Origin of the sequence: Rhodanobacter thiooxydans (genome assembly GCF_030291135.1) — a bacterium.
In the GTDB taxonomy this organism is placed as follows: domain Bacteria; phylum Pseudomonadota; class Gammaproteobacteria; order Xanthomonadales; family Rhodanobacteraceae; genus Rhodanobacter; species Rhodanobacter thiooxydans_A.
In genome coordinates, this window is record NZ_CP127409.1 from 2,099,876 (window position 1) to 2,213,047 (window position 113,172).

Annotated in this window: 108 protein-coding genes and 3 tRNA genes (2 of these 111 only partly in view); 59 read left to right on the top strand and 52 right to left on the bottom strand. The window is 67.9% G+C overall.

Translation table 11 applies throughout. The features are described from left to right. From QQA13_RS09585 to QQA13_RS09675, 19 genes are all read left to right on the top strand, one after another. Positions 1-390 carry the end of an HlyD family efflux transporter periplasmic adaptor subunit gene (locus QQA13_RS09585; protein ID WP_108473085.1) on the top strand. It extends 819 nt beyond the left edge of the window, so only the last 390 of its 1,209 coding nucleotides appear in the window; the start codon falls outside the window, past its left edge; its stop codon occupies positions 388-390. 8 nt (positions 391-398) lie between these two features. After that, on the top strand, positions 399-1,964 hold the full coding sequence (locus QQA13_RS09590) for a DHA2 family efflux MFS transporter permease subunit (protein ID WP_108473086.1): 1,566 nt from the start codon (positions 399-401) through the stop codon (positions 1,962-1,964). 95 nt (positions 1,965-2,059) lie between these two features. Continuing rightward, on the top strand, positions 2,060-2,557 hold the full coding sequence (gene phaR, locus QQA13_RS09595; protein ID WP_108473087.1) for a polyhydroxyalkanoate synthesis repressor PhaR: 498 nt from the start codon (positions 2,060-2,062) through the stop codon (positions 2,555-2,557). 117 nt (positions 2,558-2,674) lie between these two features. Then, complete coding sequence (phbB, locus tag QQA13_RS09600; protein WP_108473088.1) at positions 2,675-3,436, top strand: acetoacetyl-CoA reductase; 762 nt, start codon at positions 2,675-2,677, stop codon at positions 3,434-3,436. A gap of 210 nt (positions 3,437-3,646) precedes the next feature. Further along, positions 3,647-5,197, top strand: a complete 1,551-nt coding sequence (locus QQA13_RS09605) for a M4 family metallopeptidase (protein ID WP_108473089.1) — start codon at positions 3,647-3,649, stop codon at positions 5,195-5,197. A gap of 168 nt (positions 5,198-5,365) precedes the next feature. Next, positions 5,366-6,769, top strand: a complete 1,404-nt coding sequence (locus QQA13_RS09610; protein ID WP_108473090.1) for an FAD-dependent oxidoreductase — start codon at positions 5,366-5,368, stop codon at positions 6,767-6,769. Next, positions 6,762-7,169, top strand: coding sequence for a DUF3293 domain-containing protein (locus QQA13_RS09615; protein ID WP_108473101.1), 408 nt, complete (start codon positions 6,762-6,764; stop codon positions 7,167-7,169). The genes QQA13_RS09610 and QQA13_RS09615 overlap by 8 nt, the downstream gene beginning before the upstream one ends. Before the next feature lie 61 nt (positions 7,170-7,230). Further along, the gene (ccmA, locus tag QQA13_RS09620; RefSeq protein ID WP_108473091.1) at positions 7,231-7,866 is read left to right on the top strand and encodes a cytochrome c biogenesis heme-transporting ATPase CcmA; all 636 of its coding nucleotides are present in this window, start codon (positions 7,231-7,233) and stop codon (positions 7,864-7,866) included. 156 nt (positions 7,867-8,022) lie between these two features. After that, on the top strand, positions 8,023-8,709 hold the full coding sequence (gene ccmB / locus QQA13_RS09625; RefSeq protein ID WP_108472628.1) for a heme exporter protein CcmB: 687 nt from the start codon (positions 8,023-8,025) through the stop codon (positions 8,707-8,709). Positions 8,710-8,715: 6 nt separating this feature from the next. Further along, positions 8,716-9,474 carry a heme ABC transporter permease gene (locus tag QQA13_RS09630; protein WP_108472627.1) on the top strand — a complete coding sequence of 253 codons (759 nt, stop codon included), beginning with the start codon at positions 8,716-8,718 and terminating at the stop codon, positions 9,472-9,474. Beyond that, on the top strand, positions 9,471-9,677 hold the full coding sequence (ccmD, locus tag QQA13_RS09635) for a heme exporter protein CcmD (protein ID WP_108472626.1): 207 nt from the start codon (positions 9,471-9,473) through the stop codon (positions 9,675-9,677). The genes QQA13_RS09630 and ccmD overlap by 4 nt, the downstream gene beginning before the upstream one ends. Positions 9,678-9,701: 24 nt before the next feature. Further along, the gene (gene ccmE / locus QQA13_RS09640) at positions 9,702-10,187 is read left to right on the top strand and encodes a cytochrome c maturation protein CcmE (protein ID WP_108472625.1); all 486 of its coding nucleotides are present in this window, start codon (positions 9,702-9,704) and stop codon (positions 10,185-10,187) included. Further along, positions 10,184-12,169 (top strand): heme lyase CcmF/NrfE family subunit, encoded by a 1,986-nt coding sequence (locus QQA13_RS09645; RefSeq protein ID WP_108472624.1) that lies wholly within the window; start codon positions 10,184-10,186, stop codon positions 12,167-12,169. Before ccmE ends, QQA13_RS09645 begins: the two co-directional genes overlap by 4 nt. Further along, the gene (locus tag QQA13_RS09650) at positions 12,166-12,708 is read left to right on the top strand and encodes a DsbE family thiol:disulfide interchange protein (protein ID WP_108472623.1); all 543 of its coding nucleotides are present in this window, start codon (positions 12,166-12,168) and stop codon (positions 12,706-12,708) included. The genes QQA13_RS09645 and QQA13_RS09650 overlap by 4 nt, the downstream gene beginning before the upstream one ends. Next, a complete protein-coding gene (locus tag QQA13_RS09655; protein WP_234411374.1) occupies positions 12,708-13,169 on the top strand; it encodes a cytochrome c-type biogenesis protein in 462 nt (153 codons plus the stop codon). Before QQA13_RS09650 ends, QQA13_RS09655 begins: the two co-directional genes overlap by 1 nt. Then, positions 13,166-14,218, top strand: coding sequence for a tetratricopeptide repeat protein (locus QQA13_RS09660; RefSeq protein WP_108472621.1), 1,053 nt, complete (start codon positions 13,166-13,168; stop codon positions 14,216-14,218). Before QQA13_RS09655 ends, QQA13_RS09660 begins: the two co-directional genes overlap by 4 nt. 2 nt (positions 14,219-14,220) lie before the next feature. Next, on the top strand, positions 14,221-15,345 hold the full coding sequence (gene metX, locus QQA13_RS09665) for a homoserine O-acetyltransferase MetX (RefSeq protein ID WP_108472620.1): 1,125 nt from the start codon (positions 14,221-14,223) through the stop codon (positions 15,343-15,345). A 49-nt stretch (positions 15,346-15,394) separates the two neighbouring features. Continuing rightward, the gene (locus QQA13_RS09670) at positions 15,395-15,976 is read left to right on the top strand and encodes a cysteine dioxygenase family protein (RefSeq protein WP_108472619.1); all 582 of its coding nucleotides are present in this window, start codon (positions 15,395-15,397) and stop codon (positions 15,974-15,976) included. A 27-nt stretch (positions 15,977-16,003) separates the two neighbouring features. Further along, a tRNA-Leu gene (locus QQA13_RS09675) sits at positions 16,004-16,089 on the top strand. 60 nt (positions 16,090-16,149) lie between these two features. On the opposite strand, the gene QQA13_RS09680 is transcribed toward QQA13_RS09675, so the two are convergent. Continuing rightward, positions 16,150-18,087: a formylglycine-generating enzyme family protein gene (locus QQA13_RS09680; RefSeq protein ID WP_108472618.1), complete on the bottom strand. Its 1,938-nt coding sequence runs from the start codon at positions 18,085-18,087 to the stop codon at positions 16,150-16,152. A gap of 100 nt (positions 18,088-18,187) precedes the next feature. Here QQA13_RS09680 and rnd point away from each other — a divergent pair, with 100 nt between their 5' ends. The 3 genes from rnd (at position 18,188) to QQA13_RS09695 (ending at position 23,183) form a co-directional block, all read left to right on the top strand. Beyond that, on the top strand, positions 18,188-19,303 hold the full coding sequence (gene rnd / locus QQA13_RS09685) for a ribonuclease D (protein WP_108472617.1): 1,116 nt from the start codon (positions 18,188-18,190) through the stop codon (positions 19,301-19,303). A gap of 60 nt (positions 19,304-19,363) precedes the next feature. Continuing rightward, positions 19,364-19,439 (top strand) — tRNA-Ala (locus QQA13_RS09690). A gap of 144 nt (positions 19,440-19,583) precedes the next feature. Further along, the gene (locus tag QQA13_RS09695; protein WP_108472658.1) at positions 19,584-23,183 is read left to right on the top strand and encodes a class I SAM-dependent DNA methyltransferase; all 3,600 of its coding nucleotides are present in this window, start codon (positions 19,584-19,586) and stop codon (positions 23,181-23,183) included. 354 nt (positions 23,184-23,537) lie between these two features. On the opposite strand, the gene ppk1 is transcribed toward QQA13_RS09695, so the two are convergent. Beyond that, positions 23,538-25,703: a polyphosphate kinase 1 gene (gene ppk1 / locus QQA13_RS09700; RefSeq protein ID WP_108472616.1), complete on the bottom strand. Its 2,166-nt coding sequence runs from the start codon at positions 25,701-25,703 to the stop codon at positions 23,538-23,540. Positions 25,704-26,034: 331 nt separating this feature from the next. Here ppk1 and QQA13_RS09705 point away from each other — a divergent pair, with 331 nt between their 5' ends. Then, positions 26,035-27,282, top strand: coding sequence for an MFS transporter (locus QQA13_RS09705; RefSeq protein ID WP_108472615.1), 1,248 nt, complete (start codon positions 26,035-26,037; stop codon positions 27,280-27,282). Between the two features lie 897 nt (positions 27,283-28,179). Here QQA13_RS09705 and murB read toward each other — a convergent pair. The 5 genes from murB to amaB all read right to left on the bottom strand — a co-directional run bounded on the left by murB (position 28,180) and on the right by amaB (position 33,103). Continuing rightward, entirely contained in the window at positions 28,180-29,208 is a 1,029-nt protein-coding gene (gene murB / locus QQA13_RS09710) for a UDP-N-acetylmuramate dehydrogenase (RefSeq protein WP_108472614.1), read from the bottom strand. A 10-nt stretch (positions 29,209-29,218) separates the two neighbouring features. After that, on the bottom strand, positions 29,219-30,256 hold the full coding sequence (locus QQA13_RS09715; protein WP_108472613.1) for a quinone-dependent dihydroorotate dehydrogenase: 1,038 nt from the start codon (positions 30,254-30,256) through the stop codon (positions 29,219-29,221). A gap of 151 nt (positions 30,257-30,407) precedes the next feature. Continuing rightward, positions 30,408-31,169 carry an SDR family NAD(P)-dependent oxidoreductase gene (locus QQA13_RS09720; RefSeq protein ID WP_108472612.1) on the bottom strand — a complete coding sequence of 254 codons (762 nt, stop codon included), beginning with the start codon at positions 31,167-31,169 and terminating at the stop codon, positions 30,408-30,410. 7 nt (positions 31,170-31,176) lie between these two features. Beyond that, positions 31,177-31,479 (bottom strand): DUF4190 domain-containing protein, encoded by a 303-nt coding sequence (locus QQA13_RS09725; RefSeq protein ID WP_108472611.1) that lies wholly within the window; start codon positions 31,477-31,479, stop codon positions 31,177-31,179. An 88-nt stretch (positions 31,480-31,567) separates the two neighbouring features. Beyond that, positions 31,568-33,103, bottom strand: coding sequence for an L-piperidine-6-carboxylate dehydrogenase (gene amaB, locus QQA13_RS09730; RefSeq protein ID WP_108472657.1), 1,536 nt, complete (start codon positions 33,101-33,103; stop codon positions 31,568-31,570). 303 nt (positions 33,104-33,406) lie between these two features. On the opposite strand from amaB, the gene QQA13_RS09735 reads away from it, so the two are divergent. Beyond that, positions 33,407-33,483, top strand: a tRNA-Arg gene (locus QQA13_RS09735). Between the two features lie 47 nt (positions 33,484-33,530). Here the strand turns inward: QQA13_RS09735 and QQA13_RS09740 are convergent. Continuing rightward, complete coding sequence (locus QQA13_RS09740) at positions 33,531-35,090, bottom strand: protein adenylyltransferase SelO (RefSeq protein ID WP_108472610.1); 1,560 nt, start codon at positions 35,088-35,090, stop codon at positions 33,531-33,533. 65 nt (positions 35,091-35,155) lie between these two features. Further along, positions 35,156-35,944, bottom strand: a complete 789-nt coding sequence (locus QQA13_RS09745) for a transglycosylase SLT domain-containing protein (protein ID WP_234411373.1) — start codon at positions 35,942-35,944, stop codon at positions 35,156-35,158. A gap of 628 nt (positions 35,945-36,572) precedes the next feature. Here QQA13_RS09745 and QQA13_RS09750 point away from each other — a divergent pair. Both QQA13_RS09750 and QQA13_RS09755 read left to right on the top strand, forming a co-directional pair. Further along, on the top strand, positions 36,573-37,163 hold the full coding sequence (locus QQA13_RS09750; protein WP_108472608.1) for a DUF1415 domain-containing protein: 591 nt from the start codon (positions 36,573-36,575) through the stop codon (positions 37,161-37,163). Positions 37,164-37,221: 58 nt separating this feature from the next. Then, positions 37,222-37,554, top strand: a complete 333-nt coding sequence (locus QQA13_RS09755) for a YkgJ family cysteine cluster protein (RefSeq protein WP_108472607.1) — start codon at positions 37,222-37,224, stop codon at positions 37,552-37,554. 6 nt (positions 37,555-37,560) lie between these two features. Here the strand turns inward: QQA13_RS09755 and QQA13_RS09760 are convergent, their stop codons facing one another. From QQA13_RS09760 to QQA13_RS09780, 5 genes are all read right to left on the bottom strand, one after another. After that, positions 37,561-38,262 carry a pseudouridine synthase gene (locus QQA13_RS09760; protein ID WP_108472606.1) on the bottom strand — a complete coding sequence of 234 codons (702 nt, stop codon included), beginning with the start codon at positions 38,260-38,262 and terminating at the stop codon, positions 37,561-37,563. Beyond that, positions 38,259-39,329 (bottom strand): class I SAM-dependent methyltransferase, encoded by a 1,071-nt coding sequence (locus QQA13_RS09765; protein WP_108472605.1) that lies wholly within the window; start codon positions 39,327-39,329, stop codon positions 38,259-38,261. Before QQA13_RS09765 ends, QQA13_RS09760 begins: the two co-directional genes overlap by 4 nt. 67 nt (positions 39,330-39,396) lie before the next feature. Continuing rightward, on the bottom strand, positions 39,397-39,738 hold the full coding sequence (locus tag QQA13_RS09770; protein WP_108472656.1) for a carboxymuconolactone decarboxylase family protein: 342 nt from the start codon (positions 39,736-39,738) through the stop codon (positions 39,397-39,399). A 92-nt stretch (positions 39,739-39,830) separates the two neighbouring features. Then, the gene (locus tag QQA13_RS09775) at positions 39,831-41,834 is read right to left on the bottom strand and encodes an OPT family oligopeptide transporter (RefSeq protein WP_108472604.1); all 2,004 of its coding nucleotides are present in this window, start codon (positions 41,832-41,834) and stop codon (positions 39,831-39,833) included. Positions 41,835-41,995: 161 nt separating this feature from the next. Beyond that, positions 41,996-42,883, bottom strand: a complete 888-nt coding sequence (locus QQA13_RS09780) for a pseudouridine synthase (protein WP_108472603.1) — start codon at positions 42,881-42,883, stop codon at positions 41,996-41,998. Positions 42,884-42,988: 105 nt separating this feature from the next. Here QQA13_RS09780 and QQA13_RS09785 point away from each other — a divergent pair, with 105 nt between their 5' ends. From QQA13_RS09785 to QQA13_RS09795, 3 genes are all read left to right on the top strand, one after another. Then, positions 42,989-43,546, top strand: a complete 558-nt coding sequence (locus QQA13_RS09785) for a YaeQ family protein (protein ID WP_108472602.1) — start codon at positions 42,989-42,991, stop codon at positions 43,544-43,546. A gap of 6 nt (positions 43,547-43,552) precedes the next feature. After that, a complete protein-coding gene (locus QQA13_RS09790; protein WP_108472601.1) occupies positions 43,553-44,158 on the top strand; it encodes a cation transporter in 606 nt (201 codons plus the stop codon). Positions 44,159-44,245: 87 nt separating this feature from the next. Continuing rightward, positions 44,246-44,680, top strand: a complete 435-nt coding sequence (locus tag QQA13_RS09795; RefSeq protein WP_108472600.1) for an FKBP-type peptidyl-prolyl cis-trans isomerase — start codon at positions 44,246-44,248, stop codon at positions 44,678-44,680. Between the two features lie 105 nt (positions 44,681-44,785). Here the strand turns inward: QQA13_RS09795 and QQA13_RS09800 are convergent, their stop codons facing one another. Both QQA13_RS09800 and QQA13_RS09805 read right to left on the bottom strand, forming a co-directional pair. Continuing rightward, positions 44,786-45,643 carry a PA4780 family RIO1-like protein kinase gene (locus tag QQA13_RS09800; RefSeq protein WP_108472599.1) on the bottom strand — a complete coding sequence of 286 codons (858 nt, stop codon included), beginning with the start codon at positions 45,641-45,643 and terminating at the stop codon, positions 44,786-44,788. Between the two features lie 33 nt (positions 45,644-45,676). After that, positions 45,677-46,696, bottom strand: a complete 1,020-nt coding sequence (locus QQA13_RS09805) for an LLM class flavin-dependent oxidoreductase (protein ID WP_108472598.1) — start codon at positions 46,694-46,696, stop codon at positions 45,677-45,679. Positions 46,697-46,799: 103 nt separating this feature from the next. On the opposite strand from QQA13_RS09805, the gene QQA13_RS09810 reads away from it, so the two are divergent. Further along, positions 46,800-47,522: an rRNA pseudouridine synthase gene (locus QQA13_RS09810; protein ID WP_108472597.1), complete on the top strand. Its 723-nt coding sequence runs from the start codon at positions 46,800-46,802 to the stop codon at positions 47,520-47,522. A gap of 437 nt (positions 47,523-47,959) precedes the next feature. Further along, positions 47,960-48,916 (top strand): HDOD domain-containing protein, encoded by a 957-nt coding sequence (locus QQA13_RS09815; protein WP_286042002.1) that lies wholly within the window; start codon positions 47,960-47,962, stop codon positions 48,914-48,916. Between the two features lie 24 nt (positions 48,917-48,940). Here QQA13_RS09815 and QQA13_RS09820 read toward each other — a convergent pair whose 3' ends face one another. The 4 genes from QQA13_RS09820 to QQA13_RS09835 all read right to left on the bottom strand — a co-directional run bounded on the left by QQA13_RS09820 (position 48,941) and on the right by QQA13_RS09835 (position 51,271). Continuing rightward, the gene (locus QQA13_RS09820; RefSeq protein WP_108472594.1) at positions 48,941-49,654 is read right to left on the bottom strand and encodes an ion channel; all 714 of its coding nucleotides are present in this window, start codon (positions 49,652-49,654) and stop codon (positions 48,941-48,943) included. 57 nt (positions 49,655-49,711) lie between these two features. Next, positions 49,712-50,185: a GNAT family N-acetyltransferase gene (locus QQA13_RS09825; protein ID WP_108472593.1), complete on the bottom strand. Its 474-nt coding sequence runs from the start codon at positions 50,183-50,185 to the stop codon at positions 49,712-49,714. 27 nt (positions 50,186-50,212) lie between these two features. After that, a complete protein-coding gene (locus QQA13_RS09830; protein WP_108472592.1) occupies positions 50,213-50,395 on the bottom strand; it encodes an oxidoreductase-like domain-containing protein in 183 nt (60 codons plus the stop codon). A gap of 99 nt (positions 50,396-50,494) precedes the next feature. Next, the gene (locus QQA13_RS09835) at positions 50,495-51,271 is read right to left on the bottom strand and encodes a class I SAM-dependent methyltransferase (RefSeq protein WP_108472591.1); all 777 of its coding nucleotides are present in this window, start codon (positions 51,269-51,271) and stop codon (positions 50,495-50,497) included. Positions 51,272-51,501: 230 nt separating this feature from the next. On the opposite strand from QQA13_RS09835, the gene QQA13_RS09840 reads away from it, so the two are divergent. The 4 genes from QQA13_RS09840 to QQA13_RS09855 all read left to right on the top strand — a co-directional run bounded on the left by QQA13_RS09840 (position 51,502) and on the right by QQA13_RS09855 (position 60,326). Continuing rightward, on the top strand, positions 51,502-52,923 hold the full coding sequence (locus tag QQA13_RS09840; protein ID WP_108472590.1) for a hypothetical protein: 1,422 nt from the start codon (positions 51,502-51,504) through the stop codon (positions 52,921-52,923). Between the two features lie 5 nt (positions 52,924-52,928). Beyond that, positions 52,929-55,235: a transferrin receptor-like dimerization domain-containing protein gene (locus QQA13_RS09845; protein WP_108472589.1), complete on the top strand. Its 2,307-nt coding sequence runs from the start codon at positions 52,929-52,931 to the stop codon at positions 55,233-55,235. 163 nt (positions 55,236-55,398) lie between these two features. Continuing rightward, positions 55,399-57,393 (top strand): alpha/beta hydrolase family protein, encoded by a 1,995-nt coding sequence (locus QQA13_RS09850; protein WP_108472588.1) that lies wholly within the window; start codon positions 55,399-55,401, stop codon positions 57,391-57,393. A 185-nt stretch (positions 57,394-57,578) separates the two neighbouring features. Beyond that, positions 57,579-60,326: a M14 family zinc carboxypeptidase gene (locus QQA13_RS09855; RefSeq protein WP_108472655.1), complete on the top strand. Its 2,748-nt coding sequence runs from the start codon at positions 57,579-57,581 to the stop codon at positions 60,324-60,326. A gap of 21 nt (positions 60,327-60,347) precedes the next feature. Here the strand turns inward: QQA13_RS09855 and QQA13_RS09860 are convergent, their stop codons facing one another. The 7 genes from QQA13_RS09860 to QQA13_RS09890 form a co-directional block, all read right to left on the bottom strand. Continuing rightward, the gene (locus QQA13_RS09860; protein ID WP_108472587.1) at positions 60,348-62,027 is read right to left on the bottom strand and encodes a M28 family metallopeptidase; all 1,680 of its coding nucleotides are present in this window, start codon (positions 62,025-62,027) and stop codon (positions 60,348-60,350) included. Between the two features lie 434 nt (positions 62,028-62,461). Further along, positions 62,462-64,273: a tetratricopeptide repeat-containing diguanylate cyclase gene (locus QQA13_RS09865; RefSeq protein ID WP_211200093.1), complete on the bottom strand. Its 1,812-nt coding sequence runs from the start codon at positions 64,271-64,273 to the stop codon at positions 62,462-62,464. Between the two features lie 17 nt (positions 64,274-64,290). Beyond that, complete coding sequence (locus QQA13_RS09870; protein ID WP_159082214.1) at positions 64,291-64,566, bottom strand: hypothetical protein; 276 nt, start codon at positions 64,564-64,566, stop codon at positions 64,291-64,293. Positions 64,567-64,661: 95 nt separating this feature from the next. Continuing rightward, on the bottom strand, positions 64,662-64,922 hold the full coding sequence (locus tag QQA13_RS09875) for a hypothetical protein (protein ID WP_108472585.1): 261 nt from the start codon (positions 64,920-64,922) through the stop codon (positions 64,662-64,664). 142 nt (positions 64,923-65,064) lie between these two features. After that, a complete protein-coding gene (locus QQA13_RS09880; protein ID WP_199909868.1) occupies positions 65,065-65,886 on the bottom strand; it encodes an SAM-dependent methyltransferase in 822 nt (273 codons plus the stop codon). Between the two features lie 61 nt (positions 65,887-65,947). Further along, a complete protein-coding gene (locus tag QQA13_RS09885) occupies positions 65,948-66,724 on the bottom strand; it encodes a slipin family protein (protein ID WP_108472653.1) in 777 nt (258 codons plus the stop codon). Between the two features lie 37 nt (positions 66,725-66,761). Beyond that, a complete protein-coding gene (locus QQA13_RS09890; protein ID WP_428992347.1) occupies positions 66,762-68,147 on the bottom strand; it encodes an NfeD family protein in 1,386 nt (461 codons plus the stop codon). A 156-nt stretch (positions 68,148-68,303) separates the two neighbouring features. Between QQA13_RS09890 and QQA13_RS09895 the strand changes: the two genes are divergently transcribed. Next, positions 68,304-68,759, top strand: coding sequence for a cupin domain-containing protein (locus tag QQA13_RS09895; RefSeq protein WP_108472584.1), 456 nt, complete (start codon positions 68,304-68,306; stop codon positions 68,757-68,759). Positions 68,760-68,770: 11 nt separating this feature from the next. Here the strand turns inward: QQA13_RS09895 and thpR are convergent, their stop codons facing one another. Together thpR and QQA13_RS09905 are read right to left on the bottom strand one after the other, a co-directional pair. Next, positions 68,771-69,388 carry an RNA 2',3'-cyclic phosphodiesterase gene (gene thpR, locus QQA13_RS09900; RefSeq protein WP_108472583.1) on the bottom strand — a complete coding sequence of 206 codons (618 nt, stop codon included), beginning with the start codon at positions 69,386-69,388 and terminating at the stop codon, positions 68,771-68,773. Between the two features lie 30 nt (positions 69,389-69,418). Then, positions 69,419-70,264: a DUF3014 domain-containing protein gene (locus tag QQA13_RS09905; protein WP_108472582.1), complete on the bottom strand. Its 846-nt coding sequence runs from the start codon at positions 70,262-70,264 to the stop codon at positions 69,419-69,421. Positions 70,265-70,562: 298 nt separating this feature from the next. Here QQA13_RS09905 and QQA13_RS09910 point away from each other — a divergent pair, with 298 nt between their 5' ends. After that, on the top strand, positions 70,563-71,060 hold the full coding sequence (locus QQA13_RS09910; RefSeq protein WP_108472581.1) for a hypothetical protein: 498 nt from the start codon (positions 70,563-70,565) through the stop codon (positions 71,058-71,060). A gap of 8 nt (positions 71,061-71,068) precedes the next feature. Here QQA13_RS09910 and QQA13_RS09915 read toward each other — a convergent pair whose 3' ends face one another. After that, positions 71,069-71,830, bottom strand: a complete 762-nt coding sequence (locus tag QQA13_RS09915; protein WP_108472580.1) for an ABC transporter permease — start codon at positions 71,828-71,830, stop codon at positions 71,069-71,071. Continuing rightward, positions 71,827-72,753, bottom strand: coding sequence for an ABC transporter ATP-binding protein (locus QQA13_RS09920; protein ID WP_108472579.1), 927 nt, complete (start codon positions 72,751-72,753; stop codon positions 71,827-71,829). The genes QQA13_RS09915 and QQA13_RS09920 overlap by 4 nt, the downstream gene beginning before the upstream one ends. A 134-nt stretch (positions 72,754-72,887) precedes the next feature. On the opposite strand from QQA13_RS09920, the gene QQA13_RS09925 reads away from it, so the two are divergent. Both QQA13_RS09925 and QQA13_RS09930 read left to right on the top strand, forming a co-directional pair. Then, positions 72,888-74,528 carry a Na+/H+ antiporter gene (locus tag QQA13_RS09925; RefSeq protein WP_108472578.1) on the top strand — a complete coding sequence of 547 codons (1,641 nt, stop codon included), beginning with the start codon at positions 72,888-72,890 and terminating at the stop codon, positions 74,526-74,528. A gap of 61 nt (positions 74,529-74,589) precedes the next feature. Next, positions 74,590-75,129: a lipocalin family protein gene (locus tag QQA13_RS09930; protein WP_108472577.1), complete on the top strand. Its 540-nt coding sequence runs from the start codon at positions 74,590-74,592 to the stop codon at positions 75,127-75,129. A gap of 155 nt (positions 75,130-75,284) precedes the next feature. Here QQA13_RS09930 and QQA13_RS09935 read toward each other — a convergent pair whose 3' ends face one another. After that, the gene (locus QQA13_RS09935) at positions 75,285-76,052 is read right to left on the bottom strand and encodes a hypothetical protein (RefSeq protein ID WP_108472576.1); all 768 of its coding nucleotides are present in this window, start codon (positions 76,050-76,052) and stop codon (positions 75,285-75,287) included. A gap of 203 nt (positions 76,053-76,255) precedes the next feature. Between QQA13_RS09935 and QQA13_RS09940 the strand changes: the two genes are divergently transcribed. The 3 genes from QQA13_RS09940 (at position 76,256) to QQA13_RS09950 (ending at position 80,067) form a co-directional block, all read left to right on the top strand. Continuing rightward, positions 76,256-77,638 (top strand): sensor domain-containing protein, encoded by a 1,383-nt coding sequence (locus QQA13_RS09940; RefSeq protein WP_108472575.1) that lies wholly within the window; start codon positions 76,256-76,258, stop codon positions 77,636-77,638. Positions 77,639-77,809: 171 nt separating this feature from the next. After that, the gene (locus tag QQA13_RS09945; protein ID WP_108472574.1) at positions 77,810-78,577 is read left to right on the top strand and encodes an ATP-binding cassette domain-containing protein; all 768 of its coding nucleotides are present in this window, start codon (positions 77,810-77,812) and stop codon (positions 78,575-78,577) included. Further along, positions 78,574-80,067 (top strand): glycine betaine ABC transporter substrate-binding protein, encoded by a 1,494-nt coding sequence (locus tag QQA13_RS09950; RefSeq protein ID WP_428992346.1) that lies wholly within the window; start codon positions 78,574-78,576, stop codon positions 80,065-80,067. Before QQA13_RS09945 ends, QQA13_RS09950 begins: the two co-directional genes overlap by 4 nt. A gap of 7 nt (positions 80,068-80,074) precedes the next feature. On the opposite strand, the gene QQA13_RS09955 is transcribed toward QQA13_RS09950, so the two are convergent. Further along, positions 80,075-80,419 (bottom strand): zinc ribbon domain-containing protein YjdM, encoded by a 345-nt coding sequence (locus QQA13_RS09955; protein ID WP_108472572.1) that lies wholly within the window; start codon positions 80,417-80,419, stop codon positions 80,075-80,077. 119 nt (positions 80,420-80,538) lie between these two features. Between QQA13_RS09955 and QQA13_RS09960 the strand changes: the two genes are divergently transcribed. The 3 genes from QQA13_RS09960 (at position 80,539) to QQA13_RS09970 (ending at position 82,557) form a co-directional block, all read left to right on the top strand. Beyond that, positions 80,539-80,904, top strand: coding sequence for a VOC family protein (locus QQA13_RS09960; RefSeq protein WP_108472571.1), 366 nt, complete (start codon positions 80,539-80,541; stop codon positions 80,902-80,904). Positions 80,905-80,966: 62 nt separating this feature from the next. Next, a complete protein-coding gene (locus QQA13_RS09965; protein WP_108472570.1) occupies positions 80,967-81,521 on the top strand; it encodes a beta-lactamase hydrolase domain-containing protein in 555 nt (184 codons plus the stop codon). A gap of 166 nt (positions 81,522-81,687) precedes the next feature. Further along, the gene (locus tag QQA13_RS09970; protein ID WP_234411377.1) at positions 81,688-82,557 is read left to right on the top strand and encodes a DMT family transporter; all 870 of its coding nucleotides are present in this window, start codon (positions 81,688-81,690) and stop codon (positions 82,555-82,557) included. A 22-nt stretch (positions 82,558-82,579) separates the two neighbouring features. On the opposite strand, the gene QQA13_RS09975 is transcribed toward QQA13_RS09970, so the two are convergent. The 3 genes from QQA13_RS09975 to QQA13_RS09985 form a co-directional block, all read right to left on the bottom strand. Further along, positions 82,580-83,263, bottom strand: coding sequence for a 2'-5' RNA ligase family protein (locus QQA13_RS09975; RefSeq protein WP_108472569.1), 684 nt, complete (start codon positions 83,261-83,263; stop codon positions 82,580-82,582). A gap of 155 nt (positions 83,264-83,418) precedes the next feature. Beyond that, positions 83,419-83,685, bottom strand: a complete 267-nt coding sequence (locus QQA13_RS09980; RefSeq protein ID WP_108472568.1) for a DksA/TraR family C4-type zinc finger protein — start codon at positions 83,683-83,685, stop codon at positions 83,419-83,421. Between the two features lie 36 nt (positions 83,686-83,721). Then, the gene (locus QQA13_RS09985) at positions 83,722-84,486 is read right to left on the bottom strand and encodes a tetratricopeptide repeat protein (RefSeq protein WP_108472567.1); all 765 of its coding nucleotides are present in this window, start codon (positions 84,484-84,486) and stop codon (positions 83,722-83,724) included. A 132-nt stretch (positions 84,487-84,618) separates the two neighbouring features. On the opposite strand from QQA13_RS09985, the gene QQA13_RS09990 reads away from it, so the two are divergent. The 6 genes from QQA13_RS09990 to QQA13_RS10015 all read left to right on the top strand — a co-directional run bounded on the left by QQA13_RS09990 (position 84,619) and on the right by QQA13_RS10015 (position 90,217). Continuing rightward, positions 84,619-86,388 (top strand): acyl-CoA dehydrogenase family protein, encoded by a 1,770-nt coding sequence (locus tag QQA13_RS09990; protein WP_108472566.1) that lies wholly within the window; start codon positions 84,619-84,621, stop codon positions 86,386-86,388. A 23-nt stretch (positions 86,389-86,411) separates the two neighbouring features. Continuing rightward, entirely contained in the window at positions 86,412-86,825 is a 414-nt protein-coding gene (locus QQA13_RS09995) for an OsmC family protein (RefSeq protein ID WP_108472565.1), read from the top strand. A 201-nt stretch (positions 86,826-87,026) separates the two neighbouring features. Beyond that, entirely contained in the window at positions 87,027-87,575 is a 549-nt protein-coding gene (locus QQA13_RS10000) for a cytochrome oxidase (protein WP_108472564.1), read from the top strand. Further along, a complete protein-coding gene (locus tag QQA13_RS10005; RefSeq protein WP_108472563.1) occupies positions 87,572-89,059 on the top strand; it encodes a cbb3-type cytochrome c oxidase subunit I in 1,488 nt (495 codons plus the stop codon). Before QQA13_RS10000 ends, QQA13_RS10005 begins: the two co-directional genes overlap by 4 nt. Beyond that, positions 89,031-89,648, top strand: a complete 618-nt coding sequence (locus QQA13_RS10010; protein ID WP_108472562.1) for an SCO family protein — start codon at positions 89,031-89,033, stop codon at positions 89,646-89,648. Before QQA13_RS10005 ends, QQA13_RS10010 begins: the two co-directional genes overlap by 29 nt. Then, positions 89,645-90,217, top strand: a complete 573-nt coding sequence (locus QQA13_RS10015) for a hypothetical protein (RefSeq protein ID WP_108472561.1) — start codon at positions 89,645-89,647, stop codon at positions 90,215-90,217. Before QQA13_RS10010 ends, QQA13_RS10015 begins: the two co-directional genes overlap by 4 nt. A gap of 24 nt (positions 90,218-90,241) precedes the next feature. Here the strand turns inward: QQA13_RS10015 and ubiM are convergent, their stop codons facing one another. Then, positions 90,242-91,465, bottom strand: a complete 1,224-nt coding sequence (ubiM, locus tag QQA13_RS10020; protein ID WP_108472560.1) for a 5-demethoxyubiquinol-8 5-hydroxylase UbiM — start codon at positions 91,463-91,465, stop codon at positions 90,242-90,244. A gap of 97 nt (positions 91,466-91,562) precedes the next feature. Further along, the gene (locus tag QQA13_RS10025; protein WP_108472559.1) at positions 91,563-91,802 is read right to left on the bottom strand and encodes a hypothetical protein; all 240 of its coding nucleotides are present in this window, start codon (positions 91,800-91,802) and stop codon (positions 91,563-91,565) included. 163 nt (positions 91,803-91,965) lie between these two features. On the opposite strand from QQA13_RS10025, the gene QQA13_RS10030 reads away from it, so the two are divergent. The 3 genes from QQA13_RS10030 (at position 91,966) to QQA13_RS10040 (ending at position 94,273) form a co-directional block, all read left to right on the top strand. Next, positions 91,966-92,625 (top strand): glutathione S-transferase family protein, encoded by a 660-nt coding sequence (locus QQA13_RS10030; RefSeq protein ID WP_108472558.1) that lies wholly within the window; start codon positions 91,966-91,968, stop codon positions 92,623-92,625. A 21-nt stretch (positions 92,626-92,646) separates the two neighbouring features. Next, on the top strand, positions 92,647-93,312 hold the full coding sequence (locus tag QQA13_RS10035) for a DUF899 domain-containing protein (protein ID WP_108472557.1): 666 nt from the start codon (positions 92,647-92,649) through the stop codon (positions 93,310-93,312). Between the two features lie 172 nt (positions 93,313-93,484). After that, positions 93,485-94,273, top strand: coding sequence for a hypothetical protein (locus QQA13_RS10040; RefSeq protein ID WP_108472556.1), 789 nt, complete (start codon positions 93,485-93,487; stop codon positions 94,271-94,273). A gap of 139 nt (positions 94,274-94,412) precedes the next feature. Here QQA13_RS10040 and cycA read toward each other — a convergent pair whose 3' ends face one another. From cycA to QQA13_RS10070, 6 genes are all read right to left on the bottom strand, one after another. Beyond that, on the bottom strand, positions 94,413-95,810 hold the full coding sequence (gene cycA, locus QQA13_RS10045) for a D-serine/D-alanine/glycine transporter (protein ID WP_108472555.1): 1,398 nt from the start codon (positions 95,808-95,810) through the stop codon (positions 94,413-94,415). An 85-nt stretch (positions 95,811-95,895) separates the two neighbouring features. Continuing rightward, positions 95,896-96,795 carry a c-type cytochrome gene (locus QQA13_RS10050; RefSeq protein WP_108472554.1) on the bottom strand — a complete coding sequence of 300 codons (900 nt, stop codon included), beginning with the start codon at positions 96,793-96,795 and terminating at the stop codon, positions 95,896-95,898. A 192-nt stretch (positions 96,796-96,987) separates the two neighbouring features. Then, entirely contained in the window at positions 96,988-97,497 is a 510-nt protein-coding gene (locus QQA13_RS10055; protein WP_159082213.1) for a hypothetical protein, read from the bottom strand. A gap of 123 nt (positions 97,498-97,620) precedes the next feature. Next, positions 97,621-98,364: an abortive infection family protein gene (locus QQA13_RS10060; protein ID WP_108472553.1), complete on the bottom strand. Its 744-nt coding sequence runs from the start codon at positions 98,362-98,364 to the stop codon at positions 97,621-97,623. Positions 98,365-98,686: 322 nt separating this feature from the next. After that, positions 98,687-99,841: a GGDEF domain-containing protein gene (locus tag QQA13_RS10065; RefSeq protein ID WP_108472650.1), complete on the bottom strand. Its 1,155-nt coding sequence runs from the start codon at positions 99,839-99,841 to the stop codon at positions 98,687-98,689. 141 nt (positions 99,842-99,982) lie between these two features. Next, complete coding sequence (locus QQA13_RS10070) at positions 99,983-100,789, bottom strand: helix-turn-helix domain-containing protein (RefSeq protein ID WP_108472552.1); 807 nt, start codon at positions 100,787-100,789, stop codon at positions 99,983-99,985. 191 nt (positions 100,790-100,980) lie between these two features. Between QQA13_RS10070 and QQA13_RS10075 the strand changes: the two genes are divergently transcribed. The 3 genes from QQA13_RS10075 (at position 100,981) to QQA13_RS10085 (ending at position 103,482) form a co-directional block, all read left to right on the top strand. Beyond that, positions 100,981-101,379, top strand: a complete 399-nt coding sequence (locus QQA13_RS10075; RefSeq protein WP_108472551.1) for a DUF3224 domain-containing protein — start codon at positions 100,981-100,983, stop codon at positions 101,377-101,379. Positions 101,380-101,419: 40 nt separating this feature from the next. Then, on the top strand, positions 101,420-102,664 hold the full coding sequence (locus QQA13_RS10080; protein ID WP_108472550.1) for an MFS transporter: 1,245 nt from the start codon (positions 101,420-101,422) through the stop codon (positions 102,662-102,664). 161 nt (positions 102,665-102,825) lie between these two features. Beyond that, positions 102,826-103,482, top strand: coding sequence for a DUF899 family protein (locus QQA13_RS10085; protein ID WP_108472649.1), 657 nt, complete (start codon positions 102,826-102,828; stop codon positions 103,480-103,482). Positions 103,483-103,515: 33 nt separating this feature from the next. On the opposite strand, the gene QQA13_RS10090 is transcribed toward QQA13_RS10085, so the two are convergent. The 7 genes from QQA13_RS10090 to QQA13_RS10120 all read right to left on the bottom strand — a co-directional run bounded on the left by QQA13_RS10090 (position 103,516) and on the right by QQA13_RS10120 (position 109,237). Next, positions 103,516-103,881 (bottom strand): YciI family protein, encoded by a 366-nt coding sequence (locus tag QQA13_RS10090; protein ID WP_108472549.1) that lies wholly within the window; start codon positions 103,879-103,881, stop codon positions 103,516-103,518. A 123-nt stretch (positions 103,882-104,004) separates the two neighbouring features. After that, on the bottom strand, positions 104,005-104,580 hold the full coding sequence (locus QQA13_RS10095; protein WP_108472548.1) for a peroxiredoxin family protein: 576 nt from the start codon (positions 104,578-104,580) through the stop codon (positions 104,005-104,007). Between the two features lie 124 nt (positions 104,581-104,704). Then, complete coding sequence (locus QQA13_RS10100; protein ID WP_108472547.1) at positions 104,705-105,955, bottom strand: RNA polymerase sigma factor; 1,251 nt, start codon at positions 105,953-105,955, stop codon at positions 104,705-104,707. A 1-nt stretch (position 105,956) separates the two neighbouring features. After that, entirely contained in the window at positions 105,957-106,304 is a 348-nt protein-coding gene (locus QQA13_RS10105) for a YciI family protein (protein WP_108472546.1), read from the bottom strand. A gap of 123 nt (positions 106,305-106,427) precedes the next feature. Then, positions 106,428-107,798, bottom strand: a complete 1,371-nt coding sequence (locus tag QQA13_RS10110; protein WP_108472545.1) for an FAD-containing oxidoreductase — start codon at positions 107,796-107,798, stop codon at positions 106,428-106,430. 169 nt (positions 107,799-107,967) lie between these two features. Next, entirely contained in the window at positions 107,968-108,633 is a 666-nt protein-coding gene (locus QQA13_RS10115; RefSeq protein ID WP_234411371.1) for a glutathione S-transferase family protein, read from the bottom strand. A gap of 34 nt (positions 108,634-108,667) precedes the next feature. Then, positions 108,668-109,237, bottom strand: a complete 570-nt coding sequence (locus tag QQA13_RS10120) for an NADPH-dependent FMN reductase (RefSeq protein WP_108472544.1) — start codon at positions 109,235-109,237, stop codon at positions 108,668-108,670. Between the two features lie 211 nt (positions 109,238-109,448). On the opposite strand from QQA13_RS10120, the gene QQA13_RS10125 reads away from it, so the two are divergent. Then, the gene (locus tag QQA13_RS10125; protein ID WP_108472647.1) at positions 109,449-110,291 is read left to right on the top strand and encodes a class I SAM-dependent methyltransferase; all 843 of its coding nucleotides are present in this window, start codon (positions 109,449-109,451) and stop codon (positions 110,289-110,291) included. A 51-nt stretch (positions 110,292-110,342) separates the two neighbouring features. On the opposite strand, the gene QQA13_RS10130 is transcribed toward QQA13_RS10125, so the two are convergent. Next, positions 110,343-112,310 carry a M61 family metallopeptidase gene (locus QQA13_RS10130; RefSeq protein WP_108472543.1) on the bottom strand — a complete coding sequence of 656 codons (1,968 nt, stop codon included), beginning with the start codon at positions 112,308-112,310 and terminating at the stop codon, positions 110,343-110,345. A 185-nt stretch (positions 112,311-112,495) separates the two neighbouring features. Here QQA13_RS10130 and QQA13_RS10135 point away from each other — a divergent pair, with 185 nt between their 5' ends. Beyond that, positions 112,496-113,172: the 5' portion of an SAM-dependent methyltransferase gene (locus QQA13_RS10135; protein WP_234411370.1), read on the top strand. The gene runs 82 nt beyond the window's last position; only the first 677 of its 759 coding nucleotides appear in the window; it begins with the start codon at positions 112,496-112,498; the stop codon falls past the right edge of the window.

Genomic DNA, 113,172 nt, shown 5'->3' on the forward strand with positions numbered 1-113,172 from the left:
ATCGGCCAGCCGGCGAAGATCGTCTCCGACCTGTATGGCAGCGACGCCGAGTACCACGGCAAGGTGGTCGGCCTGGGTGCCGGCACCGGCAGCGTGTTCTCGCTGCTGCCGGCGCAGAACGCCACCGGCAACTGGATCAAGGTGGTGCAGCGCGTGCCGGTGCGCATCGCGCTGGACAACCAGGAACTGGACAAGCACCCGCTGCGCATCGGCCTGTCCACCGACGTCACCGTCGACATCAGCCATGACCAGGGCAGCGTGCTGGCCAACACGCCGACGCAGCAGCCGGTGGCGCAGACCGACGTCTACGAACAGATGGCCAGCAAGGCCGACGCGGAAGCGGAGCGGATCATCCGCGCCAACCTGCCCCACGCCACCGCCGCGAACTGAACCACACCATGGCCGCCACGCCGAACGACGCCACCTCCGACGCCGCCCCGCTGAAGCCGCTGCATGGCGGCCCGCTGGCGCTGCTCACCATCGCCGTCGCGTTCAGCACCTTCATGGAGGTGCTGGACATGACGATCGTCAACGTCGCGGTGCCGCACATCGCCGGCAGCCTCGGCGTGAGCCCCAGCGAAGGCACCTGGACGATCAGCTCCTACGCGCTGGCCAGCGCGATCATGCAGCCGCTCACCGGCTGGCTGGCGCGCCGTTTCGGCGAGGTGAAGACCTTCGTCGGCTCGGTGCTGCTGTTCGTGGTGTTCTCGATGCTGTGCGGCCTGGCCACCAGCATGCCGATGCTGGTGATCGGCCGCCTGCTGCAGGGCGCCGGTTCCGGCCCGATGGTGGCGCTGTCGCTGACCCTGCTGCTGTCGAATTATCCAAAGGAAAAACAGGGCATCGCGCTGGCGCTGTGGGCGATGACCGTGGTGGTGGCGCCGATCTTCGGACCGATCCTGGGCGGCTGGCTGACCGACAACTTCTCGTGGCCGTGGATCTTCTTCATCAACCTGCCGGTCGGGCTGGCGGCAGCGGTGATCACCTGGGGTTTGCTGCGCAAGCGCGAGACGAAGACCTACAAGGCGCCGATCGACATGATCGGCCTGCTGTTGCTGGTGGTCGGCGTGGGCGCGCTGCAATTCATGCTGGACAACGGCAACGACCACGACTGGTTCGCCTCGCCGATGATCCTGGTGCTGGGCCTCACCGCGCTGGTCTGCATCACCTTCCTGATCGTGTGGGAGCTGCATGCGAAACATCCGGTGGTGGATCTGTCGCTGTTCAGGCAACGCAACTTCACCGTCGGCGTGGTCAGCCTGTCGCTGGGCATGTTCGCGTTCTTCGGCATCAACGTGGTGTTCCCGCTGTGGCTGCAGATCACCCTGGGCTACACCGCCACCTGGGCCGGCCTGGCCACCGCGCCGGTCGGCGTGCTGGCGTTCCTGATCGCGCCGGTGCTGGGCAAGAACATGCACCGGCTGGACCTGCGTGCGGTGGTGACGTTCGCCTTCCTGGTGTTCGCCGGCACCGCGTACTGGTTCTCCACCTTCGACAGCTCCGCCTCGTTCTCTGCCCTGGTGGTGCCACGCTTCGTGATGGGCCTGGCGATCCCCTGCTTCTTCATCCCGCTGAACCAGGTCTACCTGTCCGGCCTGCCGGTGGACCAGATCGCCAGCGCCTCGGGGCTGTCCAATTTCTGCCGCACGATCGGCTCCAGCGTATCCACCGCAATCATGGTGACCTTGTGGCAGCACCGCGGCGAGTCGCACCACGCGACGCTGACCGAGTACGTCAGCCCCGGCCACCCGGCTGCCACCGGGTTCGTCGGGCAGCTGACGCATGGCGGGCTGTCGCACACACAGAGCCTGGGCCTGATCGACCAATTGCTGACCCGCGAGGCGCTGACGCTGGCGGTGAACGACGTGTTCTGGGCCTGCGCGATCCTGTTCGTGCTGCTGATTCCGGTGCTGTGGTTCGCCAAACCGCCGTTTGGCAGCGCCGGCGGCGCGGCCGGCCATTGAAGCGTCTGCCCCTGGAAATGCTGCGGCCACCGGCCGCAGCATGAAAACCGGCCACCGGCTGGTGCGGCGCAATATCTTCTGCTAGCGTTCGCCGCATGGCACAAACAAAACGCACCATCAAGAAGTATCCGAACCGGCGTCTCTACGACACGGAAATCTCCAGCTACATCACGCTGGAGGAGGTCCGCCAGCTGGTGCTGGACAACGAGGACTTCGAGGTACGCGACGCCAAGAGCGGCGAGGACCTGACCCGTTCGGTCCTGCTGCAGATCATCTCCGAGCACGAGGACAAGGGGCAGCCGATGCTGTCGCCGCAACTGCTCAGCCAGATCATCCGCTTCTATGGCGATTCGCTGCAGGGCTTCATGGGTCCTTACCTGGAGCGCAGCCTGCAGGTCTTCCTCGACCAGCAGACGCAGTTCCGCAGCCAGCTCAACAGCCTGATGGGGCAGACCCCCTGGAACACGCTGAACGACCTGACCGAACGCAACCTGGCCGCGTTCCAGGCCATGCAGCGCGGGCTGATGGATACTGCCGCCCAGGTGATCCCGACCCCGGGCACCGGCACTCGCGGCGGCAAGAAATCCGGCTGATTCCAGCCCGGTCGACGGCGCGCATCGACGCGCCGTCCGTTGGTTTCCCCTGACACCGATCGCTGCAGCACAGCACGTGCTGTCCTGCGGCATGATCCCGCCGATGGATGCACTGGCATGAGCCAAACCGACCCTCGTTCGCGCGTCGCCCTGGTTACTGGCGGCATCGGTGGCCTTGGCACGGAAATCTGCCGCCAGCTGGCCCGGGCCGGCTGCCGGGTGATCGCGCTTGACCTTGCTTCGCGCGAAGATCGCGTGGCGGCTTTCCATGACGAGGTCGCCGACTGCAACGGTGCCATCACGTTCGAACCGGCTGACGTCAGCGATTTCGACAGTTGCCAGGAACTGGTCGCCCGCCTTGAACAGCAGCACGGCAGCGTCGACATCCTGGTCAACGCCGCCGGTATCACCCGCGACGCCAGCCTGCGCAAGATGACGCCGCAGCAATGGCACGAGCTGATGCGGGTGAACCTCGATGGCGTATTCAACATGTGCCGCCACGTGGTCGAAGGCATGACCGCGCGCGGCTTCGGCCGCATCGTCAATATCAGCTCGGTGAACGGCCAGACCGGCCAGTTCGGGCAGACCAACTACTCCGCGGCCAAGGCCGGCGTGCACGGCTTCAGCATGGCTCTGGCGCGCGAGACCGCGCGCAAGGGCGTCACCGTCAACACCGTCTCGCCCGGCTACTGCGACACCCCGATGGTCGCCGCCGTACCGGCCGATATCCGCGCGCAGATCATCGCCGACATCCCGGTCGGCCGGCTCGGCCTGCCGTCCGACATCGCCCGCGCCGTCGCCTTCCTCGCCGCCGACGACGCCAGCTACATCACCGGCGCCAACCTGCCGGTGAACGGTGGCTATTTCATGAGCTTCTGAGTCGGCCTAGCCGAAGATTCCTGCGTCGTGGCGTGACCCAGTCGCCGGAAATATCAGCCGCGGAACCTGCCGGGCGTTGACCTAGGCTGGCAAGAGGTCGTAATTTCCTGCGATCCGGTTGCCCATCTGTCCTGGGGGGGACATCGCGCACACCGGACTGCAAGACGCCCTGCCGGGGCGTCTTTCCAATCATGAGGAGGGGAACCACAGATGATGCATAAACCACTTGCCGCGGCGCTGTTGGGCGCCATCGGCCTGGCCGCCATGTCCGATGCCGGCGCTGCCACCCACGCACGCGTCCAGGCCCAATCCCTGGGCCAGATCGCGCCGGCCGCCCTGGCCAATCGCATCGGCCTGGAAGCCGACGCCGCGCTGTCACCACGCTTGCAGATGCGTACTGCCCAGGGGACCCTGAAGACCCGCGAACAACAGACCTTCCGCGGCGTGCCCGTGTACGGCCGCAGCGTCGTGGTGGAACATGACGGCAGCGGCAACGTGCTCGGCGTCAGCGGCGAAATTTCCCGCGGTATCGGCCACGACATCGCCTCGGTCGCTCCCGCCATCAGCGGCGCCCGTGCCGCCGCCCTGTTGCGCACGCATGCCGGCCTGCTGCCGCTCGGCATCGGCGTCAACGGCATCCAGGACGGCGACATCCAGAACGCGAAGAGCGACCTGTACGTCTACGCCGAAGGCAACCGCGCCCGCCTCGCCTACCTCACTTCGTTCTTCGTCGACCGCAGTGGCAGCCCGACGCGCCCGATGGCGATCATCGACGCCAACACCGGGGAAGTGATCCAGTTCTGGGAAGGCCTCACCACCAAGGGCAAGCCGGGCGGCGGTGGTGGCAGCACCGGCACGCCGGCCCTCGCCACCGGCGCCGGCGGCAACCTGAAGACCGGCCAGTATCTCTACGGCACCGACTATGCCTCGCTCGCGGTCACCCAGTCCGGCTCCACCTGCTACATGCAGAACCCGGACGTGAAGACCAACAACATGGCCGGCAGCACGCGCACAGGTACGCTGTGGAGCTTCATCTGCCCGAACAGCAGCGGCGACGCCGCGAACGGCGCCTATTCGCCGATCAACGACGCGCACCACTTCGGCAGCGTCGTGCATGACATGTACAACACCTGGCTCGGCGCGCCGCCGCTGAGCTTCTCGCTGGTGATGAACGTGCACTACGGCCGCAACTACGAGAACGCGTTCTGGAACGGCACGTCGATGAACTTCGGCGACGGCGCCAGCTACTTCTACCCGCTGACCTCGCTGGACGTGACCAGCCACGAAATCAGCCACGGCTTCACCGAGCAGCACTCCAACCTGCAGTACTCCGGCCAGTCCGGCGGCATGAACGAGGCGTTCTCGGACATGGCCGGCGAAGCGGCCGAGTACTTCGACCGCGGCGGCAACGACTGGCTGGTCGGCGCCGACATCATCAAGAACGGCACCGCGCTGCGCTGGATGTGCACGCCGACCCAGGACGGCCGCTCGATCGACAACGCCGCCAACTTCACCAGCTCGATGGACGTGCACTATTCCAGCGGCGTCTACAACAAGGCGTTCTGCATGCTGGCGAAGACGGCCAACTGGAACACGAAGAAGGCCTTCGAGGTATTCGCACGCGCCAATGCGATGTACTGGACGGCCACTTCCACGTTCAACTCCGGCGCCTGCGGCGTGCAAACCGCTGCAGTCGACTACGGCTACACCCGTAGCGACGTGGCGGCGGCGTTCAACGCCGTCGGCGTGACCTGCCAGTAAGCAACCGGCAAGTAAGACCAGGAAGGGCCGGCCCGCCAGGGCCGGCCCTTCTCGTTGCCGGGCGCGTTGCCCCGGCTGCGCTCCTTCGGCACAACCTGTGGTTTACCCGGGATTGCAGTCCTGCGGCGCTTGCGGAACAGTGTGCGGACTCCTTCCACGGATCGCAGCATGGCGCAGCAACCCATCACCCTCATCGGCGGCGGCCTGGTCGGCGCCTTGCTGGCGCAGCAGCTGGCCCAGCGCGGTTTCGCCGTCGAGGTGTTCGAGAAGCGTGCGGACCCGCGGCATGCTGGCTTCGCCGGCGGTCGCTCGATCAACCTGGCGCTGGCCGAGCGCGGCCTGCAGGCGTTGCGCAGCGCCGGCCTGGCCGACGACGTGCTGCAGCGCGCAGTGATGATGCGCGGGCGCATGGTGCACGACCGCGACGGCAACAGCGGCCTGCAGCGCTACGGCGTGGACGACAGCGAGGTGATCTGGTCGGTCTCGCGCGGTGCGCTGAACATGCTGCTGCTGGATGCCGCCGAGGCGGTTGGCGTGCGCTTCCACTTCGGCCAGTCGCTGGTCGGCGCCGACTTCCGGCGGCAGCGCATCCGGCTCGCCGACGAGGCCGGCGTGGAACGCGAACGGGATATCGGCATGCTGCTCGGCGCGGACGGCGCCGGCTCCGCGGTACGCGCGGCCATGAACGCGCATGCGCCGCTGGGCGAGCGGATCGAGTCGCTCGGCCACGGCTACAAGGAATTGGAGATCCCGCCAGCCGGCGAGCTGCCGGCCGCGGTGCTGCAGCTCGGCGGCGGCCGCGACCAGTTCGCGCTGGAGCCGCACGCGCTGCACATCTGGCCGCGCGGCGGCTACATGTGCATCGCACTGCCGAACACCGAAGGCAGTTTCACGGTGACCCTGTTCCTGCCGGCACAAGGCGCCGCGCCAAGCTTCGCCAGCCTGCCCGACGCGACGGCCGCGGCCGCGTTCTTCCGCGAACAGTTCCCCGGCCTGCTGCCGCTGATCCCGCGCTTCGCCGCGGATTTCGACAGCCATCCGGTCGGCACGCTGTCCACGCTGTACCTGGAGCGTTGGCACCTGGAAGGCAGCGCGCTGCTGATCGGCGACGCCGCCCACGCGATCGTGCCGTTCCACGGCCAGGGCATGAACTGCGGCTTCGAGGACACCGTGGTGCTGGCAAACCTGCTGGCCGAGGCGCCGGACGACAGCGCCGAGGTGTTCGCCGAATTCCAGCGCGTGCGCCAGCCGAACGCCGACGCGATCGCCGCGATGGCGCTGGAAAACTACGTCGAGATGCGCGACTCGGTGGCCGATCCGCATTACCTGGCCAAACGCGAACTGGGCGCGTCGCTGGCCACACGCATTCCCACCCATTACATGGCGCGCTATCGCATGGTCACCTTCACCCATCTTCCCTACGCCTACGCGCTGGAACGCGGCCGGGCGCAGGATCAGCTGCTGGAGCAACTGTTGCGCGAAAACCCGAACGTGGCCGCCATCGACATCGATGCTGCCGCGCGGCTGTTCGTCGCCACGCTGGCCCCGCTACCGGCGCTGCGTCATGGATGAGGCCCTGCTCGAAGCGTTTCGCGCCACGGCCTACCACGTCTGTCTGGACACCGTGACCTGGGCGACGATCCGCGTGGACCTGCCCCTGCCGGCCCAGCTCGCCGAAGCGGTCGGTTCGCGCCCGTGGGCTTTCATCACGGCGTGGAATCCGCAGGCGCGACGACGCCCGCCGGCACAGAACCTGGCCGCACAACGCGAACTGCTGGCCGCCTTGCAGGACCAGCCCGGCGTCGCCGTGCATCCGGCCCTCGGCGTGGGAACTTCCGGCTGGAGCGAGCCCAGCCTGTTCGTCGTCGGCGCGAGCGCCCATGCGCTGGACAAGCTGGCCAGGACCCACGGACAACTGGCCTACGTGCACGGCGAAGCCGGCAGCGCCGCCCTCTTGCGGACCCTGGATTGACCGGTTCAGCGGCAGCGCGCCGCATGGACAAGCGCCATCGGCATTGCGGACAATCACGGGGATGACTGCCGCCAGCACCGCTGCGCCCCTGCTCGAAGCGCGGGCCCTGAGTTTCCATCGCCAGGACGAACCGGTGTTCGCGCCGCTGGATTTCCAGCTGCGTGCGGGCGAACTGGCCCTGGTCGAGGGCGACAACGGCAGCGGCAAGACCACCTTGCTGCGTATGCTGGCCGGACTGCTGCACATCGGCGCCGGCGAACTGCACTGGCGCGGCGAACCACTGCAGCGCGACCACTGCGCCGGCGAGATCCTGTTCCTGGGCCACCAGCTCGGCCTCAAGGCCGATCTCAGCCCACGCGAGAACCTGCACATCGCCGCCGGTCTGCACGGCGCGCGCGATGGTGCCAGCGTGGCCTCGGTGCTGGCCCGGATCGGCCTGCGCGGCTACGAGGACGAGCCGGTGCGCCGGCTGTCCGCCGGCCAGAAAAAGCGCGCCGCGCTGGCCCGGCTGCTGTTGCTGCCGGCGACCTTGTGGCTGCTCGACGAGCCGTACGCGAACCTTGACCGCATCGGCATCGCGCTGGTGAACGACTTGCTGGAAAACCACACCGACGCCGGTGGCGCGGCGATGGTCACCAGCCACGGCACGGTGAGTTTCCATGGCGGCGAGCCGCGACGGATCCGCATGCATGATTAACGTCGGGCATTCCATGCGTGGACTCCCTCCCCTGCTTGCAGGGGAGGGTTGGGGAGGGGTAACGCTCTTGCCCTTGTGCAAGAGCGAACCCCCTCCCAGCCTCCCCCTGCGACCGAAGGAAGTCCCTTTGGGACAAGCAGGGGAAGGAGCACAGCGATGAACCGCCCTGGCCTCGCCCCCGCCTGCGCCGCCATGCTTCGGCGCGATCTCACCCTCGCCTGGCGCCGGCGCGGAGACATCGCGATGCCGGTGCTGTATGCACTGATCGTGACCATGCTGTTCCCGTTCGCGCTGGGACCTGAGGACACTCTGCTGCAACGGATCGCCGGCGGCGTGGTGCTGGTCACCGTACTGCTGGCGATGCTGCTGGCGCTGGACGCGATGTTCGCCAGTGACATCGAGGACGGTTCGCTGGAACAACTGGTGCTGGCGCCGCAGCCGCTGGCGCTGATGCTGGGCATGAAAATTCTTGCGCACTGGATCACCACCGCGCTGCCGCTGATCGTGATCGCACCGCTGATGGCCGCGATGCTGCACCTGCCCGGCGCGGTAATCCCGGTGCTGCTGCTGGCGCTGCTGCTGGCCACACCACTGCTCAGCCTGCTCGGCGCTGTGCTGGTCGCGCTGACGGCCGGCACCCGGCGCTCTGGTATGCTGCTCGCCTTGATGTTGCTGCCGCTTTGCGTGCCAGCCGTGATCTTCGCCGCCGGCGCCGTGGCGGCTGCCCAGCAGGGTTTGCCATGGTTCGCGCCGGTCGCCTGGCTCGCGGCCGCGCTGGTGCTGGCCGTGGTGCTGGCGCCACTGGCCTGCGCGGCGGCCCTTCGTATTGCCCTGGACGCTTGATCGGTTATGGCTAGCTGGATTCCGCTCTGGTTGCACAAGCTCGGCTCGCCGCCGACGTTCTACCGCTTCGCCGGCGCGCTGCAGCCGTGGGCGATGGCGCTGGCGCTTCTGCTCGGCGCGGTCGCGCTGTACGGCGGGCTGGTGCTGGCGCCGGCCGACTACCAGCAGGGCGACGCTTACCGGATCATCTTCATCCACGTGCCCAGCGCGTGGATGAGCATGTTCATCTATGCAGTGATGGGCGTGGCCTCGTTCATCGCGCTGGTGTGGCGGATCAAGCTGGCCGAGGTGGTGGCGATGGAGTCGGCGCCGATCGGCGCGGCGTTCACCTTCATCACCCTGGTCACCGGCTCGCTGTGGGGCAAGCCGATGTGGGGCACCTGGTGGACCTGGGATGCGCGGCTCACCTCCGAGCTGGTGCTGCTGTTCCTGTTCCTGGGCGTGATCGGCCTGTACCACGCGTTCGAGGATCGCCGCCAGGGCGCGCGCGCCGCGGCGTTCCTCGCCATCATCGGCATCATCAACGTGCCGATCGTGCATTTCTCGGTGAACTGGTGGAACACCCTGCACCAGGGCAGCACAGTCAACGTGTTCGGCCAGTCGAAGATTTCCGCGGACATGTTATGGCCGCTGCTGACGATGACCCTGGCGACCAAGTTCTACTACCTCGCCAGCCTGTTCCGTCGCGCACGCACCGACCTGCTGGCGCTGGAAGGCGGCAAGGACTGGGTGCGCAAGATCGCCGAAGACGAGGCTGGCCGATGAGCGCCCTGCAGCACTTCCTGGCGATGGGCGGCTACGCGGCCTATGTATGGCCGGCCTACGCGCTGTTCTTCATCGTGCTGATCGCCGATACCCTCGCGCCGCGCCTGCGCCGCCGCCGCGTGCTGGCGGAACTTCGTGCCCGCCTGGCGCGTCAGAGCGCGCGACAGGAACGCAAACCCCTTTCCACGCCAGCATCCCCCTGACCGGGGCGGTCGACCACCATGCCCATGAATCCCACCCGCAAGCGCCGGCTCACCATCGTGCTGGCCATCCTCGCCGCGGCAGCCGTCGCGGCCGTGCTGGTCGTGCTGGCGTTGCAGAACAACATGAACTACCTGCTCACCCCGAGCCAGGTTCAGTCGGGCGAGGCGGCCAGCTACAACACGTTCCGCCTCGGCGGCATGGTCAAGGCCGGCTCGATCCAGCGCTCCAGCGACTCGCTCAAGGTCACCTTCACCGTGGTCGACGCCGGCGGCGCGATGCCGGTGGAATACACCGGCATCCTGCCCGACCTGTTCCGCGACAACCAGTCGGTGATCGCCACCGGCCACATGGACGGCGCCCGCTTCGTCGCCACCGAAGTGCTGGCCAAGCATGACGAGACCTACATGCCGAAGGAACTGAAGGACGCCATGGCGAAGGCGCACGAAGGGAAGCGGGTCGAAGAAGGTGCCGCGGCACCGAACAACATGCAAGGGAACCCCAAGCCATGACCCCCGAACTCGGCCAACTCGCGTTGATCCTCGCCCTGTTGCTGGCGCTGGCGCAGAGCATCCTGCCGCTGATCGGCGCATGGCGCAGCAACCGCGCACTGATGGCGGTGGCGCGCCCGGCCGCGGCCGGCCAGGCGGTGTTCGTGGCGATGGCGTTCGGCATCCTGGCCTGGGCGTTCCTGCGCTTCGACTTCTCGGTGCAGTACGTGGCCGACAACTCGAACCTGGCGCTGCCGTGGTACTACCGCATAGCCGCGGTATGGGGCGCGCACGAGGGTTCGCTGCTGCTGTGGATCCTGATCCTCAATGTATGGACGGTGGCGCTGGCCGCGTTCAGCCAGAAGCTGCCCGAGGTGTTCGCCTCGCGCGTGCTCGCCGTGATGGGGCTGATCGCGGTGGGCTTCCTCGCCTTCATCATCTTCACTTCCAACCCGTTCGGCCGACTGCTGCCGATGCCGGGCGACGGCGCGGACCTGAACCCGGTGCTGCAGGACCCGGGCATGACCTTCCACCCGCCGATGCTGTACATGGGCTACGTCGGCTTCTCGGTGGCGTTCGCGTTCTCGATCGCCGCGCTGCTCGGCGGCGAGCTGGAACAGGCGTGGGTGCGCTGGGCACGACCGTGGACCAACGTCGCCTGGGCCTTCCTCACCTGCGGCATCGTCGCCGGCAGCTGGTGGGCCTATGCCGAGCTGGGCTGGGGCGGCTGGTGGTTCTGGGACCCGGTGGAGAACGCCAGCTTCATGCCGTGGCTGGTCGGCGCCGCGCTGATCCACGCGCAGGCGGTGACCGAGAAGCGCGGCTCGCTGCGCGCATGGACCATCCTGCTGTCGATCTTCGCGTTCTCGCTGTCCCTGCTCGGCACCTTCCTGGTGCGCTCGGGCGTGCTCACCTCGGTGCATGCGTTCGCCTCCGACCCGCGCCGCGGCGTGTTCATCCTGGCCTTCCTGACCATCGTGGTCGGCGGCTCGCTGCTGCTGTACGCACTGCGTGCGCCGAAGGTGCTCGGCGGCAAGGCGTTCAACGTGGTGTCGCGCGAGACGGTGCTGCTGATCGGCAACCTGATGTTCGCGGTGGCCGCGGCGATGGTGCTGCTGGGCACGCTGTTCCCGCTGATCGGCGATGCGCTGAACCTGGGCCGGATCTCGGTGGGCCCGCCCTACTTCGGCTTCCTGTTCCCGCTGCTGATGGCGCCGATCGTGTTGCTGCTGCCGTTCGGCCCGTTCCTGCGCTGGGGCAAGGGCGAGGCACCGGTACTCAAGAGCCTGCTGCTGCGCGTATTCATCGCCGCGCTGGCCTGCGCCATCATCGCGGCCTTCCTGGTCGAGGGAAACCTGAAGACGATCGTCGGCGTGGCCGCCGCCGTGTGGATCATGGTCGGCGTGCTGCTCTATGCCTACAAGCGCTGGCGTGAAGCGCCGCGCGGCCGGCGCTATCCCGGCGAGCTGGCCGGCATGCTGCTGGCGCATCTTGGCGTGGGCGTGTTCGTGGCCGGCGTGCTGCTGTCCGAATCGCTCAGCGTGACCCGCGACGTGCGCATGGCGCCGGGTGAAACGCAGCACATCGGCAGCTACGACTTCCGCTTCGACGGCGTGCACCACACCACCGGCCCGAACTGGACCGCCGACCAGGGCGTGGTCACGGTGACCCGCGGCGAAAAACAGATCGCCGTGATGCACCCGCAGAAACGCACCTACCCGCGCGGCCAGGTGCAGACCGAGTCCGCCGTGGACGCCGGCGTCACCCGCGATCTCTACGTGGCGCTGGGTGAGCCGATGGATGCCAACGACATCGAGGGTGCATGGGCGTTGCGGCTGTACTACAAGCCGTTCATCCGCTGGATCTGGGCCGGCGGCCTGCTGATGATGCTGGGTGGCCTGGTCTGCGCCACCGACAAGCGCTTCCGCATCAAGCGCAGCGTCACCGCTGAAGCCGGCGCCACCGCTGCCGAGGGCCTGCAGGTACAGGAAACGCGCGCATGAGTCGCCTGCTTCCGTTCATCGGTTTCATGCTGCTGGTCGGGCTGTTCGGCTTCGGCATCTGGTGGAACACCCAGCACGATCCGAACGCGATCCCGACGCCGCTGCTGAACAAGCCGGCGCCCGCGTTCAACCTGCCCAAGCTGTACGAGCCCGCGCAGACGGTCAGCAAGGCCGACCTGCTGGGCAAGCCCTACCTGCTCAACGTGTTTGCCAGCTGGTGCATCGAATGTGGCGTGGAGCACCCGGTGCTGACTGCCGAAGGCCCGACCCTGGGCGTGCAGCTGGTCGGCTACAACTACAAGGACGCGCCGGCCGACGCGAAAGCCTGGCTGGCCAAACACGGCAACCCGTACGACCTGCTGATCGCCGACGAGCCGGGCCAGACCGCGATCGACTTCGGCGTGTACGGCGCACCGGAAAGCTTCCTGGTCGACGCCAAGGGCGTGATCCGCTACAAGCACATCGGCCCGCTGACCCCCGACGTGATGGCGAAGGAACTGAAGCCGGCGATCGCGGCGATGCTGAAGGAGGTGCCGTGATGCGGCTGCCCCTACGCATGCTGCTCGTGGCGCTGCTCGCGTTCGCCGGCGTCGCCCACGCCCAGGCGATCGAGCCGATGCCGTTCAAGGACCACGCCCAGGAACTGCGCTTCCAGCACCTCACCCACCAGCTGCGCTGCCCGATGTGCCAGAACGAGACGCTGGCCGATTCCAACGCGCCGATCGCGCGCGACCTGCGCAACCAGATCTTCCGGATGATGCAGCAGGGCAGCAGCGACGAGGAGATCAAGCAGTACCTGGTCGCGCGCTATTCCGATTTCGTGCTGTATGACCCGCCACTGACCTCGCGCACCTGGCTGCTCTGGTTCGGTCCGCTGCTGATCCTGCTCGGCGGCGCCGGCGTGGTACTGGTGGCGATCCGCCGGCGCCGCCGGCTCGGCAGTACCACTACTGAAACACCGGCCGGCAACGGTCCGATCGACAACGGGGACGACTGGTGAAGACCGTTTTTTTCATTGCCGCCGCCGCGATGATCGTTGTGGCGCTGGCCGTGCTGTTGCTGCCGCTGATGCGCCAGGGTCGCCGCTCCGGTCGCCCGCGCAGCGTGTTCGCGCTGGCCCTGCTGATCGCGCTCGCGTTGCCACTGGGCACCGGCGCGCTGTACCTGCTGGTGGGTACGCCGGCCGCGTTGAACGGGGTGACCGCCGCGGCCGCCGCGCCGCTCAGCATGCAGCAGGCGCTTACCGAACTGCGCACGCACCTGCAGCAGCAGCCAGACGACCTGCAGGGCTGGATGCTGCTGGCCCAGACCAGCAGCATGCTGCGCCAGCCGGCCGAGGCGCGCGATGCGTTCGACCACGCGCTCAAGCTCGCCCCGAACAACGCCGAGGCGATGATCGGCTGGGCCGAGAACGACTCGATGACGCGCGACGACCACCTGATCGAAGGCCGCGCGCTGGATCTGCTCAAGCGCGCCGTGCAACTGCACCCGGACAGCCAGCGCGGCCTGTGGCTGCTCGGCATCAGCGACTTCCAGCGCGGCGCCTACCGCGAAGCCGCCGCCACCTGGCGCCTGCTGCAGCCTCAGCTGGAGCCGGGCTCGAAGGTGGCCACGGCGGTCGCCGAGCAGATTGCCGTGGCCGACGCCCGCTCTGGCGGCGCGCCGGCCGGCGCATCGTCGAGCGCTGCCACAGCTGCTCCGCAAGGTGCCGCACTGCAGGTGCAGGTGGCGCTGGCGCCGGCGCTGAAGGACAAGCTCGCCCCCGGTGACGCACTGTTCGTCTACGCCCGTGCCGAGAACGGCCCGCCGATGCCGCTGGCCGTGGCCAAACTCGATCCGGCGCAGTTGCCCACCACCGTCACGCTGAACGACGCCATGGCGATGACGCCGGCCTACCGGCTGTCCTCGGTCCAGCGCGTCTTCGTCGGCGCGCGCATCAGCCACAGCGGCCAGCCGGTCGCCCAGCCCGGCGACCTGGAAGGCGACGCCGGCGTGGTCGCGGTGGACAGCAAGACGCCAATCAAGATCAGCATCGACAAGGTGCATTGACGATGGGCGACGCGCGCCGTTATTACGCCCTGCCCTCGCCATTCGCGATGAAGCGTGGCGGCGAATTGCACGGCGCACATGTCGCCTACGAGACCTGGGGCACGCTGAACGCCGCACGCGACAACGCCGTGCTGGTGCTCACCGGCCTGTCGCCCAGCGCACACATGACCTCGTGCGAAGAGGACCCGTCACCAGGCTGGTGGGAAGGCATGGCCGGCCCCGGCAAGGCGATCGACACCACCCGCTGGTTCGTGATCTGCGTGAACTCGCTGGGCAGCGACAAGGGTTCGACCTGCCCCGCCTCGATCGATCCGTCCACCGGCGAGCCGTACCGCCTGAGCTTCCCCGAAATGGCGCTGGAAGACGTCGCCAACGCCGCGCATGGCGTCGCCGGCAGCCTCGGCATCAGCCAGCTGGCCTGCCTGATCGGCTGCTCGATGGGCGGCATGAGCGCGCTGGCCTACATGCTGCTGCACCCCGACAGCGCGCGCGCGCACATCAGCGTGGACACCGCGCCGCAGGCGCAGCCGTTCGCCATCGCGATCCGCTCGCTGCAGCGCGAGGCGATCCGGCTCGACCCGCAGTTCAACGACGGCAACTACGACATCCATGCGGAGCAAGGTGGCCGCTACCCCGACCTCGGCATGAGCATCGCGCGCAAGCTCGGCGTGATCACCTATCGCTCCGCGATGGAATGGAACGGCCGCTTCGCGCGCATCCGGCTCGATCCCGAGCAGCGCGAGGACGAGCCATTCGGCCGCGAGTTCCAGGTCGAGTCCTACCTGGAAGGCCACGCCCAGCGCTTCGTACGCCATTTCGACCCGAACAGCTATCTCTACCTGTCGCGCGCCAGCGACTGGTTCGACATCGCCGAATACGGCCACGGCAGCGTGCTGGAAGGCCTCAGACGCATCCGCATCGAACAGGCGATGGTGATCGGCGTCAGCACCGACATCCTGTTCCCGCTACAGCAGCAGGAACAGATCGCCGAAGGCCTGGAAGCCGCCGGCGCGAAGGTGGAATTCGTGGCGCTGGATTCGCCGCAGGGCCACGACGCGTTCCTGGTCGACATCGACAACTACAGCCGCGCGATCGGTGGCTTCCTGAACAGGCTGGCGGCCGGGTGAATGCCGCGCTGCTAAGATAAGCCGCACCACGCATCCCACCGAGATCATCATGCTCACCCTGGATTTCCCCGGCAGCCGCACCCTGATCGACGCGATCGACGCCGCCGTGGCCAAACCGACCACCCACGAACTCACCGACAGCCTGCGCAACAGCCTGTGCAAGCTGATCCGCGAGAATGCCGTCACCCTGCCCGACTGCGTGTTCGAGGCGAATGCCGAGCACTACGCCCGCCGCGAGCTGTACCGCAGCGAGGACCACGGCTACTGCGTGGTGGCGATGACCTGGGGGCCAGGCCAGGGCACGCCGATCCACGACCACGACGGCATGTGGTGCGTCGAAGGTGTCTGGAACGGCGCGCTGGAGATCGTGCAGTACGAACTGATCGAGCACGACGCACAGCGCTACTGCTTCCAGCCGGTCGGCTCGATCCAGGCCGGCGCCGGCTCGGCCGGCAGCCTGATCCCGCCGCACGAATACCACAGCATCCGCAACCCCAGCGACAGCGCGGTCACCGTCAGCCTGCACATCTACTCCGGCCCGATGACCCGCTGCTCGGTGTTCCAGCCGCTGCCGGAAGACCGCTGGTACGGCCGCGACGTGCGCCAGCTGGGTCTCGACCGCGTGCACTGAACCCGGCATAATCACCCGCTCGCACATGCCGGCGTGGCGGAATGGTAGACGCGGCGGACTCAAAATCCGCTTGTGGTGACACAGTGGAGGTTCGAGTCCTCTCGCCGGTACCAGCTCACGAAGAACCCCGCCTCGCGCGGGGTTTTTCATGCCTGGAGATCTTGAACAGCCTCTTACAGCTCTCGCACCACCCGGAAGCCGACCCGGCCGCTGCGCGTGTCGCCGCTGCTGCCCTGGCGGTAGGCCGAGTCCACCTGCTCCGGCGAGCTGCCCCACGAGCCGCCGCGCACCACGTGGGAGCGGCAGCCGGGGTTGACCCAGGCGCTGCCGTCGTCCGGCGCGCGGATGTAGTTGTCGTGCCAGCAGTCCAGCACCCACTCGGAGACGTTGCCGTTGATGTCGTACAGGCCGAACGGGTTGGCGGCGAAGCTCATCACCGGCGCCGGCCCCCAGTAGCCGTCGCGGTAGTTGCGGAAGGCGTGGCTCCAGCGGCGGCCGCTGCGCGAGCGGTCGCCGGAGCCGGTCAGGTTTTCCACCGCGCGCTTCGGTGCGTCGTCGCCCCACCAGTAACGGCTGCTGGTGCCGCCGCGCAGCGCGTACTCGAACTCCGCCTCGCTGGGCAGCCGGTAGGTCTTGCCGGTACGCTGGCTCAGCCACTCGGCGTACGCCCTGGCGTCGTTCCAGGAAACGTTCACCACCGGCAGGTTGTCGTCGGCCTTGCGGCCGGCGTAGTCGTCCTGCCAGGTGGCGTCCGCATCGTCGCGCAGCGTGCCGCTGCGCTCGTCATACACGCTGGCGCCACCCAGCTTGATCGAGTCGGGCACGTAACCGCTGGCGCGCACGAATTCGCGGAATTCGCCCACCGTCACCGCGCTGCGCGCCATCGCAAAACCCTTGCTGATGGTGACCGCGTGTTGCGGCGTCTCGGCATCGGTATGGTCTTCCTCGTCGGCCGGTGCGCCCATGCGGAAGCTGCCGGTGGGGATCACCACCATCGCCGGCGTCTTGCCCGGCAGGTCGACGTAGCGGTCGGCGAACACCTGGCCGGGCTTGTAGCTGGCGTACAGGCGCGCGTTGGTCAGCTGTTCGTCGAACGCGGCCAGCGCCGGCAGCGCCGGGGCGATCGCCCGCACCTGCGCCGCCAGCTTCGTCGCCAGTCCGACATTGCCGGCGTCCAGCGCCGAATGCGCCTGCGCCAGCATGCCGTTCGCGCGCTGCTCGCGCATGTCGTCCACGCGCTTGTGCACGTCGATCATCTGCTGCGAACCGGGGCGGATCGCCTGCGCCGCGGCCAGTTCGTGGTCGGCCCCGACAAAATCGTTCTGCGCCACCGCCGCCAGCGCACGGTCCAGCACCGCCCGCTGCACCTGGAAGATGCCCTGCTCGGCCACCGCATTCTGCGGGTCCAGCTTCTGCACCTCGCGGTACAGCTCCAGCGCACTGCCGTCGCGCGGCTGGTCCGCCTTGCCCTGCCGCAGCAAACCGGCGGCCTTCGCCAGCATCGGCCGCACCTGCTCCAGGATCTTCAGGCTCGCCTCCAGTTGCGCCACTTCCGTCTCGGCATTCGGCAGCGTGCGCAGCGCACCAAGCAGGTCCTGCGCCGCGTCGGCGTCGCCCACCGCGATGTCCTGGTCGATCTCCGCCACCAGCCGCGCGCGCACGTCGAACAGGCCCTGCACCGCGTGGCGGCTGTCCGGCTTGTCCTTCAGTGCCTGCTCGAACAAGGCGGCGGCGCTGTCCTTGGCGCCGACCAGCCGGCCGGCACGCAGCGCCACGTTCGCCCGCTCCAGCAGCGCCTGTACCGCGGGCGGGTCCGCGCTGAGCTGCTCGGGCAGGTTCGCGTTCTTGCTGCCGCGCGCGGCGATCACCGCCGCCGGCGCCAGCGTCAGCGGCGGCCCGGCATTCAGTTCGTTGATCGTCGACAACCGCTCCGGCTGCAGGCCGCTGCCCGGCGCGGCCGCACCGAGCGACATCGAACGGCGCGGCGCCTGCGCCGGATTGACGTGGAACAGCCCCGGGAAGAAGTGGTACAGCAGCGCAAACCCCAGCACGATCACCCCAAGCGCCCCGCCGAGCGCGCGCTGACGGCGCAGGGTTGCGTTGTTCGGCATAGATGGGCGTCCTTGGTGCGGCCTGTTATCGTGCGCTGCTCACCATAGGCACAAACCGGCGACAGGGCAATCCACGCCCGCGCCTTTCCAAGGAGTACCGATGTCACCGCCCGAACCCGCCGCTGCCGACTGGATCGACCGTCCCGACGCGCTGCAGGCATGGCTGGCCGCGCTACCCGCCGACGCCGCCGTCGGCCTGGACACCGAGTTCATGCGCCGCAACACCTTCTATCCGCAGCTGGCGCTGCTGCAGCTGGGCTGGAACGGCCGTTACGCCCTGATCGACCCGCTCGCGTTCGCCATCGGCGCCGCGCTGCAGCCGCTGCTCGGCGCCGGCCCCGCGGTGACCATCATGCACAGCGCCGGCGAAGACCTGGAAACCCTCGCGCCGCTGCTGCCGGACGGCCCACACACCCTGTTCGACACCCAGGTCGCCGCCGCCTTCGCCGGCATGGGCCTGGGCCTGAGTTACCGCGCGCTGGTCGCCGAACTCGCCGGCGTGGATCTGGACAAGGGCGAGACCCGCTCGGACTGGCTGCAGCGCCCGCTCACCGACGCGCAGCGCAGCTACGCCGCGCTGGATGTCGTGTACCTGAAAACCATCCACGAACAGCTGGCCGAACGCCTGCAGCGCCGCGACCGCAGCGCCTGGCACGCCGAGGATTGCGCGCGCCTGAAGCAGCGCGCCAGCCATCGTGACGGCGACCCGCAACCGCAGCGTGCACTGCGAGGCGCCGCCGACTGGCCGGTCGCGCAGCAGGCCCTGCTGCGTCGCCTGCTGCAATGGCGTGACCGCAGAGCGCGCCGCCTCGACGTGCCGCGCCCGTGGCTGCTCGACGACACGCTGGCGCTCAACCTGGCGCAGCAGCCGCCGCGCAGCCTCGGCGATCTGGAACAGCGCGGCCGCGGCCAGCGCGCCCTGCGCTCGGCCCAGCGCAGCGAGTTGTTCGAACTGCTCGCCGTGCCCGTCAGCGACGAGGAAATCGCCACCACCGCGCGCATCCCCGGCCACCCGCAGGGTGAGGCGAAGAAGGCGCTGGCGGCGATGAAGGAGCTGATCGACCACCGCGCCGGCGAACTCGACCTGCCGCCCGGCCTGCTGTGCCCGCGCAAGGTGCTGGAGGAATACGTGGTCACCGCCGAATGGCCCGAGTTCCTCGAAGGCTGGCGCCGCGAGGTGCTGCACGACCGCCTGCCCGACCTGCTGCCCGGCTGAGTTCGTCCGGCTCAGCTCTTGGCGAAGCTCCCGCACGCTGCTAATATTCGCGGCTTCCGTGGGGCGGTAGCTCAGCTGGGAGAGCGCCACGTTCGCATCGTGGAGGTCGTGGGTTCGATCCCCATCCGCTCCACCACGGATTCACACGAAAGCCCCCGGCCTCCGGGGGCTTTTTTGTTGGGCGTTTTGTTGGGCATGATGCCACCGCCGCGTCGATGGGCGCGTGCGCTGGCCGCCCCCATCGGCTAGCCTGCGCAGGGGGTGGATCGAAGGAATGGCCATGAGCGGAATCAACCAGGGCGACGCTGACGCCTTCATCGCCAAGTGGCGCGGCGTTACCGCCTCAGAGCTGTCCACCGCGCAGACCTTTGCCATGGACTTGTGCCAGTTGCTCGGCGTGGACCTGCCGCACGCGGACGCCGAACAGCAATACATGTTCGAGCGGCCGGTCACCTTCAGCCACGGCGACGGCAGCAGCTCGGCCGGGCGCATCGACCTGTACAAGCGCGGCTGCTTCGTGCTGGAAGCGAAGAAGCTCAAGGCGCCCACCCACACCAAGGGTTTCGACGACGCCATGCTGCGCGCGCGCAGCCAGGCCGAGCAGTACGCGCGCGCCCTGCCGGCCAGCGAGGGCCGCCCGCCGTTCCTGCTGGTGGTGGACGTGGGCAACCGCATCGAGCTGTATGCGGAGTTCAGCCGCTCCGGCGCCACCTACACGCCGTTCCCCGACCCGCGCAGCCACCGCATCGCGCTCGACGAACTGCGTGACGAAACCATCCGCGCGCGCCTGCGCACCATCTGGACCGACCCGCTCGCGCTCGACCCCAGCCGCGAATCCGCCCGCGTCACCCGCGAGATCGCCGCACGCCTCGCCACCCTCGCCCGCAGTCTGGAAGCCGCCGGCCGCCACGCCGAAGCGGTCGCGCAGTTCCTGATGCGCTGCCTGTTCACCATGTTCGCCGAAGACGTGAAGTTGCTGCCCACCGACAGTTTCCGCGACCTGCTGCTGAAATACGCCGACCAGCCCGACACCGCCATGCGCATGCTCGGCCTGCTCTGGCACGACATGGACACCGGCGGCTTCAGCGGCGCCATCGCCAGCGAGGTGCTGCGCTTCAATGGCAAGCTGTTCAAGCAGCCCGACACTCTGCCGCTCACCCGCGAGCAGATCGCGCTGCTGATCGAGGCGGCCAAGGCCAAGTGGGAACACGTCGAGCCGGCCATCTTCGGCACCCTGCTCGAACGCGCGCTCGACCCCGGCGAGCGGCACAAGCTCGGCGCGCACTACACCCCGCGCGCCTACGTCGAACGGCTGGTGCTGCCCACCGTGATCGAGCCGCTGCGCGGCGAATGGAGCGACGCCCACGCCGCTGCGCTCACCCTCGCCGCCGAAGGCAAGGCCGACGAGGCGGTGAACACCTTGCGCGCGTTCCACCATCGCCTGTGCACGGTCAAGGTGCTCGACCCCGCCTGCGGCAGCGGCAACTTCCTCTACGTCACGCTGGAACACCTGAAGCGCCTCGAAGGCGAAGTGCTCAACGCACTGGACGAACTCGGCTACCGCCAGACCGGCCTGGCGCTCGGCGGCGAACGCGCCGACGCGATGGGCGGCGAAACCGTCGACCCGCACCAGTTGCTCGGCATCGAGCTGAACCCGCGCGCCGCCGCCATCGCCGAAGTGGTGCTGTGGATCGGCTACCTGCAATGGCACTACCGCACCCGCGGCGACATCAACCCGCCGCAGCCGGTGATCCGCGACTTCCGCAACATCGAGAACCGCGACGCCGTGCTGGCCTACGACCGCATGGAATACGTCACCGACGAGCGCGGCGTGCCGGTCAGTCGCTGGGACGGCGTGAGCATGAAGACCTCGCCGGTCACCGGCGAGGACGTGCCCGACGACAGCAAGCGCGTGCCGCTGGAAAGGTATGTGAACCCACGCAAGGCGGCGTGGCCGGAAGCGGATTTCGTGGTGGGGAATCCGCCGTTTATTGGCGCTTCCAGCATTCGTCGCGCCCTCGGCGACGGCTACGCCGAAGCGCTGCGCGCCACCTGGACGGAAGTCCCCGAGTCCGCCGACTTCGTCATGTACTGGTGGCACCACGCCGCCGTGCTGACCCAACGCGGCGCGCTGCAGCGCTTCGGCTTCATCACCACCAACTCGATCCGCCAGACCTTCAACCGCCGCGTCATCGAAGCCGCGCTCGGCTCCTCCCTCTGCCCGCAGGGGGAGGCTGGGAGGGGGTTGCCCCGGGTCGCCGCCAAGTCAAAAGCACCCCACCCCAACCCTCCCCTGCTAGCAGGGGAGGGAGCAAAAGCACGGCCGCTGTCGCTGGTGTTCGCGATTCCCGATCACCCGTGGGTCGACGCCACCGATGGCGCGGCAGTACGCATTGCCATGACCGTTGGCGCCGTGGGAGCAACCGACGGACAACTGCGTGTGGTTGAAACGGAAATCGACGGCGAGCAGGACGAAGTGGCAATCGCCTTGCGCGCTCGCAGCGGCGTGATCCATGCCGACCTCAGCACGGGCGCAAACGTCACCAGGGCGAAATCATTGCTGGCGAACAGCGGCATCAGCTGTCCCGGCCTGAAGCTGCATGGCGCTGGATTCATCGTCACTTCCGAGCAAGCCAGGCCGCTGGGGCTTGGAAGCATCGCCGGCTTGGAGCATTACATTCGGCCATATCGCAACGGTCGCGACCTCACCGACAAACCGCGTGGTGTGCTGGTGATCGACCTGTTCGGCTTGAGTGCGGAGGAAGCGCGCGCACGTTTTCCAGCCGTGTATCAGCATGTGCTTGAACACGTAAAACCGGAGCGCGACGCCAAGGCAGATAGCAAAGACGGCGCGGCTTACGCACGGCTCTGGTGGCTTCACGGCAAGCCGCGGCAGGAGTTGCGCAAAAGTCTTGCCGCATTGCCGCGCTACATCGCCACTGTCGAAACCGCCAAGCACCGCACCTTCCAGTTTCTCGACGCCAGCATCGCGCCAGACAACATGCTCGTGTGCATTGCGCTGGACGATGCGAGCTTCCTAGGCGCGCTTTCGTCTTGTGCGCATGTCGTTTGGTCGCTGGCAGTAGGCGGCAGGCTCGGGGTTGGCAACGATCCGCGATACAACAAGTCGCGTTGCTTTGATCCCTTCCCGTTTCCTGTCTTGAGCGACGAACAACAAACCCACCTTCGAGCCCTCGCCGAACAACTCGACGCCCACCGCAAACACCAGCAAGCCGCGTACCCGGACCTCACCCTCACCGGCATGTACAACGTGCTGGACAAGCTGCGCAGCGGCGAGCCGCTGACGACGAAGGAGCGGGTGATCCACGAGCATGGCCTGGTCTCGGTGCTGCGCCAGCTGCATGACGAGATCGACGCGGCGGTGCTCGATGCCTACGGCTGGGGCGACCTGTTGCCGTTGCTGCGCATCAGCCACGGCAACGACGCCCCCGCCGACGGCACCAGCCGCGACGACGCGAAGCGCGCCTTCGACGAGGCGATCCTCGAACGGCTGGTGGCGCTCAACGCGGAACGCGCGGCCGAGGAAGCGCGCGGCCTGGTCCGCTGGCTGCGCCCCGCGTTCCAGCACCCGACCGCGCAGGCCGCGCCGGAGCAGGCCGAAATCGCCACCGAGCAGGCCGGCGACGACACCGCCGCGCCCGCCGCCGCCAAGCCGCTGCCGTGGCCGAAGGACGCGGTGGCCCAGGTGCGCGCCGTGGCCGACGCGCTCGCCGCCAGCCCGATCGCGCTGGACGCGGACGCACTGGCCACCCGCTTCAGCGCCCGCGGCCCGTGGAAGAAACGCCTGCCGCAATTGCTCGACATGCTGGTGGCGCTGGGCCGCGCCCGCGAACAGGACGGCCGCTACAGCAGCCAGTAGGCCCCGAGCCTTGCGCTCCGGGCAAAAAGCCTCGCGCTCCGAGCGAAAAGCCCCACACTCCGAGCGAAAAGCTCGGCGCTCCGGGCAAAAGAGCCTGAAGCTCCAAACAAAAAGCTCGGAGTTCCGAGCGAAAAGCCCCGCGCTCCGAACAAAAAGCGCCACGCTCCGAGCGAAAAGCCCGGCGCTCCGAGCAAAAGAGCCCGACGCTCCGAGCAAAAAGCCCCGCGCTCCGCGCAAAAAGCCCCACGCTCCGCGCAAAAAGCCCCGCGCTCCGAGCGAAAAGCCCCACGCTCCACCCGCGCCGTAGGGCGTTCCGTGGTGCGTGGCGGGTGGTGCCACCCTGCGCTGTGTGGCTCAGTACGTGCTGCCGGCCCCTGCCCCGCACAGCTTGTCCATCAGCTCGGCCTGCACGTTGCGCACGGGTTCGCCGGCGGCCGGTGAGAGGCGCAGGTATTCGCCATCGGGCTGCAGCAGCGAGGCGCTGGCGTTGTCGGTGAGGTACAGCTCCAGCGCTCGGTGCACGCGCTGCTGCAGTTTCTTGCCTTCGATCGGGAAGGCGGTTTCGACGCGGCGGTCGAGGTTGCGTTCCATCAGGTCGGCGCTGGCCAGGTACAGCTGCGGCTCGCCGGCGTTGGCGAACCAGTAGGCGCGGCTGTGTTCCAGGAAGCGGCCGATGACCGAGCGCACGCGGATGTTGTCCGACACGCCTTCGATGCCAGGGCGCAGGCAGCAGATGCCGCGCACGATCAGCTCCACCTGCACGCCGGCGATACTGGCCTTGTACAGCGCACGGATGACCTTCGGCTCGGTCAGCGCGTTGACCTTGAGGATGATCTGCGCCGGCTTGCCCGCCGCCGCGTGCGCGGTCTCGCGCGCGATCAGTTCCAGCAGGGCCTTCTTCAGCGTGAACGGCGCATGCAGCAGTTTCTTCATGTGCAGCATCTTGCCCATGCCGGTGAGCTGGCTGAACAGCTTGTGCACGTCCTCGCACAGTGCCTCGTCGGAGGTGAGCAGGCTGTAGTCGGTGTACAGGCGGGCGTTGCCGGTGTGGTAGTTGCCGGTGCCCAGGTGCGCATAACGCACCAGTTCGCTGCCCTCGCGGCGCTGGATCAGCATCAGCTTGGCGTGCGTCTTGATGCCGACCACGCCGTAGATCACCATCGCGCCGGCCTGCTGCAGGCGCGAGGCGAGGCTGAGGTTGGATTCCTCGTCGAAACGTGCGCGCAGCTCGACCACCGCGGTCACTTCCTTGCCGGCGCGGGCGGCGTCGACCAGCGCATCGACGATCTCGGAGTTCGCGTTGGTGCGGTACAGCGTCTGCTTGATCGCCAGCACCTGCGGGTCCTTCGAGGCCTGGCGCAGCAGGTCGACCACCGGCGCGAACGACTCGTACGGATGCAGCAGCAGCACGTCCTGCTTGCCGATCACCTCGAACAGGTCCTCGGCGTGCTGCAGCACCTTGGGCAGCGCCGGTGTGAACGGCGGGTACTGCAGCTTCGGGTAGCTGACGTTGTTGGCGATGCGGAACAGCCGCGCCAGGTTCACCGGGCCGTTCACTTCATACAGTTCCGACTCGGCCAGGCCGAACTGCTTGAGCAGGTGGTCGGCCAGATCCTTGGGGCAGTTGTCGGCCACCTCCAGCCGCACCGCGTCGCCGAAGCGGCGCGAGTACAGCTCGCCACGCAGCGCCAGCGCCAGGTCCTCGACGTCTTCCGGGTCGAGCGTGAGGTCGGCGTTGCGGGTCAGCCGGAACTGGTAGCAGCCGAGCACCTGCATGCCAGGGAACAGTTCCTCTGCATGGGCGTGGATGATCGAGGACAGCAACACGTAGTTGTCGCCGCCCTCGCAGATCTCCAGCGGCAGGCGAATCAAGCGCGGTAACACGCGCGGCGCCGGCACGATGGCCAGGCCCGAGTCGCGGCCGAACGCATCCACGCCGTCCAGCCGCACGATGAAGTTGAGGCTCTTGTTGACCAAGAGCGGGAACGGATGGGTCGGGTCCAGCCCGATCGGGGTGACCAGCGGCGCCACCTCCTCGCGGAAGTAGCGGCGCACCCACAGCTTCTGCTTGTGCGTCCACTGCGTGCGCCGCACGATGCGGATGCCGTGCGTGGCCAGCTCCGGCAGGATGCGCTCGTTGAGGATCGCGTACTGCCGCGCGACCTGCCGGTGTGCGATCTCGGCGATCTCGGCCAGCGCGCGCCGGGGCGGCACGCCATCGGCGCCGATGATCTCGTGGTCCAGCGCGATCTGCCCTTTCAGCCCGGCCACGCGGATCTCGAAGAACTCGTCCATGTTCGCCGAGAAGATCAGCAGGAACTTCAACCGTTCCAGCAGCGGCGTGCGCTCGTCCAGCGCCTGGTCCAGCACACGGATGTTGAACTTCAGCTGCGACAACTCGCGATGGATGTACAGGCGGCTGTCGGTAAGGTCCGGCCCGTGCGTCGACGGCGCGGCATCGTTGGCGGCAGGCGCGGCGGCGTCGGTCGGCAAGGTCTCGCGAATCAGGCGGCTGGTCATGGGTACACCGGGTGGGTTCAAGCAGGGAACACCGGACATCGTAGCGCGTCGCGGGCCAAGTCCAGGCGACCGCAACCTTGCCGGTCATGCACCGCTCAGTGTGCAATCCACCGTTGACGACGGGATGACAACGACGGGCTCTGCGGGGGGGATGTCCAGGGTACCGCGCAGCCCGGCGGGCAGTGCCCGCCCTACCACAGCCGGCTTCGTAGGGCGGGCACTGCCCGCCGCTCCTTGCGCCGCTCCGCTGCATACGTTGGCACATGCGGGCTTGCCACCATTTGCCTTATCGTGGGAGCTCCCCGCCCCGCCCTACCCCGCCAAAACACCCATGCAGACTCGCGTCGAGACCGCTCCGCTGTCCCCTGTCGCCCTCACGCCGTCCACCGATACCGCTCCGGCCGCGGAGCACACCCAGTTTGCGGTGCTCGGCGGGATCAGCTTCGCGCACATGCTCAACGACATGATCCAGTCGCTGATCCTGGCGATCTACCCGATCCTGAAGAACGACTTCCAGCTCAGCTTCGCCCAGGTCGGCCTGATCACGCTGACCTTCCAGCTCACCGCCTCGCTGCTGCAACCCGTGGTGGGCATGGTGACGGATCGGCGGCCGATGCCGTACTCGTTGCCGGTGGGCATGGGCTTCACCCTGTGCGGCCTGTTGCTGCTGGCCACCGCGCCGAGCTTTCCCGTGCTGCTGCTCGCCGCGGCGCTGGTCGGCACCGGCTCGTCGGTGTTCCATCCCGAGTCCTCGCGCGTGGCGCGGATGGCCTCCGGCGGTCGGCATGGGCTGGCGCAGTCGCTGTTCCAGGTCGGCGGCAATACCGGCTCGTCGCTGGGGCCGCTGCTGGCCGCGTGGATCATCGTGCCGCACGGGCGCGGCAGCGTGGCGTGGTTCTCGCTGGCGGCGCTGCTGGCGATCGTGGTGCTGTTGCAGGTGGGGCGCTGGTACAGCCGGCATCATGCCGTCCGTCGCAAGGCCATGGCCGGGCATTTCGAGATACTCGCGCTGTCGCGCCGGCAGATCATCGCGGCGCTGGCGATCCTCGGCCTGCTGATCTTCTCCAAGTATTTCTACCTGGCCAGCCTCAGCAGCTATTACACGTTCTACCTGATCCACAAGTTCGGCGTGTCGGTGCAGAGCGCGCAGGTGCACCTGTTCGTGTTCCTGTTCGCGGTGGCCGCCGGCTCGCTGATCGGCGGCCCGGTCGGCGACCGCATCGGGCGCAAGTGGGTGATCTGGGTCTCCATTCTCGGCGTCGCGCCGTTCACCCTGCTGCTGCCCCACGTGAACCTGATGTGGACCGGCGTGCTGACCGTGGTGATCGGCCTGATCCTGGCCTCGGCGTTCTCGGCGATCCTGGTCTACGCGCAGGAACTGATCCCCGGCCGCGTGGGCATGATCTCGGGCCTGTTCTTCGGCTTCGCCTTCGGCATGGGCGGCATCGGCGCCGCCGTGCTCGGCGGCCTGGCCGACACGCATGGCATCGAGTATGTCTACCGGTTGTGCGCGTACCTGCCGTTGATGGGGTTGATTACGGTGTTTTTGCCGGATATCGAGAAGCGGGTTCGCGCGTAGCGTAGCTTTGGCTTCTTTGCCACTATCAGAGCAAGAGCTTTCGTCCTCCTTCGGAGGGCGAGTCACTTTCTCTCGCTTGCCCGAGAGAAAGTAACCAAAGAGAGGGGCACCCCGCTTCCGCGCTTTCCGGGCATCCTGCCCGGAAAGTTCGCGGCCGGGCTACGGGGTTTGTCGACAGGGCATCCTGCCCTGACGACAAACTGGTTCGCATCCCTGCGAACCACCCTGCGGGCTTTCCTTCGCCCGCCCGCCGCTGCAGAGGGGACCCCGGTAGAGCAGCGCGCATCCTGCGCGCACTCTTTAGAAGAGCCAGACCACAGCCACGGCAAAACGACGCTATGGTGTGGCTTCGGCCGTTGCTTTTCAGCTTTATCACCGAGTGCGGGCCACGATGGCCCGCTGCTCTACCCGGGGTCCCTTGCGCGGCGGTGAGGCGGGGTCGACAGGCCGCGCAGCGGGCGAGTCCATGGATGGACTCGCCTTTTCGCGCGGGCAGGATGCCCGCTCGAAAAGCCCGGCCCCGACTCACGGACTTGTTGGGCAGGATGCCCAACAAGCGCCAAGCGGGGTGGCCTTTCTCTTTGGTTACTTTCTCTTTGGCCACGCAAAGAGAAAGTAACTCGGCTGCCGAAGGCAGACGAAAGCCCTTGCTCTGAAATGCCGGCGCACAAGCGAAAGCATCGCGCGCGCTCCTACAAGGGTATTAATCGCCGGGCGAAGTGCGATGCCTGCCTTCGCAGGCATGACGAGGTGGAGGGAGGGCGGTACCCGCCTTCGCGGGCATGACGGCCTTCGCAGGCATGACGGGGGGTGCGCAGGCAGACGAAAGCCCTTGCCTCCGAAACTCTCGGCCCTGAGTGAAGCAAGAGCATCGCGCACGGAGTGCGCCCCAAAAACTCAGCGCGCGCCGATCACCACCGGCTCCGGCTCCAGCTGCACGCCAAACCTGTCGCGCACACCGTGCATCACCCGCTGCGCCAGCGCCCACAACTGCGGGCCGGTGGCGTGGCCGTGGTTGACCAGCACCAGTGCATGCCGGCTGGAAATGCCGGCATCGCCCTCGCGCACGCCCTTGAAGCCGGCAGCCTCGATCATCCACGCGGCGGACACCTTGCAGCGGCCGTCGGGTTGCGGCCAGGCAGCGAGGCCGGGATGCTCCCGCTTCAGTGCGTCGGCCAGCGCGGCGTCGACGATCGGGTTCTTGAAGAAGCTGCCGGCGTTGCCGATCACCGCCGGGTCGGGCAGCTTGCGCGTGCGCAGGCGTACCACCGCCTCGGCGACGTGGAACGGTGCGGGTTTGTCCACGCCCATCCGCGCCAGTTCCTCGCTGATGCCGGCGTAGTCGGTGCGCAGCGGACGGCTGCGCGGCAGCATGAAGCGCACGGCGGTGACGATGTAGCGGCCGGGTTCGTGCTTGAACAGCGAGTCGCGGTAGGCGAAGGCACAGGTGGCGTGGTCCAGCGTCACCACGCGGTGCTCGCGGGTATCCCACGCTTCCACGCTTTCGACGAACTCGGCTACTTCGCTGCCGTAGGCGCCGATGTTCTGGATTGGCGCAGCGCCGACCGTGCCGGGGATCAGGATGAGATTCTCCAGGCCGGCGTAGCCCTGGCCCAGGGTCCAGCGCACGAAGTCGTCCCAGCGCTCGCCGGCGGCCACCGCGATACGGGCGCTGTCGCCGTCACTTTCCACCTGCACGCCGCGGGTTTCCATCGCCAGCACGGTGCCGTCGAAGTCGCCGGTGAACAGCAGGTTGCTACCCTCGCCCAGCACCAGCAGGCGGCTGTGGCGCACGGCGGGGAAGTCGAGCAGTTGGGGCAGTTTGCTGGCGTCGCGAATTTCTGCCAGCAGCGTTGCCCGCGCATCGACGCGCAGGGTGTTGCGGTTCGCCAGCGGGGCATGCTCGATGAGCGTGTAGCCGCCCATGTCCACGCGTTCAGTCGACATCGGCGTTCCCGCGCTGGCGACGGATCTCGTCGACGCATTCGGCGACCAGGGTTGGCCCGCGGTAGATCAGGCCCGAGTACAACTGCACCAGCGAGGCGCCCAGCTCCATCTTCTCGGCGGCATCGCTGCCGTCCACGATGCCGCCCACGCCGATCAGTGGGATACGGCCCTGCAGCCGCCGGTGCATGCCGGCCAGCACCGCGGTGGAACGGTCGAACAGCGGCTTGCCGGACAGCCCACCGGCTTCGCTGCCGCGCGGGTCGTCCGCCACCGCTGCATGGTCGATGGTGGTGTTGGTGCAGATCACGCCGTCGATGCCGGTGCGCAGCAGCACCTCGGCGATCGAATCCAGTTCCGCCTCGGCAAGGTCGGGCGCAATCTTCAGCAGCATCGGCTTGCGCCGGCCATGCTGCGAACCGAGCCGCTCCTGCGCCTCGCGCAGCACCGAGATGAAGCGGCGCAGCGTGGCTTCCTGCTGCAGGTCGCGCAGGCCCTGGGTGTTCGGCGAGGAGATGTTCACCGTGACGTAGCTGGCCAGCTCGTACACGCGGGTGAGGCACAGCAGGTAGTCGCTGACCGCCTTCTCGTTCGGCGTGTCCTTGTTCTTGCCGATGTTGATGCCGAGCACGCCGTGGTAGCTGGACTGCTGCACGTTGCGCACCAGCGCATCGACGCCGTCGTTGTTGAAGCCCATGCGGTTGATGATCGCCTCGTGCCGCGGCAGCCGGAACAGGCGCGGCCGGTCGTTGCCCGGCTGCGGCTTCGGCGTCACCGTGCCGACCTCGATGAAGCCGAAGCCCAGCGCATCGAGCGCGTCCAGGTGTTCGGCGTTCTTGTCCAGGCCGGCGGCCAGCCCGACCGGGTTCGGGAAGGTGATGCCGAACGCCTTGGTCGGCAGGTCCGCCGGCGGCTTGGCGATCCAGTGGGCAAACCCGCTGCGCTGGGCCACGCCCAGCGCGTACAGGGTGGCGCGATGCGCGGTCTCGGCATCGAGCTTGAACAGCAGCGGGCGCAGGGTGTCGTACATGGATCAGACCGGTTGGCCCGCGCAGATGCGGGCGAGGTGATCGAAGGGTGCCACACCGCTTCTGCCAGCGCCGTCGAGCCACCGGCGCGGGCGCACGTTGCGGGTACGGCGCACGAATGCGCCAGCGTGGAGCCAGGGGGTGGCGTGCCGCTCAGCCATGGAGCATCTGCCCGCCATCGACCACCAGGGTGTGGCCGGTGATCCAGCCGGCCCACGGCGAGGCCAGGAACAGCGCAGCGTGCGCGATCTCTTCCGGCTTGCCGAAGCGACCGAACGGAATTTTCGCCAGGGTGGCGCGGTAGAGCTCCGGCTGTTCCTGCCGGCGGCGATCCCACAGGCCATCGGCAAACGCGATCGAGCCGGGCGCGATCGCGTTGACGCGGATGCGCTGCGGCGCCAGCGCCAGCGCCTGCGAGGTGGTGTACTGGCTCAGCGCCGCCTTCACCGCCGCATACGCCGCGCCGTTCGCACGCGGACGGAACGCGGCGATCGAGCTGGTGTGCAGGATGCAGCCATGCGCCGACGAGGCCAGATGCGGCAGCGCCGCGCGCGAGGCGCGCACCGCGGCCATCAGGTCCACGTTGAAGCCGGCCAGCCAGCTCTCGTCGCGTTCGTCGAAGCCATAGCCGCTGGCATTGTTGACCAGCACGTCGATGCCGCCGAGCGCCGCGGCGGCGTCCGCCACCCAGTTGGTAATAGCGTCGGCGTCGGCCAGGTCGCAGCTCTGCGCATGTGCCGGTACGCCGTGCGCCGCCAGCGCCTGGCGGGTTTCCTCCAGCGCCGTGGCGCCGCGTGCGCAGATCGAGACAGCCGCGCCGGCTTCGGCGAAGCCCAGCGCGATGCTGCGACCGATACCGCGGCTGCCGCCGGCGACGACGACGCGATACCCGGAGAAATCGAAGGCCGCCGTCATGCGAGCATCAGTGCCAGCCCGCGAACGCGAAGCCGAACACCAGCACCGCGATCAGCACGAACACGCCCAGCACACACAGCACCAGCTGCGCGTAGCCCAGCACCAGACCAGCCACGGCCATGCCATCGCCTTCGAGGCGGTTGTCGGGCGGACTGCGGCGGATCTCGCCACGCGCCAGGTGGCCGCAGATGATCGCCACGATCGCGCCGATGAACGGCAGCACGCACCAGGCCAGAATGCCGAAGACCAGGCTCACCACCGCCAGCGAATTGGTGGTGGTGCCCGGTCGATAGGACGGTTGATAGCTCATCGGGTCGCTCACTCGTCTAGGAAGTGGAACAGCGCCGTCATGCATCGAACGGTCACGGGCGGCGCACCGCCCGCGACCGGTTACGCGATTACACCGTGAACTTGATGCCCTGCGCCAGCGGCAGCGCGTCGGAGTAGTTGATGGTGTTGGTCTGCCGGCGCATGTAGACCTTCCATGCATCGGAACCGGATTCGCGGCCGCCGCCGGTTTCCTTCTCGCCGCCGAACGCGCCGCCGATCTCCGCACCCGAGGTGCCGATGTTGACGTTGGCGATGCCGCAATCCGAACCCGCCGCCGACAGGAACTGCTCGCCCGCGCGCAGGTTGTTGGTGAAGATCGACGAGGACAGGCCCTGCGGCACGTCGTTCTGCATGTCGATGGCTTCGTCCAGCGTCTTGAACGGCATCACGTAGAGGATCGGCGCGAACGTTTCGGTCTGCACCACGTCGTCGGAGTTCTTCACGCCGGTGACGATGGTCGGCAGCACGAAGTTGCCCTTGCGCTCGGTCAGCGCCTTGCCGCCGGTGCGCACGGTGCCGCCAGCGGCCTTGGCGTTCTCCACGGCCTTCAGGTAACCCTGCACCGCTTCCTGGCTGTTGAGCGGGCCCATCAGCGTGGTGGCCAGGGTGGGATCGCCGATCTTGCCCTCGACCTGGTGGTACGCCTTGACCAGCGTATCGACCACGCCGTCGAAGATCGACTCGTGCACGAACAGCCGGCGCGTGGTGGTGCAGCGCTGGCCGGCGGTGCCGACCGCGCCGAACACGATGCCCGGGATCGCCAGCTTCAGGTCGGCGGTTTCATCGAGGATGATCGCGTTGTTGCCGCCCAGTTCCAGCAGCGAGCGGCCCATGCGCCGCGCCACGCGCTCGCCGACCATGCGGCCGACCTTGGTCGAGCCGGTGAAGCTGATCAGCGCGATGCGCTTGTCGTCGACGAAGGCCTGCGCCAGGTCGCTGCCGGCGTCGTTGAACAGGAAGAACAGGTCGGGGAAACCGCCGGCCTTCAGCGCCTCGTTGCAGATCTTCATGGTGGCGATCGCCGACAGCGGCGTCTTCGGCGACGGCTTCCAGATGCAGATGTCGCCGGCAATGGTGGCCAGCATGGCGTTCCACGCCCACACCGCGACCGGGAAGTTGAACGCGCTGATGATGCCGACCAGGCCCAGCGGGTGGTACTGGTCGTACATGCGGTGGCCGGGGCGCTCCGAATGCATGGTGGCGCCGTACATCATGCGGCTCTGGCCCACCGCGAAGTCGGCGATGTCGATCATCTCCTGCACTTCGCCGTCGCCCTCGGGCTTGATCTTGCCCATCTCCAGCGCGACCAGCGAACCGAGCGCGTCCTTGTGCTTGCGCAACGCCTCGCCGCACAGGCGCACCGCTTCGCCACGCTGCGGCGCCGGGGTGCTGCGCCATACCTTGAACGCGGCCTGCGCGCGCTGGACGATCACCTCGTAATCGGCGGCGCTGGACGCATGCACGGTGCCGAGCACGTCGCCGGAGGCCGGGTTCACCGGCTGCAGCGCGCCGGCGTCGGTGGTCTTCGACCACTCGCCCTGGCCGAGGTAGCTGCCGGACTGCTCGCCGTCGAGGCCGAGCGCGCTGAGGATTGCATGGGACATGGAGGTCTCCTGGACGTGCGGCGCCCGCGGGCGCCGTGGGTGAAATCGGTAATTGCCCATTCTAACAGGCTGGCCGCCTTGCTCCCTCCCCTGCGAACAGGAGGCAGATGCTGTGCTCCTCCCCCTGCTTGCAGGGGGAGGTTGGAGGGGGTAGCGCCGGGCTTGCGAAAAGATCAAGAGCCAACCCCTCCCCAGCCCTCCCCTGCAAGCAGGGGAGGGAGTGATGTTTCGCCCCTTGCTTGCCGACGGACGGCGAAGTGACGGATCGCGCCGCCATGCGATCCATGCGAAAATCCCGCCGCTGCCCTCGTAGCTCAGTTGGATAGAGCGGCCCCCTCCTAAGGGGCAGGTCGGACGTTCGAATCGTCTCGAGGGCACCAGTTCCGCAACGCGAGGGCCGGCCATGCCGGCCTTCGTGCTTTCCGGCTCAGGAGCTGCACGACAGCATCGAGCAACCAGCCTTGTGCCGCGCCCAGTCCGGACGCTTCTGCGCGAACGCCTCGCGGCCGGGCTGGTCGTCGTACGGATGGCGCAGCACGTCGAGCAATTCAGCGATACCGCTGGTATCGCCCTGCTCCGCACGATCGATCGCCTGTTGCGCCAGGTAGTTGCGCAGCACGTAGCGCGGGTTGGCCAGGCGCATGCGCTCGCGGCGCTGCGCCGGCGACAGCGGATCGTCGGCCAGCCGCGCCGCGTAGCGGGCCAGCCAGTCGCCGAGCGCCGGCTCGGCCTCGCGCCGTTTCGCCTCGTCGTAGAACGCCTCGCCGAACAGCGCCAGCGAGGGCGACTGCATGCCGAACTCACCCAGCGCGCGGAACCACAGCGTCATGTCGATCTCGGCCTGCTGCATCAATCCCTGCAGCGACTGCATCAGCGCCACGTCGTCGTCGCGGCATTCAGCCACGCCCAGCTTGGCGGCAATGTTCGCGCGGTCGGCGGCGGCATAGGTGGCGGCGTAATGCTGCAGCCCGGCTTCCAGCCGTTCGACGCCGTCAAACAGCGGCGCCAGCGCACCGGCCAGGCAGCTCAGGTTCCACCACGCCACGTTCGGCTGCTGGCCGTAGCGGTAGCGGCGCCGCTGCGCATCGGTGGTGTTCGGCGTCCACTCCGGATCGTAGTTGTCGACCCAGCCGTACGGGCCGTAGTCGATGGTGAGGCCGAGGATCGACATGTTGTCGGTGTTCATCACCCCGTGCACGAAGCCCACGCGCATCCAGTGCGCCATCATCGTGGCGGTGCGCTCGCACACCTGCCGGAACCACGCCGCGTACAGCGCCTCGCCGCTGCCTTCCAGTTCCGGAAAATCGCGGCGGATGGTGAACTCGACCAGCTGCCGCAGCAGCACGATATCGCCGCGCGACGTGGGCAGCTCGAAATTGCCGAAGCGGATGAACGAGGGCGCCGCGCGGCAGACGATCGCGCCGGGTTCCGGCGCGGCGTGGCCGTCGTAGAACATGTCGCGCACCACCGTTTCGCCGGTGCCGACCAGGCTCAGCGCGCGTGTGGTCGGCACGCCCAGGTGGTGCATCGCCTCGCTGCACAGGAACTCGCGCACCGAGGAACGCAGCACCGCGCGGCCGTCTGCGCCGCGCGAATACGGCGTCAGCCCCGCACCTTTCAATTGCAGTTCCCAGCGCTCGTCGGCGGCGTTGACGACTTCGCCCAGCGAGATCGCGCGGCCGTCGCCGAGCTGCCCGGCCCAGTGGCCGAACTGGTGACCGCCGTAGTTCGCCGCGTACGGCTGCATGCCCTCGAGCAGCGCATTGCCGCCGAACACCTGCGCGAACGCGGGTGCGGCGACGTCCGCTGCACTGAAACCCAGCGCCGCTGCCATCTCCGCCGAATGCGCCAGCAGGCGCGGCGCCGCCACCGGCGTGGGATCGACCCGCGAGTACAGCGCGCCGTCCACCTGGCGCCGCCGCGCGCCCTGCTCCGCATCGCCGGGCAGCTCGCGCACGAACGCATTGTCGAAACGAAGATCAAACATCAGGGCACCTCGGGGCTGCAGCCTATATCCGGGCGCCGATGGCCCTATGCAAGGCCGCGCCGCGGCTAGCGCGCCACGGCCTGCCCGCCGTGCGCCGGGCGATGGATCGCCTGCAGCCGCTGGTAGACGGTCAATACGGCGGTGCCGTAATCCCTGGCCAGGCTCGGCGTGTGGCTGTGGTAGTAGCCCACGCCGAGCACGCGGTCGCGGGTCTGGTGCATGCCGTCGCGCAGGATTTTCGCGGCCACGGTGATGTTGGTGCGCGGATTCAGCAGGGTCAGCGGATCGCGCACCGCGTCGCGGTGCATCGGGTAGTAGACCTGCATGATGCCGACGTCCTGCACCGCCGAACCGAACTGGCTCGCCGCCGCCATCGCCAGTTGCACGTCATGGCGCTCGCCGCGCACCAGATGATCGTTGACGCGGAACAGCCAGGGCGTGGGCGCGACCTTGCCGTCCGGGTACAACGCCTTCGACTCCACCAGGGCGACGCTGTAGAGCAGCAGCGGATCGACGCCGGCGGCCTTGCCGACCTGCGACCACAGGCTGTGCCGGGACGTGATGTCCAGGTCGGGTTCGTCGATCGGCATCATCAGGTCCATCGTGCTGGCCCCGGACAGCAGCTGGCGACGAGTTTCGGCCTGCACGGAGCGGATTGCCGACGCCACCGTTGCCGCGCTTGCCGGAGCCGCGGTGGCCATCGACAGCACCGGCACCGGTGTGGTCGCCGAGAGCAGTGCAGACGTGGCCGATGCCGGCGTGGCAGCCATGGCACTGGCCGTTGTTGATCCCGCGCCGAAGTGCGGCACGCCAGGGCGCAACAGCACGAGGGCAGCACTCGCGATGGCGCCCATGACGACGCCTGCCGCAAGCCGGTGCCAAGACGTATTCGCCCATCCCGGCCACCGTGTCCACGGTGCGATGCGCGCGTCGACGAGGCGGCGCAAGCGGGCGGCTGCGGTCGCCTGCCATCCATCCAGCGGCCATGTGGGTGGCAGCAGCCAGCGTTCCGCTGCCGGCCGCGGCGCCCGCGCCGACAACCGGTCAGGCACGGCCCGTGAGCGAATCCACCGGGCAGGTGCCGGCATCACGACCAGCGGGGCGACGGGGCGATGGCGTGCCGACGAACCGCCGGATTTCCAGCACGCCGGAGCCATCAGGTATACGCGGGCCGGATCGCGCGGGATGTTGCGCACCGTCATGGGGTCCGCCGGCGGATGCACGCCATCGACCCCGGCGTACCCGCGGCTCTCGCCGTGCAAGGTATCTGCGGTCGTCGGGGTGGAACCATCCACGAGGGAATCCTGTTCAAGGGCGCGGGCACAGCCAGTTTCCGGCGCCGGGGTTCGCCATTAAATCAGGTTTGCGGAGCCAGTTGCCGTATCCGGCGGCAAGGCGTCCCGCACGGCCATCGATACGGCATGCCCGGGCCGCTGCGACGGCCAGCCGCTATAGTCGGCTGCCGCCACCTGCGAAAACCGCATGAACCCGACGCCCGCCAACGAGCTCAACGCCGACGCGCTGCCCGAGGATGCCCCCTACCTCGCCGCCACCACCCGCTGGCTGGAGCGCGCGGTGATCGGGCTGAACCTGTGCCCGTTCGCCCGCGCGCCGCACGTGCAGGGCAAGCTGCGCATGCGGGTGAGCCATGCACGCGATGCCGACGCGCTGCTCGATGACCTCTGCGGCGAGCTGCAGTCGCTCAACGCGCTGACGCCGGAGGAATGCGAGACCGGCCTGCTGATCCACCCGTTCGTGCTCGACGACTTCCTCGACTACAACGACTTCCTCGACGTGGCCGACGCCGCCGTACAGACGCTGGGGCTGGAAGGCGAATGGCAGGTGGCTGGCTTTCATCCCCGCTATCAGTTCGCCGACACCGCACCGGACGATGTCGAGAACTTCAGCAACCGCTCGCCGTACCCCACGCTGCATCTGTTGCGCGAATCCAGCATCGAGCGTGCGATGGAACAGATGAGCGACACCGACGCCATCTACCGGCGCAACATCGAGACGCTGCAACGGCTGGGCGTCGATGGCTGGCAGGCGTTGTGGCGCGACGGCACGGATTGAACACGGCAATCCCACCGGAAGTTCACATTCGCGCCGGGCGAAGCTGTCACACTGACGAGTGAAAAATATCCCCGACCCCTACGCAGAAAGCGTCGACCCCGGCGTGCACTGCAATACCTGCGAAGCCGTGTGCTGCCGCCTCACCGTAGTGCTGATGCCGGAAGACCGCGTGCCGGCCTGGCTGGTCGCCCGCGACGAATACGGCATGGAAACCCTGGCCAAGGGCGAGGACGGCTGGTGCGCCGCAGTCGACCCGAACACCTTCCGCTGCACCATCTACGAAGACCGCCCCGCCATCTGCCGCAAGTTCGCGATGGGCAGCCCGAGCTGCCGCGACGAGCGGCACAAGTGGTTCGGCAACGCGATTCCCACCGCAGTGCACGTTCTGTAGTAGCGCTTACACGGCGAAGATCAGCGCGACTTCGGCGGCATCGAGCGCACGCCATTCGCCTGGCGGCAGGTCCCCCAGCACCAGCCCGCCGACCGACACCCGCTGCAGCGTCTCCACATGATTGCCGACGGCGGCGAACATGCGGCGTACCTGGTGGTAACGGCCTTCGCTGACGCCGAGCCGGGCATGCCGCGGACCCAGCACCTCCAGCGCAGCCGGCGCCAGCGGCTCGGTTTCCGACTCCAGCAGCAGGCTGCCGCTGGCGAACAGCTCGCCCTCGTCGCCGCGCAGGTCCTGCGCCAGGGTGGCTTCGTAGACCTTGGTCACCTGCGCTTTTGGCGAGATGATCCGGTGCAGCAGTGCGCCGTCGTCGGTGAACAGCAGCAGGCCGGAGGTGTCGCGGTCGAGCCGGCCCACGCTGGACAGGGCCGGCGAACGCACGTTGTAGCGCGGCGGCAACAGGTCATACACCACGCGACCCGGGTCCTTGCGCGAGCAGGTGACGCCGAGCGGCTTGTTCATCATCAGGGTGAGCCCGGGCGGCGGATCGAGCGGCTCGTCGTCGACGCGGATGGTCTCGTACGGCACCACGTCGTCGGCGTACAGCACTTCGCCGTTCGCATCGGTGATGCGCCCGGAGCGGAACAGCTGGGTCACGTCCTTGCGGCTGCCGTAGCCCAGGTTCGCAATGAGCTTGACCAGTTTCATCCGCGCACCCCGACTGCTTCGATCACCTTGAATCCTTCCTGCACGACCAGCGTGCGCACTTCATGGAAACGCGAGGCCAGCACGGCCTCGTATGGCAGGTGCCGGTTCGCCACCAGCAGCAGCCGGCCATCCGGCAGCAGCGCCTCGGCCGCGCTGACGATGAACGCGCGGCCCAGTTCCGGCAGGTCGGCGCGCCCCTGGTGGAACGGCGGGTTGCTGACGATGGCGTCGTAGCGCTGTGCCAGGCCACGGGTGACGTCGTGCCAGTAGACCGTCACGGCCAGCTCGCGCGCGCACTCGCGCTGCGCCCGTGCCAGGTTGAGCCGTGCCGGTTCCAGCGCGCGCGCCTCGGCTTCGTACAGGTCGATCGCCTCGACCCGCGGGCAACGCGCGACGACCTGCGTGGACAGATAGCCGTAGCCGGCACCGAGGTCGGCCACGCGACCGTGCAGGTCTGCCGGCAGGTGTTCCGCCAGCAGCGCCGAGGCGGGGTCGATGCGATCCCAGGCGAACAGGCCGGGGCGGCTGAGGTAGCCGTCGGCGATGCTACGCGGTTCATCCAGTGCCAGCCATGCGGCCAGCAGGTCCTGGTCGACGTCGGCTGGCTGCGGCGTGCTCCAGAACGCGCGGCACTTGTGCTTGGACAGGTGCTGCACGGCGCCGGAAAGTTTCGCCAGGTCCGCCTCGCCCGACTTGGCGCCTTCGGCATTCGGCATCGCGGCCAGCACCGTGCCGCCCGGCGCCAGCTGCCGCAACGCGCGGGCGAACAGCGCGCGTGCCTCGTCGCGCTGGCGCGACGGCAACAGCAGCACCAGCGGAAATTTTTCATCGGCCGCCGCTTCGCCCACGCGCAGGCCGTGGCGGCCCAGTTCATCGGCGAACGGCAGGAAACCCTGCTCGCACAACCAGCCGGGTTGCGCCCTCTGGCGCAGGCTCAGCCCGGCGCGGGCGCGCAGGAACAACACGCGGCCGTCCGCCGGCATACGCAACTCGCCCGCTTCGAACGGCACGAACAGCGCGGCCAGCGCCGCATCCGGCGCGGCCGCGGAAAATCCGCCAGCAGTCACGTCATCCCCTCCACCTCGAACAGTGGCGGCATTGTACGTGGCGGCGGGCCGGAGCTGGCCGACGGGTTCAGCTGCCGCTGTGCTCGTGCACCGCATCCATCACGCGGGCGGAAAACACCAGCGCCGCACCGGCGTTGAGCGCAACCGCCACGCCCAGTGCTTCGGCGATCTCCTCGCGGGTCGCGCCGTGTTTCAGCGCCTCGCCCACGTGCACCGTGATGCAGCCGTCGCAGCGGGTGGTCACCGCCACCGCCAGCCCGATCAGCTCGCGGGTCTTCGCGTCCAGGTGGCCGGTTTTCTCGCCGGCTCCGGTCAGGACCTGGTAGCCCCGCAGCGTGTCCGGGCTGAGCTTGCCGACTTCGCCGATGCGGCCCAGCAGTTCCTTGCGGTATTGCAGCCAACCCAACATGGTGGTCACCTCGTTGTCGTGGCGGCTGGACGACCTGCCCCCGCCGTGGTGCGATGGTGCGCCACGGCGGGGGCAAATTTCCGTCAAATCACTCAAACGGTCGCTGGCGTGCGCCCCAGCCGGGCCACCCAGCGGTACAGCGCGACGTTGACCGCGACGAAGGCGATGCCGCCGATCCAGATCGCGGCAGTAGCGAAGCCGCCACCGACCAGCGCCAGCGGTGCACTCTTGCCGGAGAACACCACGATCGCCGCGATGACAACGCCGATGATGCTCTCGCCCACGATCATGCCGGAGGCCAGCAGCACACCCAGTTGCTTGGTCGACTCGGGCTTCGGACCGCGCTCGGCGCGCCTGTCGAAATACCAGCCGACGACGGCGCCGACCACGATCATCAGCGTGGTCGAGGTGGGCAGGTAGATGCCCAGGCCCACCGCCAGCGGCGGCAGCGCAGCCGACTTGGTGGTGCGGCCAAGGACGGCATCCAGCACGATCAGCGCCACGCCGATCGCGCCGCCCAGGATGATCAGGCTCCAGTCGATATTGCCCTGGATCACGCCCTGCGCCAGCGCCGAGATCAGCCCCGCCTGCGGCGCGGCCAGTGCACGCGCCGGGTCGACCCCGGGCATGCCGGCAAAACCGTAGGCCTCGTTCAGCAGGTCCAGCACCGGCGGGATCACCGCCGCGCCGACCAGCACGCCGACCACCAGCGCCACCTGCTGTTTCCACGGCGTGGCGTCGACCAGCTGGCCGGTCTTCAGGTCCTGCAGGTTGTTGTTGGCGATGGTCGCCACCGCGAATACCACCGAGGTGGCGAACAGCGCGAACGCCACCAGCCCCTTGCCGGCGTCGCCGGCCAGCTCCGACTTCACGCCGGCCACCAGCAGCAGCAACGCGGCGATGATCACCACCAGGATGCCCACGCCCGACAACGGGCTGTTGGACGAGCCGATCAGGCCGGCCATGTAGCCGCACACTGCGGAGACCAGGAAGCCCATGATCACCACGAAAGCCAGGCCGCCGATCACCAGCAGCCACAGGTCCGAACCCAGCCCGGTGGTGATGCTGAAGTCGCCCAGCAGCCAGCCGATCGGCAGCAGGCAGAGCAGGCTGATCAGGCCGACGATACCGATCGGCATGTCGTGCTCGGTACGCGGCAGCGCATCGCCCTGCCCTGCCTTGCGCGCCCGCGACGAGGCCATCGCCGAGGAAAGTCCGCTGATCACCGGCTTGACCAGCTTGGCCAGCGTCCAGATCGCCGCCACGCCGATCGTACCGGCGCCGAGGAAACGCACCTTGGTGCTCCATGCCGCCTGCGCCACGTCGGCCGCCGCACCGGTCGCTGCCGCCAGCATCGTGTAGTGCGGTACCGCCCAGCCCCAGGCGATCAACGCGCCCAGCAGCATCGCCAGACCCACCCACAGGCCGACCAGGTGGCCCACCGCCAGCAAGGCGAACGACAGGCTGAAATCGTAGCCGCTGGCACCGCCGCGGTCGCCGATGTGGAAATACTGTGCCACGTCGCTGGCGAACACCTTGGTCGCCACCACGATCGCGAACAGCGCCGAAACGATGGTGCCGGCGGCGACCGCCAGCAGTCCGGACTTGCTGCTTTCCTCCGACGCCGCGGCGGCGTCATCGCCGCCGCCGACCTTCAGCACCTCGGCGCAGGCCACGCCTTCCGGATACGGCAGGTCGGAATCGGTCACCAGCGCACGGCGCAGCGGGATCGTGTACATCACGCCGAGGATGCCGCCGGTGGCGCAGATGCCGAACGTCACCCAGAACGGAAAGCCGGTCCACCAGCCGACCATCACCAGGCCGGGCAACACGAAGATGATCGCCGACAGCGTGCCGGCCGACGAGGCGACCGTCTGCACGATGTTGTTCTCCTGCATCGTGGAGTTCTTGAACCCGCGCAGGATCGCCATCGAGATCACCGCCGCCGGGATCGAGGTGGCGAAGGTCAGGCCGGCCTTGAGGCCGAAGAACACGTTCGCCGCGGTGAACACCAGGGTGATCACGATGCCGATGATCAGGCCGCGTACGGTCAATTCGGTGCGCGGTGTCGCGCTGGACAAAGGTTTTTCACTCACGAATGGCTCTCCCCCGGATGGATGCTGCGGTGGAAGATAGCGTGGAATGGCCATGTTTGGTTACCCGGCCGCATGAAAAGAACCGGCGGGCCATGCCCTCGCGCCCGCGTGCGATCACCGCTTCGCAGAGCGGACGCTGCCCGCCACGCGTTGCCGCGGGATCACAGCGCCAGCAGGCTCTCGAAGTGCCGTGGCTGCCCGGACAGCGGATCGACGAACCCCAGTCCCTGCGCCAGCAATTTCAGCGGGCGCAGGTAGTCATCGGCGGCCGGTTCGGCCAGCACCGGATACAGGGTGTCGCCGATGATCGGCGCGCCCAGTGCCGCCATGTGCAGGCGCAGCTGATGCTTCTTTCCCGTCACCGGGAACAGCGCATAGCGCCAGACTTCGCCGCCGTGCTCAAGCACCTCGATCCGCGTCTCGCTGTTCGGCTCGCCCTCCACTTCACGCATGCGGAAGAACGGATCGCCGGCGACGATGCGCGAGCAGCGTCGCAGCGGAAACGCCATTCCGGGCAACGCCGGCGCCAGTGCCTCGTAGCGCTTGTCGATCCGGCGCTCGCGGAACAGCGCCTGGTAGGTCGCGCGGCTGGCCGGGTTCGCCGAGAACAGCACCAGCCCGGCGGTGGCACGATCGATCCGGTGCAGCGGCACCAGGTGCGGGTTGTCGAGCCGGCGGATCAATCGCCGCAACAAGGTCTGCTCGACGAAGCCGCCGGCCGGGGTCACCGGCAGGAAGTGCGGCTTGTCGGCCACCACCAGGTGCGCGTCCGCATGCAGCACGGTTTCGACGAACGGAATCGGCCGCTCGTCCGCCACCTCGCGGTAATAATGGATACGCATGCCCGGGCGATACGGCGTCTGCGGCGTGATCGCGACGCCCTGCCCGTCCAGCACACGCCCGCGCGCGATGCGGTCCAGCCATTGCGCGCGATCGATCGCGCCGAACTGCGCGCACAATCCGTCGAGCACGGTGGCCCAGGCACCTGGCGGCAGGTGCACGGTGCTGGCGCGCGGATCGCGGCTGAACGCTGCAGTGGCTCGGTTCATGACGCGGCCAGTGTACGGCGTCCGGCCAAGCCGCCGCCCTTCGGTCGGAGCAGCCGCGCGGCACGTGCGCGTAGAATGGCCGGCTTGTTGTCTGAAGGCGGGTCCATGGCACTCAACTCCACCATCTACAAGGTCGAACTGCAGGTCAGCGACATGGACCGGCATTACTACGCCACCCATGCGCTGACCCTGGCGCGGCATCCGTCCGAGACCGAGGAGCGGCTGATGGTGCGCCTGCTCGCGTTCGCGCTTTATGCCGACGAGCGACTGGAGTTCGGCAAGGGCATCAGCGACGAGGACGAACCGGCGCTGTGGCGCAAGGCGTACACCGACGAGATCGAGCTGTGGATCGAAGTCGGCCAGCCCGACGAGACGCGCATCCGCAAGGCCTGCGGCCGCTCGCGCCAGGTGGTGGTGATCAGCTACGGCGGCAACACCGCGGAGATCTGGTGGAACAAGACCGGCGCCGCGCTCAGCCGCAACAGGAACCTCACCGTGCTCGACATCCCTGCCCGCACCGTGACCGAACTGGTTGCACTGCTGCAGCGTGGCATGCGCCTGCAGGCGCTGGTGCAGGACGGCCAGCTGCAGCTGATGAACGACGCCGACGCGGTCGCCGTCGATCCGCTGCGGCGCATGGCGCCCACCGAAACCGTGGGCTGAACGATCATGCCGGCGAACGCCACGGATAAATCGCTGCGCCGCGTCGTGGCCATCGTGGCGCTGCTCAACCTGAGCTACTTCGGCATCGAGTTTGCGGTGGCGCTGGCGATCGGCTCGGTCTCGCTGTTTGCCGACAGCGTCGACTTCCTGGAAGACGCCTCGGTCAACCTGCTCATCCTGATCGCACTCGGCTGGAGCCTGAAGGCCAGGGCGCGCATGGGCATGGGGCTGGCCGCCATCCTGCTGGTGCCCGCACTTGCCACGCTCTGGGCGCTGTGGAGCAAGTTCCAGTTGCCCGCCCCGCCAGCACCGCTGCCGCTGACGGCCACCGGCCTTGGCGCGATGCTCATCAACTTCAGCTGCGCCATGCTGCTGGTGCGGTTCCGCCACCACAGCGGCAGCCTGACCCGCGCTGCCTTCCTGTCGGCACGCAACGACGTGTTCGCGAACATCGCCATCATCATCGCCGGCGCCGCCACCGCGGTGACGCATGCCGCATGGCCCGACATGGTCGTCGGCGCCGGCATCATGCTGATGAACGCCGATGCGGCGCGCGAGGTCTGGCAGACCGCACGCAGCGAACATCGCGAGGCGGCCGTCCCACGCGCGTGAACCCTCGCCGGCTCATGGCGCGGGACGCCGCGGCCGGTTTACCGGATAATCGCCGATTCGGCTACATCACTCCCACGGAGTCATCTCATGCGCTGGTTGCTGCCCCTGCTCACCGTGTTCGCCCTCGCCGCCTGCAGCACGCCTCCGCCGGCGCACGCCAGCGGACAGGTGGAGAAGCTCACCGTGATCGACCAGAAGGTCGGCACCGGCGCCGAGGCGAAAGCCGGCATGGACGTGCTGGTGCACTATACCGGCTGGCTGTACGACGAAAACGCGAAGGACAAGCACGGCGCCAAGTTTGACAGCTCGCTCGATCATGGCGCGCCGTTCAACTTCACGCTGGGCGCGGGCCGGGTGATCGACGGCTGGGACCAGGGCGTGGCCGGCATGCGCGTGGGCGGCAAGCGCACGCTGCTGATCCCCGCCGCGCTCGGCTACGGCGCCCGCGGCGCCGGCGCCGACATCCCGCCGAACGCCTCGCTGGTGTTCGACGTGGAACTGGTCGACGTCAGCACGCATTGAGCCACTTCCCGTACCGCGTGCAGGAGCCCGCTCGCGGGCTCCTGCACGGGCCGGGGGTATGCAAGTTGGGGGAGCGCAGCGAACTCCGACCTGCCCCGGAATCGCTCAGTCTTCCTGTGCCGCTGCCTCGCGCCCCTGCTGGCGGATGATCGCTTCCTCGCGTGCGTCGATGATCGACTGCATCACGCTGTCCACGTCGACGATGCTTTCGTCGAACTCGAAACGGCCGCTGAGCTCGCTGTCCGGGTGCAGTTCGCCCAGTTCGTACAGCGCCCACATCTCCTCGCCGTAGTGGGTGTCCAGCAGCTCCGGCGCGAAGCGCGACAGGCTGATCGTGATGTTGCCCACGTCGCGACGCAGCATGGTGCGCGCATTGTTGTTGCCCGAGGCGCTGACCGCCTGCGGCAAGTCGATGATCACCGGACCGTGCGGCCCGACCAGCACGTTGTATTCGGACAGGTCGCCGTGGATCAGCCCCACGCACAGCATGCGTGCGACCTGCTGCATCAGGAACCGGTGATACTCGCGCGCGGTGTCGGCCGACAGCTCCACCTCGCCCAGCCGCGGTGCCGAATGGCCGTCCGCATCGGTGACCAGCTCCATCACCAGCACGCCGCTGAAGTAGCCGTAGGGTTTCGGCACGCGCACGCCAGCGGCGGTGAGCTGGTACAGCGCGTCGACCTCGGCATTCTTCCACGCCGCCTCGGCCTCCTTGCGGCCGAACTTGGTGGCCTTGCCCATCGCCCGTGCCTGCCGGCTGCCGCGCACCTTGCGGCCCTCCTGGTACTGCACGCGCGCCTGGAAACTGCGCTGCGCCATGTCCTTGTAGACCTTGGCGCAGCGGACGTCCTCGCCCGAACGCACGACGTAGACGGATGCTTCCTTGCCGCTTTTCAGCGGCCGCAGCACCTGATCGATCACGCCTTCGTCGATCAGGTCCTGCAGGCCCTTGGGGGTTTTCATGCGTGGGGGGCTTCGCTCATGGGGAACACGCCATTATCCCCGATCGGCGACCGGTTCGCGGCCGGCGCCAAGCCGATCGCGCGCGGCTGCCGCGAGCTCGAACGAATACCGCCGCGCGGCGTGCTCGAACACGTTGGCGGTGAGCAGCAGCTCGTCCGGCCGGTGCCTGGCGATGAACGCCTCGATGCCATCCTTCACCGTGCCGGCGTCGCCGACCACCGCGCAGGCCAGCGCGCGCTCCACCATCAGCTTCTCCGGCGGCGCCCAGTACGACTCGATATCGTCGATCGGCGGCGGGATCAGCCCCGGCCGGCCGCGGCGCAGGTTGATGAAACTCTGCTGCTGGGTGGTGAACAGGCGCCGCGCCTCGGCATCGCTGTCGGCCGCGACCACGTTCAGGCCCAGCATCGCGTACGGCTGCTGCAGCCGCGCCGACGGGCGGAAGTCGCGCCGGTACAGCGCCAGCGCCTCGTCCATCGCGTCCGGCGCGAAATGCGAGGCGAACGCGAACGGCAGGCCGAGTTGCGCCGACAGCTTCGCGCTGAACAGGCTGGAGCCGAGCAGCCACACCGGCACCTCGACACCGGCGCCCGGTACGGCGCGCACTGGCCGGCCGGGCCGGGCCGGCTCGAAATAGCCGAGCAGCTCCAGCACGTCCTGCGGGAAGGCATCGGCGCTGTCGAAGTAGCGGCGCAACGCCTTCGCGGTGGGCTGGTCCGTGCCGGGCGCGCGGCCCAGGCCCAGGTCGATGCGCCCCGGATACAGCGAGGCCAGCGTGCCGAACGCCTCGGCCACCTGCAGCGGCGCGTGGTTCGGCAGCATGATGCCGCCAGCGCCGACGCGGATGGTCGAGGTGCCGCCGGCCACGTGGCCGATCAGCACCGCCGTCGCCGCGCTGGCGATGCCGGGCATGTTGTGATGCTCGGCCAGCCAGTAGCGACGGTAGCCCAGCCGCTCGGCGAGCCGGGCCAGGTCCAGCGTGTTGCGGAACGCCTGGCTGGCGTCACTGCCTTCGGTGACCGGCGCCAGGTCGAGGATGGAAAACGGGATCATGTCGGGCTCTCGCCAAGTGGATGGCCACGATGTGGGGGCTGCCGCGCGGATTGCCACCGGTGCCTGCGCCTACAATGGCCCACCCTTGTCCCATGGCATCCCGATGAGCGAACCCGTCCGCCTCGCCAAACGCGTCGTCGCGCTGACCCGGTGCTCGCGGCGCGAGGCCGAGCAGTACATCGAGGGCGGCTGGGTGCGGGTGGATGGCGTCGTGGTGGAGGAACCGCAGTTCATGGTCGACACGCAGCACGTCGAACTCGACCCGCAGGCCGAACTGGCACCCGCTGAACCGGCCACCCTGATCCTGCACAAGCCGCCTGGCTACGACGCCGGCAACGGCCCGAACCCGGCCAGCGCACTGGTCACTCCGCAGACACGCTGGCCCGACGACAATTCCGGCGTGCGCCCACTAAGACGCCACCTGCAGCGGCTCACCACGCCGTTGGCGCTGCCGACCCAGGCCAGCGGCCTGCTGGTCTTCACCCAGGACTGGCGCGTCACCCGCAAGCTCGGCGAGGACATCGAGCGGATCGAGCAGGAGTACGTGGTCGAGGTCAGCGGTGCATTGATCCCGAACGGACTGGCCCTGCTCAACCACGGCATGCACTTCAACCACTACGCGATGCCGCCGATCAAGGTCAGCTGGCAGAGTGAGCAACGCCTGCGCTTCGCGTTCAAGGTATTGCAGCCGAGTCGGATCGAGCCGATGTGCAACGCGGTCGGCCTGAAGGTGCTGGCGATGAAATGCCTGCGCGTGGGCCGCATCCCGCTGGCGAAACTGCCGCCGGGGCAATGGCGCTACCTCGCTCCGCACGAACGCATCTGACCCGGGGCCGCCGGCTGCCTTGTGCCTTGGCCGGCGGAACCGCTTAGACTTGCCTGTGCGTCACCGCCATCCAACCACACCACGGAGAACAGCATGAGCAAGGGTATGGACTCGAAGAAGAACGAGAAGAAAAAGCCGGCCAAGACCATGAAGGAAAAGAAGGCCGCCAAGCAGGAAAAGAAGAAGAACAAGTAGGCCCGGACCCTCGCGCGCCGCGGCGCGACAGCCACCCCGGGGCACGGCGGCCCGCTCCGCGATGCGCTGGCCGGCCGCCTCGCCCGCCCTGGCTAAACTTTCCCCGCCTGCTGCCGATAGCCTGAGGCGGGCTGCCCGGGAGTCGGCACGCGGGGATGAGGGCACGGAACATGGGGAATATGTGGCGGCGCTTTTTTCGTGGCCGACAGCCAGCGCCAGCGCACCGCACGCGGCCAACCGCCGTGACGACCACGCACGCACCCCCGATCACGCCAGCCGTTCGATCGGCCGTGCCGCTGGCGGAAATCGAGGATCGTTTCCAGCGCTTCGTACTCGACCTTCCCGACAGCGATGCGAGCGCGCCCAGCACATCCGAGCTGGCCACGCTCAGGCGGCTGGAACTGCTCGGCGCCCGCTTCGACATGCACAGCCTGCCGCGCCTGCCGACGGTGTTGCCGCAACTGCTGCGCGCCCTGAGGAACGACAAGGCCGGCGGCGGCGAACTGGCCAAGCTGATCGGCCGCGATCCCCTGATGGTCGGCGAAATCATGCGCGTCACCGGCAGCGTGCATTACCGCGCCGCGCAGCCGATCACCAGCCTGCAGCAGGCGGTGGTGCTGCTGGGCCAGGACGGCCTGCGCCGGGTACTCACCCAGCACGTGATGAAGCCCATCCTGCAGGCCCATGCCGGCGCGTTCGGCCATGCCGCCGGCGAACGCCTGTGGCATCACGCCGAGCGTTGTGCGCATGCCTGCGCCTGGCTCGGCAGGAACAGCGGCTGCGACGCCTTCGAAGCCTATCTGGCGGGAATCGTCTGCCACGCCGGTGACAGCGCCGTGGTCCGCCTGCTGGGCAAAATGAAACCCGCCGGCGAGAAAGCCGAGCCGCCCTCGCCCGGCTTTCTCGCCGGTTGCGCCGGGCTCGCCGCGCGGCTTTCGCTGCAGCTTGCGCAGCACTGGGAACTGCCCCCGCGCGTGATCGACGCGTTGACAGAACGCCAGGCCCCGGCGACGCCGGCAGCCTCGCCGCTGGGCAACGCCCTGTCGGTGGCCGACCTGCTGGCGATGGCCCAGTTGCTGGCCGAGCACGAACGACTCGACGACGACCCGGATCTCAGCCAGGGCTGGCCCGCGGTCTTTGCGCCGAACCTGGTGGCGCGTTGCCGGCAGGACCTGCAGCGCAACTTTCCCGCGACGTGAGCAACCCGCGGCCACGCCGCCCCGTCACTCGCCCCGACGCAGCAGGGTCAGCCCGATCAGACGCGACACCACCAGCGCGACGTACATCACCCCCGCGAACATCTCCAGGCTGGCCACCGCGCGGGCGTGCACGGTGATCGGGATGACATCGCCGATACCGGTGCTGGACAGCAGCGCGAAGCTGAGGAACAGCAGCTCGGTCCAGCTGCGCGCCTCATGCGGGTTGACCGCGGCGGAGAAGCAGCCCGGCTGCAGCGTCTGGCACAGCACGAATACATAGGTAAACGCCCACACCAGCAAGGTGAATGTGGCGCCCGCCGCAAACAGTTCGTCGGTGGTGGCGCGGCGGTCCGCCAGCATGTAGCTGATCAGGCACCCGGCCGCGTAGAAATAGAACGTGGCCTCCAGCGCGGCCCACCACGGCCGCAGCGGCGGCAGGTTCATGGTCAGGTCGAGCACGTTGAGCAGCACCGCCGGCAGTGCGATGCAGGCGCTGATCCAGGCGCGCCCGCGCGTACGCCGCACCATCGAGATCGCCAGCCCCAGCACCAGCACGCCGAACGCGCCGAACAACGCCCGCGCCGGGCGCGTGTGCTCGATGAACGGATACAGCAGCAGGCCGCCCAGCTGCACCAGCAGCAGGATTGCCGAAGGGTGCCGGATGATCCGCACCAGCCAGCGCAGGTGGGCAAAGCGGATCAGTGCTCCCGTCGCCGTCGTTTCATCGCTGCCGTGCATGCCTTCATCCTCCCGCCGATCGCTGCCGTGCGTGGGCCCCCCTGGCCCGCTGCCGGCTCATTCTGACAGTTCCAGGTGCATCGGCTGGGTGACCAAGCCGGTGTCGCTGACCAGCAGCGGCCCGCTGGGCACGAAACCGAAGTGCAGGTACACCGGCACCGCCATGGCCGAGGCTTTCAGCGTGAAACGCCGCGTGCCGGCGCGACGTACCGCGTCGCGCATCGTGCGCTGCCACAGCCGGCGCGCGATGCCGCGCCCGTGCATGCGGGTGCTGACGAAGAACTGGAACAGATGCGAGTCGTCGCGCATCGCCGCCACACCGACCAGGCGCCCGTCGTCCTGCCACGCCAGGTGGAAGCGCTGGCCGGCCAGGATCTTGCTCCGGATCATCCCGGCACCCATGCCACGCAGCAGCGGCCCGGCCGCGCTGGCCGGCTGCCACGGCAGGATCCAGCGCCGCGTCACCCGGCGCGCCAGCGCACCGATCGCGAGCGCATCCTGCGGACGGGCGAGACGATAGTGGATGGTCATGGCTGCTCCCACAAAAAAACAGCCGGCTCAGGGCTGGCGCGCACGCCACGCCGCCAATGCCAGCTCGTAGCGTTCAAGCGCCTCTTCGTGGACGTCGTGGACACAGCGCACGCAACCCTCGCCGCAGCAATCGGCGGCGTCCGGCTCGCGCGGGCGTTGCGGCGGCGGGTCCGGATCGGGGGTTGGCGGGGTGGGACTGGCGGGATTCACGGCGTTCCGGTCGGCATCGGGTTCCGGGCGGCGAACCTGCCCGGAACCCGATGGTGCCGCCGATCGCCGCCGCGACTCAAGCGGCCGCGGCGGGGCGGTTCAATTCGCCGGCTTGCGGAAGCGGTAGATGAACTGGTCGGTATGGCCGCGTATCGACTTGTCGAACACCTTGATGTCGAGCGGGTCGGCCGGGTTGCGCAGCGCGTCGCTCTCGCCGTCGAACACGAAGCCGGCCGCCTCCACTTCCTGCTTCACCACCGCCGGATCGATGCGATGCAGGGTGTCGGTGTCGGCGAGGCCGGAGCCGGCCGGGGCCGCGTGGTCGATCACCACGAACAGGCCGCCCGGCTTGAGCGCGTCGTAGACCCGCTTGTCGAAGCCGGTCATGTCCACCGGGCCCATGAACGGGTCGTGGTAGTCGTGGTAGTTCTGCGCGGTGAACACCAGGTCGACCGGTTCCGGCGCGCTCAGCAGCGCCGCCGGTTGCTGCAACAGGGTGACGTTGGCGTAATGCGGCGTGGCGGCCAGCTTCTGCCACTGCGCAAGGCTCTTGCTGGCGTACTTCGCCATCTCGCCCGGCCACACCGTGTAGACGTGTCCCTGCGGGCCGACGATGGCGCTGAACACGCGCGTCCAGTAGCCGCTGCCCGGCACCAGCTCCAGCACCTTCTGGCCCGGCTTCACCTCGGCGAAAGCCATCACCTGGGCCACCTTGCGGCGGGCGTCGTCGGCGCGGTCGGTCTGGCGGGCGGGGTCAGCGAGCGCTTTCTGCACCGCGGCGGAGACCGCCGCTTCGTGCGGTTTCGCCGCCTGCTGGGCCAGGGCCACGGCAGGAAAGGCGACGGCAAGCAACACAGCAAGGACAGTGGGACGCATGGTCGTACTCCTCAGTGGGCAAGGGTTCGCCGATTGTGCTCCCGAATCGCGGCAATGGCCCCGTGCCGCTTGGCACGGGGCACCACCCCGGTTCATGCTCCATGCTCGACCGCGACCATGCCCACCCGGGCCGGTCATCCGCACACGTCCCGGCGTGCTGCCACGCGACAGCCTGCGCGTGCCCGCAACACAGGCAGACGACCTCCCGAACACCGTATCAGGAGAACCCGATGCCAAGCCGTACCTCCTTCCCCATGCTCGGCCTTGCGCTTGGACTGCTGCTGCCCGCGCTGCCGGGCCATGCGCAGTCGGCCGCGCAATGGCAGGCGGAACAGGTCGCCGCGTCGCAAAAATCCGAGCAGATCATGCACGAGGCCGACAAGTACAAGAGCCTGCTGGCCCAGTACCAGGTGATGCGCTATCCCTACGCCACCAACCCGGACCCCGCCTTCCACATCATCTTCGGTCAGTACCTGAGCTGGTACCAGAGCTTCATCGGCGACTATCCGGACGCCGCCGCCAGCTTCTCGATCAGGCAGCCGGCGCTGCCGGACGACCGCCCTTCGCCGCTGGGCAACCCCGGCTACCGCGCCAGGCCCGCGCTGGAAGCGATTCCCGAGCTGGCCAGGAACTACCGTGCGGTGTTCCTCAACGAAGCGCACAACATACCGCTCACCCGCACGCTGACCGTACAGTTGCTGGGCAAGCTGCGCGCGGAGGGCTTCAACTATTTCGCCGCCGAGACGCTTTACCAGACCGACAGCGGGCTGCAGGCGCGCGGCTACCCGGTCGCCGGCAGCGGCTTCTATACCGAGGAGCCGATCTACGCCGAGATGGTGCGCACCGCCCTGAAACTCGGCTTCAAGGTGGTCGCCTACGAGGCGCTCTCCGCGGCCACCGGCGACGCCCGCGAAGCCGAGCAGGCGCGCAACCTCTACCGCGAGGTGTTCAAGAATGACCCGCAGGCGCGGCTGGTGATCAACGCCGGCTACGCGCACATCCAGGAATCGGGCGTCTATCTGGGCGGCTCCTCGATGGCCGAGCACCTGCACAAGCTCAGCGGCATCGACCCGCTCACGGTCGAGCAGACCATGCTGTACCCGCATCCGTCAGCCAACGACGACCACCCCGACTACGCCCCGGTGATGAAGCAACTGCGGCCCGGGGCACCGATCGTGTTCGTGAACAAGCAAGGCCAGCCGTGGTCGCTGCGCCCGGGCTACGACGTCAGCGTGTTCTTCCCGCCCGAACGGCTCAAGCGCGGCCGCCCCGGCTGGCTCGATCTCGGTGGCATGCGCAAGCCGTACCTGGTCGGCGGCGAACGCTGCGACCACACCTATCCGTGCATGGTCGAGGCGCGTTATGCCGACGAGGGCAGCGACGCGATTCCCGCCGACCGCCTGGTGCTCGACCCGCTGCCGTTGAACGCCGTCACCAGCGACCGCATCAGCAACGGGCTGATCGAACCCCACAGCCTGCTCTACCTGCGTCCCGGCAAGTACCGGCTGACCTACACCGATGCGGATGCGCACCAGCTGTTCGCCCGCGACGTCACCATCCGGGACGGCGATGCCGCCCCGCCGTCCGATCTCGTCGATCCACCTCCGCCGGCGCCGCCGGCAGAATCCGCCTCCACCACCCAGGGGAAATGACCCATATGACCCGATACGCGATACGACCTGTGCTGACCCTGAGCTGTCTGCTGGCGACCTTCGCCGTCGCCGCCGCCAACGCACCGGGTCACGCCGATGACGGCAGCATGTTCGGCTTCAGCACCAGCGCGGCGACCGCCCAGCAGGACCTCGAGCGGCGCTTCGACGCCCAGCTCGATCCCGCCGAACTGCGCAGCTGGCTCAAGCAGATGTCGTCGCAACCCAATCAGGTCGGCTCGCCGCACGACAAGGCGAACGCCGAATTCATGCTGGCGAAGTTCCGCGAATGGGGCTGGGACGCGCACATCGAGACGTTCAGCGTGCTCTACCCCACACCGAAGAAGGTCGCGCTGGAACTGCTGGGGCCGAAGCCCTACACCGCTACGCTGCATGAACCGGCCGTCGCCGGCGATGCCACTTCCGACCTCGCCGGCGTTCTGCCGCCGTACAACGTCTACGGCGCCGACGGCGACGTCAGCGCGCCCGTGGTCTATGCCAATTACGGCATGCCGGACGACTACAAGGAGCTGGCGCGGCGCGGCGTCGACGTGCGCGGCAAGATCGTCATCACCCGCTACGGCGGCGGCTGGCGCGGGCTGAAGCCCAAGCTGGCGCAGGAGCACGGCGCCATTGGCTGCCTGATCTATTCCGACCCGCACGACGACGGCTACGCCGAGGGCGACGTCTATCCACAAGGCGGCTGGCGTCCGGCGCAGGGCGTGCAGCGCGGCTCGGTGGCCGACATGCAGCTGTATCCGGGCGACCCGTTGACCCCGGGCATCGGCTCCACGCCCGGCACGAAGCGACTGGCACTGAAAGACGCGAAGACCATCCTGAAGATTCCGGTGCTGCCGATCTCCTACGCCGACGCCACGCCGCTGCTGCAGGCGCTGCGCGGCCCGATGGCGCCGGCCAACTGGCGTGGTGCGCTGCCGCTGACCTACCGCGTCGGCCCGAGCGCGAGCAAGGTCCACCTGACCGTGCTGTCGGACTGGAGCCAGAAACCGGTTTACGACGTGATCGCCATGCTCAAGGGCGCCACCGCGCCGGACCAGTGGGTCGTGCGCGGCAACCACCACGACGGCTGGACCTTCGGCGCGTGGGACCCGCTCTCCGGCAACGTCACCCTGATGGCCGAGGCCAAGGCCATCGGCGGCCTCGTCAAGCAGGGCTGGCGGCCCCAGCGCACGCTGGTCTATGCCAGCTGGGACGGCGAGGAACCGGGCCTGCTCGGTTCCACCGAGTGGGCCGAGGCGCATGCCGCAGAACTGCAGCAGAAGGCCGTGCTGTACCTCAACTCCGACACCAACGCTCGCGGCTTCCTCGATGCCGGCGGCAGCCATTCGCTGCAGCATCTGGTCAACCAGGTGGCCGATGGCGTGACCGATCCGGAAACCAATGTCAGCGTGCGCGAGCGCCTGCGCGCGCACATGCTGGTCGACGGCAGCAGCAAGGATGCCAAACCCGAAACGAAGGCCATCGCCAAGCTGGCGGCCGAAGGCGGCGACGTGCCGATCCAGGCGCTGGGTTCGGGCTCCGACTACAGCGCCTTCCTGGAACACCTCGGCATCGCCTCGCTGAACCTCGGCTTCGGCGGCGAAGACGACGACGCCGGCATCTACCACTCGCGCTACGACTCGTTCGACCACTATGTGCGTTTCGGCGATCCGGACTTCGCTTACGGCGTGGCGCTGGCCAAGGTCGCCGGGCACATCATGCTGCGCACCGCCGATGCCGGCGTGCTGCCGCTGCGCTTCGGCGACTTCAGCGACACGCTCGACCGCTACGTGGGCGAGCTGCACAAGCTGGTCGACGACACCCGCAAGGCCACCGAGCAGCAACACAAGCTGCTGGACAGCCACGCGTTCGCGCTCGACGCCGACCCCACCCGCCCGGTCGCCCCTCCCGCGCGCGACTCGGACATGCCGGCGATCGACCTGGCCCCGCTGGACCAGGCCGCGAAACGGCTCAGGCAGAGCGCCCAGGCGTATCAGGCGGCCTACACCAGACACGCCGCCGGCTCCGACCTGCCCGCAGCCCGGCAGCAGCAACTGAACCAGCTGATCGGGAGCATGGAGCAGACCCTCACCGATCCCGCCGGCCTGCCCGGTCGCAACTGGTTCAAGCACTTCATCTACGCACCGGGCATGCTCACCGGCTACGGCGTCAAGACCGTGCCCGGCGTGCGCGAGGCCATCGAGGCACGACGCTGGGACGAGGCCAGCCATTACGCCGCGCTCACCGCCAAGGTGCTCGACCGCTACCGTGCGCAACTCGACCGGTTGACGGCGCTGCTGGACCAGCGATCCTAGCCTGCCGCGTCACGCTCGATCGCGAGGCGGCCAGACCACCGGCCGCCCTCGATCCGCTCCAGCGTTGCACCCGTCCCGATACGGTTGGCGCCCTGCTATAAATATCTCCCTGGGGCAACCGGCAGGTTGCACGGTCGTTCCATCACGACAGGGGAAATCAACGATGAGGATGCAACGCTGGATCGTTGCGGGTCTGCTCTTGCTGTTTACTGCCGTGCTGCAGGCACAGCCGGTCTCTTATGCCGAACTGGCGCGGCATACCCAGTACAAGGACGTGAAAATCTCGCCCGACGGCAAATACCTGGCCGCCACCGCCGTGGTGAACGGGCAGACCGTGCTGGCCCTGATCCGGGTGTCCGATCACCAGGGCAACCTGGTTCGCCCGCGGCAGGAGGACGACGTCACCGATTTCTGGTGGGCGTCCGCTACCCGCGTGCTGTATTCCGTAGGCGAACGTGTCGGCGGTTACGACGCGCCGTTTGCCACCGGCGAACTGTTCGCGGTCAACGCCAGCGGCAATGGCGCGGACATGCTGTACGGCTACCGCCGCAGTGGCATGAGCACCGGCTCGCACATCCAGCGGGCGACAGCCGAATACGGCAGTGCCGAACTGATTGCCACCATCCCGGACGATCCCAACCATGTGCTGGTATCCATCAGTTCGTGGTCGGGAGGCGGGCTTGAGGGCGCCATCCCCGTGGCCTACCGCATGGACGTGCGCAACGGCAACAAGACACAACTCATCGTTGCCCCCATGCGTGGCGCAAGCTTCGTCGCCGACCACCAGGGGCGGATCCGCTTCGCGGCTGGTTTTGACAATGACGGCAACGCCAAGGTCTACCAGCACCCGATCGATGGTGATGGCTGGCAGCTGCTGCCGGAAGCAAGCAAAAACCGCTCGATGCCGATCGAATTCAACCGCGATGACAGCGAGGCGTATTTCACCTGTTCGGCACCCGCCGCCTTCGGCGTTTGCAGCTGGGATCCGGCAAAGCAGTCGCTCAGCGTCGTGTGGAGCAATCCACACGTCGAAGCGACCCGGATACTGCAGGGCCTGGCCGACGACAGCATCCTCGGCGTGGGCTTCATGGACGGCCGTACCGGCACCGCGTTGTTCGACGCGCAGTCACCCGATGCGCAGACCCTGCTCACCCTGATGAAGCAGTTCCCCGGCGAGAGCGTCCGCTTCGTCTCCGGCACGCGCGATGGCAGCCTGAGCGTGGTGCTGGTCGAGGCGGACGCCGATCCCGGCACGTTCCTGCTGTACGACGCCAAGGCCCGGAAACTCACGCCGCTGCTGGCCCGGGCCTCGTGGATCGACCCCGCCCGGATGGCCACCATGCAGCCGGTCGACTTCGCGGCACGCGACGGCATGCAACTGCACGGCTACGTGAGCTATCCGCCCGGCAAGGAAAGCGTCAGGCACCTGCCGATGGTGGTGCTGGTACACGGCGGCCCGTTCGGCGTCCGCGACCATTGGGAATACCAGCCGGACGTGCAGGCGCTGGCAACCCGTGGCTACGCCGTGCTGCAGGTGAACTATCGCGGTTCCGGTGGCTACGGCTACGACTACGAACGCGCCGGCTGGAAGGAGTGGGGCGGCAAGATGCAGGACGATGTCACCGACGCGACCCGCTGGGCGATCACACAAGGCATCGCCGATCCGCAGCGGATCTGCATCTACGGTGGCAGCTACGGTGGTTATGCGGCACTCGAGGGCGCGGTGAAGGAGCCGGATCTGTACAAGTGTGCGGTCGGCTACGTGGGCGTCTACGACCTGCCCCTGATGTACCGCCGCGGCGACATCCCGCAATCGAGCTCTGGCGAGGCCTACCTGAAGCGCCAGCTGGGCGACGACATGGACGTGCTGGCCAGTCATTCGCCGATCAACCAGCTCGACCGGCTCAAGGCACGCGTGATGCTGGTGGTTGGCGGCGAGGACAAGCGCGTGCCGCCGATCCAGGGCACCAACCTGCACCAGGCGCTGGCGAAACGGAACATCGCGCACGAATGGCTGTACAAGTCCAACGAAATGCACGGCTTCTACGACGAAGCCAACCAGGCCGAGATGTATGCAAAGCTCGTGCAGTTCGTCGACTCCAGCATCGGCCCCGATGCCACGGCGACGGGGAGCAGCAATACCGCCGCCGCCCACTGACCCTCTGCGGGGAAAGACGCGCTCCTGCCCGATTCCGGCAGGAGCGCGCCGTTACGTGGCAGCCGTCGCCGTGGCGGCGCGACCGGCGGTTCGGATTGCCTGCCCAACTGATGGGCTACGCGCAGCCACACCTGTTCTGGCAGAGTGCGGCGATCAGCTGCCACACGACCCCGGGGAAACTCATCATGCACGCACCCATCCGGCCCTTGCTCGCCGTCCTGCTGGCGACAGGCACTTTCGGTGCATTTGCGGCGGCCGGAGCCGACAGTTCAAAGCCGTACGCGCGCGACCCGGCCCAGCCGGTCGACCCGGCGTATACGGCGCAGATCCTGAAATTCACCACCGACCCCTCGTTCAATTCGCCGCTGACCGACTACCTGCCCGCCTCCGCCAGCGTACCCACGCCAGACAAGGTGCTCGGCCACATCTCCGGCGCGCCGGACTACCTGCCGCACGTGGCCGACGTCCATCGCTACTTCCGCGCCCTGGCCGCGGCCAGCCCGCGGGTGAAGGTGTTCAGCATCGGCAAGAGCGAGGAAGGCCGCGAGATGATCGCGGTGGCGATCGCCGACGAAAGCCTGCTGGCCGGTCTCGACGCGAACAAGGCGCGCCTGGCGAAACTGGCCGACCCGCGCAGCATCGGCATGGACGACGCCGTCGCCGACCAGCTGGTGGCGCAATCCACGCCGGTCTACTACGTCACCGGCGCCATCCACTCCACCGAAACCGGTTCGCCCACCGCGCTGATGGAGCTGGCCTACCGCCTGGCGGTGGACGAGGCGCCGTACATCCGCAACATCCGCTCGCACGTGATCACCCTGATCACGCCGGTGGTCGAGGTCGACGGCCGCGACCGCATGGTCGACCTGTACAACTGGCACCTCGCGCACCCGGGCCAGAATTATCCGCGGCTGCTGTACTGGGGCCATTACGTGGCGCACGACAACAACCGCGACGCGATGGCGATGACGCTGAACCTCACCCGCAACGTGGCGGACACCTTCGTCGGCTGGCACGCGCAGGTGCTGCATGACCTGCACGAATCGGTGCCGTTCCTGTACGACAACACCGTGGGTGACGGCCCGTACAACGCGTGGATCGACCCGATCCTCACCGGCGAGTGGCAACAGCTGGGCTGGGACAACGTGCAGCAGATGACCCGGCTCGGCATGCCCGGCGTATTCGCCCACGGCGACTTCGACACCTGGAGCCCGGGCTACCTGATGTTCATCGCCGCCATGCACAACGGCATCAGTCGGCTCTACGAAACCTTCGGCAACGGCGGCGCCGACACCGTGCAGCGCATCCTCGAACCGTCCGAGTACGAACGCACCTGGTACCGGCCCAATCCGCCGCTGCCTACCGTGTCGTGGTCGCAGCGCAACAACAACAACTACCAGCAGACCGGCCTGCTCACCGCGCTGAACTACTTCGCAGGCAACGGCCAGCAGTTCCTGAAGAATTTTTACCTCAAGGCCAAGCGCTCGATCGAGAAGCCGCAGCAGGCCGGCCCGGCCGCCTACGTGTTCCCGGCCGACGACAAGCGCACCGGTTCCCGCGCCCAGCTGCTGCGCATCCTGCAACTGCAGCACGCGGAGATCAGCCGCACCAGCGCGCCGGTCACGGTGACCCTGTCGAAACAGGGCGACGACAGCAAGAAAACCAGGACGCAAACCTTTCCCGCCGGCAGCTACGTGGTGCGCATGGACCAGCCGTATTCGCGCATCGTCGACACCCTGCTCGACCGCCAGTACTGGTCGCCGAAGGACCCGCAGCAGCATCCCTACGACGACACCGGCTGGTCGATGGGTGACCTGTTCGACGTGCAGGTGGTGCGCGTCACCGACACCGCGATCCTCAAGGCGCCGATGCGCCTGCTTGACGGACCGGTTGACGTACCGCAAGGCCTGGCGGCGGTCGACATGCCACCGGCAAAACTGCCGCGCATCGCGCTGATGCACACCTGGCTGGGCACCCAGACCGAAGGCTGGTGGCGCATGGCGCTGGACAAGCTCGGGATGCCGTACGACTACATCAGCACCCAGGACGTGGCCAAGGCCGGCAACCTGCGCGCGAAGTACGACGTGATCCTGTTCGGCCCGGTCGGCGACGCCAGCACGCAGCGCATCGTCGACGGCCTGCCGATGTGGGGCAAGCCGCTGCCGTGGAAAACCACCGCACTGACACCGAATCTCGGCCACATCGACTCGACGGACGACATCCGCCCCGGCCTCGGCGAGAGCGGCGTCGCCAACCTCAAGCGCTTCGTGCAGGCCGGCGGCCTGCTGATCACCGCCGAGGACACCGCGCAGTTCGCCATCGACGTGGGCCTGGCACCGGGCGTCTTCGTCACCAAAACCGACAAGCTGAAAGTCGTCGGCAGCGTGCTGCAGGCGAAGTTCGTCGATCGCGGCAGCCCGGTCGCCGCCGGCTATCGCAGCGACGACCTGGCGCTGTACAGCGCGGAAGGCCAGTCGTTCTCCGTGTCCAACCTGGTCACCGGCGACAAGGGACTGCCGAACGCGAAGGAGTTCCAGCGCCCGACCGGGCGCGGCGGCCCGCACGACACGGACACCCCCGAAGGCCGCGCCTCGATCGCCCCGGCCGCCCTGCCCGACGTCAAGCCGTGGCAAGCGCTGCCGCTGAACGCCGAGCAGATGCGCAACAACCCCTGGGTGATCCCCGCCGAGCAGCGCCCACGGGTGATCCTGCGCTACGCCGAGGCGAAGAACCTCTTGATCTCCGGCCTGCTCGACGGCGGCGACGAGATGGCCGAGCGCGCCGCCGTGGTCGACGCCCGCTACGGCAAGGGCCACGTGCTGCTGTTCGCCAGCAACCCGATCTGGCGCGGCGAAACCATCGGCAGCTACCCGCTGGTGCTCAACGCCATCGTGAACTTCGACAGGCTGGACACGACACCGGCGAAACCCTGAGGCCGGTGTCGAACCTGTTGATCATTTCGACGGCGGCGCAGCCGGCTTCATCATGGCATCGCGCGTGGCCTTGAACGGATTGCCGGCATACCACTGCGGCCACACGCCCGCCTGGCTGAGGTGTCGGCCCAGTTCGTACAGCGCCTGGGTATCTTCAAGGATGCCTTCCAGGTTCCAGTGCGGATCGAACACGTCGTTCGTGGTGTGGTAGCGGTGCGCCGTATAGTCGTCGGCCGCCTTCTGGCCGGCGGCCCTGCCGCCATCGCGCAGGTCGAGGCCCGAACTGGCCAGCATCGCCGGCACGCCGGCCCGGGCGAAGTTGAAATGGTCGGAGCGGAAGTAGAAGCCGTTCTCCGGCGTGGTCTCCGGCGAGATCACCCGACCCTGCTTATGCAACACGCCGGCAAGCATGTCCTCCAGCTCGGACTGGCCCTTGCCGATCACCGTCATGTCGCGCGCCGGGCCGATGACCGGCAACGCGTCGACGGCGATGTCGGCCACCGTGCGGTTCAATGGAAAGATCGGCTTCGCCGCGTAGTACTGCGAACCGAGCAGGCCCGATTCCTCCAGCGTCGGCATGAAGAACAGCACGCTGCGCTCGGGCGGCCGCGCCTGGTGCGCGAACGCATCGGCGATCTGCAGCAGCATGCTCAGGCCGGTGCCGTTGTCGATCGCGCCGGCATAGACCTGGTGGCCCTGGCGGGTCGGGTCGGTGCCCAGATGGTCCCAGTGCGCGGTGTAGATCACCACCTCGTCGGGCTTGCCGTGGCCTTCGACCATCGCTACCACGTTCTTCGATTCGATATGACCGATCTTGTTGTGCAGGGTGATCGAGGCGGTCGCGTGCAAGGGGACCGGCTCGAAGCCCGGCTTCGCCGCGGACCGTTCGAGTTCAGCGAAATCGAGGCCTGCGGCGGCGAACAGCCGGACCGCCGCATCGCGTGTCAGCCAGCCAGCCACAGGCAACCGCGGCGATGGATCGACACTGCTCGGCAGGCTCAGCTGCGGCCCGACCGCGCCGTTCTGCAGCACGCTCCACGGATAACCGGCCGCGGCGTCGCTGGTGTGCACGATGAAGCAGGCGGCAGCGCCCTGCAGCGCCGCCTCCGCATACTTGTACGGCCAGCGGCCGTACCAGGTCATCGCGCGGCCGTTGAACAGCTTCGGGTCGCGGCTGGCAAAGCCGGGGTCGTTGACCAGCACGATCACCGTCTTGCCCTTCACGTCGACACCCCGGTAGTCGTTCCAGTGCCAGGCCGGCGCATCCGCGCCGTAGCCGAGGAACACCACCGGCGAATCCTTCAGCGCGATCTCGGCTTTCGCCTGCAGGGTCTGCACCACCATGTCGGTGCGATACGCCAGCTTCAGCGACTTGCCGCCCGCGGTGACGTCCAGGCTGACATCGGTGTTCAGCAGCAAGGTGGAGTCGGCCGGCACGGTCTGGAACCACGAGCCGTGGTTGCCCGGCTGCAGGCCCATCCGCTTGAACTCGGCCACCAGGAAATCAGTGGTGCGCTGTGCGCCGATCGTGCCGGGCTTGCGCCCGCCGAACGCATCGGAGCTGAGCGTCTGGTCGAAGCGGGCGAAATCGGCGGCGTTGATCGACGGCGCTCGTGTCGTGTCCGGTTCAGTCGTCGCCGCCTGCAGCGGCAACGCGGCCAGGCCCAGCGCAACCATCAGGGTGAAATTCCTCACTCGCATCAAAACGCTCCCGCCGATGAAATCGGCCACCTTTGTAGCGCGCCCCTGCACCGCTGTCCATGCGACAGGCCCCGCTGGTGATCGTCGGTGGCGGCAGCAAACGTGGGACGCAGCTGCCGCCCTGACGCCATGATGTTGCCGCCATCGCCGTGGCGGCAGCCCGGTGCGCCCGCACGGCATTCAACTGCACACGGCGGCGTCAAAAGGCTGATCCGGTTGCGCCCCTCGTCCTTGGCCTGGTGCCGGGCGCAGTCGGCATCGTTCCTCAGCTGCCGCAGCTCGTAACCGGAACTGGCCGCGGCTGCCACGCCGAAGCTGGCCGAGATCGGGATGCCGGGCGCATCCCCGAATGCAACGCAGAATCGATGCCCGGGATCAGGCCTTTACGGCCTTGACCCAACTGTCCGCGAAAACGGGGTAGAACCCGACTCGGCTTACTGCACGCCTTCGGCCGTCACGGCAACGACGCCCAGTTGCGTTTTCGACCGGCCGTCGCTGACGCTGACCCGGTTGCGGCCCTCGCGTTTGGCCCGATACAACGCGTCGTCGGCGTGGACCAGCAGCTGGCGCAGGTCATGCCCGGAATGCTTGGTGCTCGCCACACCAAAGCTGGCCGAAACGCAGATTTCCTCGGTGGCATCGCCGCGGACCACCTCCACGATCGCCAACCGGATCCGTTCGGTTCGGGCAAGCACCTGTTCGAGCGTGCACTCCGGCAACACAATGCCGAACTCCTCGCCACCCAGGCGGCCGAAGATGTCGGTGGAACGCAGATGCGCCTGGCAGGCGGCCACGGCACGCTTCAGCACGCGATCGCCCACCGCATGGCCGTAGGTGTCGTTGACGGCCTTGAAGTGGTCCAAATCGATCAGCACCAGGCAGGCCTCCCGCCCCGACTTCCGGCAGTACTGCAACTGCTGCTCGGCCTCATTGACGAAATGCTGGCGGTTGAAGATGTCCGTGAGCCCGTCGCGCCGCGCCTGCCGCATGAAACGCAGCTGCGAGCGCTTGACGCGATAGGCCCAGAAAGCGATGAACGCGAGCCCGCCGAGCAGCAGCACGATGTACAGCCGGCTGGTCTCGGCGGCTTTGCGGTCCAGAGCCTGCTGCAGTTGCAGGATCTCGTTCTGCTTGCTGAGGGTATCGATCTGCAGCTTCTTGGCAGCCAGCTGCTGCTGCACAGTCTGGTAGGCGAGCGCACGGGCATTCACCGCGTTCAGGTAGCCCTTGTTGGCCAGCATGTACTGTTCGTGATACGTGAGAGCTTTGTCCAGGTGTCCCTGCTGCTTTTCGATCAGGTACAAAACACGATAGGCGATGCTGAGCGACTCCGCGTACTCGTTGCGCTTGCTCTGCTCGACGACCTCAAGAGCAAACCGTTTCGCCTTCGCCAGCTGACCGGTACTCATGTACGCCTCGGCCAGCAAGGCGTCGAATTCGGAAATCAGTATCTGATAGTTGCTGCGCGCGACCGCGGGGTAATTGGACTCCAGCACACGAATGGCCTCATCGGCATGGCCACGCTGGAGCGCCAGGCTGGCTACGTAAAAGCTGATGCCGTTGCCATAGACGGGATCCTTCGCTTCCGTGCAGATTTCGACGCCCTTGCGGAACTGCTCATCGATGCCTTCCAGCCTGCCGCTCTTGTAGAGCGCAGCCAGCTTGGCGTGCTCGGCCTTGCAGCTGTAGGGGCCGGGGCTTTCTTTGAATACCTGATCGGCATACTCGAAAGCCAAGTCGTATTGCCCGGCCTCTTCATAGAGGTAAGCCGCAATGACGAGGGCCTGCCCGCGTGCGTCCGGATCGGTAATCTCTGGCAACTGGGCGAGGAGCTGACTCTCCAGCTGGAACGCCTCCTCGTAACGCGATCGCTCCGCCAAGGTATTGACCTTCAGCACCTTGGCCCGGAACAGGACAACGGCGTTGCGGGACTTCTCCAGCAGCTCACCGATCATGGTGTCGGAAGTCGGGTAATCACCGCGATAGGCCGCGCGCCACGCCTGGAGGTAATGCAGGTAATCAACCTGATCCGGCGCCAACGCGGCGCTGTCGCCATCCAGCCGATCGAGAATCTGCTGGAACTCCCCGGGATTGGAAAGCTTGATGCCGTCCGCGCGCTTGAGCAGCGCCGGAACCTCACTCGCAGCGACGGGTACGGCCGCCAGGGCCGTACCCGTCGCAAGCAGAAGTCCCAGCAGGACAAGTCCAGCGATCACCACTCCATGTCGGTTGCCGGATGTGCGCATTGCCCTGACCAAACGACTCAGCGACTCCGGAGCTCAGGAGCCTCTTCCTCGCCATCGCGCGAGGGCGCTTCTTCGGCACCATCCTCCTGTTCCTCGCTGGGAGCCAGGAATCCGACAGCCTGAGCCATGCCCAGCAAAGCCCCCAGTCGTGCCTGATTCCCTGTACGAATGGCTTCCTGGATCGGAGGATCGAAACCCGCCGAAGTCAGTGCAAGCTCGAACTCATGCCCTGTTCCGCGGCCCAGCCGCGCATCCTGACCGACCTGATCAAGAAATCCGACGACATCTGACATGTGCAGCTCCCCCTAGACTTGGTGTTGGCTAGAAACAGCACACCCGGGAGAGTCGAGATTCTTCATGCGCAGTGCGCCGCCGAATCCTTCCCTTCTCAGGCACGCCGTTGGTGGTAATACTCCTCGTCCCTACCCGAGTCCCGGTCAGACTGGACCATGGCAGGCACCAGCATGCAACACACGTTCTTCGCACCCGCCAATGCGGCCAGCCGAGCCTGATCCTTCGCCAGCACGGCATCGCGCACCTCGGGGTCGACCTGGATATCGGCAAGCATGCGCTGCAGCTCCCCGGCGGGGGCATAGCGCAAGCTGGCGTTCTGACCGACGTTCTCAAGAAAATCAACGATATTCGACATGGCATATCTCCCGGATAGTCAATGGATTGGAATGGCGCGGACTGGCCTGATTCGCGGGGGTGGAATAGTTTGCCCCGCAGCGAGGCATCAAACCGCGCCGATTCATCCTAGGGACGACGCCAACGGCAACTTGCCTACCTGTTCACAAAACGCCGGCATCCCGCTTGATTTCCGCCTTGTCCAGCGCGTCCAGCCGCGCGCGCATCGCCAGGTCGGGCTGCAGCGGACCGGTCGGCGGCAACACCACGGTGTCTTCCATGCCGACCTCGGCCTGCGGCAGGTCGGCCAGCCGGATCCGGCGGATCCGCGGCTGCTGGATCGGCAAGGTGGCGCCGCGGTAGATGGTGATCTCGTGGTCGGCCGGGTAGTCGCGCGCCAGCACCTCGACCAGCAGTTCGCGGTAGGCCGACCCGGTCGAGAAACGCGCCAGCGACTGGTCGCCGACCAGGCCCACCTGCCACAGCACCAGGTAGGCAGTCGGGTCGATCCTGCGCTTGTAGAACAGCAGCTGGCTGGCCTCGAAGTGCTGGCAGCCGTAACGGCCCGGGTCGATGCCGAGGTCGGCGTACAGGCAGTCCTCGGCCGAGATGCCCGGTTCCATGTGCGCCTCGTAGCCTTCGCTGCGGGCGACCTCGATCGACTTGTGCGGCGCCCAGGCGAACACGCCGGGGTGGCCGTAGAACACGCCGCACACCCGCTTGCCCGCGCGCACCTCGGTGAGGATGGCCTCGACCATCTCGCGGTAGGTCTGCATGCGCGACTTGCCTTCGCGGTAGTACGGCTGCAGGCTGCGCACGTCCTGGTGCATCTTGTGCAGCCACATCTCGACGATGCCGTCGGAGAGCCCGGCGAACACCACGTCGGCCTGCTCTATGTAGCTGCGCGCCAGCGGGCCGAGGTGCGAGCCCAGGGTCATGCCCAGGCCCACGCAGACCAGGCTGCCGGGTGAAGGTGCTGCATCCATGGTGGGTCGCTCATCTTGATGGAAGCGGCATTATTCACCCGCCCCGGACGGCGGCGCCAGTTCACTGGTTCGGTGCCGGATCGGCCTTCGCCGGAAACGCATCCATCAGCGGCTTGATCAGGTCCAGCGGCAGCGGGAACACGATGGTCGAGGACTTGCCGCTGTTGGACATGTCAGCCAGCGTCTGCAGGTAGCGCAGCTGCAGCGCCTGCGGTTGCTGCGACAGCATCGCGGCGGCGTCGCGCAATTTCTCGGCGGCCTGCAGCTCGCCCTCGGCATGGATCACCTTGGCGCGGCGTTCGCGCTCGGCTTCGGCCTGGCGGGCGATCGCGCGCACCATGGTCTCGTTGAGGTCGACATCCTTGAGCTCCACGTTGGCGACCTTGATGCCCCACGGGTCGGTGGCCTCGTCCAGGATCGCCTGCAGGGTGTGGTTGATCGAGTCGCGCTGCGACAGGATCTCGTCCAGCTCGTGCTGGCCCAGTACCGAGCGCAGCCGGGTCTGCGCCAGCTGGCTGGTCGCCTGCAGAAAGTTCTCCACCTGCAGCACGGATTTGTCGGGCTCCACCACGCGGAAATAGACCACCGCGTTCACCCGCACCGAAACGTTGTCGCGCGAGATCACGTCCTGCGGCGGCACGTCCATCACGGTCACCCGCAGGTCGACGCGGATCATGCGCTGCACGAACGGCACCAGCAGCACCAGTCCGGGCCCCTTGGTGCCGGTGTAGCGGCCCAGCGTCAGCACGACGCCGCGCTGGTACTCCGGCAGGATCTTCACCGCGGAGAACAGCAGCAGCGCGCCGAGAATTACCAGTACACCGACGAATCCGAACATGATCATCTCCTGCCTTTCATGAAATGGCCGCACCGGCTCATGCCGGCTCGACCTGCAACAGCAAGCCCTGCCGCGACACCACGCGCACCCGCGCGCCGGCCGGCAAGGCGATATCGCTGTGTACGCGCCAGCGCTCGCCGCGCACCAGCATCCACGCCTCGCCACCGGCTTCCACCGGCTCCAGCAGTTCGCCGGTGTCCACCAGCATCGCCGAATCGCCGGTAACCGGATGGGCGCGGCGCGAACGGAACACCAGCCACACGATCAGCGCCAGCAGCGCAGCCGTGCCCATGGCGATGCCGGCGATCACGCCGAGATTGACGCCATAGCCCGGCACGCCGGTATTCATCAGCATCACCGAGCCCACTACGAACGCCACCAGCCCACCGACACCGAACGCGCCCACGCTGGGATTGGCCGCCTCGGCCACCAGCAGGCCGACGCCCAGCGCCATCAGCGCCAGCCCGGCGTAGTTCACCGGCAGCAGTTGCAGCGCGTACAGGCCGACCAGCAGGCAGATGCCTCCGGCGATGCCCGGCAGCATCGCGCCGGGATGGAGGGCTTCCAGCAGCAGCCCGAAGATGCCGGCCAGCAGCAACAGATAGGCGATGGTGGGATTGGTGATGATCGCCAGGAAGCGCGTGCGCGCGCCGGGCGCGTATTCATGCACGGACACACCCTTGAGCTGCAGCGTGACGTCGCGATCGCCCACCTGCACCTTGCGTCCGTCCGCCCTGGCCAACAGCTCGGCCACGTCCGCGGCCACGAAGTCGATCACGTGCTGCTGCGCGGCCTCGCTGGCGGTCAGCGTGGCGGCGCCGCGCACCGCCTGTTCGGCCCACTGCGCGTTGCGCCCGCGCAACTGTGCCAGCGAGCGGATATAGGCGATCGCATCGTTCATGACCTTGTGCGACTCGGCATCGTCGCCTGCTGCCGGCTCGTCTTTCGCGGCAGAACCTGCCGACGCCGGCGAGTTGCCGGTTTTCGGCAGCGGCGTGGCGCCCCCGAGCTGCACCGGCGTCGCCGCGCCAAGGTGGGTGGCCGGCGCCATCGCGGCGATCTGCCCGGCGTACAGGATGTACGTTCCAGCCGACGCCGCGCGGGCGCCAGCGGGGGCGACATACACCAGCACCGGCACCTTGCAGGCCAGCATGCCGGCGATGATCTGCCGCATCGAATCGGCCAGCCCGCCGGGCGTATCCAGCCGCAGCACGATCGCCACCGCACCATCGGCGACGGCACGCTTCGAGGCGTCGTCGAAGTACTCCGCGGCGGCGGGGCCGATCGGGCCATCCAGCGTGATCTGCGCCACCATGCCATCGGCCGCGGTGCGGCCGGCAACCGTGGGCTCGACGGCAAGCACCGCCTGCATCGGCAGTGTGCAAAGAACCGCCACACAGACCCGCCACAGCCAACGCATCATCTCACCGACCTCCGCATGACATCAGCGACGATGCCGCCACTGTAACGCGGTCGGTGTTCAAAAACCGATCGTCGACCGGGCCAGCGCAACCAAGGTCCGGCCGATGCGCGATGATTCATCGAAAGAAGCCTCCCCACCGTTACAAGGAACAAGCTCATGCCGAAAGTCGACGCCGCCAAGATTTCCGAGCGCCAGGGCTCGGACTATCCGGCACCTTACGGAGAACCCGTCAGTGGACGCATCCGGCAGGCGCTGGGCCGTGCCGGCGGCCTGACCGATTTCGGCGTCAACCTGGTGCACCTGCCGCCGGGAGCATGGTCGAGCCAGCGCCACTGGCACAGCCACGAGGAGGAATTCGTCTACGTCCTGGCCGGCGAACTGACTTTGGTAAGCGAAGCCGGCGAGCAGTTGCTGCGCGCCGGCGATGGCGCGGCCTTTCCGAAAAACGTGCCTGATGGCCACCACATGATCAACCGCGGCGGAGAAACTGCCGTCTATCTCGACATCGGTACCCGCTGCGGTGACGACACCTGCCACTATTCAGACATCGACCTGCACCTGGAACGCGGCGCCGATCATTACTCGCACAAGGATGGAACGCCCTACACCTGACCAGGGGCGGTCTACTTCACCGACTGCAGCGACCACTCCGCCAGCAGCTGATAATCCTGCTGGCCGACCACGCTGTGGAGCAGCGCAACGCGCTCGACCCGCCACGCCACCGGTTCGATCGGCATGACGTCCAGCTGCGCCGCATGGCTGTAGGCGACCGTGACATGCGGCGTAAAACTGCGCGCGACATGGCGGCCCTGCCCGGCCAGCACGAGCGCACGGCGCAGTTCCTGCCATAGCTGTTGCAACGGCTCGGGTACGCCCGAGCTGCGCAGGATGCAGGGCGGTTGCCGGCCATGGAAGCCGGCCGCCTCGTGCAGCACCCATTCGAACCGCGCCACATGCAGCTTGCCTGCGGCTGCCATGGCTGCGGCAACCACATCCTGCCGCAGCAGCGCGTGGTCACCGAGAAAATGCAGCGTGGCGTGATAGCGCGCCGGGTCCACCCAGCGCGCGCGCAGACCGGGATGGCTGGCCTTGAGTGCCTGCGCCGCCTGCGCCAGCCGTGTACGCGTCGCCGCGTCCGGCAGCAGCGCGAAGAACAATCGGTGCACTTCGGCAGGCCGAGGCTCGACTGCTCCGAGCAGGTCGAGCTGGGGCTGGTCGGCAGGCGTGGATCGATTGGCCATCGCTGTGGATCGGAAGCTGGGCGCGCGAGTCTACCCGGCCGTTCCCGCCGGCGCCGGATGCAGGTCCTGCCCGGTCAGCTGCGTGCGGATTGCACGCAGCCTGGCCTTGATCTTCGCCTCGTTGGCAGGCCCCACACGCAACAGCAGCTTCTGCCCGGTCGAGCGCGATTCCAGCGCGGGATCGGCGTAGACGTAGTACGCCTTCGAGCGCACCAGGGCCGGCGGCTGGGCCAGCTCCGGCGCGGCCAGCATGTCGTCGATCGCCACGATCAGGCGGTCGTTGAAATAGCCCTTCGGGTAGCCCAGTTGCCGGTACGCCTGCTGGAACAGCGGATAGGCGTGCACGTACCAGGCCACCAGCGCCTGCGGATCGACGGCATCGACGATCTGCATGTACGGCGCGTAGCGGGCAACGTTCCGCTCGCTGGCCACCGTGCCGCCGTTGGCTTCGTCGACGATGAACGCACCCTTCGGCACGCGCGCCGGCAGCGTGAACACGGCCAGCCCGTCGTGACGCGGCAGCATGTCGATGGTCGCCACGAGGCGCGCAATGACCTGTTGCCCCACCAGCAGCGAGGACAGGTCGTTGCCGCCGGCCAGCGCGGCGAGTGCAGCGGCCACGCTGGCGTCACTGTCGTCCAGTGCCGGCAACGCACTGGTCGAGGCCGTCGCCGGTCCGGCCTGCGCCTGTTCGATCGGATGCTGGATCGGCGGCGCGCCAGGCGGTGCGGCAGCCGATGCCGAAGTCGCCGGCACCACCGGCGGCGGCGCGCCGGCATGCATGGCCTTGCGCGCCAGGTACACCCCCGCCACCACGATGACCGCCACCACGACCACCGCCACGATCCAGCTGCCTGTCGATGTCTGCTTGCCCACGATTGCTCCCTAGCGTCGAGTATCCGGTTTGGACTGGCCTGCGCGCGATTCGTTCATCGCACTGGTCCGGGCCGGCGCGACACACCGTACCAGCTTGCTGGCCAGGCCCGCTGCGATCCGCGTCGGGTATCGCCCATGCGACCGCCGTTCCGGTTCCCGATAACAAACGGGTCACGCAGCAACAACGTCACAACCGCTAAACGGTGAATTGCGCAAACCTGCCTCGCCCGTGCGGATATCCGGGCCGACCGGCGCCATCCGCGCGGCGGGCGCCATGCCGGATGTGGAGGGCCACCCCATGAAAACCCGATGCGTATTCAGCACCCCCGACCTGGCCGCGGCACGCGCTGCGATGGCCGCGGCACGCGGGGCAGGCATCGACGACGGCGACATCTCGCTGGTCGCCCGCGAGGACATCGAACTGCAAAAGATCCCCGACCACCTGATGCAGGGGCGCAATGATTTCTATCCTGCCGCCGTGCGTGGCGGCGCCTGCGGCGGCGGTACCGGCCTGTTGCTGGGACTGATCGCGGTCGCCGTGCCGCCACTGGGCGTGACGCTGGCCGGCGCCGCGGCGATGACCATCGCCGGCGCCGCGTTCGGCACCTGCATCGGCGAGATGGTCGGCTTCGAGGTGCCGGACGCAGTCAGCCGCAAGTTCAAGGACGAGATTGCGGCCGGCCGCATCCTGGTGGTGCTCGACGCCCGCAAGGACCAGCTCGGCGTGGCCGGGCCCGCTGTCGCGCGCACCGGCGCCACGCCGCTGCCGTTCCACGCGCACACCGCGCTGACCTGACAAGCCGCTCAGGCTTTCAGCCGGTAGCCGCTGCGGAAGATCCACCACACGGCCGCAAGGCAGATCGCGAGGAACACCAGGGTCATGCCCAGGCTGACCCCCACGCCGACGTCGGCGACGCCGTAGAAACTCCAGCGGAAACCGCTGATCAGGTACACCACCGGGTTGAACAGGGTGACCTTCTGCCAGAACGGCGGCAGCATGTGGATCGAATAGAAACTGCCACCGAGGAAGGTCAGCGGCGTCACCACCAGCAGCGGCACCAGTTGCAGCTTCTCGAAGTTGTCCGCCCAGATGCCGATGATGAAGCCGAACAGGCTGAAGGTGACCGCGGTAAGCAGCAGGAAAGCCAGCATCCACAGCGGGTGCTCGATCTGGAACGACACGAACAGCCGCGCGGTGACCAGGATGATCAGGCCCAGGATGATCGACTTGCTCGCCGCCGCGCCCACGTAGCCGGCGACGATCTCCAGCGGCGACACCGGCGCCGACAGGATCTCGTAAATGGTGCCCACGAACTTCGGGAAGTAGATGCCGAACGAGGCGTTGGAGATGCTCTGCGTCAGCAGCGACAGCATGATCAGGCCGGGCACGATGAAGGCGCCGTAGCTGACCCCGTCGATCCCTTTCATGTGCGAGCCGATCGCCGCGCCGAAGACCACGAAGTACAGCGAGGTGGAGATCACCGGCGAGACGATGCTCTGCAACAGGGTGCGCCAGGTGCGCGCCATCTCGAAGCGGTAGATCGCGCGGATCGCATGGATGTTCATGCGCGCTCCCTCAGCAGGCCGACGAAGATGTCCTCCAGCGAACTCTGCCGGGTCTGCAGGTCCTTGAAGTCGATGCCCGCTTCGCCGAGCCGGCGCAGCAGCACGTCGATGCCGGTGTGCTCGCCCTGCGTGTCGAAGGTGTAGACCAGCTGCCGGCGATCGGCCGACAGTTCCAGCGGGTAATCGGCCAGCGCCGCCGGAATGGCTTGCAACGGATCCTGCAGGTGCAGGGTGAGCTGCCTGCGGCCGAGCTTGTTCATCAGCTCGGCCTTGTCCTCGACCAGGATCAGCTCGCCCTTGTGGATCACCCCGATGCGGTCGGCCATCGCCTCGGCCTCCTCGATGTAGTGGGTGGTCAGGATGATGGTGACGCCGGAGGCGCGCAGCGCGCGCACCATCGCCCACATGTCGCGGCGTAGCTCCACGTCGACGCCGGCGGTGGGCTCGTCCAGGAACAGGATCTGCGGCTCGTGCGACAACGCCTTGGCGATCATCACGCGCCGCTTCATGCCGCCGGACAGGGTGATCATCTTGTTGTTGCGCTTGTCCCACAGCGAGAGGTCCTTCAGCACCTTCTCGATGTGCGCCGGGTTGGCGGCGCGGCCGAACAGGCCGCGGCTGAAACTGACCGTGTTCCACACCGTCTCGAACGCGTCGGTGGTCAGCTCCTGCGGCACCAGGCCGATCTTCGTGCGCGCCGCGCGGTAGTCGCGCACCACGTCGTGGCCGTCGGCCAGCACGGTGCCCTCGCTGGGGTTGACGATGCCGCAGATGATGCTGATCAGGGTGGTCTTGCCGGCGCCGTTGGGGCCCAGCAAGGCGAAGATCTCGCCCTGGCGGATCTCCAGGTCGATCCGCTTCAGTGCCTGGAAGCCGGAGGCGTAGGTCTTGCCGAGCTGGCGAACGGTGATGACCGGCTGCATGCGATCTCCTGGGGAACGGATCGGCCGCGGGGAGCGTCGATGGTATGCCATGTCGCCTTGCGCATGTCGCTGCGCCGCCACTCGACGGCGCGGCCGTGCTCTTGCTAAGGTCAAAACTCGTCGCCGGAACACGCATGAATTCGATCGAAGTAGCGTTGGCCATGTTGCTGGCCGTGGTCGGCAGCGGCTACCTCGTGCGCATGCTGCCGTTCTCGCTGCCGCTGCCGCTGGTGCAGATCGGGCTGGGTGCGGTGATCGCCGGCGTGTTCAAGCACGGCGTGGCGCTGGATCCGGAGATCTTCTTCCTGCTGTTCCTGCCGCCGCTGCTGTTCCTCGATGGCTGGCGCATCCCCAAGGACGGCTTGCTGCGCGACCGCGGCGCGATCCTGGCGCTGGCGCTGGGCCTGGTGGTGGCCACCGTGATCGGCGCCGGCTTCCTGATCCACTGGCTGATCCCGGCGATGCCGCGGGCGGTGGCGTTCGCGCTGGCCGCGATCGTGTCGCCGACCGATCCGGTGGCGGTGTCGTCGATCACCGCGCGGGTGCCGATCCCGAAGCGGCTGATGCACATCCTCGAAGGCGAGTCGTTGCTCAACGACGCCACCGGCCTGGTCTGCTTCCGCTTCGCCGTGGCGGCGGCGGTGACCGGCGGCTTTTCGCTGCTGTCCGCGTCGCTGACCTTCCTGTGGGTGGCGCTGGCCGGGCTCGGCATCGGCGTGGGGTTCACCGTGGCGGTGAGCTTCGCACAGCGCTGGTTGTCGCGGCACTTCGGCCAGGAGGCCGGCTCGCCGATCCTGATCAGCCTGCTGATCCCGTTTGGCGCCTACCTGCTGGCCGAATACGCGAATGCTTCGGGCATCCTCGCCGCGGTCGCCGCCGGCATCACCATGAGCTACGTCGAACTCAGCGGCCGCCTGCTGGCCACCACGCGGGTGCGGCGCACGGCGGTGTGGAACACCGTGCAGTTCGCCCTGAACGGCATCATGTTCGTGCTGCTGGGCGAGCAGTTGCCCGCCAGCCTGCAGGGCGCGATGGCGTCGGTGGCACAAAGCGGCCATCGCAACCCGTGGTGGCTGCTGGTGTACGCGCTGGCGATCAATATCGGCCTGGCGCTGCTGCGCCTGGCCTGGGTCTGGATCTCGCTGCGGATCAACGTGCTCAAGGCACACCACCGCGGCCACTCCGCGAGCCAACCGCACTGGCGCTTGCTGCTGGCCACCTCGCTGGCCGGCGTGCGCGGCGCGATCACCCTGGCCGGCGTGATGACGCTGCCGCTGCTGCTGCCCGACGGCACGCCCTTCCCCGCGCGCGAGCTGGCGATCTTCCTCGCCACCGCGGTGATCCTGCTGTCGCTGCTGGCCGCCAGCATCGGCTTGCCGCCATTGCTGAAGGGGCTGGAATTGCCGCCGGAGCCGGCGGTGCAGCGGGAAGAAAACCTGGCCCGCCGGACCGCCGCCACCGCAGCGATCGCCGCCATCGAGAAGACCCAGCACGAACTGCTGGAAAAAGCCCCGGCCAGCGAGGTCGACATCTACACCAGCGCGGGTACCCGGGTGATCGCGCTGTACCAGCACTGGCTGGACGAGGACGCCTCCAGCGGGGACGAGGCGCAACACCTGCGCAAGGCCGACGTGGCCGAACGCGAACTGCGCCTGGCTGCCTTGCAGGGCCAACGCGAGGCGATCTTCGAACTGGCGCGCCACCACCACATCTCCGACGAAGTCTCGCGCCGGCTGGTGCGCGAGATCGACCTGCAGGAAGCGCGCTACCGCTAGTGCAGTATCGTTCCATGGCTATTGCCTCATTCGCGCCATGCCCAACCCACGGAGTCAGACCATGCACACGTTCCGCCGGCTGCTGATCCTGGCAGCCCTGGTCATCGCCTGGCCTGCCGCAGCCGCCACCTTGCCGAACCAGCCGGTGCCGTCGCTCGACCTTCACCGCTACGCCGGCCAGTGGCACGAGATCGCGCGGCTGCCGATGTACTTCGAGCGCAAATGCCTGGACGCCGTCGTTGCCACCTACACGCCGAACCCCGACGGCAGCATCCACATCCACAACACCTGCCGCACCAGCAAGGGCCGGATGTCGGTCGACGGCGTGGCGCGGGTGAAGGACAACCAGCCGGGGGCACTGGAGGTGCGCTTCGCGCCCGCCTGGCTGACCTGGCTGCCGATGGCATGGGCCGACTACTGGGTGGTCGAGGTGGACGCCGACTACCAGTGGGCCGTGATCGGCAGCCCCGGGCACGAGCACCTGTGGATACTCTCGCGCCGCCCCACGATGGATCGCGCGCTGTTCCAGACCCTCAGGCAGCACTCGCGCCAGCGCGGCTACCCGGTCGACCGGCTGCTGATGACCGCACCGCTGGATTGAGCGCCGGGCGCCTCACGCCGGGGTGCGTTGCAGGTGTCTTGCGCCTGTACGTTGCTGCCGGCCAGCATGACGGGTGCGGCGGCGCCCAGCGTCGCAAGCGTGGTCATCCGGAAATTAATGCAGGGCCTACTGGTGGTTGTCGGCGGTCGCCGCCATCACGTGGTCGGCACGCCGGCTCCAGCGGCTCGCGGCACCGGTTTCGCGGGTGGCGCCCGCAGCAACTCGGCCGTATCGAGCAACTGCACGCCGGCCGCCTGGGCCAGGTGCCCGCGCAGCCAGTAGCCATGTTCGGCGCCCACGACCACCACGATGCGCTTGCCCGGATTCTCTTTCGCCGCCTGCAGGATGATGCCGAGGAACTGCTGGTTCCAGCGTTCCCAGCCGGTGCGCTCGCCGTTGCCGACCATCGCCTGCTGCAGCTCGTGCTTGGCGCGCAGCACCGAATCGGTCACCGCGTCGTTGACCCGTGTCGGCGACGTCCAGTACGCCTGCAGTCCGATGTAGGCGCCGTCGCTGTAGCGCGAGAACGCCTCGGCCTGCTCCGGTGCCCGTACGCTGAAATCCTGGCCGGCCTGGATGTACGGCGTGAGGATGCCGCTGTACGCGGGATCAGCCGGCTCCATCGCGTAGACGTGGTAATGGTGGCGGTCGATCAGCGGATAGACGACCTCCGTGTATTCCTGCTTGGTCGGCTCCGCCGGACGCCGCTGCAAATCGTCCGGCTGCAGTTCGACGCACAGCACGTCGGGCTGCAACCGCTCGATGGCGCGGCCAAGTGCCTCGAACGAATAGGCCGGCGTGGTGGCATGCAGCTGGTGCAGCGTGGCGAGCACGGCCACCTGGGTCGGCGGGATCGTCGCCGCCCGTAGCGGCAACGCCATGGCCGAGGCCAGCGCCAGAACCAGCAGGATCCGCCTGAACATCACTGTCCCTCGCCCGATGTGTGCAACGCCACCATAAGCCGCCCGGCGCGATGCCGGCCCGTGCCGGAAGCCATCCACGAAAAATAGCCCGCCATTGGGTTTCGCGCCAGGGATGCGCGCGTAGACATTTCCCGCACGGATTCCGGATAGGCTTCGAACTCGGCATAACCGCATCACCAGGCTCCACGCTCGAACAGGTACGAATGAACCAACCGCCTCCTCCGCTGGAATCGGGCGCCGGCCTCCCCTTCAGCAACGTCATGGACCTCCTGCTCGACGCGATCTGCGTGGTCGACGTCCAGGGCCGCTACGTCTTCGTCAGTGCCGCTTTCGAGCGCATCTTCGGCTATACGCCTGAAGAGGTCATCGGCCGGTCGATGCTCGAACTGGTCCACCCCGACGACCGCGAGCGCACCCTGCAGGCGGCGGACGAGATCATGGCCGGCCATTCCAAGCCGCATTTCCAGAACCGCTACGTGCGCAAGGACGGCCGGGTCATCCACATCATGTGGTCGGCGCGCTGGTCGGAGGTGGACCAGGTGCGGATCGCGGTGGCGCGCGATGTCACCGAACTCAAGCGCGCCGAGCTGATGCAGATGGCGCTGCACTCCATCTCCGAGGCGGCGCACCTGGCGGAGGACCTGCTGGCGCTGTTCCGGCACATCCACCGGGTCGTCGGCAAGCTGCTGCCGGCCGACAATTTCTTCGTGGCCCTGTACGACGCGAACAAGGACCAGCTGAGCTTCCCCTACTTCGTCGACGAGTGCGAGCAGCCGCCGCCGACTCAGAGCCTGGATTCCGGCACGCTCAGCAGCGAGGTGATCCGCAGCGGCCAGGCGCTGCTGCTGACGCCGGATACCCGGGTGGAACTGCCCGCACGGGTGGGCCCGATCAGCGGCCGGGATTCGCTGGAATGGCTTGGCGTGCCACTCAACGGGCAGTCGGGCGTGATCGGCGCGCTGGTGGTGCAGAGTTACTCCGGCGAAACACGCTACGGCGAGCAGGACAAGGCGCTGCTGCAGTTCGTCTCCACCCAGATCGCCGCGGCGATCGAGCGCAAGCAGACCCATACCCGCCTGCAGCACCTCGCCCGGCACGACCAGCTCACCGACCTGCCCAACCGCGAGCTGTTCCACGACCGCCTGCACAGCGCACTGGCCATGGCCCGGCGCGAGCAGCGGCGGCTGGCCGTGCTGTACCTCGACCTGGACAAGTTCAAGCCAGTCAACGACCGTCATGGCCACGACATCGGCGACCTGCTGCTGCGCGAGGTGGCCGCGCGCATCAACCACTGCGTGCGCGAATCCGACACGGTCGGGCGCATCGGCGGCGACGAATTCGTGGTGCTGCTCAACGACATCGGCCTGCCCGAACACGCCGTCGTGGTCGCCACGAAGATCCGTGCCGCCCTCGGGCGGCCGTTCGAACTGGCCGGCTGCCGGTTGCAGGTATCGGCGAGCATCGGCATCGCCCTCTATCCCGATCACGGCGAGGACGACAAACAGCTGCTGCGACACGCCGACGACGCGATGTACAACGCCAAACGGCAGGGCGGCAACCGTGCGCTGATGAACGGTGCGCCGTAGCAGTCCGCGAGGTACCCGGTCAACGCAGCGCAGTCACCATTGGCGCCTGAATCCGCTCTGCTGATAGGCTCACGACTGCACCGCAGCCGCTGCGGCACCGGCGCAGTCGCATTGCCCACCGGCCCCGCTTCCCCCGCCACCGGACTGAAGGTCGACACGCCATGACACGCCATGTCCACGGCTGAGTCCTCCGGCGGCATCGCCTTCGCGCTGGCGCAGGCCAGCAAGCGCTACGGCAAACTGCACGCGCTCGAGTGCACCAGCCTGGCGTTCGCCGCCGGCACCACCACGGCACTGATCGGCAGCAGCGGCTCGGGCAAGTCCACCGTATTGCGGCTGCTGCTCGGGCTGGAATGGCCGGACCACGGCCATGTTGAAGTCGACGGTCGGCCCCTGCAGCGCGCCGACGTGCTGTCGCTGCGCCGGCGGGTCGGCTACGTGATCCAGGATGGCGGCCTGTTTCCCCACCTCACCGCACTGGGCAACCTGGCCCTGCTGCCGCGCCACCTGGGCTGGAACCGCGAGCGCATCCGGCAGCGCGCGGAACAACTCGCCGCACTGACCCATCTGCCGGCTGGCGTGCTGGAGCGCTACCCGGCCGAACTGTCCGGCGGCCAGCGCCAGCGCGTGGCGCTGATGCGCGCGCTGATGGCCGATCCCGACGCGCTGCTGCTGGACGAACCGCTGGGCGCGCTCGACCCGGTGGTGCGGCACGAACTGCAGGACGAGCTGAAACAGATCTTCGACCAGCTCGGCAAGACGGTGATCGTGGTCACCCACGACCTGGCCGAGGCGGCCTGGTTCGCCGAACGGCTGGTGCTGCTGCGCCGGGGCGCCGTGCTGCAGGACGGGACGTTCCGCGACCTGCGCGACCGCCCCGCCGATGCGTTCGTCAGCCGCTTCGTCGCGGCGCAGCGACGCTTGCCGGAGGCACCGTGATGCGCGGCACGCTGCCTCTGCTGATCTTGCTGCTGGGCGCCTGCCTGCTGCCCGCGCCGGCACAGGCCACGCCGGTGCGCATCGGTTCCAAGCAGTTCACCGAATCGGTGATCCTGGGTGAAGTGGCGCTGGCCAGCGCGCGCGAGGCCGGCGTCGATGCGGTGCACCGGCGCGAGCTGGGCGGCACCAGCATCCTGTGGCGCGCCCTGCTCGAAGGCGGGATCGACGCCTATCCCGAATACACCGGCACGCTCACCCAGGAACTGCTGAAAGGCGTGCCGGCGAACGCGGACATCGCCACTCTGCGCGCACGACTGAAACCCCTGGGCATCGGCATCACCGACTCGCTCGGCTTCAGCGATACCTATGCGATCGGCATGCGTGCCGACGTCGCCGCGCGGCTGGGCATCGCCGACATTTCCGACCTACTGCAGCACCCCGCCCTGCGCTTCGGCTTCTCCAACGAGTTCATGGACCGGGGCGACGGCTGGCCCGGCCTGCGCCAACGCTACGGCTTGCCGCAGACCAAGGTGAGCGGCCTCGACCACGCGCTGTCATACCGCGCGGTGGCCAGCGGCGCCGTCGACGCGATCGACCTGTACAGCACCGACGCGGAGATTCCCTACTACCACCTGCGCACGCTGCGCGACGACCGCCACTACTTCCCGCGCTACGACGCGGTCTACCTGTACCGCCTGGCGCTGGAGCAAAGCTCGCCCGCCTTCGTCGGCGTGCTGCGCAAGCTCACCGGCAGCATCGACGAGGATGCGATGCGCGCGATGAACGCGCGGGTGAAACTGCGCGGCATCGGCGAAAACGTGGTGGCCGCGGATTTTCTCGGCATCCATGCGGGCGGCCACGATGGCGGGCCGTGGTCGCAGCTGCTCCAGCGCAGCGCCGAACACGTGAAGCTGGTGGCGATCTCGCTGGGACTGGCCATCCTGCTGGCGATCCCGCTGGGCATCCTGGCGGCCCGGCAACGGCGGCTGGGCCAGTGGGTGATCGGCCTGACCGGCGTGCTGCAGACGGTACCGTCGCTGGCGATGTTCGTGTTCATGATCCCGCTGCTCGGCATCGGCACCTGGCCGGCGATCGCCGCGCTGTTCCTGTACAGCCTGCTGCCGATCGTGCGCAACACGCACGCCGGCCTGGTCGGCATCGCGCCGGAATTGCGCGAGTCTGCCGCCGCGCTGGGCCTGCCGCCCGGCGTGCGGCTGCGCCGGGTGGAACTGCCGCTGGCGATGCGCTCTATCCTGGCCGGCATCAAGACCGCCGCGGTGATCAACGTGGGCACAGCCACGCTGGCGGCGCTGATCGGCGCCGGTGGTTATGGCCAGCCGATCCTCACCGGCATCCGGCTGGACGACGTGGGCCTGATCCTGCAGGGCGCGATCCCGGCCGCCGTGCTGGCGCTGCTGGTGCAGAGCCTGTTCGAGCTGGTCGAGCGCCGGCTGACGCCGCGCGGACTGCGGATCGAGGCGCGCCAGTAGGCTCAGCTCAAGCCTTCTTCAGGAAGCACGCCTTCAGCACCAGTCCCTTGATCTTGTCCGAGTTGCCTTCGATGTGTTCGTCGTCGCCGTCGACCAGGCGGATGTTGCGGATCAGCGTGCCCTGCTTCAGCGGGATCGACGAACCCTTCACCTTCAGGTCCTTGATCACCGTCACCGTGTCGCCGCTGTTGAGCACGTTGCCGTTGACGTCGCGCACCACCAGCGTGGCATCGGCCGCAGGCGCACCGGCCGCGATCGGCCACTCGTGGCCGCAGTCGGCGCAGACGTAGTTGTCGCCGTCCGGATAGGTGTTCTCCATCGCGCACAGCGGGCAGGCGGGGATGTCGGACATCGGTCGATCCTGGTCATTCCATCAAGGGGTTGGCGATTATACGGGCGCACGTCGCATGCCTTCACGCGCTCGACATCGGCATGACGCTAGCTTTGCGTGCACCGCCGCGGAGACTTGCCATGCATCCCCACCCGGTTCTCGCCACGGTTGCCGCCAGCGACTTCGCCGCTTCCAGCGACTGGTACGCCCGCCTGTTCGGACGGATGCCGGACAACGGTTCGAACGACTCCTGCGCCGAGTGGCAGATCGCCCGCTGCACGCGGATCCAGGTGTTGCCCAGGAGCGAGTTGGACGAGACGAGCCCGCATGCCGGCTCGGTATCGCTCGGCATCATCGTGGACGATCTCGACGAGATCCTGCTCGGCCTGCAGGGACGGCAGATCGACGTACCGTCGCCGCAACTGGCGACCCACTACGTGCGCTTCGCCCCGGTATGCGATCCGGACGGCAACCTGGTGACTTTCGTGGAGTCGGCCGCCGCCTGAGGGCCTGTTCGAAGTCTCCGGCCCGGCTATCCTGATCGCATCCCGCCCTCAGGTATCCACCGATGTACCGTCCGCTGCTGCTGTTGCTGGCACTTGCCATGCTCGTCTCCGTTTCCGTCGCCGCCGCGCCGGAAGAAGCCGCCATGGCCGGGCTTGCCCATGTCGCGTTCCCGGCGCCGCACCGCGTGGCCTCCGGGCGTTTGCAGGCCGGTGACATCGCCACGCTGAAACGCGCCGGCATCCGCCAGGTGATCGATCTCAGCCTGGACAGCGAGACGCCCGGCTTCGACGAAGCCGCCGCCGTGCGGGCAGCCGGCATCGGCTACCACAACCTGCCGATCCGCGGCGCCGGCGACCTGACCCGCGCCCGGGTCGTGCAGTTCGACCGCCTGCTGCGCGACGCCGGCGACCAGCCGACCCTGGTGCATTGCGCCAGCGGCAACCGGGTGGGTGCGATGATCGCCCTGCGTGCCGCGCTGATCGACGGCCTGCCGGCCGAGGCTGCGCTGGCGGAAGGTCGGCGCTGGGGACTGAAGGGCCTGGAACCGGCCGTGCGCGAGCGGCTGCAGGCGTGGTCGGGCGGTGGAACAGACACCGCAGCACCGCCCGCGCACTGAGGTTCCTCGCCAGGCAGCGCAACAACACCGCCACCGGCCGGGCGAAAGCCGATGCGCGGGTGGGGTACCATGCGCGCCTCCCCCAGCTTCCCACGGCACGGTCCTGGACCCGATCCCTGCATCGCCGCCCACCTCCACGCCGCTGCCGCTGCGCGCGGTGCTGCTGATGCTGGGCAGCGCCGGTTTCTTCGCGCTGATGGCGGTGTCGATCCGGCTCGCTTCCGCCCAGTTGCACCCGTTCCAGATCACCTTTTTCCGCAGCACCTTCGGCGCACTGTTCGCGCTGCCGCTGCTGTATGTGCACGGCTGGCAGCTGCTGCACACGCCACGCTTCGGCTTCTACGTGATGCGCTGCGTACTCGGCATGGGCGGCATGCTGGCCGGCTTCTGGGCGATCGTGAACCTGCCGCTGGCCGAGGCGGTGGCGCTGTCGTATTCCTCGCCGCTGTTCGTCACCATCGGCGCAGTGCTGTTCCTCGGCGAGGTGGTGCGCCTGCGCCGCTGGAGCGCGGTGGTGGCCGGCTTCATCGGCGTGCTGGTGATCGTGCGGCCCGGCAGTGACGCGTTCACCGCCGGCAGCCTGGTCGCGCTGCTGGCGGCGGGATTGACCGGTGCGGTGACGATCAGCATCAAGTCGCTGACCGGCAGCGAGCCGGCCGACCGCATCGTGCTGCTGACCACCCTGCTGTGGGTGCCGCTGTCGCTGCCCGCCGCGCTGCCCGTATGGCAATGGCCGCACGCCGGCATCTGGCCGTGGCTGGTGCTGTCCGGCGCGCTCGGCACCAGTGGGCATTACTGCTGGACGCGCGCGCTGCGGCTGGCCGACGCCTCGTTGCTGGCGCCGTTCAGTTACCTGCAGCTGCTGATCGTGGCGGTGTTGGCCTGGTGGATCTTCGGCGAAGAGGTGGACCACTACACCGCGGCGGGCGCCGCCATCATCATCGGCGCCAGCCTGTACATCGCCCACCGCGAACACAACCTGGCGCGCCAGCGGCGTCGCGAGGCGTGCACCGCGAACGCCGAGCCGTCGATCTGACGCGAGCCGCGTCCGGTGCCGATCACTCCCCGTCGAACCAGTCCGGCAGTTCCGCAAGGTCCGGCAGGCTGGCCATCTCCGCCAGCAGGTCGAGCGGCTCGGGCGCGGCTACCGCCGCCAGCGGCCAGCGACCAACCACTTCGTACTTCGACTGGCCGAAGAAGCTGCGGATCAGCACGAACTCGGACACGCGCCAGTGGATTGCCGCGACCGATTCCTCGATCGCATCGACCGCATGGCCATGCAGCAGGCTCACGTGCGGCAGGAAGCTGGACACGCCACTGACCTGCAGGCCCACACGAAGCTGCGCCGCGGCAATCGCCTTGCGCAGGCTCAGCGCCGCCTCGGTAGTGGCGCTGTCCGCGCACAACACGAACGGAAACTGCCCGTCCCTGGCGCTGAAGCGCATCGCCGCATCCAGCGTGGCCACGAACCCCGGCGCACGCACTTCGCCGGCCGCGGCCAGCAGCGCCTCCTCCAGCGGCTGCCGCAATCGCCACTCGGGCTTGCCCATCGGGCACAGCGTCAGGTGCAGGCTGTCGATGCCGACCGGCGATCCGCTGACCCGGTGCGATTTGCGGAAACGCTCGCCCACGCCGGCGATCGCATTGCGTGCCTGCTCATCCGGCAGCAACGCGAAGAAATAGTTGATGCCAGCGGCGAGTTCGGATGGGTTCGATGCGGTAGAAATGGCCTGTGCCTCCAAGCAATCACGCCAGTAATCCGTTGCCAACCGCCCCGCGAGACCCGGGTCGGCCCGGTCGATAGAGCCCGAGCTTGCCGCTTGTCGACGGAGCGCACAAGCACCCGCCCCCACGCGCCCGCGCTTCCGTGCGGCGGTTGTCGTTTGCGCGCACCCGTTCAGCGCAGCTGGCTGTCCTTGCTGCCGCGGCGATTGTACAGACCGGCACTGCGCTGCCCCGCATCCTGCGCTTCCTGGCAGGCCACGCACAGGCGCACGCCAGGCACGGCCTTGCGCCGTGCCGCGGGAATCGGCGCATCGCATTCCTCGCAGTGCTTCAGGCCCGGCCCCTGGCGCAGCTGCTGGCGCGCCCGCTGCACCGCGTCGCTGACCGTGGCGTCGATCTGGTCCTGTACCGCGCCGTCGCCTGCCCAACCGGTTGCCATGGCCCTACCTCCGCAAATCGGGATCGTGGGCGGCGCTCAGTGCGCCTTCGCCCGCAAGCCCTGGATATAGTTCAGTTCGCCCAAGGACTTGGGTTCGCCGGGAACGAGTTTCAAGCAGCCCTGGTAGGCCCCGGCCGCCTCGTCGAGCCGATGCAGTTCGACCAGTGCGTAACCCTGACCACGCAGTGCCACGCACTTCAACCGGGTGGCTTGCGCGGGCGTGGCGCCGCTGATGTCCGCATCGCCCTCGGCCTCCTGGTACAGAGCCAGCATCCTCTTCCAGTCTCCGTCGCGCTGATAGGTGAACGCGAGTTCGCTCTTGTACTGGCTGTCCATCGGCGACAAGGCCAGGGCCTTTTCCAGTTCGGCCCGTGCATCCGCATAACGGGCCATCTCGCTGTAGGCGTAGCCGCGAGCCCAGTACGCCATCGCCCAGGCCGGGCCGATTACCTGCACCGGCACGTCCGCCTTGCCATTGACTGCCTTGCTGCCCAGCCCGGCGTAGGTCAGTCCATCGACCATGCCGCGGGCGCAGAACACCTTGCCGGGCTTGCCCGCATACATCGTTTCGTACTTGTCGACGACCTCGGTCAACGGCCCCTCGACCGCCAGCTGGATCCTGCCGCTTTCGATCATCTTCAGCGCGTCGTGCACCTTCTGCAGGTCGGCGTCGGCCGCTGACTCGCCCGTTTCGTCGAGGGTCAGCGTGATGGTGTTGGCCGGCCTGGTCGGCGCGTGCGACGCGCAGCCCGCCAGCAGGAGCGGCGCCGTCAGCGCCGCGAAGATGCCGAAACGATGCATGGACTTCCCCTGTTGAAATGCCTGGCGAGCATACCGCGGCCACCGGGCGATCCGGCCTGCGGCGATTGGCGGCATCGCCTTCGGCGCCCCAGGTGCCAGAATGCGCTTTCCACCCCGCCAGGAGAATGCGTCGTGAACACGCCATCGCCCGCCACCCATGAGCAGCCCGCACTGCGCAGCGACGACAGCGCCGCCAAGCAGCTGTTCCTGGGCAACATCCTGGAGGAGAACCTGTTCCCCTACCCCGAGATCAACGCGCGCGACAGGGAAATGCTGGGCGCCATGACCGACGCGATCGACCAGTTCCTCGCCGACAAGGGCGCCGCACTGAAGCAGTACGACCGCGACGCCGAGCAGCCAGCCGGGTTCATCCAGGCGCTGCGCGAGATGGGCCTGTTCGGCCTGATCATCCCCGAGCAGTTCGGCGGCATGGAACTGTCCAACGGCGCCTACGCACGCGTGCTGGGTCAGACCAGCAGCCACGACAGCTCGGTCTCGCTGACCATCGGCGCGCACAGCTCGATCGGCATGAAAGGTCTGCTGCTGTTCGGCAGCGACGAGCAGAAACAACGCTACCTGCCGAAGCTGGCCAGCGGCGAGATGATCGCTGCGTTCTGCCTCACCGAATCCGGCGCCGGCTCCGACGCCGCCTCGATCCGCACCAAGGCAACGCGCAACGACGACGGCAGCTGGACGCTTTCGGGCGAGAAGATCTGGATCACCAACGGCGGCATCGCCGACTTCTACACCGTGTTCGCGCGCACCGACACGCCGGAGGGCAAGATCACCGCGTTCCTGGTCGAGGCGAAGTGGCCCGGCGTGAGCCACGGCCCGCACGAAGACAAGATGGGCATCCGCGCATCAAGCACCACCACGGTCGCATTCGCCGACGTGCGGGTGCCGCCGGAAAACGTGCTGGGCCCGGTCGGCAAGGGCTTCAAGGTGGCGATGAGCATCTTGAACAGCGGCCGCACCGGTCTGGGCGGCGGCGCAGTCGGCGGCATGCGCACGCTGATCCGCCTGGCCAGCGCGCAGGCGAAGGAGCGCAAGCAGTTCGGCCAGTCGATCGCCGAGTTCGGCCTGGTGCGCGAGAAGATCGCGCAGATGACGGTGGACTGCTTCGCCGCCGAGAGCGCGGTGTGGATGGTGGCGCACCTGATCGACGGCGGCGGCAGCGATTACTCGGTCGAGGCGGCGATGAGCAAGGTGTTCGCCAGCGAGGCGGTGCAGCGCGCGTCCTACGAGGCGCTGCAGATCGCCGCCGGCAACGGCTTCATGCGCGAGTTTCCGTACGAGCAGATCACCCGCGACACGCGCATCCTGTCGATCTTCGAGGGCACCAACGAGATCCTGCGGCTGTACATCGCGCTGTCCGGCCTGAAGGGCGTGGGCGCGGGCCTCTCCGAGCTGAAGGCCGCCGTGGGCGACATTTTCAACGAGCCGATCAAGGGCTTCGGCGTGCTCGGCAGCTACACCGGCCGGCGCATGCGCGAGGCTACCGGCTACGGCATCGACCGCATCGCACACGAGCTGTCGCCGCGGCTGCGCAAGGTCGCCGCCACCTACGAGAAATACACGGTGGAACTGTCCAGATCCTCCGACGCGCTGCTGCGCCGCTACGGCAAGAAGGCGGCCGACATGCAGCACGCGCAGAAGCGCCTGGCCGACATCGCGATCGACCTGTTCGTGGGCCTGTGCGTGCTGTCGCGCGCCGACAGCCTGCTGAAGCAGGCGCATCCCGCTGCGGACGAAGCCGTAAGCATCGCCGAAGTATTCGCCCGGCAGGCGCGCCGGCGCATGGCGCGTAACGTGCGCGGTCTGGAACGCAACGAGGACGAGGCGATCGAACAGCTGGCCGGCGCGGTGCTCGCGCACGACGGCTACATGTGGGACGTGATCTGAAACCCGACGCAGGAGTACCCGCCATGAGCATCCCCACCGTCCGCGCCAGCACCGGCGGCGCGCCGTACGCAGTCGAGTTCACCGACGACCAGGGCAACACCTGGCACGCCGACGAACCAGTCGAGGAAGGCGGTGCCAACACCGGCCCGGCGCCGCACCGGCTGCTGCTGTCCGCGCTGGGCGCCTGCACCGCGATCACGCTGCAGATGTACGCAGCGCGCAAGGGCTGGCCGCTGCAACATGTCGACGTCGAGCTCGCCTTCAACCCCGACGGCACGCCCGAGTCGGGCAACGACATCACCCGCGTGATCACCTTGCGCGGCGAGCTGGACGACGCGCAGCGCGAGCGCCTGCTGCAGATCGCCAACAAGTGCCCAATCCACAAGGTGCTGACCGGCGAGGTGCGCATCGCCTCGCGACTCGGCGACTCCCCGTGACGCCCTGATACCGCGGTTCGGGCCGCCATTCGACAGGTTGTCGTGCCGGCGTCATGCGCGCCGCAACACGGCCGTCTGGAAGGCTATTCCGTGACAGGCCTCGCTGCCGCCATCACGACCTCCCCGCCATCTTTCCTTGACACTGCTGCCGAGACGGCGTAGACGGGCTTGGACGTGGCGCTTTCCGGGGAGAGCACGACCATGATCTTCCAGAACATGATCTGGGCCATCACGCTGACGGGGATGGGGCTGGTGGCACTGGGCTTCGTCTATGCCATCGTCCAGGCCGGCAGGCCGGCCGGGACCGCCGAGGCCGCACGCGCCCACCGAAGTTCCATCACCTTGCGCCGCGGACTGTTCCTGGCGCTGCTGCTGCTTGGCATCGGGATCGCCTGGGCCAGCCTGCGACCCTTTCCCATTCCGCTGCAACACGAACCGCTGCAGGCCGCGCAGGTCGTCAACGTTGTCGGCCATCAATGGACCTGGGATGTCAGCGAGACCCGGCTCACGGTCGACGAGCCCGTCGAGTTCCGTGTTACCAGCGACGACGTGAACCACGGCTTCGCGATCTACGCGCCGGATGGCCGTATCGTCATCCAGACCCAGGCGATGCCCGGCTTCACCAACAAGATCCTGTACACCTTCCGCACGCCGGGCACCTACCGGATCATGTGCCTCGAATACTGCGGCGTCGCCCACAACGGGATGACCGCCGAACTCGACGTCGCCGCCCGGGGGCACAAGTCATGAGCTCGCTCGAACTCTACCCGCAGGACGAAAGACTGCCGCGCGGCGAACACGTGGCGTTCAACCTGTACATGATCACCGCGTTGCTGCTGTTCGTGCTGATGATGCTGCTGGGCCTGACCATGCGCATGACCCAGGCTGACTGGACGCCGGTCCAGGCCGCGATGTTCTACAAGGTCATGACCATGCACGGCGCCGGCATGGTTGGCACCATGAGCCTGGCCAGCACCGCGGTGATGTGGTTCTTCCTGCGCAAGTACGTGTCGTTGCACCTGTGGGCGTTCGTGAGCAACTACGTGCTGTTCATGCTGGGCGCGCTGTGCATCATCGGGGCGGTATTCATCGGCAACTTCGCCAGTGCGTGGACTTTCCTGTACCCGCTGCCGGTGCACTCGATGGGCCAGTGGAGCAACGGCGCCGCCGCCGTGTTCATGGTCGGCTACCTGCTGATCGGCGTGGGCATGCTGCTGTTCTACCTGGATGCCGCCGCGGCGATCATCCGCCGCTTCGGCAACCTGGGTCGCGGACTGGGGCTGCAATGGCTGTTCGGCGGCGAGATCGATCCGAACCATCCCAAGGCCGTGGTCGCCAGCACCATGGTGATCATCGCCAACTCGCTCGGCATCCTGGCCGGCGCGGTGGTACTGGTGATGTGCCTGATCAATGCCTACGACCCGGAGGTGGCGCTGAACGCGCTGGTGGTGAAGAACCTGATCTACTGGTTCGGCCACATGATCATCAACGCCACCATCTACATGGGCGTGATCGCCGTCTACGAATTGCTGCCGCGCTACACCGGCAAACCCTACGGGGTCTCGCGGCCGTTCCTGTGGTCGTGGGCGGCGAGCACCGTATTCGTGATCATCGTGTTCCCGCACCATCTGCTGATGGATTACGCCGAGCCGCGCTGGATGCTGGTGATGGGCCAGATCATCTCCTACGCGGCCGGCTTCCCGGTGTTCCTGGTCACCGCCTACGGTGTACTGACCAACATCCACCGCTCCGGGTTGCGCTGGAAGATGCCCTCGATGCTGGCCGTGCTGGCGCTGTTCGGCTGGGCCGCCGGCATCGTGCCGGCGATCATCGACGGCACCATCAGCGTCAACCGGGTGATGCACAACACACAATGGGTGCCGGGACACTTCCACTTCTACCTGCTGCTCGGCGTGCTGCCGATGATCCTCACCCTGCTCTACCACGTGGTCGGCAGTCGCCAGCAGGCGCCGGTCAACAGCGGAACCGACCGCGCCGGCCTGCTCCTGTATGTCGTGGGCGGCATCAGCTTCTGCATGGTGTTCCTGTACGCCGGCCACATGAGCGTGGCGCGGCGCTTCGCGGCGCACCTGCCGGAATGGCTGCCGTACGACCGGGCCGGTTCCATCGCCGCGATGGTGCTGATCCTGGGCATGCTGCTGTTCGCCACGCGCATCATCGTCGGCCTGCTCAAGGCGCCGGTCGATGCCGATCCTGCGCACCCTGCTGGCTAGCGCCCTGCTGCTGGTGCTCGGTGGCGCCGTGCTGACGGTCGCCACCGACGGTTTCCACGCGTTCACCAGCGAAACCGCGCGCCGCCTTGCGGTGCGGCGACACCCGCCACCGGTGCCGGCCGTGACGCTGGAAACCCAGTCCGGCGCACACGTCAACCTGGCCGAGCTGCGTGGGCGCTGGGTGCTGGTCGACTTCGTCTACACCCGCTGCCTCAGCTGGTGCCTGGCGCTGGGCGGCGAATTTGCGCAATTGCAGGATCAGCTCGCCGCGCCGCTGGCCGACGGCAGGCTGGTGCTGCTCAGCATCAGTTTCGACCCGACGCACGACACGCCGGCCGAACTTGCCGCCTACCAGAAACGCTTTCGTGACCGCGGCCCCGGCTGGATCGCCGCCCGACCAGTCAGCGATGACGGGCTGCGGCAGCTGCTGCGCACGTTCGGCGTCACCGTGGTGCCGGACGGGATGGGCGGCTACGTGCACAACGCCGCGATCCAGGTCGTCGATCCGCAAGGACGGCTGGTGCAGATCCTCGATGCGGGCAATCCGCAAGCGGTCGCGCAGACCGTGCGCAGCAAGCTCGAACGATGATCACCGGCCTGCAGCGCCCGGCCCCGGCCTTCGCCGCGCTGTTGTTCGCGGCCTTGCTGCTGCCGCCGTCGCGGCAACTGCTGGAAAGCCGCATGGTTCTGCAGATGCTGGTGCAGATCCCGCTGTTGATCGGCGTCGGCTACCTGCTGCCGGCCGCGCTGCCGCCGCGGCTCGACGCCAGCATCGCGCGCTGGAATTACCACGGCATCACCAGCCTGGTGCTGGCCAGTCTGGCCGGCATGTTCTGGATGCTGCCACGCTCGCTGGATGCTGCCGTCAGCGAGGCCTGGATGGCGTTCGCCAAATTCACCAGCGTGCCGCTGCTGATCGGCCTGCCGTTGGGGCTGGGCTGGCCGCGCATGGGTTTTGTGGTGCGCGGCGTATTCCTGCTCGAACTGATCGCCACGTTTTTCCGGCTGGGCTGGCTGTACCTGGTCTCGCCGGTACGCCTGTGCAACAACTACCTGCTCGACGACCAGCAACGCGCGGGCGAAGCCATGCTGGCGATCGGCAGCCTCCTGCTGGCCGGCGTGGCCATCAAGTTGCTGTGGGGACGTTTCGACCGATAGTAAGCAGACGCCCGCACGGTTCCCTCAGGCCCATCGCGGCGGGCGCAAACGGCGCAGCGGTGCCGGCACGCCGCCGTGTTCGGCGGTCAGCCCCGACATCACCAGCCGCCGGAACGGCGCCAGCCGCGCGCCCGCACCCAGCGCCAGCTTGCGCAGCGCGCGCGCCGGGCGGCGGTCGTCGGTGTACAGGCCGGCCAGCAGGTTGGTAGCCAGGTACAGCGGCCGCGTGGCCAGCCGCAACCGGCGTTCGTAACGCGCCAGCAGCGCGGGCGCGGCGATGGACTGCCCGGCGGCCTGCGCGGCGCGCAGCTCGCGCGCCAGGATGTCCTGCCCGAGCAGGCCGAAGTTGAAACCGTGCGCGGTGACCGGATGCATGCCCACCGCCGCGTCGCCGATCAACGCGAAGCGCTCGGCGACGAAACGCTTCGCATACACGCCCACCAGCGGATAGGCGCAACGCGGGCCGGCCACGCTCATCGCGCCCAGCCGGTGCCCGAAGCGTGCGGCCATGGCGGCTTCCAGCGCCGCATCGTCCAGCGCCAGCAGCTCGCGCATCACCGGCGGGGTCAGGGTCAGCACCACCGAAGACGTGTGCGCATCGTGCAACGGCAGCAGGGCCAGGGTCTGGCCGTGGCCGAACCATTCCCACGCCACCTGTTCGTGCGGCACCTCATGGCGCATGCGCAGCACCAGCATGGTCTTGCCGAAGTCGCGCATCTGCGCACCGATGCCCATCGCGCGGCGGGTGTCGGAGTAGCGGCTGTCGGCCGCGACCAGCAGTTGCGCATGCAGCGTGTCGCCACCGTCCAGTTCGACCCGGACGCCGTCGGCATCGGTACGCACCGCGCCGACCCGCGCGCCGGTGATGCGCTCGACCTCGGGCAACGCCATCACCTCCTCGTACGCGGCACGGCGAATCGCGTGGTTGCTCACCAGCCAGCCCAGCTGCGACTTGCCCGCCTCGTCGTGGCGGAACATCAGGCCATCGCGGTCGTCGCCGTCGAGCACCAGCGCGTCGCGCAGGGTGCCAACCTCCTCCTCGCGCAGGCGCGCCCACAGGCCCAGCTCGTGCAGCAGCCGCTGCGAGTGGTGGGTGATCGCGATCTCGCGACCATCGTCGGCGGGTACGATCAGCGCAGCCTCCTGCTGCCGTTCGATCAGCGCGATGCGCAGGCCGCTGCCGGCCAGCGAACGGGCGAAACACAAGCCGGCCGGGCCGGCACCGATGACCACGATATCGAAGGACATGGGTGGGACACTCCAGAAAATGATCACCGGCAAGCTGCGGGGCGCGGCGCCGGCCCGCGTTGACGCCGGTCAGGAAAACCGCCGGCTGGCCGCCGCGTCAGCCACCGCAACCGCCACAGCAGATCGACGGCAGCTGCACCACCTGCTTCGGCGCCACCGGCCAGCCAACCTGCCGCAGCACCTCGATCAGGTCCGCCGACGTCATCACGGCGGATACCCGCAGCACCAGGCCGCTCATGTCGAGATCGGCCACCGCGGTCGGATCGATGTCGAACAGGGCATCCTGCACGACGGCAGGACTGGGGGACGCATCAGTCAGGGCGATATGGAATTCCATCGGATTGCCTCGTTTCATGGACACTGTCACGGTGTCGTTGACACCGATATTCGGCAGCGTCGCCGGCCGCCGCCTTGACCCCGGTCAAGCGCGGGCCCGGCCATGTCGATCCGGCCGGCGGCCATTCGTCGCATGGACAACCCACACCACAAGGCGATCCGCCATGTCCCTCGCGTTCTACGCCCATCCGTTCTCCTCCTACTGCCAGAAGGTGCTGATCGCGCTGTACGAGAACGGTACAGCGTTCGAATGGCGCGTACTCACGCCGGACGATGCCGTCACCGACGCCGAATTCACCGCGCTGTGGCCGATCCGCCGCTTTCCCCTGCTGCGCGACGGCGAACGCACGGTGGTCGAATCGAGCATCATCATCGAGTACCTCGACCGGCATTACCCCGGCAGCGCACCGCTGATTCCCGTCGACGCCGACACCGCGCTCGAGGCGCGTGCGATGGACCGCTTCTTCGACAACTACGTGCACACGCCGCAGCAGAAGATCGTGTGGGACAGCCTGCGCCCCGCCGCCGACCGCGATCCCTACGGCGTGAAGGAAGCGCGCGCCATGCTCGACATCGCCTACACCTGGCTGGACCGGAAACTCGCCGACCGCCACTGGGCCACCGGCGGCGACTTCAGCCTCGCCGACTGCGCCGCCGCGCCGGCGCTGTTCTACGCCGACTGGACCCACCCGATCCCGCCGGGATGCGCCAACGTGCTGGCCTACCGGCAACGCCTGCTGGCGCGCCCCTCGTTCGCCCGCGCGGTGGACGAGGCACGCCCGTACCGTTCGTACTTCCCGCTCGGCGCACCCGACCGCGACTGAGCGAACCCGCAGGAGACCACCATGAAGAACCATCCACCCATCGTCAGCCGCGAACAATGGCAGGCCGCGCGCCACGCCCAGCTCGCGGAAGAAAAGGCACTGACCCGCGCGCAGGACGCCGTGAACGCCAAGCGCCGGCGCCTGCCGATGACCCGCGTCGACGACGGCTACACGTTCGCCTCGCCCGCCGGCACGCACAGCTTTGCCGAGCTGTTCGAAGGCCGCCCACAGCTGATCGTCTACCACAACATGCTGGCGCCGGATTCGGACCATGTCTGCCCCGGCTGCTCGTTCTACTGCGACCAGATCGGCAACCTGGCGCACCTCAACGCGCGCGGCGCCACCTTCGCGGTGGTCTCGCGCGCCCGGGTAGCCGAGATCGAGCCGGTCAAGGCGCGGCTGGGCTGGCGCTTCCCCTGGTACTCCTGCTTCGGCAGCCGCTTCCACGATGACTTCGTCGCCGCCGAAGGCGCCCCGTTCGGCCTGTCGGTGTTCCTGCGCACGGAGGAAGGCATCTTCCAGACCTGGTTCACCACCGGCCGCGGCATCGAGCTGCCCATCAGCACCTTCGGCCTGCTCGACGCCACCCCGTGGGGCCGCCAGGAAGCCTGGGAGGACTCGCCTGAAGGCTGGCCGCAGCAGCCCACCTGGAGCCAGGTGAAGATCCACGACCAATACCCCGGATAACCCTGCCAGGGCACGCCGCCCCGCGGGCAGGCACGGCTGGCCCGCCCGTCATGCATCGTTGCCGGTCGCGGGCTTCACGTATCAGTAACGTCGCCGCGACAATGCTTGAAGGCGCGGCGCCCGAGGGCCAGCGCGCCGGCGGTACGACCCGGGCCCCAATCTGGAGGCAATCATGAAACGGCTGCTCCTCGCGGGCTTCGCGCTCGCGTTGCTGGCCCCTGCGCTTGTGTGGGCGCAGGACTCGTTCACCGGTACCTGGAAACTGGACCCGGCCTCGGTACACCGTACCGGCAAACCGCTGGTGATGTCGCTCAAGGACGGCATGTACCAATGCAACTGCACGCCAGCGATCAGCGTCAAGGCCGACGGCGAGGATCACCCGGTCAGCGGGCACGAGAACTTCAACACGGTGGCCATCAAGGTCGTCGACGAGCACACCATCCAGGAAACCGACAAGCAGAATGGCAAGGTCGTGTCCGGCGGCAATTTCACCGTGGCGGCGGACGGCAAGACCGCCACCAGCGAGTTCACCCAGTACCACGACGGCGCCGCAACCGGCGGCGCCAAGGCGACGTTCAAGCGGACCAGCAACGGCGCCGCGGGGTCGCACGCGGTCGCCGGCTCATGGCAATTCAGCCAGGGCATCAGCGCCAGCGGTGGCATCTCCAGCGACACCTACAAGGTCGCCGGCAATGACATCAGCTACAGCGACGAATCCGGCAACGCCTACACCGCCATGATCGACGGCAAGGCCGTGCCGCTGATGAACCACGGCAAGCAGGACGGCACCGTGTCGGTGAAACGACTGGACAAGCAGACCCTTCGCGAGACCTACCAGAAGGATGGAAAGACCACGCTCACCAGCACCATGAGCGTGTCCGCCGACGGCAGGACCATGAAGACATCCAACCACAACCCCAAGTCCGGCCGCACGACGTCGTTCGATTCGAACAAGCAATGAATCGTGCGGGGCCGCGCAGCGACCTTCATCGCAGCGCGGGCGACACGGAAAGGCCACGCCCGCGTGGCCTTTCCTTCCCATGGCACGGATCCGGCGACGTAGCGCAGCGGCCCGCTGCCACCGCGTCGATGCCGCCCGCTTACTCCACCGGTACGGCCGCCGCGCGACGCGCCCGGCGCCCCTTCCACAGGTAGCCGATGCCCAGCAGCACGAACCACACGGGGCTGGCGATCAGCGCCTCGCGGGTATCCGGCTGCAGGCTCAGCAGCACCAGCACGAACACGAAGAACGCCAGGCACACCCAGCACATGAACACGCCGCCGGGCATCTTGTATGTCGACGCTTCGTGCAGCTGCGGCCGCTTGCGCCGGTAGGCCATGTAGGCGAACAGGATCAGCGACCACACGAACATGAACAGCACCGCCGACAGCGTGGTGATCAGGGTGAACGCGGTGATCAGGTCGGGGATCAGGTAGATCATCGCCGCGCCCAGCAGCAGGCAGAAGCAGGAGAACAACAGGCCCAGCGACGGCACCGCCGCCCGCGACAGCCGCGCGAACGCCTTCGGCGCGTGCTGCTCCTCGGCCAGGCCGTACAGCATGCGACTGGTGGAGAAGATCCCGCTGTTGGCCGAGGAGGTGGCCGAGGTCAGCACCACGAAGTTGATCAGGCTGGCCGCGGCCGGGATGCCGGCCAGCACGAACAGCTCCACGAACGGGCTCTTGCCAGCTTCCACCAGGCGCCACGGCGTCACCATCATGATCGCGACCAGCGCCAGCACGTAGAAGATGATGATGCGCACCGGGATCGAGTTGATCGCCTTGGGCAGGTTGCGCTTCGGGTCGGCCGTCTCGGCGGCGGTGGTGCCGACCAGCTCGATGCCGACGAAGGCGAACACCGCGATCTGGAAGCCGGCGAAGAAGCCGCTCATACCCTTCGGGAAGAACCCGCCGTCATTCCACAGATTGGCCAGCGAAGCCTTGTGTCCGCTCGGCGAGGTAAAGCCCCACGCAACCAGCGCGAAGCCGGTGACGATCAGCGCGATGATCGCGATGATCTTGATCAGCGCGAACCAGAATTCCATCTCGCCGAACAACTTCACCGTCACCAGGTTCAGGCTGAGCAGCAGCAGCACGCACAGCACCGCCGGAATCCACGGCGCCAGCCCGGGGAACCAGAACTGCGCGTAGGCGGCGATCGCGATCACGTCGGCGATCGCGGTGATCACCCAGCAGAACCAGTAGGTCCAGCCGCAGAAGAAACCGGCCCACGGCCCGAGCAGGTCGGTGGAGAAGTCGATGAAGGATTTGTACTCGAGGTTGGACAAGAGCAGCTCGCCCATCGCCCGCATCACGAAGAACAGCATCACGCCGATGATCAGGTAGACCAGCAGGATCGACGGCCCGGCCAGGCTGATCGTCTTGCCCGAGCCCATGAACAGGCCGGTGCCGATCGCGCCGCCGATGGCGATCAGCTGCAGGTGCCGGTTGGAAAGGCTGCGCCTCAGATGCTCGGGGTGTTCCAGCGATGCGGTCATGCGGCGCGCCTTGGCGTTGGGAAGCCGCCAACATACAGAAAAGCGCACGCGGCATCCATGCGCCACATGGATGCCACAGCGCAGCTCAATGCTGCCCGTGCGGCTTTGCCGGCAGGGTGCGGAAGTAGGCGTACAGCGCACCGACCTCATCGTCGGTGAGGAAGCGGGTCACCCGCACCGGCATGTAGTCGGTCTTCAAGGCACGGCCGCCCGGCGTCACGCCCTCGCGCAACGCCTTCTTCAGGTCGACCTCGCTCCAGCTCGCCAGGCCGCTCGGGTCCGGCGTGAGGTTGGCGGCATCGGGCCAGTCCGGCGGGGTGCCCGGAATGTGCCCGCCGGAGAAACCCTTGCCGTGGCAGCCGGCGCAGGCGGTGGCGAGGTAGGCGCCGTAGGCGGCGGTGGGGCCGGCTGCAGGCGGCTCGCTGTGCTGCACGGCGTGGTCGACGATCTCCGCCGGCAACAGCGGCACCTTGCCGGCCACGAACAGTACGCGCCCCAACGGGCCGACCCGGTTCGCCGGCGGCGTGCGATCGACCGCCGGCACGCTGTGCAGGTAGGCCAGCAGGTCGCCCAGGTCCGCATCGCCGAGGTGGCTGAACTCCTGCGCCGGCATGAACAGCAACGAGCGCCCGTCCGGCGCCACGCCGTGGCGGATCGCGCGCACCCGGTCCACGTCGGTGAGCTTGCCGCCCGGCCCGCCCGGCGTGAGGTTGCTACCCGACAGCCGGGCGAACAGCGGATTGTCGATGAAGGTGGCGCCGCCCAGGTCGGCGCCGTGGCAATCCTTGCAGCCGCGGATCGCAGCCAGGTGGCTGCCCCGTTCGACTGCCGCCGCATCGGTGGGCACCACCGGCACCGGCGGGTCGATCCGGTACACCTTCGCCATGCGCCGCTCGCTCAGCACATAGGCCGAGAGCACCACCGCCAGCAACAGCACCAGCACAGCGGCCAGCAGGCGGCCGAGCCACTTCCATACCCTGCGCATATAGCCCCTCCCCATCCCCCGATGCGGAAGCAGGCAGAGTAGTGCGATACCGGGCGTCGCGCCATCGGAATTCCGGGGCCATCTCATGGCCAACCAATCCCACGTCCAAGGCTCGCCAGCGTGAAGGGCGAGGGTTAATTAGCCACGCCCCCTTTTATTGTACGAATCTCCAGACGGCGCCTGACACCTTAATCAAGTCGAGCCGTGAAGCGGCTTTGGCTTGAATGAATTGTTTGCCGAGCAATCGACAGCTTTGTGCTGCGCCTGCCTGGACAAGCCCTCTGCTTGCGCATATCCCCAGAGCCCGAGAGCGAGGAAAGGCACGAACGCCACCAAATGCAAGTAACCAATGATTTTTGCCCCGGACCCTCGCCGAATTCTGATCAGGCGCAACGATTTCTCGCGCAAGGGCGGGACCTGTCCGTCCCTGAGTATCTTGAAGCCACGCCTCCCGAACGCAAAGGCAACGACAAGCCCAGCGAGAAACGGCAGGCCGACAAAAAGACCCTGCCACAGCACGGTAGTCCCGCTGACACCAAAGACAGTCCGACATTGCGCCGAGGTTGAAAATTCACGCAACCAAGGAGAGAGCCAAAGCTTCTCAAAAGCTACAAGCAACCCTCCCGCCGTTGTACCAAGCAACGCAATCCGAATTCTTTCGGCTCTGCTGTACTGCTCTGCAAACTCTGGGGATTCATCCATGGCCAGCTAACGCCTGAGTTGAGTGGCGGTGAAGTCGTCCGCCTTGAACGAATTAAGCGACGGTGAAGTCGTCCGCCTTGAACGAATTAAGCGGCGGCGAAGCCGTCCGCCTCGAATGAGATGTTAGGCTGCGGCTTCATTGCGCGCATCCCATGTGGCCAGTAAGTAAGTTGCCAACGCCCCCGAAAGGTTGACCGCAAGCTCTGCGTGACGCGATGCGGGATTACTACCAACCTTGCCTTTGCCGTGTGCGTCGCTGAGGCGGTTACGTAGAGAACCAAGCCCCTCCACGATTGCGGTGCAGCCACCGAGAATCTGTTTAAACACTTGTTCTGTGTGTTGAGATGGGGCCAACGTAAGGGTTTCAGCTGTCTTTTTGTAGAGCTTGGGAAGGTCTGCTGCGTCGTCGTAGGGAATGCCCGACTCGTCAAGAATGTGTTTGCAAATTGACTCAATAAGCGTCCGAGCAGACGTGATTGCGCCCTCCGGATCAGACGCGCGCCTGTCCAATGCCTTAGACCATGCCGCTTGAACATGTGACGCATCGAATTTTTCGAGCGCTTGCGATACGACCTTGTCCGATGGAGCAGATACACCACGCTCTATAGCATCCAAGACAGGACGGAACTCGCTCCAAATGTAATTACGGCGCTCAGCGTATGTACTAAATTCAAATTTGATGAATTGCCAGAACTGTGCAAGGTTGCGACAGGTGCGTAGCAACTTTGGTAGCAATGACTCCAGCGCGGCATTAGCCAACAGCATTTGACGCAGGCGAATGTACTCTGAATCGTCCTCGTTCCCGCCGGTTGCCTCCGAAATCAGAAGGTTCTGCAGGGTTTCTGTTTGGTCGAGCAAATCGTTCACTTGTTTAGCAGCCTAACGCTTAGTAGACCCCAAAAGTAGGGTATTGCACCGAGTATGCGGCTCCGCCCCTGACCGCACAAGCGGACAATTCCTAAAGCCGATCAAGCCCTTGCACACCAGCGCTAGCACCAGCATCGGTGCGAATACAGGCAGCGGTGTTATACAACCCTTTTGAGGGTGTACGAGTTACACAGGCAAAAGTACGGGTGTAACCGGGTGCGAAAATACCGTGGCTACCGGGTCGGTGCAGGCACGTCGGGGATAAAGAGGCGGGTTTGCGTTCCCGGGACAGAAAGCTGACCCGCCCATGCCCCGGCTCTCTCTACACCCCCGGATTCCACGCCACCTGATTGCGACCCTGGTGCTTGGCCCGATACAGCGCGACATCGGCGGCATTGACCAGTTGCTCGAAGTCCGCACCAATGGCCGTGGCTCCTCCCACGCTGGTGGTGATGTCGATGCTGCGGCCATCGAACACTGCCGGTTCCGCCGCCACGGCGGCGCGCATGCGCTCGGCAAGTGCGCCGGCGGCCGCGGGCTTGATGGCAGGCAACACCAGCATGAACTCCTCGCCGCCATAACGCGCGAACAAGGCCTCGCGGGCCAGCCCCATGCCACGGATCACCCCGACGAAATGGTTGAGTACCGCGTCGCCCGCCGCGTGGCCCCAGTTGTCGTTGATCGACTTGAAGTGGTCCAGGTCGAACATCAGCACGCTGCAGGCCTGCCCGCGCGCGCGACAGGCATCGACCAGGCGCTCACCCGCCTCGATCAGCGCGCTGCGATTGAGCAGGCCGGTGAGCCCGTCGGTGCGCGCCAGCCGGCGCAGGTCCAGGGTCAGCCGCTCGGCCAGCATCAGGGTGAACCCGGTGCTCAGCAGGAACGAGGACAGGATGCCGAACAGATAATTCCAGGTGGTGAGCAGTTCGTCGAGCCGCGAGTGCGCGAACAGATCCGGAAACAGCACCACCACCGAACGCAGCAGGTAGAACAGCGCGTCGATGATGAAGATCAGCGCGGTGAAACTGCAGGTGTTGCGCATGTCCCGCGGCGAGCGCCACAGCAGCACCCAGACCATCCACACGTCCCACACCACGCTGTAGCCGCCAAACATCAGCGCCGAGACCGTCTGCATCGGCGGCCACAGGTAGACGTAGACCTGGCAGGCGACGAACAGGCCCACCACCGCCATCGGCCAGCGCCAGCGCAGCGGATAGCGCAGGTGGATGGCGATGCCCATCAGCATCAGCGCGTTGGCCAGCGCGATCAGGCCGCCGCCCACCACCGTGGAGAGCAGACCGCCATTTTCGTTCAGGCCCTGGAGGAGCGCGGCGGCGGTTATGACCCAGAACGCGGTGGCCCAGATGCGCAGCGCCGGCAGGCCACGCAGCACCAGCCCGAGCAGGGTGAAACTTATCGAGATGGCGATGCCGATGGCCGCGCCGATGACGCCGAGCGTATAGATGTCGAAGTGCATGCCCATTCCCGTATGCGGACCGAAAGCCAGGGCCGGCGTGCCGCTTCCGTCATGCGCACGCGGGACCTTCGGGCCGCCACGCCCCGCAAGGTAGCACGGCAGGACGCCGGCATCGCCGGCCGATACCACGCCGCGCCAGCCTCAGCCCGCCCGCCCCCGCCGGGCATATTCCGCCGGCGGACACCCCACCAGCGCCCTGAAGTCGCGGATGAAATGCGCCTGGTCGAAGTAGCCCAGCTCCAGCGCCAGCTGCGACCAGTCCACTGCGTCACCGGCATCGACACGCTGCAGCGCCTCGTGCATGCGGTAACGGTTGATCACCCACTTCGGGCCTATGCCCACGTACTGGTTGAACAGCCGCTGCAGCGTGCGCGGAGTCAGGGACCAGCGCGAGGCCACGTCGTCGAGGGTACGGAGGCTGCGCTCCGTGGCGATGGCGTCCACCACTTCGCCCACGCGCAACACCTGCGCATCGGGCGGCGGCAGGCGGGCGGCAAGGAAGTCGCTGGCCAGCGCCACCATCCGTTCGTCGTGCGGCTGCGCGTGCAGGATCGCCTCCAGCCGCGCCGCATCGTCGCCGAACACCTGTTGCGACAGGATCGAGCGGTTGCGCAAGGCGGACACCGGCTGCCGCAGGAAGCCGTGAAACCCACCGGGACGGAACTTCACGCCGAACACGCCACCGCACCCTTTCAGCGTGGTGCTGAAACGGCCGCTGTGAATGCCGTGGATGCGGCTGCCACCGGCTTCGCACACCAGGTGTACGTTCGGGTGCGGCAGCGTTTCACGCAGCTGCGGCGGGCCGCCCTGCAGGTCCCAGCGCACGATCCAGTAGTGCTGCAATACGCCAGCCAGCGCGGGCGGCGGCGCGATACGCGCATGGTGGAACACGCCCGCCACCGGCGCATGGCGCAGCACGCCGCGAGCCTCGCCCACGCCCTCGTTCATGCGCGCCACCCGCAGCAGATGGCACCGGCCTGTCGCATTTTTACAATCATCGATGCTCCGGCCGTGCTTTCATGTCGGCACGCGACGCCACGCAGGAGTTTCCCATGAAGGTTGCGATGCTGCTCCTGCTCGCCGTCGCCGCTTCCCTACCTGCGGCAGCCCTTGCACGAACCCCCACGGAGCCCGTCCCCATGCACGCCACCGGCAACTTCGACGTCAAGATACAGCCGCAGACCCCCGACAACCCCCAGGCCAGGGCCTCCGGTCTCGGCCGCCTGTCGCTGGACAAGCAGTTCCATGGCGACCTCGATGCCACCAGCCAGGGCGAGATGCTGGCGGCAGGCGACGGCACCACTTCCGGCGCCTACGTGGCGCTGGAAAAAGTTACCGGCAAGCTGCACGGCCGCAGCGGCAGCTTCGTGCTGGTGCACCGCGCGCTGATGGTCGGCGGCACGCCGCGGGAATGGACCGTCACGGTAGTGCCCGAGTCCGGCACCGGCGAACTGGCCGGGCTGGACGGCGCGATGACGATCACCATCGTCGACGGCAAGCACGGTTACGATCTGAGCTACACCCTGCCCGACCACTGAATGGCCCGGGCTGCCCCATGAAATCCCGGGAAGCACCACGATGAGCCAGCCCACGGAAGCATCCGGCAGCGCCACGGCGAAAACGCCTTCCGTGCTGCGGCGGATCCCGGCCGGCATCTGGGCGCTCGGCATGGTCTCGCTGCTGATGGACACCTCCTCGGAGATGATCCACGCGCTGTTGCCGGTATACCTGGTCAGCGTGCTCGGCGCCTCGGCACTCGCGGTCGGCTTCATCGAGGGCATCGCCGAAGCCACCGCGGCGATCACCAAGGTGTTCTCCGGCGTGCTGTCGGACTGGCTGGGACGACGCAAGCTGCTGGTGGCGATCGGCTACGGCCTCGCCGCGTTCACCAAGCCGATCTTTCCGCTGGCGAGCACGCTCGGCTGGGTGGTCACCGCGCGCTTCGTGGACCGCATCGGCAAGGGCATCCGCGGCGCGCCGCGCGATGCGCTGATCGCCGACCTGGCGCCGGCCGAACTGCGCGGCGCCTCGTTCGGCCTGCGCCAGTCGCTGGACACGGTCGGCGCGTTCCTCGGCCCGGCGCTGGCGATCGCGCTGATGTGGCTGGCTGCCGACAACATCCGGCTGGTGTTCTGGTTCGCGGTGCTACCGGGCTTTGCGGCGTTCGCGCTGGTGGTGTTCGGCGTGCACGACGTGCCGGACAGCGGGGAAAAGAAGCGGGCACGCTCGCCGTTGTCGCGCACCGAGCTGGCCCGGCTGCCGCCGCTGTACTGGGGCGTAGTGGCGATCGCCGCGGTGTTCACCCTGGCCCGCTTCAGCGAGGCCTTCCTGGTGCTGCGCGCGCAGGAACTGGGGCTGGGGCTGGTACTGATCCCGCTGGTGCTGGTGGTAATGAACGTGGTGTACGCGCTGTCGTCCTACCCGGTCGGCGTGCTGGCCGATCGCTTCGACCGCGGCACGTTGCTCGGGCTGGGCGTGCTGGTGCTGGTGCTGGCAGACCTGGCGCTGGCCCTCGTCGGCGGACTGGCCGGGCTGGCGTTGGGCGTGGTGTTGTGGGGCCTGCACATGGGCATGACCCAGGGCCTGCTGGCCGCGCTGGTCGCCGACGCCGCGCCGGCCGACCTGCGCGGCACCGCATACGGCATGTTCAATCTGGTGAGTGGGCTGACCCTGCTGGCGGCCAGCGTGGTGGCCGGCGAGTTGTGGGATGCGTTCGGCTCGCATGCCACCTTCCTCGCCGGCGCCGGTTTCGCAGTCTTGGCGCTGCTCGCGCTGGTGCCGGTGGCGCGGCGGGTGCGCCGGAACCGGCCCGCACCGGGCTGAACAGCGCATCGCACGACACGCTCGACAGGCAACGCGTCCACCGCGTCGATGTCGATTTCGCCGGCGCCTGTTCGTCATCCAGATAATCCCGAGCCCAGGAGAACCGCGATGAGCCGTGCCCCACCCTGGTGCCCGCTGCCGAGCTGGCTGCGCGCAACCCCATGTGCTTCCCCAACGAAAGTGACGCCTACCGCCGCGCGCGCACCGCGTTGCTGGCCGAGGAGATCGAGCTGCGCCGGCACCTCGAGCGTGTCGCCAAACTGCGCCGCGCGCTGCCGCCCGGCGGCGAGGTGACCGGCGACTACCGCTTCCGGGGCGAACGCGGGCCGGTCGATTTCGCTGGCCTGTTCGGCGACAGGCAGACCCTCGTGGTCTACAGCTACATGTTCGGCCCGCAGCGCGCGCGGCCCTGCCCGATGTGCACTTCGCTGCTGAGCGCGTGGGACGGCGAGGCGCGCGACGTGGGCCAGCGCGTGGCGCTGGCCGTGGTGGCGCGCTCGCCGATCGAGCGCCTCGTCGCGTTCAAGAACGAACGCGGCTGGCGCGATCTGCGGCTGTACTCGGATACCGACGGCGCCTACAGCCGTGACTACTTCGCCGTCGACCCGGACGGCGGCGACGGCGACCAGGCCGCCTTCAACGTGTTCACCCGCCGTGACGGCACGATCCGCCACTTCTGGAGTGGCGAGATGGGCTTCGAGAGCGCCGACCCCGGCCAGGACCCGCGCGGCGCACCGGACCTGATGCCGCTGTGGACCATTCTGGACTGCACGCCGGAAGGCCGCGGCACGGACTGGTACCCCAAGCTCGAGTACTGATGCTGGCGGCGGCGTGCAGCCGCCGCCGACCATTCACGGACGCGGTGGAACGCAGCTCTCGTCCAGCTGGCGCAGCTCGCATTCGATCTGCCACTCGTCGCCATGCACCTGCAGGAAGCGCCGGGTCAGCTCCAGCGCCTGCTGCATCGAATCGGCCTGCAGCAGCGCGTAGCCGCCGATCACTTCCTTCGTCTCGGTGAACGGGCCGTCCGTCGTCGTCAGCTTGCCGTGCGACAACCGTGTGCGCGTGCCTTCCGCGGTCGGCCGCAGCCCTGCGGTGTCCAGCAACGTGCCGTCGGCCATCATCTGCGCCATCAGCTTGCCCATGTCGTCCATCAGCTGCTGGCTGGGCCGCTGCCCGGTGTTCTCGTTGATCCGGATCATCGAAAGAAATCGCATCGTTGTCGCTCCCGCAGGTCATGGCGCAGCCGCGCGACCGGCCCCATGCCGGCCCGCCCATCGCTCTCCTGTCATGGCGACGAACGGGTCCGGGCCGGATCGACACATGCTGCCTGCGCGCTGCTACGAAAGCGGGTGCCGCTCCATCGCCGCGGCATCCGCATCGCAGCGACCGTCCGCGCAACGTTCCGCCGCTGGCGCCTCGGCCATGGCGTCGGGGCGCTGCTGTCCCGCCTCGACCAGCAGCGTGCCGATCTCCGCACCGAGCAGCAGGTCGTCGTACACACCGAACACCTGGCGGCGCAGCCGCCCCTGCGCGTCGATCAGGATCGTGGTCGGCGTGCCCTGCATGGCATAGGCGCGCATGGTGCACGGGATCGGGTCGCCGTCCGGGCCAGGCGCGTCGATGCCGACCGGGAACGCCACACGGTATTCGTACAGGAACGCGCGCAGCGACTCCGGCCCCATCGCCGCATGGTGCTCGAACACCGTATGCAGGCCGACCACCGCCAGCGGCGCGCCCTCGAACAGCTTCGCCACGCGCTGCGCCTGCGGGATGCCGTGCGCCACGCAGCCGGGACAAAGCATCTGGAAGGCGTGCAGCAGCACCACCCGCCCGCGGAAGTGGCCGAGGCTCAACGGCTCGGGGGTATTCAGCCAGGCGCTGGTGCGCCACTCGGGGGCCGGTTCCGGCGTCATCGGAAATCTCCTTCCTCGATGTACGGACGCGTCATCTGCAGCAGACACGTTTTCAGCCGTGCAGCGTACATCCTCCCCACATCCCCGGCGGCGTACTGCCTGCCGGCGAGGAACGGCCGCAGGCTCAGTCCGGCAGCGCGGCCTGGCGACCCTGCAGGAAACGGCGCACGGCGGGATCGCCGGCAAGACCGATCGCGATGTCGAAGGCGTGCCGCGCGTCGCGGCAGGCGTGCGTCCTGGCCAGCAAGGCCGCCCGCGCCGCCCAGTAGGGCTGGTAATCGACAAGCCGGCCATCGGCGGCGAGCACATCCAAGATCCCGAGCGCCGCCTGCGGACCCTGCAGCTCCGCGATGGCCAGCGCGCGGTTGAGCGCAACCACCGGCGAGTCGCTGAGCGCCAGCAACGCGTCGTAGAGCTGGACCTCAGGCGTCCAGTCGGTGCGCCCGCTGCGGCAACGCTCGACATGGGCCGACTGCAGCGCGGCTTCGAGCTGATAGCGACCGATACGGCCCAGCCGGCTGGCGCGCAGCAGCAGCGCCTCGGCCTCGTCGATCATCGCCGCGTCCCATCGCGCGACATCCTGTTCCGCCAGCGGCACGTAGTCGCCCGCCACCGTTCGGCGCGCAGAACGGCGCGCTTCCGCGTGCAGCATGCAGGCCAGCAGGCCCAGCGCCTCCGGCTCCTGCGGCAGCATGCCAGCCACCAGCCTGGCGAGGAACAGCGCCTCCGCGGTGAGGTCGCGACGGATCGCATCGGTGCCGCCGGGATCGCTCCAGCCTTCCGCGAAGGCGGCGTAGATGGCTTCCAGCACCCCGTCCAGCCGCCCGGCCAGTTCGTCGCGCGCAGGCACGGCAAAGGGAATGCCGGCCTGCCGGATCTTCTGCTTGGCCCGCCCCAGCCGCTTGCCCATTGCCTCGGGCGAGGCGAGGAAGGCCGCGGCGATCGCCTTCGCGTCCAGCCCGAGCACCGCCTGCAGCATCAACGGCGCGCGGATGCCGGCATCGATGGCCGGATGCGCGCAGGCGAACAGCAGCGCGAGGCGCCGATCCGGGATGGCGGCGTCATCCCCTTCCGCCACCGCGCTCTCCTCGATCTCGGCGAGGATGCGCAGCTGCACGGCCGCCGCTTCGCCGTGGCGGTGGCGCCGGAACCGGTCGATCCCCTTGCGCCTGGCCACGGTCAACAACCAGGCTTCCGGATTCGCGGGGCAGCCGTTGCGCGGCCAGTCCGCCAGGGCCGTGGCAAAGGCTTCGGACAAGGCATCCTCGGCCGCTGCCACGTCATGCAGGGCAGCGGCGAGGAAGGCGACGAGCTTGCCGTAGCTGCGGCGGGCCACCGCATCCGCCGCACGGCGCGCCTGCGCGGTGCGATCCAAGCTACATGCTCCAGACCGGCCGCACTTCGATAATGCCGTGACTCGCACCCGGGCAGCGCGCCGCCCAGGCGAGTGCGGCATCCAGGTCGGCGACGTCGATGAGGTAGTAGCCGCCCAGTTGCTCCTTGGAGTCCGCGTAGGGGCCGTCCAGTACTTGCGACTTGCCGTTCGCCACGCGCACGGTGGTCGCGGTCGTCGTGCCCTGCAGGCGGTTCGACCCGGCCAGCGCGCCCGCCGTCTTCAACGCCTGCGTATAGGCCCCGTAGGCTGCAATGCCCTGTTCCTGCTCGGCCGGCGACATCCGCGACCAGCCGCCTTCCTCCGCATACAGCATCAGTAGATATTGCATCGTAATTCTCCGTTCCAGGTGATCGGCGGGCAGCATGCGCCGCCATACCCATGACGTGCGGGGTTCCCCGATTTGGACAAGGTCGATCCCGCACGGCGATGGCGATGCATCCGGGCTGCCGCCCTAGCCGTCCGCGGCGCGTGCTTCGGCGATCAGCGTGGGGAGCAGTTCCGACACGGTCGGATGGATCGGCACCGTGCGCTGCAGCTGCGTGGCGGTGGCGCCCACGCTCATCATGTCGATGATGCCGTGGATCGCCTCGTCGCCCTCGATGCCGAGGATCGCCGCCCCCAGGATAGCCTTCGTTCCGGCGTCGATGATCACCTTCATGAAACCGTGCGTCTCGTCCCTCTCCACCGCACGCCCGACCCGACTCATCGGCCGCTTGCCGACCAGGAACGGGCGGCCGCGCTTGCGCGCCTCGGTTTCGCCGATGCCGACACGCCCCAGCGGCGGGTCGATGTACAACGCGTAGCCGCTGACCCGCTCGCTGAGGCGACGGTGCTCGCCGTCGAGCAGGTTCGCCGCGACGATCTCGAAGTCGTTGTAGGACGTATGCGTGAACGCGCCGCGCCCGTTGCAGTCGCCCAGCGCCAAGATGCCCGGCACGTTCGTGCGCAGTTCGTCGTCGACGCCGATGTAGCCGCGTTCGTCCGTCGTCACGCCGGCCTGCTCCAGGCCGAGGTCACCGGTGTTGGGCACACGCCCCACCGCCAGCAGCACGTGGCTGCAGTCGATCCGCTCGCCATCGGCGGTCACCCGGATCCCATCACCGGCGCGCTCGAACGCGAGGTCGGCGACGCCGGTGCGGATGTCGATGCCCTCGCCTTGCAGGATTCCGCGCACGGTCGTCGAGATGTCCTCGTCCTCGTGCCCGATCAGGTACGGCCCCTTTTCCACCACGGTGACGCGCGCGCCGAAGCGGCGGTACATCTGCGCGTATTCCAGCCCGATGTAACTGCCGCCGACGATCAGCAGGTGGGGCGGCACGCGGTCCAGTCCGAGGATCGAGGTGTTGGTGAGATAGGGAATGTCATGCACGCCGGGCATGTCCGGTACCGCCGCGCGGGCGCCGACGTTCAGGAAAATCTGTGGTGCGGTGAGTCGCTCCTCGCCGACGCGCAGGGTCTGCGCATCCTCGAACCGTGCATGGCCCTCGATCACCGTGCAGCCGTCCATGCCATCGAGCCACGCGCGCACGCCGTGGCGCGCGTTCGCGATGACGGTATCGGCGCGCGACTTCACCCTGACCATGTCGATGCCCACGCCGCCCGCCAGCACCACGCCGAAATCCGCCGCACGACGGGCCATGTGCGCGGCACGCGCGCTGGCAACCAGGGTCTTGGTCGGCATGCAGCCGGTGTTGACGCAGGTGCCACCGAACAGCTTGCGCTCGACCAGGGCCACCGATCGGCCGGCGCCGGTCAACCTACCCGCCAGCGGCGGCCCGGCCTGGCCGGCGCCGACGATGATCGCATCGAAACGGCGGCTCACGACGCTGCAGCCGCGAACTGCAGCGCACCGCGCACCGTCAATCCATAGCCATGAAGAACCATGTCGTCACTCCTGCATGAAGGCGGCTGTTGTAACGCGAACAACCGGACAGGCCCGACAAATTTCCGTGAAGCCGCTGCCAAGGGGGGAGCAATGTGGCCTTGCGCCCTCAGCCAGCGGGCGGCACGTCGAAGCAGTACGCCGTGTTGCGCGCCGATGCCCGCTCGCCGAACTCGCGCGCAAAGGCCGCGAGGTTGCCATAAGGCGCGAGCGGCACAGTGACACGGAAGGCCAGGTGCTCGACCAGGCAGAACAGCGATGCCTCCAGCAGGCTGAGGTCGCGCGGCGGCAGCGTGGCGATGACCGGCAACAGCCTTTCGTCGAGCCACTGCAGCGCATTGCGCAATCCCGCGGCGGCCTTGGCGAAGTAGATGCTGTCTGCCGGAAGTTGCGCGACCTGCGTGCCGAAGCCGAGCTGCACCTGGGCCTGCATGGCGTGCCAGACGAGTTCCTGCGCATTGCGCGCCTGCAGCTCGCGCACATCCTCGGGCCAGACGATGCGCCGGCGCTCCGGCGCGGATTCTGCCAGCACGCGGCAGATGTTCTCGGCACCGAACACCGTCGCCCCGCCGAGGGTGAGCACCGGCAGCTTGAGCGCGGGATTGCCCGCGTAGTCGCGCGCATCCAGCGACGCCAGGTTGTAGACCGGGGCGAACTCGCAGACCACGCCCAGCTCCAGCGCGAACACGCGCACCAGGCGGGTGAAATGTGAACTGCTGCGGCCGGTGATCCGCGGTACCGGATTCATGCCGGCCATGTCATTTTCACGAGACAAGACACTCCCTCCTGCGTTCCATCAACCGCGGCTTTCACGCCTTTCCCGTCGAGCCGCCGTGCGCGAACGCAACGAAGCCTTCCACGAACTTGCGCAGCTGGTCGCTGGTGCGCGCATCGGCGATGGCGCCGTCGGCATCGAACACGCTGCCCGCGTGCGACACCATCAGGCGGCCACCAGTCCACAGTTCCGCGCCGATCGTGCGCAGCACCGGCAGCCAGGCGTTCTGCGACAGGATGGTGCCGAAGCCGCCGGGCGATGCGCCGATCAGCGCCACCGGCTTGCCGGCGAATACACGCGGGATGTCGGCCGGCGGCCGGGTCAGCCAGTCCAGCGCGTTCTTGGTCACGCCGGGAATGCTGTTGTTGTATTCGGGCGTGGCGATCAGCAGGCCGTCGGCCGCGACGATCGCCTCCTTCAGCGCCGTCACCTCGGCCGGAATGCCGTGCGCGGCTTCATCGTCGCCGTTGTACAGCGGGAACGCGGCGATCGACATGACCTGCAGCCGGCTGCCGGCTGGCATCGCCGCGACCGCGGCATGCAGCAGCGCGGTATTGAACGAGCCCGTGCGCAGGCTGCCGGAAAACCCCACCAGAATGGCCATGTTCCACCTCTCAGGCGGCGACGGCGACAGGAGCGTCAAGGGTAGCGCGAAAATCGCTGCGCACCGCATGGCAAAGGGCGCGGCCCGACGACCCGCAAAGCCGGGCCGGCGCAGGAAATCCCGCCCGCCACGCCGGCGGGCTGCCGGGTTACGATGCCGTCTCCTCGTCGCATCGCGGCGTGTTGCCGCCGTTCCAGGAGATTTGCACGTCGTGTCGCACTACTCCGGCCCCCTGCTCACCCACCCCGTCGCCGCCTCGTTGCTGGCTGCACGCGATGCCGGCGCGGGTGAATGGAGCGGCTCGCTGGACCTGGAAGTCTCGAACGGCCATGCCGCGCTGCAGGCGGACACCTGGCAGTGGCGAGACCGACGCTACCCGTATCCATCCGCGCTGAAGGACCGCACGATCTATTGCTGGGACGGCGACGCGTTCGCGCCGGTGGCGCGCTATGCCGGCTCGCTGATCAAGCTGGTGCCCACCGAATGGGGCGCGCCTACCTTCGAGATCGACGGCATCAAGATGCTGCCCACCTCGAAGGAGTCGCCGCTGGACGACGCGCGCCGCAAGGTCGCGCTGGTCGAGCCGCGCGGCAAGGTGGTGCTGGATACCTGCGGCGGCCTGGGCTATTTCGCGGCCTGCTGCCTGGAGGCCGGCGTGGCGCGCATCCTCTCATTCGAGAAGAACGCCGACGTGCTGTGGCTGCGCACGCTCAACCCGTGGTCACCCGATCCCGGGACACCCGCCAGCGGCGGCCGCCTGCAACTCAGCCATGCCGATGTGTCGCAGGCGATCGTGCAAATGGCCGACGCTTCGGTGGACGCGCTGCTGCACGACCCGCCGCGCTTCGGCATCGCCGGCGAGCTGTACGCGCAGGCGTTCTACGACCAGCTGGCGCGCGTGCTGCGCAAGGGCGGCCGGCTGTTCCACTACACCGGCAGCCCGAACAAGCTCACCAGCGGCCGTGACGTGCCGCGCGAGGTGGCGAAACGGCTGGAGAAGGCCGGGTTCAAGGCGCAGCTGGCGCTGGACGGCGTCCTGGCAACGCGGCGCTGAGCCGGCGTCCGGACAGCTGCCGGAGCGGTCCCGCCCTGCTCCGGCCCTCGCCTACTTCCGCGCCGCGATGATCTCGCCGAGGTAATCCGGCGTGCCCTCGATGCGCACCAAGTGCGGGTACTGCAGGCCGTCGTGGTAATCCACCGGCACCGTGCGATAGCTGCCCTGGTATTTCAGCAGGAGCTTGATTGGCGCCTTGTCCGTCCGGGCCGCGGTAATCGCACTCTTCAGCACATCCTCGCTGTAGTCCTGGCCGTTCACCGCGACGAGAGTGGCGCCGGTGCTGACGCCGGCCTTGAACGCCGGACCATCCCAGCGCACATCGTTGATCTGGCCACCCTTGGCCATGGTCAGGCCGATCGACCAGGCGAAGTTGAACAGGTGGCGCGACGATTGCGGCCGGCTGTTGTACTGCTTCTCGTAGGCGCTGGGCTGGTCGGTGTAGACCAGCTTCCAGCCGGTGCCCTTGAGGCCGTCCAGCAGTGGCGGCTTGTGCGTATCCACGTGCGCATGCAGGAAACCGGCCCAGTCGTACGGCGCCACGCCATTCAACGCCGCCACCACGTCGTCAAAGGTGTAGGTTTTCGTCACGTAGCTGCCGTTGTCGACGCCGAAGAACGCACGCGCGAAATCGTCCAGCGACTTGCGATCGTGGGTCAGCGCACGCAGCCTGGCATCTACCTCCAGCCACATCATCTGCCCGCCGCTGTAGTACTCCTCGCTCATCTGCCAGCTGCGATACGGCAGCCCCGAGCGGCGCGCGGCGGTCGGGTCGTTGGTGGTGTCCTCCAGCGTGCGCCACTGGAAGCCTTCGCGGTTGCGGTCGTAGTTGGCCGCCACCATCGCCAGCGCGTCACGGAACTGTTCGGGCGTCCACAGGCCGGCGCGCGCGGTCAGCACGAAGCCCCAATACTGCGTCTGCCCCTCGTAAACCCACAGCAGCGAATCGCCCATCGGCACGTTGAAGTTGGGTGTCCACAGGTCGGCCGGACGACGGAACTTGCCGTTCCACGAATGGGTGTACTCGTGCGCCAGCAGGTCGCGGCCGGGTGCGTTGTCGTCCCAGGCGGTGAAGTAGTCGGCGCCCAGGCCGTCCTCGCTGGACTGGTGGTGCTCTGTGCCGTTGCCGCCCAACTGGTCCGACAGCGAGAACAGGAAGTCGTAGTGGTCGTAATGGTGCGAGCCGAACAGTCTTGTCGCCTGCACCGCCAGCGCGCGGTGCGCGTTTACCTGTTCGGCCGTCATGGCCAGGTACTTCGGCGCATCGGCGACGATGTCCATATACACCGGCGCCCCGCCGGGCGGCGTGAGGTCGACGCGCTTGAAGTACTGGCCGGCATAGACCGGTGAATCGACCAGGTTGTTGAACGTCACCGGCTTGAAGGTGACGGTATCGCCCGACTGCGAGGCCCGGGTTTGATCAGCACGTTCAAGCGCACTGCCGAGCTGCCAGCCGTGCGGCAGCGTCAGGCTGGGCGCGAAGGTGATGCCGCGCGTGAAATGGCCGGCCGGATACAGCGCCACCTTGCTCCATTCCATGTCCATCATGCGGTCGGTGATCTCGAACCCGCCGTCGCGGGGCGACAGGTACTGGAACTCCACGTCGATGCTGGCAACCCCCGCGGGTACGTCGAGATGGAACGCGTACACGTTGTACTCGTCGCGCTTCCACGCCAGCGGCTTGCCGCCGGCGCTGAGCGTGAGTCCGGCAAGCATGGCGATCGGGCCGGTCGGCGAGTGGTCGCCGGGAATCCATTGCGGGTATAGCAGGGTCATCGCACCGGTTTGCACCGGGATCGTCTCGTGCACGCGGAAGATGCCTTGCGCGGTGTCGCTGGCGTCGACATGGATGGCGATCGTGCCGGGATACGGCACGTCCTGCGGCGGCGGCACGCTGGCGCCTGGCAGTGCCTGTGCGCAAGCGGCACCGGTCGCGAACGCAAGCGATACGGCCAGCAACATGCGCGCCGCAGTGCATCGCGTACGAACCGGCAACCCGGCGAAAAAAGCAACGGACATGGGGGACTCCAGCAGGCAGACCAAGGGATTCGCACAACTTAGCATCACCGGCGCCGGCCGGGGTGCCGCCATCTCCGCCCACCCCGGGCCCTGAAAAATTGCCCTACTATCCGCCGATGGCAATACCCACGCCCCCATCACCCAGCGGCGCGCCACGCGGCAGCCTGGCCTGCGTTGGCATGGGCATGACCCTGGGCTCCCATCTCACACCACTGGCACGCAGCCACATCGAACAGGCCGACGTGGTGTTCGCGGCGCTGTCCGACGGCATCGTGGAATTGTGGCTGCAGCGCATGCATCCGGATGTGCGCAGCCTCCAGCCCTACTACGCCGAGGGCAAGTCACGGATGGCTACCTACCGGCAGTGGGTCGAGCTGATGATGACCGAGGTGCGTGCCGGCAAACACGTCTGCGGCGTGTTCTACGGCCATCCTGGCATCTTCGCCTGGTCGCCGCACAAGGCCATCGAGGCGGCCCGCGCGGAAGGCTTCACGGCGCACATGGAGCCGGGCATTTCCGCCGAGGATTGCCTCTACGCCGACCTGGGCATCGATCCGGGTCGCTACGGTTGCCAACACTTCGAGGCCAGCCAATTGCTGTTCTACGAGCGGCGCATCGACCCCACGGGCTATCTGGTGCTGTGGCAGGTCGGACTGGTGGGCGATCTGTCGCTGAAGCGCTTTTCCACCGGGCCGGCCTACCGGCAGGCGCTGGTGGACGTGCTGAGCGTGGACTACCCGCTCGACCACGAGGTGATCGTCTATCGCGGCGCCACCTTGCCGATCCAGCAGCCGCGGGTCTGCCGTATGGCGCTGCGCGACCTGCCCGGCGCCGAACTGACTGCCGAGGAAACGGTAGTGCT

Bases quoted from the DNA above. Each gene is read 5' to 3' on its own strand.
- QQA13_RS09590 (WP_108473086.1), top strand. From the start codon at position 399: ATGGCCGCCACGCCGAACGACGCCACCTCCGACGCCGCCCCGCTGAAG.
- phaR (WP_108473087.1), top strand. From the start codon at position 2,060: ATGGCACAAACAAAACGCACCATCAAGAAGTATCCGAACCGGCGTCTC.
- phbB (WP_108473088.1), top strand. From the start codon at position 2,675: ATGAGCCAAACCGACCCTCGTTCGCGCGTCGCCCTGGTTACTGGCGGC.
- QQA13_RS09605 (WP_108473089.1), top strand. From the start codon at position 3,647: ATGATGCATAAACCACTTGCCGCGGCGCTGTTGGGCGCCATCGGCCTG.
- QQA13_RS09610 (WP_108473090.1), top strand. From the start codon at position 5,366: ATGGCGCAGCAACCCATCACCCTCATCGGCGGCGGCCTGGTCGGCGCC.
- QQA13_RS09615 (WP_108473101.1), top strand. From the start codon at position 6,762: ATGGATGAGGCCCTGCTCGAAGCGTTTCGCGCCACGGCCTACCACGTC.
- ccmA (WP_108473091.1), top strand. From the start codon at position 7,231: ATGACTGCCGCCAGCACCGCTGCGCCCCTGCTCGAAGCGCGGGCCCTG.
- ccmB (WP_108472628.1), top strand. From the start codon at position 8,023: ATGAACCGCCCTGGCCTCGCCCCCGCCTGCGCCGCCATGCTTCGGCGC.
- QQA13_RS09630 (WP_108472627.1), top strand. From the start codon at position 8,716: ATGGCTAGCTGGATTCCGCTCTGGTTGCACAAGCTCGGCTCGCCGCCG.
- ccmD (WP_108472626.1), top strand. From the start codon at position 9,471: ATGAGCGCCCTGCAGCACTTCCTGGCGATGGGCGGCTACGCGGCCTAT.
- ccmE (WP_108472625.1), top strand. From the start codon at position 9,702: ATGAATCCCACCCGCAAGCGCCGGCTCACCATCGTGCTGGCCATCCTC.
- QQA13_RS09645 (WP_108472624.1), top strand. From the start codon at position 10,184: ATGACCCCCGAACTCGGCCAACTCGCGTTGATCCTCGCCCTGTTGCTG.
- QQA13_RS09650 (WP_108472623.1), top strand. From the start codon at position 12,166: ATGAGTCGCCTGCTTCCGTTCATCGGTTTCATGCTGCTGGTCGGGCTG.
- QQA13_RS09655 (WP_234411374.1), top strand. From the start codon at position 12,708: ATGCGGCTGCCCCTACGCATGCTGCTCGTGGCGCTGCTCGCGTTCGCC.
- metX (WP_108472620.1), top strand. From the start codon at position 14,221: ATGGGCGACGCGCGCCGTTATTACGCCCTGCCCTCGCCATTCGCGATG.
- QQA13_RS09670 (WP_108472619.1), top strand. From the start codon at position 15,395: ATGCTCACCCTGGATTTCCCCGGCAGCCGCACCCTGATCGACGCGATC.
- QQA13_RS09680 (WP_108472618.1), bottom strand. From the start codon at position 18,087: ATGCCGAACAACGCAACCCTGCGCCGTCAGCGCGCGCTCGGCGGGGCG.
- rnd (WP_108472617.1), top strand. From the start codon at position 18,188: ATGTCACCGCCCGAACCCGCCGCTGCCGACTGGATCGACCGTCCCGAC.
- QQA13_RS09695 (WP_108472658.1), top strand. From the start codon at position 19,584: ATGAGCGGAATCAACCAGGGCGACGCTGACGCCTTCATCGCCAAGTGG.
- ppk1 (WP_108472616.1), bottom strand. From the start codon at position 25,703: ATGACCAGCCGCCTGATTCGCGAGACCTTGCCGACCGACGCCGCCGCG.
- QQA13_RS09705 (WP_108472615.1), top strand. From the start codon at position 26,035: ATGCAGACTCGCGTCGAGACCGCTCCGCTGTCCCCTGTCGCCCTCACG.
- murB (WP_108472614.1), bottom strand. From the start codon at position 29,208: ATGGGCGGCTACACGCTCATCGAGCATGCCCCGCTGGCGAACCGCAAC.
- QQA13_RS09715 (WP_108472613.1), bottom strand. From the start codon at position 30,256: ATGTACGACACCCTGCGCCCGCTGCTGTTCAAGCTCGATGCCGAGACC.
- QQA13_RS09720 (WP_108472612.1), bottom strand. From the start codon at position 31,169: ATGACGGCGGCCTTCGATTTCTCCGGGTATCGCGTCGTCGTCGCCGGC.
- QQA13_RS09725 (WP_108472611.1), bottom strand. From the start codon at position 31,479: ATGAGCTATCAACCGTCCTATCGACCGGGCACCACCACCAATTCGCTG.
- amaB (WP_108472657.1), bottom strand. From the start codon at position 33,103: ATGTCCCATGCAATCCTCAGCGCGCTCGGCCTCGACGGCGAGCAGTCC.
- QQA13_RS09740 (WP_108472610.1), bottom strand. From the start codon at position 35,090: ATGTTTGATCTTCGTTTCGACAATGCGTTCGTGCGCGAGCTGCCCGGC.
- QQA13_RS09745 (WP_234411373.1), bottom strand. From the start codon at position 35,944: ATGGGCGCCATCGCGAGTGCTGCCCTCGTGCTGTTGCGCCCTGGCGTG.
- QQA13_RS09750 (WP_108472608.1), top strand. From the start codon at position 36,573: ATGAACCCGACGCCCGCCAACGAGCTCAACGCCGACGCGCTGCCCGAG.
- QQA13_RS09760 (WP_108472606.1), bottom strand. From the start codon at position 38,262: ATGAAACTGGTCAAGCTCATTGCGAACCTGGGCTACGGCAGCCGCAAG.
- QQA13_RS09770 (WP_108472656.1), bottom strand. From the start codon at position 39,738: ATGTTGGGTTGGCTGCAATACCGCAAGGAACTGCTGGGCCGCATCGGC.
- QQA13_RS09780 (WP_108472603.1), bottom strand. From the start codon at position 42,883: ATGAACCGAGCCACTGCAGCGTTCAGCCGCGATCCGCGCGCCAGCACC.
- QQA13_RS09785 (WP_108472602.1), top strand. From the start codon at position 42,989: ATGGCACTCAACTCCACCATCTACAAGGTCGAACTGCAGGTCAGCGAC.
- QQA13_RS09790 (WP_108472601.1), top strand. From the start codon at position 43,553: ATGCCGGCGAACGCCACGGATAAATCGCTGCGCCGCGTCGTGGCCATC.
- QQA13_RS09795 (WP_108472600.1), top strand. From the start codon at position 44,246: ATGCGCTGGTTGCTGCCCCTGCTCACCGTGTTCGCCCTCGCCGCCTGC.
- QQA13_RS09800 (WP_108472599.1), bottom strand. From the start codon at position 45,643: ATGAAAACCCCCAAGGGCCTGCAGGACCTGATCGACGAAGGCGTGATC.
- QQA13_RS09805 (WP_108472598.1), bottom strand. From the start codon at position 46,696: ATGATCCCGTTTTCCATCCTCGACCTGGCGCCGGTCACCGAAGGCAGT.
- QQA13_RS09810 (WP_108472597.1), top strand. From the start codon at position 46,800: ATGAGCGAACCCGTCCGCCTCGCCAAACGCGTCGTCGCGCTGACCCGG.
- QQA13_RS09820 (WP_108472594.1), bottom strand. From the start codon at position 49,654: ATGCACGGCAGCGATGAAACGACGGCGACGGGAGCACTGATCCGCTTT.
- QQA13_RS09825 (WP_108472593.1), bottom strand. From the start codon at position 50,185: ATGACCATCCACTATCGTCTCGCCCGTCCGCAGGATGCGCTCGCGATC.
- QQA13_RS09835 (WP_108472591.1), bottom strand. From the start codon at position 51,271: ATGCGTCCCACTGTCCTTGCTGTGTTGCTTGCCGTCGCCTTTCCTGCC.
- QQA13_RS09840 (WP_108472590.1), top strand. From the start codon at position 51,502: ATGCCAAGCCGTACCTCCTTCCCCATGCTCGGCCTTGCGCTTGGACTG.
- QQA13_RS09845 (WP_108472589.1), top strand. From the start codon at position 52,929: ATGACCCGATACGCGATACGACCTGTGCTGACCCTGAGCTGTCTGCTG.
- QQA13_RS09850 (WP_108472588.1), top strand. From the start codon at position 55,399: ATGAGGATGCAACGCTGGATCGTTGCGGGTCTGCTCTTGCTGTTTACT.
- QQA13_RS09855 (WP_108472655.1), top strand. From the start codon at position 57,579: ATGCACGCACCCATCCGGCCCTTGCTCGCCGTCCTGCTGGCGACAGGC.
- QQA13_RS09860 (WP_108472587.1), bottom strand. From the start codon at position 62,027: ATGCGAGTGAGGAATTTCACCCTGATGGTTGCGCTGGGCCTGGCCGCG.
- QQA13_RS09865 (WP_211200093.1), bottom strand. From the start codon at position 64,273: ATGCGCACATCCGGCAACCGACATGGAGTGGTGATCGCTGGACTTGTC.
- QQA13_RS09870 (WP_159082214.1), bottom strand. From the start codon at position 64,566: ATGTCAGATGTCGTCGGATTTCTTGATCAGGTCGGTCAGGATGCGCGG.
- QQA13_RS09875 (WP_108472585.1), bottom strand. From the start codon at position 64,922: ATGTCGAATATCGTTGATTTTCTTGAGAACGTCGGTCAGAACGCCAGC.
- QQA13_RS09880 (WP_199909868.1), bottom strand. From the start codon at position 65,886: ATGGATGCAGCACCTTCACCCGGCAGCCTGGTCTGCGTGGGCCTGGGC.
- QQA13_RS09885 (WP_108472653.1), bottom strand. From the start codon at position 66,724: ATGTTCGGATTCGTCGGTGTACTGGTAATTCTCGGCGCGCTGCTGCTG.
- QQA13_RS09890 (WP_428992347.1), bottom strand. From the start codon at position 68,147: ATGATGCGTTGGCTGTGGCGGGTCTGTGTGGCGGTTCTTTGCACACTG.
- QQA13_RS09895 (WP_108472584.1), top strand. From the start codon at position 68,304: ATGCCGAAAGTCGACGCCGCCAAGATTTCCGAGCGCCAGGGCTCGGAC.
- thpR (WP_108472583.1), bottom strand. From the start codon at position 69,388: ATGGCCAATCGATCCACGCCTGCCGACCAGCCCCAGCTCGACCTGCTC.
- QQA13_RS09910 (WP_108472581.1), top strand. From the start codon at position 70,563: ATGAAAACCCGATGCGTATTCAGCACCCCCGACCTGGCCGCGGCACGC.
- QQA13_RS09915 (WP_108472580.1), bottom strand. From the start codon at position 71,830: ATGAACATCCATGCGATCCGCGCGATCTACCGCTTCGAGATGGCGCGC.
- QQA13_RS09920 (WP_108472579.1), bottom strand. From the start codon at position 72,753: ATGCAGCCGGTCATCACCGTTCGCCAGCTCGGCAAGACCTACGCCTCC.
- QQA13_RS09925 (WP_108472578.1), top strand. From the start codon at position 72,888: ATGAATTCGATCGAAGTAGCGTTGGCCATGTTGCTGGCCGTGGTCGGC.
- QQA13_RS09930 (WP_108472577.1), top strand. From the start codon at position 74,590: ATGCACACGTTCCGCCGGCTGCTGATCCTGGCAGCCCTGGTCATCGCC.
- QQA13_RS09935 (WP_108472576.1), bottom strand. From the start codon at position 76,052: ATGTTCAGGCGGATCCTGCTGGTTCTGGCGCTGGCCTCGGCCATGGCG.
- QQA13_RS09940 (WP_108472575.1), top strand. From the start codon at position 76,256: ATGAACCAACCGCCTCCTCCGCTGGAATCGGGCGCCGGCCTCCCCTTC.
- QQA13_RS09945 (WP_108472574.1), top strand. From the start codon at position 77,810: ATGTCCACGGCTGAGTCCTCCGGCGGCATCGCCTTCGCGCTGGCGCAG.
- QQA13_RS09955 (WP_108472572.1), bottom strand. From the start codon at position 80,419: ATGTCCGACATCCCCGCCTGCCCGCTGTGCGCGATGGAGAACACCTAT.
- QQA13_RS09960 (WP_108472571.1), top strand. From the start codon at position 80,539: ATGCATCCCCACCCGGTTCTCGCCACGGTTGCCGCCAGCGACTTCGCC.
- QQA13_RS09965 (WP_108472570.1), top strand. From the start codon at position 80,967: ATGTACCGTCCGCTGCTGCTGTTGCTGGCACTTGCCATGCTCGTCTCC.
- QQA13_RS09970 (WP_234411377.1), top strand. From the start codon at position 81,688: ATGCTGGGCAGCGCCGGTTTCTTCGCGCTGATGGCGGTGTCGATCCGG.
- QQA13_RS09980 (WP_108472568.1), bottom strand. From the start codon at position 83,685: ATGGCAACCGGTTGGGCAGGCGACGGCGCGGTACAGGACCAGATCGAC.
- QQA13_RS09985 (WP_108472567.1), bottom strand. From the start codon at position 84,486: ATGCATCGTTTCGGCATCTTCGCGGCGCTGACGGCGCCGCTCCTGCTG.
- QQA13_RS09995 (WP_108472565.1), top strand. From the start codon at position 86,412: ATGAGCATCCCCACCGTCCGCGCCAGCACCGGCGGCGCGCCGTACGCA.
- QQA13_RS10000 (WP_108472564.1), top strand. From the start codon at position 87,027: ATGATCTTCCAGAACATGATCTGGGCCATCACGCTGACGGGGATGGGG.
- QQA13_RS10005 (WP_108472563.1), top strand. From the start codon at position 87,572: ATGAGCTCGCTCGAACTCTACCCGCAGGACGAAAGACTGCCGCGCGGC.
- QQA13_RS10010 (WP_108472562.1), top strand. From the start codon at position 89,031: ATGCCGATCCTGCGCACCCTGCTGGCTAGCGCCCTGCTGCTGGTGCTC.
- QQA13_RS10015 (WP_108472561.1), top strand. From the start codon at position 89,645: ATGATCACCGGCCTGCAGCGCCCGGCCCCGGCCTTCGCCGCGCTGTTG.
- ubiM (WP_108472560.1), bottom strand. From the start codon at position 91,465: ATGTCCTTCGATATCGTGGTCATCGGTGCCGGCCCGGCCGGCTTGTGT.
- QQA13_RS10025 (WP_108472559.1), bottom strand. From the start codon at position 91,802: ATGGAATTCCATATCGCCCTGACTGATGCGTCCCCCAGTCCTGCCGTC.
- QQA13_RS10030 (WP_108472558.1), top strand. From the start codon at position 91,966: ATGTCCCTCGCGTTCTACGCCCATCCGTTCTCCTCCTACTGCCAGAAG.
- QQA13_RS10035 (WP_108472557.1), top strand. From the start codon at position 92,647: ATGAAGAACCATCCACCCATCGTCAGCCGCGAACAATGGCAGGCCGCG.
- QQA13_RS10040 (WP_108472556.1), top strand. From the start codon at position 93,485: ATGAAACGGCTGCTCCTCGCGGGCTTCGCGCTCGCGTTGCTGGCCCCT.
- cycA (WP_108472555.1), bottom strand. From the start codon at position 95,810: ATGACCGCATCGCTGGAACACCCCGAGCATCTGAGGCGCAGCCTTTCC.
- QQA13_RS10050 (WP_108472554.1), bottom strand. From the start codon at position 96,795: ATGCGCAGGGTATGGAAGTGGCTCGGCCGCCTGCTGGCCGCTGTGCTG.
- QQA13_RS10055 (WP_159082213.1), bottom strand. From the start codon at position 97,497: ATGGATGAATCCCCAGAGTTTGCAGAGCAGTACAGCAGAGCCGAAAGA.
- QQA13_RS10065 (WP_108472650.1), bottom strand. From the start codon at position 99,841: ATGCACTTCGACATCTATACGCTCGGCGTCATCGGCGCGGCCATCGGC.
- QQA13_RS10070 (WP_108472552.1), bottom strand. From the start codon at position 100,789: ATGAACGAGGGCGTGGGCGAGGCTCGCGGCGTGCTGCGCCATGCGCCG.
- QQA13_RS10075 (WP_108472551.1), top strand. From the start codon at position 100,981: ATGCACGCCACCGGCAACTTCGACGTCAAGATACAGCCGCAGACCCCC.
- QQA13_RS10080 (WP_108472550.1), top strand. From the start codon at position 101,420: ATGAGCCAGCCCACGGAAGCATCCGGCAGCGCCACGGCGAAAACGCCT.
- QQA13_RS10085 (WP_108472649.1), top strand. From the start codon at position 102,826: ATGTGCTTCCCCAACGAAAGTGACGCCTACCGCCGCGCGCGCACCGCG.
- QQA13_RS10090 (WP_108472549.1), bottom strand. From the start codon at position 103,881: ATGCGATTTCTTTCGATGATCCGGATCAACGAGAACACCGGGCAGCGG.
- QQA13_RS10095 (WP_108472548.1), bottom strand. From the start codon at position 104,580: ATGACGCCGGAACCGGCCCCCGAGTGGCGCACCAGCGCCTGGCTGAAT.
- QQA13_RS10105 (WP_108472546.1), bottom strand. From the start codon at position 106,304: ATGCAATATCTACTGATGCTGTATGCGGAGGAAGGCGGCTGGTCGCGG.
- QQA13_RS10120 (WP_108472544.1), bottom strand. From the start codon at position 109,237: ATGGCCATTCTGGTGGGGTTTTCCGGCAGCCTGCGCACGGGCTCGTTC.
- QQA13_RS10130 (WP_108472543.1), bottom strand. From the start codon at position 112,310: ATGTCCGTTGCTTTTTTCGCCGGGTTGCCGGTTCGTACGCGATGCACT.